This window comes from Ideonella margarita (assembly GCF_038066635.1).
Classification (GTDB): domain Bacteria; phylum Pseudomonadota; class Gammaproteobacteria; order Burkholderiales; family Burkholderiaceae_C; genus Ideonella; species Ideonella margarita.
The window spans coordinates 280,341-390,617 of record NZ_JBBUTI010000005.1 but is presented as its reverse complement, the minus strand read 5'-3'; the positions used below and the strand labels follow the sequence as shown (position 1 = coordinate 390,617).

At 67.2% G+C, this 110,277-nt stretch carries 99 protein-coding genes and 1 riboswitch (1 of these 100 cut by a window edge); of the genes, 53 read left to right on the top strand and 46 right to left on the bottom strand.

From position 1 onward, the window contains the following. The 8 genes from AACH00_RS09295 to AACH00_RS09260 form a co-directional block, all read left to right on the top strand. On the top strand, positions 1-285 hold a 285-nt coding region (locus tag AACH00_RS09295; protein ID WP_341398829.1), incomplete at its 5' end, for a TRAP transporter large permease subunit. Between the two features lie 65 nt (positions 286-350). After that, on the top strand, positions 351-1,364 hold the full coding sequence (locus AACH00_RS09290; protein WP_341398828.1) for a TRAP transporter substrate-binding protein: 1,014 nt from the start codon (positions 351-353) through the stop codon (positions 1,362-1,364). A gap of 37 nt (positions 1,365-1,401) precedes the next feature. Continuing rightward, the gene (locus AACH00_RS09285) at positions 1,402-2,313 is read left to right on the top strand and encodes a shikimate dehydrogenase (RefSeq protein ID WP_341398827.1); all 912 of its coding nucleotides are present in this window, start codon (positions 1,402-1,404) and stop codon (positions 2,311-2,313) included. A 53-nt stretch (positions 2,314-2,366) separates the two neighbouring features. Further along, positions 2,367-3,245, top strand: coding sequence for a VOC family protein (locus AACH00_RS09280; protein WP_341398826.1), 879 nt, complete (start codon positions 2,367-2,369; stop codon positions 3,243-3,245). Positions 3,246-3,256: 11 nt separating this feature from the next. After that, a complete protein-coding gene (locus AACH00_RS09275; RefSeq protein ID WP_341398825.1) occupies positions 3,257-4,171 on the top strand; it encodes a sugar phosphate isomerase/epimerase family protein in 915 nt (304 codons plus the stop codon). An 88-nt stretch (positions 4,172-4,259) separates the two neighbouring features. Continuing rightward, the gene (gene aroQ / locus AACH00_RS09270; RefSeq protein WP_341398824.1) at positions 4,260-4,697 is read left to right on the top strand and encodes a type II 3-dehydroquinate dehydratase; all 438 of its coding nucleotides are present in this window, start codon (positions 4,260-4,262) and stop codon (positions 4,695-4,697) included. A 1-nt stretch (position 4,698) separates the two neighbouring features. Then, the gene (locus AACH00_RS09265) at positions 4,699-5,232 is read left to right on the top strand and encodes an NYN domain-containing protein (protein WP_341398823.1); all 534 of its coding nucleotides are present in this window, start codon (positions 4,699-4,701) and stop codon (positions 5,230-5,232) included. A gap of 67 nt (positions 5,233-5,299) precedes the next feature. After that, a complete protein-coding gene (locus AACH00_RS09260; RefSeq protein WP_341398822.1) occupies positions 5,300-6,298 on the top strand; it encodes an XdhC family protein in 999 nt (332 codons plus the stop codon). Between the two features lie 53 nt (positions 6,299-6,351). Here the strand turns inward: AACH00_RS09260 and AACH00_RS09255 are convergent, their stop codons facing one another. The 9 genes from AACH00_RS09255 to AACH00_RS09215 form a co-directional block, all read right to left on the bottom strand. Continuing rightward, positions 6,352-7,539, bottom strand: a complete 1,188-nt coding sequence (locus tag AACH00_RS09255) for a substrate-binding domain-containing protein (protein WP_341398821.1) — start codon at positions 7,537-7,539, stop codon at positions 6,352-6,354. 35 nt (positions 7,540-7,574) lie between these two features. Beyond that, complete coding sequence (locus tag AACH00_RS09250) at positions 7,575-7,874, bottom strand: hypothetical protein (protein ID WP_341398819.1); 300 nt, start codon at positions 7,872-7,874, stop codon at positions 7,575-7,577. A 10-nt stretch (positions 7,875-7,884) separates the two neighbouring features. Then, a complete protein-coding gene (gene thiS / locus AACH00_RS09245) occupies positions 7,885-8,139 on the bottom strand; it encodes a sulfur carrier protein ThiS (RefSeq protein WP_341398818.1) in 255 nt (84 codons plus the stop codon). A gap of 4 nt (positions 8,140-8,143) precedes the next feature. After that, on the bottom strand, positions 8,144-9,430 hold the full coding sequence (locus tag AACH00_RS09240) for an NAD(P)/FAD-dependent oxidoreductase (protein WP_341398817.1): 1,287 nt from the start codon (positions 9,428-9,430) through the stop codon (positions 8,144-8,146). 88 nt (positions 9,431-9,518) lie between these two features. Then, positions 9,519-11,366: an aldehyde ferredoxin oxidoreductase family protein gene (locus AACH00_RS09235; protein ID WP_341398816.1), complete on the bottom strand. Its 1,848-nt coding sequence runs from the start codon at positions 11,364-11,366 to the stop codon at positions 9,519-9,521. 20 nt (positions 11,367-11,386) lie between these two features. Further along, a complete protein-coding gene (locus tag AACH00_RS09230) occupies positions 11,387-11,860 on the bottom strand; it encodes a 4Fe-4S dicluster domain-containing protein (RefSeq protein ID WP_341398814.1) in 474 nt (157 codons plus the stop codon). Positions 11,861-12,099: 239 nt separating this feature from the next. Further along, positions 12,100-12,954 (bottom strand): ABC transporter substrate-binding protein, encoded by an 855-nt coding sequence (locus AACH00_RS09225; protein ID WP_423221915.1) that lies wholly within the window; start codon positions 12,952-12,954, stop codon positions 12,100-12,102. Next, a complete protein-coding gene (locus AACH00_RS09220) occupies positions 12,945-13,664 on the bottom strand; it encodes an ATP-binding cassette domain-containing protein (protein ID WP_341398812.1) in 720 nt (239 codons plus the stop codon). The genes AACH00_RS09225 and AACH00_RS09220 overlap by 10 nt, the downstream gene beginning before the upstream one ends. Then, positions 13,661-14,383: an ABC transporter permease gene (locus AACH00_RS09215; RefSeq protein ID WP_341398811.1), complete on the bottom strand. Its 723-nt coding sequence runs from the start codon at positions 14,381-14,383 to the stop codon at positions 13,661-13,663. Before AACH00_RS09215 ends, AACH00_RS09220 begins: the two co-directional genes overlap by 4 nt. Before the next feature lie 245 nt (positions 14,384-14,628). On the opposite strand from AACH00_RS09215, the gene moeA reads away from it, so the two are divergent. Both moeA and AACH00_RS09205 read left to right on the top strand, forming a co-directional pair. Beyond that, entirely contained in the window at positions 14,629-15,912 is a 1,284-nt protein-coding gene (gene moeA / locus AACH00_RS09210) for a molybdopterin molybdotransferase MoeA (protein WP_341398810.1), read from the top strand. Positions 15,913-16,112: 200 nt separating this feature from the next. Further along, on the top strand, positions 16,113-18,119 hold the full coding sequence (locus tag AACH00_RS09205; protein ID WP_341398809.1) for an alpha/beta hydrolase family protein: 2,007 nt from the start codon (positions 16,113-16,115) through the stop codon (positions 18,117-18,119). 58 nt (positions 18,120-18,177) lie between these two features. On the opposite strand, the gene AACH00_RS09200 is transcribed toward AACH00_RS09205, so the two are convergent. The 4 genes from AACH00_RS09200 to AACH00_RS09185 form a co-directional block, all read right to left on the bottom strand. After that, on the bottom strand, positions 18,178-20,268 hold the full coding sequence (locus AACH00_RS09200) for a sigma-54-dependent Fis family transcriptional regulator (protein ID WP_341398808.1): 2,091 nt from the start codon (positions 20,266-20,268) through the stop codon (positions 18,178-18,180). A gap of 156 nt (positions 20,269-20,424) precedes the next feature. Next, positions 20,425-22,956, bottom strand: a complete 2,532-nt coding sequence (locus tag AACH00_RS09195; protein ID WP_341398807.1) for a GspE/PulE family protein — start codon at positions 22,954-22,956, stop codon at positions 20,425-20,427. Between the two features lie 98 nt (positions 22,957-23,054). After that, the gene (locus tag AACH00_RS09190; protein WP_341398806.1) at positions 23,055-23,276 is read right to left on the bottom strand and encodes a zf-HC2 domain-containing protein; all 222 of its coding nucleotides are present in this window, start codon (positions 23,274-23,276) and stop codon (positions 23,055-23,057) included. After that, positions 23,273-23,839 carry a sigma-70 family RNA polymerase sigma factor gene (locus AACH00_RS09185; protein ID WP_341398805.1) on the bottom strand — a complete coding sequence of 189 codons (567 nt, stop codon included), beginning with the start codon at positions 23,837-23,839 and terminating at the stop codon, positions 23,273-23,275. Before AACH00_RS09185 ends, AACH00_RS09190 begins: the two co-directional genes overlap by 4 nt. A 159-nt stretch (positions 23,840-23,998) precedes the next feature. Between AACH00_RS09185 and AACH00_RS09180 the strand changes: the two genes are divergently transcribed. Genes AACH00_RS09180 through AACH00_RS09165 form a run of 4 tightly spaced genes read left to right on the top strand, consistent with a single transcriptional unit; the run spans position 23,999 to position 26,600 of the window. Further along, positions 23,999-24,274: a BufA1 family periplasmic bufferin-type metallophore gene (locus AACH00_RS09180; RefSeq protein ID WP_341398804.1), complete on the top strand. Its 276-nt coding sequence runs from the start codon at positions 23,999-24,001 to the stop codon at positions 24,272-24,274. Positions 24,275-24,290: 16 nt separating this feature from the next. After that, on the top strand, positions 24,291-25,244 hold the full coding sequence (locus AACH00_RS09175) for an MbnB/TglH/ChrH family RiPP precursor modification enzyme (protein ID WP_341398803.1): 954 nt from the start codon (positions 24,291-24,293) through the stop codon (positions 25,242-25,244). Beyond that, complete coding sequence (locus tag AACH00_RS09170) at positions 25,241-26,104, top strand: HvfC/BufC family peptide modification chaperone (protein WP_341398802.1); 864 nt, start codon at positions 25,241-25,243, stop codon at positions 26,102-26,104. The genes AACH00_RS09175 and AACH00_RS09170 overlap by 4 nt, the downstream gene beginning before the upstream one ends. A gap of 22 nt (positions 26,105-26,126) precedes the next feature. Continuing rightward, entirely contained in the window at positions 26,127-26,600 is a 474-nt protein-coding gene (locus AACH00_RS09165) for a DoxX family protein (RefSeq protein ID WP_341398801.1), read from the top strand. On the opposite strand, the gene tolA is transcribed toward AACH00_RS09165, so the two are convergent. The 11 genes from tolA to ribD all read right to left on the bottom strand — a co-directional run bounded on the left by tolA (position 26,584) and on the right by ribD (position 35,749). Continuing rightward, positions 26,584-27,537: a cell envelope integrity protein TolA gene (gene tolA / locus AACH00_RS09160; RefSeq protein ID WP_341398800.1), complete on the bottom strand. Its 954-nt coding sequence runs from the start codon at positions 27,535-27,537 to the stop codon at positions 26,584-26,586. The two genes, AACH00_RS09165 and tolA, sit on opposite strands and share 17 nt — an antisense overlap. Before the next feature lie 4 nt (positions 27,538-27,541). Beyond that, positions 27,542-27,970, bottom strand: a complete 429-nt coding sequence (locus tag AACH00_RS09155) for an ExbD/TolR family protein (protein WP_341398799.1) — start codon at positions 27,968-27,970, stop codon at positions 27,542-27,544. Positions 27,971-27,985: 15 nt separating this feature from the next. After that, on the bottom strand, positions 27,986-28,663 hold the full coding sequence (gene tolQ, locus AACH00_RS09150; protein ID WP_341398798.1) for a protein TolQ: 678 nt from the start codon (positions 28,661-28,663) through the stop codon (positions 27,986-27,988). After that, positions 28,660-29,067, bottom strand: coding sequence for a tol-pal system-associated acyl-CoA thioesterase (ybgC, locus tag AACH00_RS09145; RefSeq protein WP_341398797.1), 408 nt, complete (start codon positions 29,065-29,067; stop codon positions 28,660-28,662). Before ybgC ends, tolQ begins: the two co-directional genes overlap by 4 nt. Next, positions 29,067-29,507: a TssQ family T6SS-associated lipoprotein gene (locus AACH00_RS09140; RefSeq protein WP_341398796.1), complete on the bottom strand. Its 441-nt coding sequence runs from the start codon at positions 29,505-29,507 to the stop codon at positions 29,067-29,069. Before AACH00_RS09140 ends, ybgC begins: the two co-directional genes overlap by 1 nt. Continuing rightward, a complete protein-coding gene (locus AACH00_RS09135) occupies positions 29,504-31,180 on the bottom strand; it encodes a serine/threonine-protein kinase (RefSeq protein ID WP_341398795.1) in 1,677 nt (558 codons plus the stop codon). The genes AACH00_RS09140 and AACH00_RS09135 overlap by 4 nt, the downstream gene beginning before the upstream one ends. A gap of 44 nt (positions 31,181-31,224) precedes the next feature. Beyond that, positions 31,225-32,445: a pyridoxal phosphate-dependent aminotransferase gene (locus AACH00_RS09130; protein WP_341398794.1), complete on the bottom strand. Its 1,221-nt coding sequence runs from the start codon at positions 32,443-32,445 to the stop codon at positions 31,225-31,227. A gap of 86 nt (positions 32,446-32,531) precedes the next feature. Further along, the gene (gene nusB, locus AACH00_RS09125; RefSeq protein ID WP_341398793.1) at positions 32,532-33,002 is read right to left on the bottom strand and encodes a transcription antitermination factor NusB; all 471 of its coding nucleotides are present in this window, start codon (positions 33,000-33,002) and stop codon (positions 32,532-32,534) included. Continuing rightward, on the bottom strand, positions 32,999-33,463 hold the full coding sequence (ribH, locus tag AACH00_RS09120; RefSeq protein ID WP_341398792.1) for a 6,7-dimethyl-8-ribityllumazine synthase: 465 nt from the start codon (positions 33,461-33,463) through the stop codon (positions 32,999-33,001). The genes nusB and ribH overlap by 4 nt, the downstream gene beginning before the upstream one ends. 33 nt (positions 33,464-33,496) lie before the next feature. Then, positions 33,497-34,600, bottom strand: coding sequence for a bifunctional 3,4-dihydroxy-2-butanone-4-phosphate synthase/GTP cyclohydrolase II (ribBA, locus tag AACH00_RS09115; RefSeq protein ID WP_341398791.1), 1,104 nt, complete (start codon positions 34,598-34,600; stop codon positions 33,497-33,499). A 21-nt stretch (positions 34,601-34,621) separates the two neighbouring features. After that, positions 34,622-35,749 (bottom strand): bifunctional diaminohydroxyphosphoribosylaminopyrimidine deaminase/5-amino-6-(5-phosphoribosylamino)uracil reductase RibD, encoded by a 1,128-nt coding sequence (gene ribD, locus AACH00_RS09110; protein ID WP_341398790.1) that lies wholly within the window; start codon positions 35,747-35,749, stop codon positions 34,622-34,624. On the opposite strand from ribD, the gene AACH00_RS09105 reads away from it, so the two are divergent. From AACH00_RS09105 to AACH00_RS09080, 6 genes are all read left to right on the top strand, one after another. Then, the gene (locus tag AACH00_RS09105) at positions 35,739-36,458 is read left to right on the top strand and encodes a GspH/FimT family pseudopilin (RefSeq protein WP_341398789.1); all 720 of its coding nucleotides are present in this window, start codon (positions 35,739-35,741) and stop codon (positions 36,456-36,458) included. The genes ribD and AACH00_RS09105 overlap by 11 nt on opposite strands. Next, positions 36,446-37,039, top strand: coding sequence for a type IV pilus modification protein PilV (gene pilV, locus AACH00_RS09100; RefSeq protein ID WP_341398788.1), 594 nt, complete (start codon positions 36,446-36,448; stop codon positions 37,037-37,039). Before AACH00_RS09105 ends, pilV begins: the two co-directional genes overlap by 13 nt. 32 nt (positions 37,040-37,071) lie before the next feature. Next, positions 37,072-37,920 (top strand): PilW family protein, encoded by an 849-nt coding sequence (locus AACH00_RS09095; protein WP_341398787.1) that lies wholly within the window; start codon positions 37,072-37,074, stop codon positions 37,918-37,920. Positions 37,921-37,985: 65 nt separating this feature from the next. Further along, on the top strand, positions 37,986-38,441 hold the full coding sequence (locus AACH00_RS09090; RefSeq protein WP_341398786.1) for a hypothetical protein: 456 nt from the start codon (positions 37,986-37,988) through the stop codon (positions 38,439-38,441). Positions 38,442-38,677: 236 nt separating this feature from the next. After that, a complete protein-coding gene (locus AACH00_RS09085; RefSeq protein ID WP_341398785.1) occupies positions 38,678-42,193 on the top strand; it encodes a pilus assembly protein in 3,516 nt (1,171 codons plus the stop codon). Between the two features lie 24 nt (positions 42,194-42,217). Next, positions 42,218-42,679: a type IV pilin protein gene (locus AACH00_RS09080; protein ID WP_341398784.1), complete on the top strand. Its 462-nt coding sequence runs from the start codon at positions 42,218-42,220 to the stop codon at positions 42,677-42,679. A gap of 39 nt (positions 42,680-42,718) precedes the next feature. Here the strand turns inward: AACH00_RS09080 and nrdR are convergent, their stop codons facing one another. The 3 genes from nrdR to AACH00_RS09065 all read right to left on the bottom strand — a co-directional run bounded on the left by nrdR (position 42,719) and on the right by AACH00_RS09065 (position 45,711). Further along, positions 42,719-43,162 carry a transcriptional regulator NrdR gene (nrdR, locus tag AACH00_RS09075; protein ID WP_341398783.1) on the bottom strand — a complete coding sequence of 148 codons (444 nt, stop codon included), beginning with the start codon at positions 43,160-43,162 and terminating at the stop codon, positions 42,719-42,721. A gap of 111 nt (positions 43,163-43,273) precedes the next feature. Next, a complete protein-coding gene (gene glyA / locus AACH00_RS09070) occupies positions 43,274-44,524 on the bottom strand; it encodes a serine hydroxymethyltransferase (RefSeq protein WP_341398782.1) in 1,251 nt (416 codons plus the stop codon). A 61-nt stretch (positions 44,525-44,585) separates the two neighbouring features. Continuing rightward, positions 44,586-44,713: riboswitch (ZMP/ZTP riboswitch) on the bottom strand. Between the two features lie 92 nt (positions 44,714-44,805). Next, positions 44,806-45,711 carry a lytic transglycosylase domain-containing protein gene (locus AACH00_RS09065; RefSeq protein WP_341398781.1) on the bottom strand — a complete coding sequence of 302 codons (906 nt, stop codon included), beginning with the start codon at positions 45,709-45,711 and terminating at the stop codon, positions 44,806-44,808. A gap of 264 nt (positions 45,712-45,975) precedes the next feature. Here AACH00_RS09065 and AACH00_RS09060 point away from each other — a divergent pair, with 264 nt between their 5' ends. The 5 genes from AACH00_RS09060 to AACH00_RS09040 all read left to right on the top strand — a co-directional run bounded on the left by AACH00_RS09060 (position 45,976) and on the right by AACH00_RS09040 (position 54,972). Next, a complete protein-coding gene (locus AACH00_RS09060) occupies positions 45,976-47,529 on the top strand; it encodes a UbiD family decarboxylase (protein WP_341398780.1) in 1,554 nt (517 codons plus the stop codon). Between the two features lie 332 nt (positions 47,530-47,861). Then, the gene (locus tag AACH00_RS09055; RefSeq protein WP_341398779.1) at positions 47,862-51,782 is read left to right on the top strand and encodes a DUF748 domain-containing protein; all 3,921 of its coding nucleotides are present in this window, start codon (positions 47,862-47,864) and stop codon (positions 51,780-51,782) included. Positions 51,783-51,827: 45 nt separating this feature from the next. Next, a complete protein-coding gene (msrA, locus tag AACH00_RS09050) occupies positions 51,828-52,364 on the top strand; it encodes a peptide-methionine (S)-S-oxide reductase MsrA (RefSeq protein WP_341398778.1) in 537 nt (178 codons plus the stop codon). A 4-nt stretch (positions 52,365-52,368) separates the two neighbouring features. Continuing rightward, positions 52,369-52,767, top strand: coding sequence for a hypothetical protein (locus tag AACH00_RS09045; RefSeq protein WP_341398777.1), 399 nt, complete (start codon positions 52,369-52,371; stop codon positions 52,765-52,767). Between the two features lie 159 nt (positions 52,768-52,926). Continuing rightward, on the top strand, positions 52,927-54,972 hold the full coding sequence (locus AACH00_RS09040) for a TonB-dependent receptor (protein WP_341398776.1): 2,046 nt from the start codon (positions 52,927-52,929) through the stop codon (positions 54,970-54,972). Between the two features lie 35 nt (positions 54,973-55,007). On the opposite strand, the gene pdxH is transcribed toward AACH00_RS09040, so the two are convergent. After that, positions 55,008-55,646: a pyridoxamine 5'-phosphate oxidase gene (pdxH, locus tag AACH00_RS09035; protein WP_341398775.1), complete on the bottom strand. Its 639-nt coding sequence runs from the start codon at positions 55,644-55,646 to the stop codon at positions 55,008-55,010. A 116-nt stretch (positions 55,647-55,762) separates the two neighbouring features. Here pdxH and AACH00_RS09030 point away from each other — a divergent pair, with 116 nt between their 5' ends. The 3 genes from AACH00_RS09030 to eda all read left to right on the top strand — a co-directional run bounded on the left by AACH00_RS09030 (position 55,763) and on the right by eda (position 58,956). Further along, entirely contained in the window at positions 55,763-56,380 is a 618-nt protein-coding gene (locus AACH00_RS09030) for a nucleotidyltransferase family protein (protein WP_341398774.1), read from the top strand. Between the two features lie 91 nt (positions 56,381-56,471). Continuing rightward, the gene (gene edd, locus AACH00_RS09025) at positions 56,472-58,295 is read left to right on the top strand and encodes a phosphogluconate dehydratase (protein WP_341398773.1); all 1,824 of its coding nucleotides are present in this window, start codon (positions 56,472-56,474) and stop codon (positions 58,293-58,295) included. Between the two features lie 40 nt (positions 58,296-58,335). Next, positions 58,336-58,956, top strand: coding sequence for a bifunctional 4-hydroxy-2-oxoglutarate aldolase/2-dehydro-3-deoxy-phosphogluconate aldolase (gene eda, locus AACH00_RS09020; protein WP_341398772.1), 621 nt, complete (start codon positions 58,336-58,338; stop codon positions 58,954-58,956). Between the two features lie 34 nt (positions 58,957-58,990). On the opposite strand, the gene AACH00_RS09015 is transcribed toward eda, so the two are convergent. Beyond that, a complete protein-coding gene (locus tag AACH00_RS09015; RefSeq protein ID WP_341398771.1) occupies positions 58,991-60,022 on the bottom strand; it encodes an RNA methyltransferase in 1,032 nt (343 codons plus the stop codon). 199 nt (positions 60,023-60,221) lie between these two features. On the opposite strand from AACH00_RS09015, the gene AACH00_RS09010 reads away from it, so the two are divergent. The 9 genes from AACH00_RS09010 to paaZ all read left to right on the top strand — a co-directional run bounded on the left by AACH00_RS09010 (position 60,222) and on the right by paaZ (position 71,765). After that, the gene (locus AACH00_RS09010) at positions 60,222-62,774 is read left to right on the top strand and encodes an ATP-binding protein (RefSeq protein ID WP_341398770.1); all 2,553 of its coding nucleotides are present in this window, start codon (positions 60,222-60,224) and stop codon (positions 62,772-62,774) included. Positions 62,775-62,848: 74 nt separating this feature from the next. Further along, positions 62,849-64,444, top strand: coding sequence for a 3-hydroxyacyl-CoA dehydrogenase (locus AACH00_RS09005; protein ID WP_479723909.1), 1,596 nt, complete (start codon positions 62,849-62,851; stop codon positions 64,442-64,444). A 40-nt stretch (positions 64,445-64,484) separates the two neighbouring features. Then, positions 64,485-65,516, top strand: coding sequence for a 1,2-phenylacetyl-CoA epoxidase subunit PaaA (gene paaA / locus AACH00_RS09000; RefSeq protein WP_341398768.1), 1,032 nt, complete (start codon positions 64,485-64,487; stop codon positions 65,514-65,516). Positions 65,517-65,561: 45 nt separating this feature from the next. Further along, complete coding sequence (gene paaB, locus AACH00_RS08995; RefSeq protein ID WP_341398767.1) at positions 65,562-65,897, top strand: 1,2-phenylacetyl-CoA epoxidase subunit PaaB; 336 nt, start codon at positions 65,562-65,564, stop codon at positions 65,895-65,897. Further along, positions 65,897-66,742: a 1,2-phenylacetyl-CoA epoxidase subunit PaaC gene (paaC, locus tag AACH00_RS08990; protein WP_341398766.1), complete on the top strand. Its 846-nt coding sequence runs from the start codon at positions 65,897-65,899 to the stop codon at positions 66,740-66,742. Before paaB ends, paaC begins: the two co-directional genes overlap by 1 nt. After that, positions 66,742-67,317, top strand: coding sequence for a 1,2-phenylacetyl-CoA epoxidase subunit PaaD (paaD, locus tag AACH00_RS08985; RefSeq protein WP_341398765.1), 576 nt, complete (start codon positions 66,742-66,744; stop codon positions 67,315-67,317). Before paaC ends, paaD begins: the two co-directional genes overlap by 1 nt. A gap of 16 nt (positions 67,318-67,333) precedes the next feature. Continuing rightward, the gene (paaE, locus tag AACH00_RS08980; protein WP_341398764.1) at positions 67,334-68,431 is read left to right on the top strand and encodes a 1,2-phenylacetyl-CoA epoxidase subunit PaaE; all 1,098 of its coding nucleotides are present in this window, start codon (positions 67,334-67,336) and stop codon (positions 68,429-68,431) included. A 27-nt stretch (positions 68,432-68,458) separates the two neighbouring features. Next, on the top strand, positions 68,459-69,661 hold the full coding sequence (pcaF, locus tag AACH00_RS08975; protein ID WP_341398763.1) for a 3-oxoadipyl-CoA thiolase: 1,203 nt from the start codon (positions 68,459-68,461) through the stop codon (positions 69,659-69,661). Between the two features lie 31 nt (positions 69,662-69,692). Continuing rightward, complete coding sequence (paaZ, locus tag AACH00_RS08970; RefSeq protein WP_341398762.1) at positions 69,693-71,765, top strand: phenylacetic acid degradation bifunctional protein PaaZ; 2,073 nt, start codon at positions 69,693-69,695, stop codon at positions 71,763-71,765. 14 nt (positions 71,766-71,779) lie between these two features. Here the strand turns inward: paaZ and AACH00_RS08965 are convergent, their stop codons facing one another. Continuing rightward, on the bottom strand, positions 71,780-71,980 hold the full coding sequence (locus tag AACH00_RS08965) for a DUF3563 family protein (protein WP_341398761.1): 201 nt from the start codon (positions 71,978-71,980) through the stop codon (positions 71,780-71,782). A 365-nt stretch (positions 71,981-72,345) separates the two neighbouring features. Between AACH00_RS08965 and AACH00_RS08960 the strand changes: the two genes are divergently transcribed. Beyond that, on the top strand, positions 72,346-72,834 hold the full coding sequence (locus tag AACH00_RS08960) for a Cache 3/Cache 2 fusion domain-containing protein (protein WP_341398760.1): 489 nt from the start codon (positions 72,346-72,348) through the stop codon (positions 72,832-72,834). A gap of 97 nt (positions 72,835-72,931) precedes the next feature. Next, positions 72,932-74,506, top strand: a complete 1,575-nt coding sequence (locus AACH00_RS08955; RefSeq protein WP_341398759.1) for a methyl-accepting chemotaxis protein — start codon at positions 72,932-72,934, stop codon at positions 74,504-74,506. 12 nt (positions 74,507-74,518) lie between these two features. Here AACH00_RS08955 and gshA read toward each other — a convergent pair whose 3' ends face one another. Then, positions 74,519-76,066 carry a glutamate--cysteine ligase gene (gshA, locus tag AACH00_RS08950; protein ID WP_341398758.1) on the bottom strand — a complete coding sequence of 516 codons (1,548 nt, stop codon included), beginning with the start codon at positions 76,064-76,066 and terminating at the stop codon, positions 74,519-74,521. 247 nt (positions 76,067-76,313) lie between these two features. Between gshA and AACH00_RS08945 the strand changes: the two genes are divergently transcribed. Continuing rightward, positions 76,314-76,922 carry a class II glutamine amidotransferase gene (locus AACH00_RS08945; RefSeq protein WP_341398757.1) on the top strand — a complete coding sequence of 203 codons (609 nt, stop codon included), beginning with the start codon at positions 76,314-76,316 and terminating at the stop codon, positions 76,920-76,922. Between the two features lie 19 nt (positions 76,923-76,941). Here AACH00_RS08945 and AACH00_RS08940 read toward each other — a convergent pair whose 3' ends face one another. The 3 genes from AACH00_RS08940 to AACH00_RS08930 all read right to left on the bottom strand — a co-directional run bounded on the left by AACH00_RS08940 (position 76,942) and on the right by AACH00_RS08930 (position 81,131). Beyond that, positions 76,942-78,861 carry a B12-binding domain-containing radical SAM protein gene (locus tag AACH00_RS08940; RefSeq protein ID WP_341398756.1) on the bottom strand — a complete coding sequence of 640 codons (1,920 nt, stop codon included), beginning with the start codon at positions 78,859-78,861 and terminating at the stop codon, positions 76,942-76,944. Positions 78,862-79,038: 177 nt separating this feature from the next. Next, entirely contained in the window at positions 79,039-80,019 is a 981-nt protein-coding gene (locus tag AACH00_RS08935) for a Bug family tripartite tricarboxylate transporter substrate binding protein (protein WP_341398755.1), read from the bottom strand. A 47-nt stretch (positions 80,020-80,066) separates the two neighbouring features. Further along, positions 80,067-81,131, bottom strand: coding sequence for a 4-oxalomesaconate tautomerase (locus AACH00_RS08930; protein ID WP_341398754.1), 1,065 nt, complete (start codon positions 81,129-81,131; stop codon positions 80,067-80,069). A gap of 91 nt (positions 81,132-81,222) precedes the next feature. Here AACH00_RS08930 and AACH00_RS08925 point away from each other — a divergent pair, with 91 nt between their 5' ends. Together AACH00_RS08925 and AACH00_RS08920 are read left to right on the top strand one after the other, a co-directional pair. Beyond that, positions 81,223-82,179, top strand: a complete 957-nt coding sequence (locus AACH00_RS08925) for a LysR family transcriptional regulator (protein WP_341398753.1) — start codon at positions 81,223-81,225, stop codon at positions 82,177-82,179. A gap of 141 nt (positions 82,180-82,320) precedes the next feature. Beyond that, positions 82,321-83,406, top strand: a complete 1,086-nt coding sequence (locus AACH00_RS08920) for a porin (protein ID WP_341398752.1) — start codon at positions 82,321-82,323, stop codon at positions 83,404-83,406. A gap of 77 nt (positions 83,407-83,483) precedes the next feature. On the opposite strand, the gene AACH00_RS08915 is transcribed toward AACH00_RS08920, so the two are convergent. Next, positions 83,484-84,875, bottom strand: coding sequence for a WS/DGAT domain-containing protein (locus AACH00_RS08915; protein WP_341398751.1), 1,392 nt, complete (start codon positions 84,873-84,875; stop codon positions 83,484-83,486). A gap of 148 nt (positions 84,876-85,023) precedes the next feature. Then, a complete protein-coding gene (locus AACH00_RS08910; RefSeq protein ID WP_341398750.1) occupies positions 85,024-86,016 on the bottom strand; it encodes a Bug family tripartite tricarboxylate transporter substrate binding protein in 993 nt (330 codons plus the stop codon). Positions 86,017-86,187: 171 nt separating this feature from the next. Between AACH00_RS08910 and AACH00_RS08905 the strand changes: the two genes are divergently transcribed. Both AACH00_RS08905 and AACH00_RS08900 read left to right on the top strand, forming a co-directional pair. After that, on the top strand, positions 86,188-88,266 hold the full coding sequence (locus AACH00_RS08905) for a S46 family peptidase (protein WP_341398749.1): 2,079 nt from the start codon (positions 86,188-86,190) through the stop codon (positions 88,264-88,266). Positions 88,267-88,318: 52 nt separating this feature from the next. Beyond that, positions 88,319-90,631: a helicase-related protein gene (locus tag AACH00_RS08900; RefSeq protein WP_341398748.1), complete on the top strand. Its 2,313-nt coding sequence runs from the start codon at positions 88,319-88,321 to the stop codon at positions 90,629-90,631. Positions 90,632-90,661: 30 nt separating this feature from the next. Here AACH00_RS08900 and AACH00_RS08895 read toward each other — a convergent pair whose 3' ends face one another. The 4 genes from AACH00_RS08895 to AACH00_RS08880 form a co-directional block, all read right to left on the bottom strand. After that, positions 90,662-91,612, bottom strand: coding sequence for an AEC family transporter (locus tag AACH00_RS08895; protein ID WP_341398747.1), 951 nt, complete (start codon positions 91,610-91,612; stop codon positions 90,662-90,664). A 7-nt stretch (positions 91,613-91,619) separates the two neighbouring features. Next, the gene (locus tag AACH00_RS08890; protein WP_341398746.1) at positions 91,620-91,958 is read right to left on the bottom strand and encodes a zinc ribbon domain-containing protein YjdM; all 339 of its coding nucleotides are present in this window, start codon (positions 91,956-91,958) and stop codon (positions 91,620-91,622) included. Positions 91,959-92,085: 127 nt separating this feature from the next. Beyond that, entirely contained in the window at positions 92,086-95,616 is a 3,531-nt protein-coding gene (locus AACH00_RS08885; protein WP_341398745.1) for an alpha-1,6-glucosidase domain-containing protein, read from the bottom strand. Positions 95,617-95,804: 188 nt separating this feature from the next. After that, positions 95,805-96,401: a DUF2242 domain-containing protein gene (locus AACH00_RS08880; protein WP_341398744.1), complete on the bottom strand. Its 597-nt coding sequence runs from the start codon at positions 96,399-96,401 to the stop codon at positions 95,805-95,807. A gap of 114 nt (positions 96,402-96,515) precedes the next feature. Here AACH00_RS08880 and AACH00_RS08875 point away from each other — a divergent pair, with 114 nt between their 5' ends. Beyond that, positions 96,516-97,178, top strand: a complete 663-nt coding sequence (locus AACH00_RS08875) for a tRNA-uridine aminocarboxypropyltransferase (protein WP_341398743.1) — start codon at positions 96,516-96,518, stop codon at positions 97,176-97,178. A gap of 21 nt (positions 97,179-97,199) precedes the next feature. Here the strand turns inward: AACH00_RS08875 and AACH00_RS08870 are convergent, their stop codons facing one another. The 5 genes from AACH00_RS08870 to AACH00_RS08850 form a co-directional block, all read right to left on the bottom strand. Beyond that, positions 97,200-98,270 (bottom strand): transporter, encoded by a 1,071-nt coding sequence (locus AACH00_RS08870; protein WP_341398742.1) that lies wholly within the window; start codon positions 98,268-98,270, stop codon positions 97,200-97,202. Positions 98,271-98,344: 74 nt separating this feature from the next. Beyond that, entirely contained in the window at positions 98,345-100,135 is a 1,791-nt protein-coding gene (locus tag AACH00_RS08865; RefSeq protein WP_341398741.1) for a GGDEF domain-containing protein, read from the bottom strand. A 112-nt stretch (positions 100,136-100,247) separates the two neighbouring features. Continuing rightward, the gene (locus tag AACH00_RS08860) at positions 100,248-100,487 is read right to left on the bottom strand and encodes a DUF3562 domain-containing protein (RefSeq protein WP_341398740.1); all 240 of its coding nucleotides are present in this window, start codon (positions 100,485-100,487) and stop codon (positions 100,248-100,250) included. Between the two features lie 99 nt (positions 100,488-100,586). Further along, positions 100,587-102,140 (bottom strand): methyl-accepting chemotaxis protein, encoded by a 1,554-nt coding sequence (locus AACH00_RS08855; RefSeq protein ID WP_341398739.1) that lies wholly within the window; start codon positions 102,138-102,140, stop codon positions 100,587-100,589. A gap of 71 nt (positions 102,141-102,211) precedes the next feature. Continuing rightward, positions 102,212-102,682: a cache domain-containing protein gene (locus AACH00_RS08850; RefSeq protein ID WP_341398738.1), complete on the bottom strand. Its 471-nt coding sequence runs from the start codon at positions 102,680-102,682 to the stop codon at positions 102,212-102,214. Between the two features lie 238 nt (positions 102,683-102,920). On the opposite strand from AACH00_RS08850, the gene AACH00_RS08845 reads away from it, so the two are divergent. The 3 genes from AACH00_RS08845 (at position 102,921) to AACH00_RS08835 (ending at position 105,477) form a co-directional block, all read left to right on the top strand. Continuing rightward, the gene (locus tag AACH00_RS08845; protein WP_341398737.1) at positions 102,921-103,982 is read left to right on the top strand and encodes a hypothetical protein; all 1,062 of its coding nucleotides are present in this window, start codon (positions 102,921-102,923) and stop codon (positions 103,980-103,982) included. Between the two features lie 8 nt (positions 103,983-103,990). Next, positions 103,991-105,004 (top strand): subclass B3 metallo-beta-lactamase, encoded by a 1,014-nt coding sequence (gene bla, locus AACH00_RS08840; RefSeq protein ID WP_341398736.1) that lies wholly within the window; start codon positions 103,991-103,993, stop codon positions 105,002-105,004. Between the two features lie 92 nt (positions 105,005-105,096). Next, positions 105,097-105,477 (top strand): hypothetical protein, encoded by a 381-nt coding sequence (locus AACH00_RS08835; RefSeq protein ID WP_341398735.1) that lies wholly within the window; start codon positions 105,097-105,099, stop codon positions 105,475-105,477. 40 nt (positions 105,478-105,517) lie between these two features. Here the strand turns inward: AACH00_RS08835 and arsA are convergent, their stop codons facing one another. Further along, positions 105,518-107,320, bottom strand: a complete 1,803-nt coding sequence (gene arsA / locus AACH00_RS08830; RefSeq protein ID WP_341398734.1) for an arsenical pump-driving ATPase — start codon at positions 107,318-107,320, stop codon at positions 105,518-105,520. A 111-nt stretch (positions 107,321-107,431) separates the two neighbouring features. On the opposite strand from arsA, the gene AACH00_RS08825 reads away from it, so the two are divergent. The 5 genes in view from AACH00_RS08825 to AACH00_RS08805 are tightly spaced (at most 46 nt apart) and all read left to right on the top strand, a layout consistent with a single transcriptional unit that may run on beyond the window. Continuing rightward, complete coding sequence (locus tag AACH00_RS08825; protein ID WP_341398733.1) at positions 107,432-107,779, top strand: ArsR/SmtB family transcription factor; 348 nt, start codon at positions 107,432-107,434, stop codon at positions 107,777-107,779. A 46-nt stretch (positions 107,780-107,825) separates the two neighbouring features. Further along, positions 107,826-108,329 carry an arsenate reductase ArsC gene (locus tag AACH00_RS08820; protein WP_341398732.1) on the top strand — a complete coding sequence of 168 codons (504 nt, stop codon included), beginning with the start codon at positions 107,826-107,828 and terminating at the stop codon, positions 108,327-108,329. A gap of 10 nt (positions 108,330-108,339) precedes the next feature. After that, entirely contained in the window at positions 108,340-108,996 is a 657-nt protein-coding gene (locus tag AACH00_RS08815; protein WP_341398731.1) for an aquaporin, read from the top strand. A 23-nt stretch (positions 108,997-109,019) separates the two neighbouring features. Continuing rightward, positions 109,020-109,751, top strand: coding sequence for an arsenical resistance protein ArsH (gene arsH, locus AACH00_RS08810; protein WP_341398730.1), 732 nt, complete (start codon positions 109,020-109,022; stop codon positions 109,749-109,751). Positions 109,752-109,794: 43 nt separating this feature from the next. Beyond that, on the top strand, positions 109,795-110,277 hold the 5' portion of the coding sequence (locus AACH00_RS08805; RefSeq protein WP_341398729.1) for a fumarylacetoacetate hydrolase family protein. It continues 324 nt past the right edge of the window; 483 of the gene's 807 nt are visible here — the first part of the coding sequence; its start codon is at positions 109,795-109,797; its stop codon lies beyond the right edge, outside the window.

The window sequence follows — 110,277 nt, the reverse complement described above, 5'->3', positions numbered from 1 at the left end:
ACGCCAACCATCCTGATCATGACGCCGGTGCTGATGCCGGTGATCAAGGCCGCGGGCATCGACCCGGTGTACTTCGGCGTGCTGTTCATCATCAACAACGCGATCGGGCTGATCACGCCCCCGGTGGGCACGGTGCTCAACGTGGTGGCGGGCGTGGGCAAGATGAAGATGGATGAGGTCACGCGCGGCGTGCTGCCGTTCATGGCCGCGCAGTTCGCCGTGATGTTCCTGATGGTGTTCTTCCCCTGGCTGGTCACCGGCCCGGCGAAGTGGTTCGCCAGCTGATCCTTTCCCTGCGGTTTCAACAGACGCCACGTTGACGTGGCCACAACTTCCCACTGGAGACAAGCATGACCCGTTTTTCCCGTCGTACCCTGCTCGCCGTCGTGTCGGCCCTGGCCCTGTGCAGTGCTGCCCAGGCGCAGGTGCAGCAGCGCACCATCAAGTTCGCCTTCCAGAACAACAAGGGCCATCCGCAGGCCGAGGGTGCACAGAAGTTCGCTGACCTGGTTTCAGCCAAGAGCGGCGGCAAGATCCAGGTGCGTCTGTTCCCCGGCGGCACGCTGGGCGGTGACCTGCAGACGGTGTCGGCCCTGCAAGGCGGCACGGTGGAGATGACGGTGCTGAACGCCGGCATCCTGTCGGCACAGGCCAAGGAATTCGGCATCTACGACTTCCCCTTCCTGTTCAACAGCCCGCAGGAAGCCGATGCGGTGACCGACGGTGCCTTTGGCCAGAAGCTGCTGGCCAAGCTGCCCGAGAAGAACCTGGTGGGCCTGGGTTACTGGGAGCTGGGCTTCCGCAACCTGACGAACAACAAGCGCGCCATCAACAAGGCCGATGACATCGCCGGTCTGAAGATCCGCGTCATCCAGTCGCCGATCTACATCGACATGTTCGCCGCCCTTGGCGCTAATGCCGTGCCGATGCCCTTCCCGGAGGTTTACCCCGCGCTGGAGCAGAACGCGATCGACGGCCAGGAGAACCCGGTCACGACCATCCGCGCGTCGAAGTTCAACGAAGTGCAGAAGCACCTCACGCTGACCCGCCACATCTACAACCCGCAAGCGGTGGTGATGAGCAAGAAGTTCCACGACCAGCTGAGCGCCGACGAGAAGAAGATCATTGCCGATGCGATGGCTGAAGCCACCACCTACCAGCGTGGTGTCTCGCGCGTGCAGGCCAACGTGGCCTTGGACGAGCTGAAGAAGTCGGGCATGCAGGTGACCGAATTGCCGGCGGCCGAGCTCGACAAGATCCGCGCCAAGGTCAAGCCGGTGGTCGACAAGTACGCCGAGAAGGTGGGCGCAGACACGGTGAAGGAGGTTTACGCCGCCATCGCCAAGGTGCGCGGCGGCAAGTAAGCCTGCCCGACGACGCTCACGCCAACCACACACATCCATGAACGCCACGCTTTCTCCGCCAGCCCTTGCCTCTGCCGGTGCAGCCGCACCGGTGCGCAAGGTCTTGATCGGTCTGATCGGGGCCGGCATCCAGAAGTCGCTCTCGCCGGCCATGCATGAGCAGGAGGCCAGTCAGCATGGCCTGCGCCTGCATTACCAGCTGATCGACCTGGATCGCACCGAAGGCGCCAGCGCGAGCGACTTGCCGGCGCTGCTTCAGGCTGCCCGCGTAATGGGCTATGCCGGCTGCAACGTCACCTACCCGTGCAAGCAGGCGGTGCTGCCGCTGCTTGACGAGTTGTCGGACGAAGCGCGGGCCATGGGTGCCGTGAACACGGTGGTGATCCGCGACGGCCGCCTCATCGGCCACAACACGGACGGCTCGGGCTGGGCACGCGGGTTCACCCGTGCGCTGCCTGATGCCAACCTGTCGCGGGTCGTGCTGCTCGGGGCCGGTGGTGCTGGCGCCGCCATCGCCCATGCCGCCCTGCGGCTGGGCGTGGCTGAGCTGCGCATCGTGGATACCGATGCCGAACGTGTCGGCCGCCTCGTGGCCGACGTGAACGCCCTCTACGGCGCCCGCGCCGCGGCTGTGACCGATCTGGCCGCAGCGATGGCCGACGCCACTGGCCTGATTCACGCCACGCCGACGGGCATGGACAAGCTGCCCGGCCTGCCGCTCGACGAAGCGCTGCTGCGTGCGGACATGTGGGTGTCGGAAGTCGTGTATTTCCCGCTCGACACCGCCTTGCTGAAGGCGGCCCGCGCCAAGGGTTGCCGCGTCAGTGACGGCGGCGGCATGGCGGTGGGTCAGGCCGTGGGCGCGTTCGAGTTGTTCACCGGCCTGGTGCCCGACGCGGCCCGCATGGAAGCGCACTTCCGCGCCCTGGTAACGGCCGCCAAGCCCTGACCTCGACCCCGTTTCCTCTTCAACACCGCCATTGCCCGACCGGCCACCCCACCATGACCCTGCTGCCCACCAATGGATTGTCGATGGCCCGCGAGCGCCTGGGTGACATGCCCAACCCGCTGGGCCTGCAAGGCATCGAGTTCATCGAGTTCACCACTGCCCGTCCACAGGCGCTGGGGCAGACGCTGGAGCGGCTGGGCTTCATCCCGGTGGCCCGCCACCGCTCGCGCGAGGTGCTGCTGTACCGCCAGGGCGACATGAACATCATCGTCAACGCGCACGAGGCAGACGCGGGCGAGCCGGTGATCGCCGCCGTGGCCTTCCGCGTGGCGGATGCCGCCGGGGCCTACCGCCGTGTCTTGTCGCTGGGGGCCTGGGCCGTGGCCACGCAGGTCGAGGTGATGGAGCTCAACATCCCGGCCATCCACGGCGTGGGTCGCAGCCGCATCTATTTCGTTGATCGCTGCCAGGAGTTCTCGATCTACGACGTCGACTTCGTCGCAATTCCCGGCGCTGATCGCAGCCCGCCGGCCAGCCACAGCCTGCACCTGTTTGGCCTGGTGCAGTACATCGGCCTGAACCGCCTCGACGACTGGATGGCGTTTTATGGCGAGCTGTTCGGCTTCATCGAGTTGCCGGCTGAACAGACGTTCGGTGTGCTCACGGAGGGGCGCATCCTGGCCAGCCCGTGCGGCACCGTGTACTGGCAGCTGATCGAGCCGGCACTAGACGCGTTTGATGCCGACCCGGAAGAGCTGCTGCAGCGCGTGGCCTTCGGCACCGACGATGTGCTGGCCACCGTGGCAGCCCTGCGCCAGCGCGGCGTGAGCTTCATTGAATCGCCGCAGGGCGTGCACAGCGACCGCCGCGGCGCCTTGAGCCGCGCGGAGTCGGGTGGCGTCAGCGTCGAGCTCGTGCTCGACCCGCGTTGAGGCCCGCAGCCATGCACACCACTCAAACCGCCTTGCAAGGCCACATCGCCGATTTCGGCATGGACACCATCACGCTCGCCGGCCCGCTGGAGGCCAAGCTCAAGGCCGTGCGCGCTGCGGGCTTCGGCCAGATCATGCTGGCGGCCCGCGACATCGTCGGCCACCCGCAGGGCATGGACGCCGCGGTGCAGGCCGTGCGCGACAGCGGCCTGCGGGTCACCGGCTTCCAGGTGCTGCGCGACTTTGAAGGCCTGTCGGGCCACCTGCACAGCTACAAGGTCGACATCGCCAAGCAGATGATCCTGATGGCGCGCGAGCTGGGCGCCAAGGTGTTGCTGGCCTGCAGTTCCACCTCGCAGCATGCGGTGGGCGACATGGATGCCGTGGCGCGTGACCTGCGCAAGCTGGCCATGCTGGCGCTGCCGCACGGCATCAAGGTGGCGTTCGAGGGCTTGTCCTGGGGCCGGCACATCAACGAGGTGCACCAGGCCTGGGAAGCGGTGGAGCGTGCCGACATGCCCAACCTGGGCCTGGGCATTGATTCTTATCACCAGTTCGCCACAGCCACCTCACTCAGCCTGCTGGACGACGTGGACCCCGCCCGCATCTGGCTGGTGCAGCTGTCGGACTTCATGTGGCAGGAAACCCGCACGGTGCAAGAGCGCATCGACACGGCCCGCCACTTCCGCGTGTTCCCAGGTGAGGGCGTGCACACCCAGGCGCTGTCGAGCCTGGTGCGCAAGCTCGACGGCATGGGTTACCGCGGCGACTACAGCTTTGAAGTCTTCAACGACGACTACCAGCAACTGCCGCTGCCCGTGGTGGCCGAGCGTGCGCGACAAAGCGCGCTGTGGCTGGCGGAGGGTGTGCTGCGCCGGTCGGTGCCGCTGCCCGGCGCGATGCGGCTGCGGGCCATGTCGCCCTGATCCGCTGCCCGCGGCATGGGCGCCGCGGTGCCGGTTTGGGGCACACTGTGCGGCCTGCTGAATCCATTCACTCACTGACCTGCGCACCATGAGCCTCCTGCTGCTGAACGGCCCCAACCTGAACCTGCTGGGCACCCGCGAGCCCCACATCTACGGTGCAGACACGCTCGCCGATGTCGAGCGTCGCTTCGTTGAAGAGGCCACCGCAGCCGGCCATGCCGCGCAGTGTTTCCAGACCAACCACGAAGGCGCGATGATCGACCGCATCCATGCGGCACGCCTTGACGGCACGCGCTACATCGTCATCAACCCGGGCGGCTGGACGCACACCAGCGTGGCCCTGCGTGATGCCCTGGCTGGCGTGGCCCTGCCGGTGGTGGAAGTGCATGTGAGCAACGTGCACAAGCGCGAAGAGTTCCGTCACCACTCCTACATCTCGGGCATCGCCGAAGGCGTGATCGCCGGCCTGGGCGTGTTTGGCTACAGCGCTGCGCTGCAGTTTGCCGTGCGCAAGCTGGCGGCCTGACATGCGGACCGCCTGGATCATCGACGGCGCCTACCTCTTCAACGTCGGCAAATCGCGGCCGTTTGACTATCTCAAGCTCAAGAACGAGCTGATTCGGCTGAACGGCGGGCCGATCTACGAGAGCTACTACCTGAACTCCAGCCGCGATCCGTCGGCCGACCAGCAGAACGCGTTTCACACCTGGATGAAATCGGCGCCGCCGCGCGGCCCGAAAGTGCGGGTTGAGCTGTTCCGGCTGAAGGACTCGCACCAGGACTGCCCGAATTGCGCCGAGCACTTCACGCGCGAAGTGCAGAAGGGCGTGGACGTGGCCATCGCAACGCTCATCATCAAGCTGGCCGTGCAGGGCGTTTATGACCGGCTGATCCTCTCGGCGGGCGATGGCGATTTCGAGCAGGCGATCTCGTATGTCAAGTCCGACCTGAAGAAGGAAATCTGGGTCAGCGGGCTGCACGCCAACATGTCGGCGGACCTGCAGTCGTACTCCGACGAGGTCGTCTGGATGGAAGACCTGTACCCGGCCATCGCGCGCTGAAACCGCGGGCGCGCCGGAGACCCCGCCCAAGCGCGGTGCTGGCCGGCCGTGTCATCATCCTCGCCCAATGGACAACGTCGATCTTCAAGTGCTGCGTCAGGTTCAATCCTGGCAGCAAGCCGGCCATGCCGTGGTGCTGGGCACCGTCACCCGCACCTGGGGTTCTGCTCCGAGGCCGGTGGGCGCGCTGGTGGCGATTCGTGATGACGGCCTCGTGGCCGGTTCGGTGTCAGGCGGCTGCATCGAGGACGACCTGATCACCCGGGTGCGGGAAGGCGCCGTGGCCACCGAGTTGCCACAGGTGGTGCGTTACGGCGTCAGTGGCGACGAGGCTGCGCGCTTTGGCTTGCCCTGTGGCGGCACGCTGGAGCTGGTGCTGGAGCCGGTGCGCCCGCACAGCCAGATCAATGCCTTGCTGACGCAGCTGGATGCCGGCACACGCGTTCTGCGTGAACTCACCCTGGCCACTGGGGCAGTGCAGTTGAGCACCGCCACCGGCCCCGATCAGCTGCGCTTGAGTGTCGATCAATTGATGAGCGTGCACGGGCCCAGCTGGCGCTTGCTGCTGATCGGCGCCGGCCAGATGACCCAGTACCTGGCCAGCATGGCGCTGGCGCTGGATTACCAGGTGGTGGTGTGCGACCCGCGCGAGGAATACCTGCCTGACATGCCGGGCGTGCAGCGCCTGCGCAGCATGCCGGACGACGCCGTGCAGGCCTTTGCGCCCGACGCGCACACGGCGGTGATCGCGCTCACCCACGACCCCAAGCTGGACGACCTGGCGCTGATGGAGGCGCTGCGTTCACCGGCGTTTTATATCGGCGCCATCGGCTCACGGCTGAACCAGGACAAGCGCAAGCAGCGGCTGGCCGAACACTTCGGTTTGACCGAGGCTGAGCTGAGCCGGCTGCACGGCCCGGTGGGTTTGAAAAACGGGGCGCGCACGCCACCGGAAATCGCCGTGGCCATCCTGGCCGAATTGACGGCCGAGCGTTACGGCTTCCGCATTCCCGAGCCCATCCGCCTGCAGCCAGGCACTGACAGCGGCCCGGGTTGCGTGGTTTGAGGCGCTTGCCGGCCGGCTCAGTTGAACTCAGCCGAGGTCAGTCGATCCGGCGTTCACTCAGGCACTCGCCCGGCATCGATCACGGCTTCATCGGCCGCGTCATCCGCGGCTTCCTCAGCAGGCTCACCAGCAACGGCCGGCCGTGGGCTGCGGTAGCTCCACCAGGGCAGGGCGCGGGTGAGTGACAGCACCTCGCCGCTGCGCGCCGGCAGGTAGCCGGGCAGGGTGTCGAGCTGGGTTTGCCAGGCGCTGCCCGACAGCGCATCACGCAGCTTCAGCACCGCCGGGTGGTCGAGCGCGTCTTTCAGGCAGACCAGGAAATAGTCTTCCTCGATCAGCGGAATGAAATCCAGGCCGAAGGATTGCGCGGCGGCCTCGATGCCCACGCCCACATCGGCCACGCCGCTGGCAATGGCCGCGGCCACGGCCAGGTGGCTGTCTTCGGGCGGGTCGTTCCAGCCGTGCAGCAGGGTCGGCGCGATGCCTTCTTCCTGCAGCAGGTGTTCGGTCAACAGGCGTGTGGCCGAGCCCGCCTGCCGGTTCAAAAAGCGCACGCCGGGTTTGCTCAGGTCTTGCAGCAGATTCAGGCGCAGCGGGTTGTTGCGCGCCACCACCAGGCCCTGGGTGCGCGTGGTGCAGCCGATCAGCTTGTGGCGGCCCGGCTTGAGCAGCGGCTTGAGCGCCTGCGAAAACAGGCCCGCCTGGCCTTCCAGCCGAGCCACATGGAAGCCGGCCACCAGGCAACGGCCTTCGGCCAAGGCGCGCAGTGCGTCGAGGCTGCCGGTGAATTTCAGGTCGATGTGCAGGCGCTGCTGCTGGCTGGCCACGTCGCGCAGCAGGGGCAGCGCCATGTCGTGGCTGGCCATCACCGTCAGCACATGCTGACTGCCGTCCAGGGCTTCGCTCATCACGCGTTCCAGCTCGGCGCGCAGCGCCTCGATGTGCGGCGTCAGGCGGGTGCGGGCACGGGTTTCGGCCCACAGCAGGCGGTCGGCGAAGGGGGTGAGCCGGGCTGGCTGGCCTTGCGCCCAGGTGACGAGCTTCTCGCCCAGCACGTCTTCCCAGTGCTTGAGCGCGCCCCAGACATGCCGGTACGACGCCCCCATGGCCTTGGCCGCGTTTTGGATGGAGCCGTGCTCACGCACCGCGTTCAACAGATCGAACAGCGGGTTGTGCAGCTCGGAGCCCCGCTGGTCAGCGGCCTGGTAGGTGTATTGAAGGTGAACGCCACGCGATTGCATGGGCTGGATTGTGCCGCGCGATGCGCAAATGCGTATCAGCCGCCGCCCCGGTGCATGTGCAGGTCAAAAACCCGCATGAACCGGGCGCGTTCTTCATCGGGCACGCCGTCAAACCGGTAGCGCACCAGCAGGTGTGGCAGCTTCGTCAGGCCGAGGCGCCGCGGCGGCAGCGCCTGCCAGTCCAGCGTCAGGCTGCCTGCGCCCATCTGCACCTGCGCCTGCTGCGGCCCGGTGAACGTCAAGGCGTGTCCGTGGCAGGCCGGCGGCAACCAGCCGTGCCAATCGGCGAGCGTGCCGCCGGTGTCGCGCTCGAACTGCTCGGCCACCACACCCATCTGTGCCCGCTCAGCCGCCGGCAATCGGCGGCCAGATGGCCAGGGCGTCTCCGTCGGCCAGGGCGCGTTCCGCCCGGTCGGCCGGCGCCACATAGGTGCCGTTGATCAGCACCAGATGCACCAGCTTCGGTGGCAGGTTGAACGGCTCGATGATCTGGGCGATGGTGGCGCCGTCGGGCACGGTCAGGCTCATCTGGTTGCCCACCCGCTTGTCGGGCGGCAGGTGGTCGGTCAGGCTGGCGAAGAGCTTGAAGGTGATCTGCATGGGCTCAGTGTGCCCCCGTCTTCAGCAGGCCGGGGTGCTGCTGGGCCTGCGCGCAGGCCAGGTAGGCGGCCATCAACTGCGTCGGGTCGTCCAGCAGGCGGGCTTTCCAGTCGCCCAGCGGCACCTGGCCTTCCACCAGGCCGCGCATCACGCCCACATGCTCGGTCCAGCCAATGGCATTGCAGCCCACCAGCCGGTTCTGATCGAACTGCAGGCTGAGGTGGCGGCCGGCGGCTTCGTCCGTCAGCTCCACATGTTGCCCGCCGGGCACGCCGTCCCACAGGCCGAAGCTGGCGGAGATCATGCCCAGCGTGTCGAGCACATTGATCTGGGTGACACCCTTCAGCTCGGCGCCGCGGCCCACCATGTTCAGTGCAGCCACGCGGGCCTGCTCAGCCGCGTTGGGCTGGATGGCGCTGACGATGGTCTTGCCGCTGACCTTGTCGAACGCCTCGGCGCAATCACCGGCCGCATAGATGCCCGGCACATTGGTTTGCAGGTGCTGGTCGGTCAGCACACCCACCAGGCAGGTGATACCGGAGTTTTCGAGAAAGCCGATGTTGGGCCGCACGCCGGTGGCGCTGATGACCAGATCGGCGTCCAGCACCGCGCCGGTTGAGAGCTTCACCTGCATCGGCGCACTGCCGCCAGGTTGGCGCTCCACCGCGTCCACGCGCGCACCGGTGTGCACCCGCACGCCCTTGGCTTCGCACCAGTCCTTGATCATCCGGCCGGCGGTGGGGCCCATCATGCGGGGCACCATGCGGTCGCCCATTTCCACCACCGTCAGCTGCACGCCGCGCATCGCGAGCGCTTCCATGATGATGCAGCCGATGAAGCCCGCGCCCAGTTGCAGCACCCGTGCGTCCGGCTGGGCCAGGGCCATGATGGCGCGCGCATCTTCCAGCGTCCAGCAGGTGTGCACGCCGGGCCCCTGGATGCCCGGAATGGGCGGCGTGGCGGGCGAGGATCCGGTGGCGATCAGCAGCTTGTCAAAGCCGTGCCGCGCACCGTCGCTTGTTTCCACCGCGCGTGCATCGACGTCGATGCGGGTGGCGCGCAGGCCACGCAACACGCGTACGCCCAGGGCCTCGAAATGCCCCGGCGTGTGCCGCAGGTGCGTGCCTTCTTCACCCACCTTGCCGATCAGCAGGTAGGGAATCGCCATGCGGGAGTAGGGCGCCTCGGGCTCGTCACCGATGACGACGATTTCATCGTGCGGGGCGTGCTTGCGGATGGTCTCGGCGGCGATGACGCCCGCCGGTCCGGCACCAAGAATGATGTGTTTCATGGGGCTGCTCTTTGCCTTTGAAGAAGGAACGGGCGGCGCAAGGGCCGCCCGTGGGCATCAGGTGCCTGGCCACTCAGGGCTCAGGGGTTCACAAGCCGAGTCGGCTGCGGGTCTCCGGCTTGAGTTGGCCATCGGCGTCCCAGCCGCGGATGTCGTAGTAGACCGGCAGCATCTCGCCGAGCTTGCTGACCATGCCCTTGGCCGGGCCGGTCTTGGCGGGTTCGGTCAGCAGGCGCTTGGGCAGGCTGTCGTCCTTCGACGTGAAGCCGGCGCGGTTGTTGAAGTCGCGCTCCATGTTCCAGATGCGCTCGCCGATGGTGTTGAGGTTGTCGAGCGTGAACTCGTCACCGCAGGCCGCGGCCACTTGCGGCTGCACATCGGCCAGGCCCCAGGCGAAGCTGGTGAAGATGCAGATGCCGGCGGCGTCGAAGGCGGCAGTGGCGTCCTGGAAGGCCTTGACCAGCTCGGGCTTGCCGTTGCTCTCCAGCGGGTCCGTCTTGACCGGGATGCCCAGCACTTCCGAGGCGATGGTGTAGCCGCGCAGGTGGCAGGCGCCGCGGTTGCTGGTGGCGTAGGCCAGGCCAATGCCCTGGATGCCGCGACCGTCGTAGGCCGGGAACTCCTGGCCCTTGACGCTCATGCTCAGGTCGGGGTGGCCGTACTTGGCGGTCAGGCGCTTCGAGCCCAGACCGATTTCCTTGCCGAAGCCTTCGCCCTTGGCCGTGATTTCGGCGAAGTAGGCCAGTGCCTGCGCCGAGCCGAACTTGGCGTCGATGCCGATCTGCTCCTTGGTCAGCACGCCCATTTCATACAGCTCCATCACGGCGCCGATGGTGGCGCCGAAGGTGATGGGGTCCATGCCGTGCTCGTTGCACAGCACGTTGGCGTATTGCAGGGTGTCGAGGTCGTTCACGCCGTTGGCAGCACCCAGCGCCCAAGCGGCTTCGTACTCCAGGCCGCCCGAGGCGCCCCAGTACTGCGGCTTGTTCTCGACCGTGAAGTGGCCCTGGTCGATCTTCTGGATGCGGCCGCAGGCGATGGTGCAGCCGAAGCAGGCCTGGTTGGTCACCAGCGGCTTCTTGCCGTCGGTGGCGCGCGGGGTGGCCATGGCCTCGGCACCGATCTGGCCGGCGCCTTCAAACTGCACGTCGCGGTGGTTGCGGGTGGGCAGGGCGCCCACTTCGTTGATCACGCTCATCAGCACCTGGGTGCCGTAGGTGGGCAGGCCCTGGCCGGTCACGGCGTTCTCGTGAAGAATCTTCTTCTTCTCGGCCACCACTTTCATGAATTCCTTCGGGTTGGACAGGTTGCCCACGCCCAGGGTGCCACGCACCACCACGGCCTTCAGGTTCTTGCTGCCCATCACGGCGCCCACGCCCGAGCGGCCGGCCGCTCGGTGCAGGTCATTCACCACGGCGGCGAACAGCACCTGGTTCTCACCGGCGCCGCCGATGCTGGACACGCGGGCCAGCGGGTCTTGATGGGCGGTCTTGATGGCGGCTTCGGTGTCCCAGACGGTCTTGCCCCAGAGGTGCGCAGCGTCCTTCAGCACGGCCTGGTCATTCTCGATCGACAGGTAAACCGGCTTCGGTGAGCGGCCTTCGAAGATGACCATGTCCCAGCCGGCCATCTTCAGTTCGGCGCCCCAGTAGCCGCCCGAGTTGGAGCAGGCGATGGCACCGGTCAGCGGGCCCTTGGTGACCACGGTGTAGCGGCCGCCGGTGGAGGCCATGGTGCCCGTCAGCGGGCCGGTGGACCAGATGATCTTGTTGTCAGGCGACAGCGGGTCGACCTTGGCGTCGATTTCCTCGACGAGGTATTTGGTGGCCAGCCCGCGTGAGCCGAGGTAGGCGCGAGCCCAATCCATGCGCAGCGGTTCGGCACTGACGGTGCCGGTGGTGAGGTTGACGCGAAGCAGTTTTCCAGCCCAGGACATGAATGTCTCCTTGAATTCGTTCAGACCGAGGTCTGGTTGCCCAGCTTGTTCGCCCACGCGGCCATCTTGTCGAGCCCCGTCCAGTTGGCGTCGACGTAGGTGATGGCGCCCGTCGGGCAGGCTTCCGCGCAGGCAGGCTCGCCGCCGCACAGGTCGCATTTCTGGACCTTGCCGGTTTCCTGGACGTAGTTGATGGTGCCGAACGGGCAGGAGATGGTGCAGACCTTGCAGCCGACGCAGGTGGTGTCGTTCACCACCTTGGCGCCGGTGGCCTTGTCGACCGTGATGGCCTCGACCGGACAGGCATGCAGGCACCAGGCTTCGTCGCACTGGGTGCAGGTGTAGGGCACCTTGCGGCCTGTTTCATGGAAGTCGAACACCTTGATGCGCGACTTGGCCGGCGCAAACACACCGTAGTTCTCGAACGAGCAGGCCATTTCGCACTGCAGGCAGCCGGTGCATTTGTCCGGGTTGAGGTGAAGGCTCTTTTGCATGACCAGGTCTCCGTGTTGGGGCGCCCGGGATGCGGCCACACTCGGCCAGCTTCCTGAAAACGCTATGCAATCATCTGCAGAACCTATGCAAACAAAAACCTAGGCTGAACCCTGATTCCGGGCGTGAAAAAGCCGCAGGCGTACCAGACTGGTACAGCTGCGGCTCAGGTTGAAGCTCCGGCTGCCGCGGCGCCGGCACAGGCGTGCCGGGCTGCAACGGCGTGGTTTTTGCGGGTGTTTTACTGGCCGGCGTTCGGGAAGAACAGCTGTTCGCCGTTGATCTTGTAGGCGGCAATGTTGGCCTGGCCGGCGGGCGACACGACCCAGTCAGCGAACTGCTGCGCCAGTGCGGCCTTCACATGCGGGTGCTTGGCCGGGTTCACCACCATCACGCCGTACTGGTTGAACAGCTTCTTGTCGCCCTCCACCAGCACCGTCAAATCAGCGCGGTTCTTGAAGCTCAGCCAGGTGCCGCGGTCGGTCAGCACATAGGCGCCGGTGGACGCCCCCATGTTCAGTGCCGGGCCCATGCCGCAACCGCATTCCTTGTAGCCCGCCGGCTTGGCGGCTGCCAGGTCGACGTTTGCGCCCTTCCACAGCCGCAGCTCGGCCGCATGGGTGCCGCTCTTGTCGCCGCGCGAAATGAACGAGGCCGTGCCGGTGGCCAGCTTGGCGAAGGCGGCGTTGATGTCGCGGCCCTTCACCTTGGCAGGGTCCGCCGCCGGGCCGACCACCACGAAGTCGTTGAACATCACGTTGCGGCGCTGGGTGGCAAAACCTTCGGCCAGAAACTTCTCTTCAGCGGCGGTGTCGTGCACGAAGACCACGTCGGCGTCACCGCGGCGGCCGGTGTCCAGCGCCTGGCCCGTGCCGACGGCCACCACGCGCACGTCGATGCCGGTGGCCGCCTTGAACGCCGGCAGCAGGTGGCTGAACAGCCCGCTTTGCTCGGTGGACGTGGTGGAGGCCATCACGATGAACTTGTCTTGTGCCCAGGCGGCAGGGCTGGCCAGCGTGGCGGCCAGCAGCGTGCCCAGCAAGGTGGTGAGGGCGTGGCGGCGCGGAGTGTTGTGGTGCGTGGTGTTCATGCCCATGGCAGTTCTCCTTTGAGGAATTGAGTGGCTTCGGCGGGAAGGTCGTCGTTGAAGAAGCGGTCGGTGGGCAGGTCGCACACCAGCCTGCCTGCGTCGAGGTAGAGCACGCGGTCGCACATCCGCTTGACCTGGCCGAGGTTGTGGCTGCTCATCACCAGCGTCACGCCGTCGCGCGCAAATTCGCTGATCAGGCTTTCCACCTCGCGCTTGGCGGACGGATCAAGGCTGGCCGTTGGCTCATCCAGAAACAGGATGTCGGGCTGCATTGCCCAGGCGCGGGCCAGCGCCAGCCGCTGCTGCTGGCCACCTGACAGCGCACGGGCGGGCAGGCCGCCCTCGGCCGCCAGGCCCACGCGTTGCAGCGCGGCTTCTGTGCGCTGCTTCCGCTCAGGCTTGTTCACGCCGCGCAGCCAAAGCGCCAGCGCGATGTTGTTCCGGGCGGACAGGTGCATCAGGAAGGGCCGCTGGAACAGCATCGCGGCCACCGGCGCCGTGCCCTCAGGCGCCAGGCTGTGCAGGGTGCGGCTGCCCTGGCTGGCCGGCAGCAAGCCGTGAAGCAGCCGAAGCAGGCTGGTCTTGCCCGAGCCGTTGGCACCCACCAGCGCCACGCGGTCGCCGCGGCGAATGACCAGGTTCAGGCCGCTCAGGGCGGGCCGATCACCGAAGCTCACGGAGGCGTCGCTCAGGCTGATCAGGGCTGGTGCGGTCATGCCAGGGCCTCCGGGGCGCCGCGGCTGCGGCCAGGCGCGCCCTGCACCAGGCCGATCAGCAGGTTGATCACGCCGACCACGCCCAGCAGCACCAGGCCCAGCGCCAGGGCCAGCGGCAAATCGCCCTTGCTGGTTTCCAGCGCAATCGCGGTGGTCATCACGCGGGTGACGCCGTTGATGTTGCCGCCCACGATCATCACCGCGCCCACTTCGGCGACCGCGCGGCCGAAGGCTGTCAGCAGGATGGTCAGCACGGCGCGGCGCTCGTGCAGCAGGATCAGCAATGCGCTCATCAGTGGGCTGGCACCCATCGAGCGCAGCTGATCGCCGCCCTCCGCCAGGCCGTCCAGCACCTGCCGCCGGGCCAGCGCGGCAATCAAGGGCACGACCAGCATGGTTTGTGCAATCACCATCGCCGTGGGCGTGAACAGCAAGCCCCAGCTGCCGAGCGGGCCGGAACGCGACAGCAGCAGGTACACCAGCAGCCCCACCACCACCGAGGGCAGGGCGAGCAGCGTGTTCAACAGCCAAACCAGAGCGCGCTGGCCGGGGAAGCGGGCGACAGCCAGCCAGGCGCCGAGCCACAAGCCCAGGCCCGCGCCCAGCAGGCAGGCGCTGCCACTCACGCGCAGCGACAAGCCCGCAATGCGGAGCAGCTCTGCATCAAGGTGCAGCAACAACTGGAAGGCGAGGGCGAGTGCGTCGGAAATGGCGTTCATCAAGGCAGCGCGGCAGAACAACAGGCCGCGTCGAGGCGGATTCTGGCGTCCGGCTGCACCGCGAAGCGATATGTTCAATCGTGCATAGGTAGAAGCCAGCGTGGTGCTGCAAGGGCCTTGTCAGGGGGCGGCTTGTTCATCTACTCACGGCCGTGCCCGCTGCCCGGCGCAAAATGCGCCCCAGTCATCCGCCTGTTTCACGCGCGCTGCCCTTGCGGCCGGTGCCCGAACCCTTGAGCCTCACCATGTCTGAACTCGGACCTTCCCCGCTGGCCGCCGGCCATGAACTGCCTGTTGAAGCCGCGCGTGCCCTGATCGCCGCTGCCCTGCAGCCGCTGACGGACACGGAGACGGTGCCGCTCCAGCAGGCCCTGGGCCGGGTGCTGGCCGTGGACGTGATCTCGCCCATCGACGTGCCCGCGCATGACAACTCGGCGATGGACGGTTATGCCTTTCGGGGCAGTGACCTGCTGCTGGAGGCTGCGACCACGCTGACGGCGGTGGTCGGCACGGTGTTCGCAGGCAGCCCTTTGAGCGGCGTGCTGCCCGAGGGCCACTGCGTGCGCATCATGACGGGCGCGGTGATGCCGCCTGAGCTCGACACCGTGGTGCCGATCGAGCTGTGCACGGTGGAAGGCGACCGGGTGCAGGTGCAACCCGGCGTGATCAAGGGTGGCGACAACCGCCGCCGCCAGGGTGAAGACCTGCGCCTGGGCTTGCCAGCCTTGACGGCGGGGCAGCGCCTGCGTCCGGCTGACTTGGGGCTGCTGGCATCGCTGGGCGTGGTTGGTGTGACGGTGTTTCGCAAGTTGAAGGTGGCGCTGTTTTCCACCGGCGATGAGCTGCGCAACCCGGGTGAGCCGCTGCCCGCCGGTTGCATCTACGACAGCAACCGCCAGAGCCTGCTGGGTGCGCTGGGCTGCCTCGGCGTGGACGTGCTGGACCTGGGCCTGGTGGCCGACGACCCGGTGGCCCTGAACGCCACGCTTGACCGCGCCCTGGCCGAGGCCGACGTGGTGTTGACCAGCGGCGGCGTGAGCATGGGTGACGCCGACTACACCCGCGACTTGCTGGCTTCGCGCGGCGAGGTCGGTTTCTGGAAAGTGGCCATGCGACCGGGCCGGCCATTTGCCTTCGGCCCGCTGCGTGGGCCTGATCACGCACAGGGCCCAAAGCCGGTATGGCTGTTCGCGCTGCCGGGCAATCCAGTGGCGGCGCTGGTGACCTTCCATGTGTTCGCCCGCGACGGCCTGCTGCAGCTCTCGGGAGCCCGCCCGCAGCCGGTGCCGCGCCTGCGGGCGCGCAGCATGTCGGCCATTCGCAAGCGCCCGGGGCGCAGCGAATTCCAGCGCGGCATCCTCGAGCCGGGGGCTGACGGCCGCTGGCAGGTTCGCCTGACAGGCGCTCAGGGGGCCGGCATCTTGCGCAGCATGTCAGAGGCGAATGCGCTGGTGGTGCTGGGTCATGACCAGGGCTCGGTGGCGGCTGGCGATGACGTGGACGTCTGGTTGTTTGACGGCCTGCTCTGACACGCTCGGCGCTGCGCATTTCGCCGCCTGAAAAACACACCTCGTAGCACCGCCGGCAGCACCTGCAGGCCTCGGCGGCGGGTGCTGCTGCGCCTGCGCAACAGGCCAATGGCCTGCGGGTGTCTCCCCCTTCGTCGTGGATGTTGGTGTGGCTAACATGCTTCGCTTCAAACATTCAAAAACGATCGGGAGCGATCAACATGCAGATCTTCTGGAAGGCCGCTGTCATCGCGGCTGCCCTTCAAGCGGTGCCGGGCCTGACCCTGGCGCAAGCGCCCGCGGCTGCTCAGGCCGAGGCCGCCAAGCCTGCGGCGCCGCCGCCGCTGGCCGCCTTTGCCACCTTGCCTGCCCTCCGGGGCCTGTCGCTGTCGCCTAACGGCGAGCGCCTGCTGGGCATCATGAACCGCGACGGCAACTCCGTGCTGGTGACGGCCAAGTGGGACGGCTCCGAGATGCGCGGCATCATGGAGACGGACAACCGCAAGTTCAAGTTCAACTGGGCTCACTGGGTCAACAACGGCCGTTTGATCGTCAGCCTGGGTTATCCGTCGATCACCCGCGGCGACACCGCGGGTGAGTCCCGGGCGCTGGCAGTGGATGCCGACGGCGGCCGCATCATCAACCTGGTGCCACCGCCGCGCGACCGCAACATCGAAAATCTGGCCCAGTTCCAGGACCGCGTCATCGACTGGATGCCCGACGACGGCGAGCACGTGATGATGTCCATCGTTGAAGATTTCAACGTCTTCGCGCCGAGCGTGTTCAAGGTCAACGTCAACAGCGGCAAGCGTACCCAGGTGCTCGGCCCGCGCCGTGGTATCTGGCACTGGGTCACCGACTTCCAGCACCGTGTGCGCGCGGGTGTGCGCAACGAAGGCACCAAATCCGAGGTGATCGTGCGTGACGTGGACAGCGACAACTGGCGCACTGTGTGGAAGTACGACGCGTTCACCGCCGACGAAGTGGAGCCGCTGGCCTTCGGCCGCGACCCCAATCTGCTGTACGTGATGGCCAAGCATGAAGGCCGGCGTGCCCTGTTCTCGGCCCGTCTCGACAAGCTCGACGCGGCCGGTCTGCCGACGCTGACGCTGATGTCTGCAAACGACCAGTTTGACCTTGGAGGGTCGTTGCGGATTTCACGCACCACGGGTGAGCTGGAGTCCTTCGGCTCGACCTGGTACGGCAACGCCGCGAAGCGGTTCTGGACCGAGCCGCTGCGGGAGTTGGCTCGCGGCATCGATGAGGGCTTGCCCAAGCGCTACAACTACATCTTTGGTTTCAGCGAAGACGGCAACCGCTACGTGGTGCAGTCCAGCGGCAATGGCGTCCCCGACCAGATCTACATTGGCGACCGCAAGGCCGGCAGCCTCAGCTTGGTGGCCGACATGTACCCCGACCTGCCCGAAGAGCAGATGGTCGGCAAGCGCAGCATCAACTTCAAGGCGCGTGACGGCCTGAACATCACCGGCTTCATCACCACCCCGAAGGGCAAGAACCCCAAGGGCTGGCCGCTGGTGTTGCTGCCGCACGGCGGCCCGATGTCGCGTGACAACGCCGACTTCGATACCTGGACGGAGCTGCTGGCCTCGCGCGGCTACGCCGTGCTGCAGGTGAACTTCCGCGGCTCAGACGGCCTGGGTGACAACTTCCGCAATGCCGGCCTGCGCCGCTGGGGCCTGGAGATGCAGGACGACCTGACCGACGGCGTGCAGTGGGCGGTGGAGCAGAAGCTGGCCGATCCGAAGCGCGTTTGCGTGGTGGGTGGCAGCTACGGTGGCTACGCGGCGTTGATGGGCGCGGTGAAAACGCCGGACCTCTACCAATGCGCGGTCAGTTTTGCCGGCGTGTCGAACCTGATCGATCTGTCGCGGCGCGAGGCGGGTTACAGCGTCAACCGCACCTACAACGACGAGCAGGTCGGCAACTACTGGCGTGATCGTGACCAACTCAAAGCCACGTCGCCGAGCGAGCAGGCCGCGAAGATCCGCATCCCGGTGCTGCTGGTGCACGGCACGAGCGACACCATCGTGCCCTACGACCAGTCGGTGACCATGGACAAGGCCTTGAAGGCCGCTGGCAAGAATGTGCGCTTCGTGACCCTGGAAGGTGGCGACCACAACCTCGCCCGCCAGGCGGACCGCCTGCTGTTCTTCGCGGAGCTGGAAAGCTTCCTCGCCCGGCACTTGGGCACCACCAGCGCCAAGTAAGGCATCAAGCCGAGGACCAAGCCCAGGCAGCACGCATTCACGGCACGCTGCCTGTGGCTCAGCCCTCCCGCCAGCGCAGCTTGCGGTAGATGGTGTTGCGGCTGACGCCCAGCCGCTTCGCCGCCTCGGAGATATTGCCGCCGGCCTGCTCAACGGCTTGCCGGATGGCGTCGATCTCCATGTCCTGCAGCGATCGGGCTTCGGTTGCGGCGCCACTGGCCGCCATCGTGGAGCCAGCCGGCCATGTCGGCACGGTGCCCAGCATGCTCAGGCTGGGGCTCACTGAGGGCGTGGCCGCCATCACCGTGCGCTGCACCGGGCTGGAGCGCCGCACATCCTCAAGAAAATCGTCGGGCAGGTGGGCCTCCGTGATCACGGATTCGTCCGGCGCCATGACTGCAGCCGTGCGCAGCACATTGAACAACTGCCGCACGTTGCCGGGCCAGTGGTAGGCCTGGAACATCGCCGCCACGCTGGCTGAGAGGCTGAGCCGTCGGCCGGCCTGCTGCTGGGTCAAGATGCGCTCCACCAGCACCGGCAGGTCGCTGCGCTCACTCAGGCAGGGCATGCGCACGGCCAGGCCGTTCAGCCGGTAATACAGGTCGTCGCGAAACTGCTTCGCGTCCATCATGTCGCGCAGGTTGCGGTGGGTGGCGCACACCAGAGCCACGTCCACGGCCAGCGCCTTGCTGCTGCCCAGCGGCGTCACCTGTCGCTCCTGCAAGACCCGCAGCAGCCGCGCCTGGAAGGCCAGCGGCATGTCGCCGATCTCGTCCAGGAACAAGGTGCCGCCACTGGCCTGCAGGATCTTGCCGACCGCACCCTTGCGGCGCGCGCCGGTGAACGCACCTTCCTCGTGGCCAAACAGCTCGGCCTCGATCAGGTTCTCGGGAATAGCCGCGCAGTTCACGGCCACGAAGGGCTGATGGCGCCGGGCAGAGGCTTCATGAATGGCCCGCGCCAGCAACTCCTTGCCCGTGCCGGTGTCGCCCAGGATCAGCACGGGAATGTCGCGGTCCAGCACGCGCCGCACCTTGCCGATCACGGCCTCCAGTTGGCTGTCGCCGGTTTCCAGGGCGGCCAGCCCGCCCACTTCGCGTGGGCTGACAGGGGCAGGCGGCGGGCTGCGCAGCCGGGCGTCTTCCACCGGGGCCGTGCTGCTCGACAGCGCCTGGTCGGCGGCCTCGGCCACGCTGGTCCAGACCGGCCAGTTGAAGCGGGCATACACAAAGAACGGGCGCCCGTTGGGCAGGTGCACCGGCATCGGCACGGCCAGCGGCGAGCGAAAGCGGTCCACCAGCGCACCCACCGCAATGCCGAACAGCGACGCCAGCGAATGCATGCGCAGCGCAGCGCCTGACAGTCCCAGCTGGTCCAGCGCACCCCGGTTGGCACCAACGATCTTGCCGTCAGGCGCCACCGCCAGGATGCCTTCCATCAAGGTGCCGATGTAGTCCGCCCGGTGATGGAAATGCAGGCGCATCACATGCCGGTAGTCGTCGGTCAGCCAATGGTTCTCGATCATGCGCGCCGACATCTTCACCAGCGCCATGGTGTGCTGGTGATAGCTGCGCTGCTCCCCCGATACATCCAGCACGCCGAGGATGTTGCCGCGTGGGTCAAGAATCGGCGCCGCCGAGCAGGTGAGGAAGTGGTTGGCATGCATGAAGTGCTCTTCCGCATGCACCAGCGTCGGTACCTCGTCGACCAGCGCCGTGCCCACCGCATTCGTGCCCTTGTTGCCCTCTGACCAGTTCGCGCCCGGTTGCAGGGCCACCTTGGACGCCTTGCCCAGGAATTCGGCGTCGCCGATGGAGTGCAGGATCGTGCCGGTGGCGTCGGTCAGCACCACCATGCTGTCGGTGTTGGTGATCTGCTCATGCAGCATCTCCATCACCGGCGCGGCATGGGCATAGAGGCGGAAGTTGCGGTCGCGGGCGACGGCCAGGTCGCTCATGCCGATCAAGGCATGGTCCGGGCGTTCGATGCGTGACAGGCCCAGCGCCGCACAGCGCTCATGCGAATGCGCAATCGCCGTCTGATGGCCGGGGCTGACGTTGCCCAGCGCGTGGCCGGCCACCAGGCCGCGTGCCGCGCTGGCCGTGCGGCGGGGCCGCCCGCTGCGCGTGGGCGGGAACAGTCCGGTCATGGTCCACCTCCAAATGCAGGCTGCCATGGCCGCGCTGCTTGTCTCCAGATGGGTCTGGAATCTACAGGGCGGACCTTACGGGTTCCCGGCGGCAGCGGTCAATCGCTGCTTTCCATCCCTTCTGGCAGGGCGGAGGTGTCTGCGCGGGGTGCCGCGCTAGACGTTGCTGGTGGCGCGCACTTCCTCGATGGTCGTGATGCCTTGCAGCACTTTCTCGATGCCGTCCTGGCGCAGGGTGCGCATGCCCTCGGTCATGGCCTGCTGGTGCAGGTCGTCGGCCCGGGCGCCGGTCTGGATCATGTGGCGCAGGGTGCGCGACACGGTCAGCAGCTCATGGATGCCCGCGCGGCCACGCACGCCGGTCTGGCTGCACTTGTCGCAGCCGACGTTGTGCCAGCTCATCAGCTGGCCGTCCACGGCAAAGCGTTCCTGCCATTCGGCGCGCACGCTCTTGCGGCTCGGAATGTCTTCGCGCTTGCCCCAGGCATGCATCCAGTCGTCCATCAGCTCGCTCAGGCGCTCTTCGCTGGCCGGGCTGTGTTGCCGGCAGTTCGAGCAGATGCGGCGCACCAGCCGCTGCGCCAGCACGGCCAGCAGCGAGTCGGCGAAGTTGAAGGGGTCCATGCCCATGTCGAGCAGGCGGGTCACGGTTTCGGCGGCGCTGTTGGTGTGCAGGGTCGACAGCACCAGGTGGCCCGTGAGTGACGATTCCACGGCGATGCGGGCGGTTTCACCGTCCCGGATTTCGCCCACCATGATGACGTCCGGGTCGGCCCGCAGGAAGGCGCGCAGGGCCTTGGCGAAGGTCCAGTCGATCTTCGGATTGACCTGCACCTGGCGCAGCCCGGGTTGGGTGATTTCAACCGGGTCCTCGGCCGTCCAGATCTTGCGCTCCGGCACGTTGATGTGGCTGAGCGCCGAGTGCAGCGTGGTGGTCTTGCCCGAGCCGGTCGGGCCGACGCACAGCACCATGCCGTAGGGGCGCTCCACCGCCTCCTTCAGCGCTTTCAGGTTGCGGGGCGACATGCCGAGGCTGTCCAGCGGAATCGGCTTGGCCGAGGCCAGGATCCGCATCACGGCGTCTTCCATGCCGGCGCTGGTCGGGATGGTGGCCACGCGCAGCTCGATCGGGCATGACGGCACGTACTTGGCGAAGTTGATCTTGCCGTCCTGCGGCCGCCGCTTCTCGGAAATGTCGAGGTCGCACATGATCTTCAGGCGTGCGATCAGGGCGGTGCGGTAGGTGTGCGGCAATTCCAGGTAGGGGCGCAGCATGCCGTCGCGGCGGAAGCGGATGCGCACCTTCTCCTGGCCGGGGTGGCATTCGATGTGGATGTCGGACACGCCCTGCGCATGGCCCTCGAAGATCATCGTGTTGATGAGCTTGACGAGGGCGTTGTCGGATTGCTCGATCGGCTTCTCGTCCGCCCCGGCGTCGCGCTCGGCGGTGTGGCGCTCTTCCAGATCCGCCAGCAGCTTGCCCGTGCCTTCCTCCAGCTGCTGCAGGCCCGAGGCCTCGGCGAAACCAGTGTTGGGGGCCTCCTCCAGGCCGGCTTTCTTGTAGGCGTCGGAGATGGCTTGCGGCAGCTGGTCGCTCGACGGCAGCACCGGCAGCACCTTGCCCTGGGCGAGAAACTCGACTTCGTCGATGACGTCGCGGCGTGATGGGTCGTCCATCGCAATCACCAGCCGGCCTTGCAGCACCTGCAAGGGCAGCACGCCCAGCCGGCGAGCGGCTGATGCCGGCAGACGCTTGAGGGCCTCGGTCTCGATCGGGTAACTCAGCAAGTCGGCCACCGGATAGCCCATCTTGCGGGCCAGGGCCGTGCGCAGGTCTTCGCGTTGAACGCGGCCGCTGCGCACCAGCAACTCACCCAGCGGCACGCTGCGATTGGCCTTCTGCGACACCAGCGCTTCATCAAGCTGCTGCTGGCTGATGTAGCCCAGTGCGATCAGGGCTTCGCCGATGCGCACCATGGGCATGCGCGCCTGGGCTGCCAGGGCCGAGGCCATCTGGTCGGGGCTGACGATCTTGCTGCTGAGCAGCACATCACCGACGCGTTGCTGCCGCATGTCACGTTGTTCGGCCAGCGCCGCAGCAATCTGGGCCGGTGTGGCGGTGTTGGCCTGGATGAGCACGTCGCCCAGCTTGGGGCCGATCTCGAACCGTTCGTACGCGGTGCGCGGCACGAACAGCCGCTCCACCGTGCCACGTGTGTCCATCGGCGGGAACAGGAACAGGCCGAGCTGGGTTTCAACATGGCCGATGGTTTCGCCGGTCAGCTCGCCGGCGTCCTTCAGCACGACGCGGTAGTCGACGCTGGGGTGGAAGGCGAGCAGCGGGTCTTCGGGGCTGGCCTTGGACGCGTGCACCGCAGCAATCGGGCGGGTGAGTGTGACGCAGCGGAACTGCGACAGGCGCAGCGGCACGGTGGTGCGCGCCGGCGGCACCTGCACATGCAGCACGCCCTGGCCGGGGTCGAAGAAGGTGAGCCGACCTCGGATCGTCTTGCCGTTCTGGCCGACGATGTCGCAGGCTTCCGCATCCATCTGGGGTTCCGCCGCCGCATAGCCCGCGTAGGGCGGTGTCGGCCAGGCGAACGGCGGCGTGGCTGCAGGGCCCTGGCGGCGTGCGGCGTCGGCGTCGGCGGGAACCAGGCTGAGTGCGGGTTGGGAAAGGTCCGTCATGATCGGCAACTGAGCGTCTGCCCACCAACAAGGCGGGCATGGACGTGGGGCCGATCGTAGTGGCGGGTTTTGAGCGCAGCGGCGGGAAAAGCCGCGCTTTAGCGGCCCAGATCGTCAGGCCGGTCCTCGTCGACGTACTGGCGCCACTGGCCAACGGCGCCGCGCATCAGCTTCACCTGCCGCACGAAACGCGGGCAGGGCGTGCACATCATCAAGTGAAGACGCAGGCGCAGGCGCTCCGGCCATTCCAGGCTGCGGTCTTCGGCTTTCAACACCAGGGCGGTGGCTTGGCGGCAGTTCAACATCAGGTTCAAGCTCATGGACGGACTCCCTCGGTGCCGAACCAATGGGTCTGCAGGCAATCACGCAGCCGCAGTCGGGCACGGTGCAGCAGCACCCACAGGTTGGTCGAGCTGATGGCCAATTCCTTGCAGATTTCGTCGGTGTCCAGTTCCAGCCACTCACGCATCATGAAAACGCGCCCTTGAGTTGCGGGCAGTTGCTCGACGCAGGCATCGAGCACCGCCATGAATTGCTGCTGTCCAAGCCGGCGCTCGGGTTGCTCGTCCCACTCCACCGGGCTTTCGCGCCAGTGACCGGTGTCATCAAACAGCAGGCCGTCGAGGTCGCAGTCGTCATCGGCGCTCAGCACCGTGGCTTCACGGCGGTGGCGGCGCAGCTGATCCACCAGCTTGTGCTTGAGGATCCCGATGAGCCAGGTCTTCAGCTGTGAGCCGCCGGCGAAGGTTTGCGGCTTCTCGATGGCGGCCAGCAGGGTCTCCGACACCGCGTCTTCCGCCCAGGCATCGTTGCGCAACTGGCTGCGCGCGTAGCGCATCAGCTGCGGCCTCAGCTGCTCCACATCGCGGTGAAAGTTGCTCATGAAAGGGCGGAAAGTGATGGAATTGGGTGGCAGTGTAAGGAATTCGATCGCCGGTCGACTGACTCTTCGTGGCCGCCCGATGTGGCCAACTGATGTGGCAGCCAACCGGCCGCCGCGCTGCTGATCCCACCTGTTTGAAACCGCTTCAAGGAGCACACCATGTCTCAGCAACTCATGATCTCTTCCGCTCTGGCCGCCGTTCTGGCACTGGGCATGGCCTCAGGCGCCAGCGCGCAGGACAAGGCCAAGGAGAAGTGCTTCGGCATCGCCAAGGCCGGTCAGAACGATTGCGCCAACCTGAGCGGCAGCCACTCGTGCGCCGGCCAGGCCAAGGGCGACAACGAACCCGGCGAATGGAAGTTCGTCCCGAAGGGTACCTGCAAGGACATGAAGGGCATGACGGCTGATGAAGCCAAGATGGCCATGAAGAAGTGACTGTCTGACCCTGCCCTTGCCCTTGCCCCTGACCAGCGCCACGCCCATGTTGTCATCAACCTCGTCACCCGCCGCCGTGCCCGTGCATGCGCTGCCAGACGCGGCCGACATGGCTTCGGTGGGCGTGGGCTGGCGCCAACCGCATGAGCGGGCCTTGCTGGCGCAGCGGCCGGCGCTGGGTTTCATCGAAGTGCACAGCGAGAACTTCTTTGCGCCCGGCGGTGCGGCCCTGGCCGCGCTGGAGTTGGCTGCCGAGCGCTATCCGATCAGCCTGCACGGTGTCTGTTTGGCCCTGGGCAGTGCCTGCGGCCTGGATGCCTGGCATCTCGATCAGCTGGCGGCACTGGTGGCGCGGGTTGGCCCCGTGCGGGTGTCTGACCACGCCTGTTTCGCCCGCGCACAGCTGCCCGGGCACGCGGTGCCAGTGCATGGCAGTGACTTGCTGCCGGTGGCCTTCACCCAAGCCTCGCTCGGGCTGATGGTGCGCCATGTGCAGCAGGTGCAGGAGCGCCTCAAGCGCCCTTTGTTGATCGAGCATTTGTCTGCCTGTGTGCGCTGGGCGGAGCAGGACATGACCGAGCCTGCCTTCTTCAACGCCATATGCCGGCAGGCCGGCTGCGGCGTGCTGCTCGACGTGAACAACCTGGTCGTGAATGCCCTGAACGGCGGCGTGAGTGAACCGGTGCGCGCCGCCTGTGCCTGGATCGATGAGCTGGATGTGTCGACCGTTGGTGAGGTCCACCTCGCGGGCTTCAATGACGAAGGGCCGCTGGTGATTGACGACCACGGCTCGCTGGTGCGCGACGAGGTGTGGCAGGTGTACGAGCATGCGGTTCGCCGCCTGGGTCGGCCCATACCCACGCTGGTGGAATGGGACACCGACATCCCGTCGTTTGATGTGTTGCTGGGGGAGGCCGCCCAGGCGGCGCGCATCCAGCAGCGCGTGCTTTCACAAGGGGTGTTGGCATGACACCCCCACTTACGGACGAAGCGCTGCGCGCCGAGGCCCTGCGGCAGCAGACCTTGTTGCAGGCCATTCGGGCCGAAGCTGAACCGCAGGCCTTGGTGGCCCAGATAACCCCGTGGCCTGGCCAGCGCGGTGATGCGGCCCCCGACGAGGGACTGAAGGGTTACCGGCGCAATGCGCTGGCGCTGGCACCGCGCGCCTTGGGCAGCGTCTTTCCGGTGGTGCAGCAAATGCTGGGTGAAGCGGACTTTGCCGCACTCGCCCGGCAGTTCTGGCGCGACGCGCCGCCGGTGCGTGGTGACCTTGCCTGCTGGGGCGAAGCGCTGCCCGCGTGGTTGAGCCAGCAAACTGAGGTGGTGGAGGCCGGCCCGTGGCTGGCCAGCACGGCCGAGCTGGAATGGCTGGTGCACCAGGCCAGCCGTGCGGTGGATGCGTCCCCTCAACCCGACACGCTGGCGCTGCTGGCCAGCCCGGAGGCCGGGCAGGCGCTGCTGCATCTGCAACCGGGCAGCGCCGTGCTGATCAGCCCCTGGCCTTTGCGCCTGATCTGGACCGCCCACCAATGGCCAGAGGGCCATACCGAGCGCGCACCGGCGTTTGCGGCCCTGCGCGAGGCGCTGCAGCAAGGCCATGCCGAGCCGGTGCTGGTGGTGCGCGACGGCTGGCGGGTGGCTGTTGAGCCTTTGACACCGCCAGAGGCCAGCTTTACCCAATCACTGCTGCAGGGCCAGGCCTTGGGGCCGGCCCTGGAATTCGCGGCCGCCGAATCACCACCGTTGTCATTCGAAGGCTGGTTGGTGCGTGCCGTGCAATCGGGTTGGCTGGTTCAGGTCAGCCTCGGCAATGCGCCCGAGACCCTCTGAAAACACAAATCTGGAGATGGCCATGATGGCTTTGATCGCGACGACACGTACCCGCTTTGATGAGCTGGTGCATTGGTGCCACGAGCGCCTGGATGCCCTGCAGCCATTGGCGCAACTGGCGGCGCGCCTGTATGTGGCGCAGGTGTTTTTTGCCTCTGGCCTGACCAAGCTGCGCGATTGGGACACCACGCTGGCCTTGTTCGAGTCTGAGTACCAGGTGCCGCTGCTGCCGCCCGAGCTGGCCGCCTGGGCCGGCACCGCCGGCGAGCTGGTGTTGCCGGTGCTGCTGGTGCTCGGCTTGTTTGGGCGCTTTGGTGCCTTGGGCCTGAGCGTGCTGAACATCGTCGCCGTGCTCAGCCTGGCTGACATCGCGCCGGCCGCGCTGCAGCAGCACCAGTTCTGGGGCAGCCTGCTGCTGGCGCTGCTGCTCTGGGGGCCGGGCCAGTGGTCGGCGGACGCCTGGCTGGCAGCCCGCGGTTTTACTCGACGGGCTTGAAGCTGATCAGCATCACCGGTTCGACCTTGCCGTTGGTGTCGCGCGGCAGGATGGCGGTGCGGTCGATCGCGCGCAGCACCGTGTCGTCCCAGGCCTTGGAGCCGCTGGTCTTGGAGATCTTGCGGCCGATGATGGTGCCGTCGGCGGCCAGCCGCACTTCCACTTCGGCGATCGGGTTGCCAACGATGTCGTCGGTCAGCACGATGTTCGGCTTGATGCGGGCCTTGATGCGGCCGGCATAACCGGCGGAGGGGCCAGCGTCGCGCGCGGCCGTGCCCGTGCTGCCTGGCGCACCGGTGCCACCACCCAACTGGGCGTTCATGCGGCGGATCTGGTCTTCCCGCGCCGCCTTGGCGGCCTGGTCAGCCTTCTCGGCGGCCAGCTTGTCGCGGCGCTCCTTGTCGGCTTTTTGGGCCTTGTCCGCCTTCTCGGCCTTCAACTTGCGGTCCTGCTCGTCGCGTTCGCGTTCGTGCTCCCGCTTTTGTGCCTCTTCCTTCTTCTTGCGCGCGTCGTCCTGGGCCTTCTTCTTCTCGGCGGCCTGGCGCTCTTCTTCCTGGCGCTTCTTCTCGAGCTTGGCCTTTTCAGCCTTCTCGATGGCGATCTGGGCTTCGCGCTCCTCCACTGCGGGCGGCGGCGGTGGCGGCGTCGGCTTGCGTTCTGCTACTGGCGGCGGAGGCGGGGGCGGGGGCGGCTCGACCGCGGGCTGCTCAACAGGCGGCGCTTCGGTGCGCGGCGCGGCCAGTTCCGGCGTGGCGGCCCAGAGTTCGGCCTCCACGCCAGCGGGCTCTTCGGTTCGCCATTGCACGCCCAGCGTCAGCGCCGTCACCAGGCCGGCGTGCGCCATCAGCGACATCAGCAGGCCGAAGCGAGGCTGGTCCGCACTGGGCGGCCGCAGGCTTTCGCGCGGCACGCTGAGGGTGTCAAGGGCCGTGCTCAAGGGTTCAGCCGCCTTGTTTGACAGACAGGCCGACGCGCTGAACACCGGCGCGCTGCAGCGTATCCATCACTTTCACCACGGTTTCGTAGCGCACCTGCTTGTCGGCGCTGATCACCACAGGCACCTCGGCGCTGCCGCCCTGGGCGTCGCGTACGCGCCCGGCGACTTGTGCCAGGGTGATGGTCAACGCCTCGCCCTTGTCGACCTTGAGCTTGAGCTTGTCGTCACTCGCAACCGTGATCTCGATGACCGATTGCGGCCGTGTCTTGGCCTTGCCCACGCTGGGAAGATCGACCACGCCGGTGGTGATGAGCGGGGCGCTGACCATGAAAATGATCAGCAGGACGAGCATCACGTCGATGAACGGAACCATATTGATCTCGTTCATCGAGCGACGCTGGCGGCCACTGCCGCGAGGAGCTACACCGGGCATCTGCTGCTCCGACGCTCAGCGGCCGGCGGCGCCGACATTGCGCTGCAGGATGTTGGAGAACTCGTCGGTGAAGCTGTCGAGCTGCGTCGCGATGCGGTCGATCTGGCGCGCGAAGCGGTTGTAGGCAATCACCGCCGGGATGGCCGAGAACAGGCCGATGGCGGTGGCGACCAGCGCTTCAGCAATGCCCGGCGCCACGGTGGCCAGCGTCACCTGCTGCAGGTTCGACAAGCCGACGAAGGCGTGCATGATCCCCCAGACCGTGCCGAACAGGCCGACATACGGGCTGACCGATCCGACCGAGGCGAGGAAGCCGATGTTGCCTTCCAGCGTGTCGAGCTCGCGCTGCAGGCTGGCGCGCATGGCGCGGCGGGCGCCGTCGAGCTGGGTGGCGGCGTCCAGCTGGCGTTCACGCAGCTTGAGAAATTCGCGCATGCCGCTGGCGAACAGCCGCTCCATCGGCGAGGCATCGGGCTTCGTGCTGACGGCCTTGTAGATGTCCTGCAGGTTCTGTCCAGACCAGAAGGTCTGCTCGAACTCTTCATGGGCCGCCTTCACGCGAGACAACCCCACGCCCTTGGAGAAGATCACCGTCCAGCTGGCCAGCGAAATGGCCAGCAGGCCGGCCACGACCAGCTGCACGACCAGACTGGCGTGCATGATCAGAGAAACGATGGAGAGATCCTGGTTCATGGTGAGATCAGTTGGGTGATCGATGTCGGAATTCGTCGTGGCCGGAAGGTTCCCCGGTCCACACAGGCAATCTGGATCTGGCCTTCGCACAACAGCTGCTCGCCGCGCCAGGCCTGCTGGTGCACCACCATCGCGGCGCGCCCGAGCTCACGCAGATCCACGGTGATGCGCAGGGCGTCATCCAACCTTGCCGGGGCCAGGTAGCGCAACTCGGTATGCGCCACCACGAAGATGGCGCCGGTCTCATCGGCCAGCGCCTGCTGGCCAACACCCAAGGCCCGCAGCCATTCGGTGCGGGCGCGCTCGAAGAACTTCAGGTAGTTGGCGTAGAAGACAACGCCACCGGCGTCGGTGTCTTCCCAGTACACCCGCACCGGGTGTTCGTGGGCGTGGACGGGCTGCATCAGCGGCGTGAAGCCGCGTACACCGGGCCCCAGACGGGGTGACCGGCCTCGGCCTTGCTCAGGGCAAATTCGGGGTCGGCGCTGCGGGCGCTGCGGAAGGCCTTTTCGCACTCGGGCTTGCGGCCGCTGGTGCAGTAGATGAAGGCCAGCGTCTTCCAGGCGGTGGCCTGGTCACGCGGGTTCGACAGCTTCAGACGCAGCGCCTCGTCGAGGGCCTTTTCGGCTTCGCGGTACATGGCGTCGTCATACAGGCGCAATGCCGCCACCAGCTGGCGCTCGGCCGGCTTGGCCATCGCGTCGGTGACGCTGGGCGTGTTGGCAGCAGGCTTGTTCATCAGGCCGGCACAGGCCGACAGCAGCAAGGGCAGGGCCAGCGAGAGCGCGGCGGCGCTGAAGCGGGGCAGGCGCAGGGCGGGGCGGGAGGTGGCAGGCAGCGTCACGGACCGAATCTGTGTTTGACTTGCTGTGGGTGGTCGGGGTCCACCTCGACGTTGCGGACATAGGCGGGGAAATCGCCATTGCGCACGGTGATGGTGTGACGGCCGGCCGGCAGGGTCAGACGCGTCAGGGGTGGCGCGGTGCCGGCGGGCTTGCCGTCAACCTCAACCTCGCCCCACGGGCTGATTGCCAACTGTACCGTGCCAGTGGCCACCGGCACGGCAGGGCGGTCGGCCGCTGTGGCGTCGTCGCGCGATTTTTTGTCCTTGGCCTCGGCCTTGCGGCGCTCCTTGTCGGTGCGCGCGGTTGCGGCGGCATCACGCGCCTTGTCCTTGTCTTTGTCCTTGGCCGCCGGCTTTTCAGTCGAGGCAGGTGGTTCGGCGTCGGTCTTCAGGGTGGCTGGGCCGGAGGCAGACGTGGCAGGCGTGTCGGCCCAGCGCTCGTCGGTGGCCAAGCCACCGGCATTCGCCGTGGCGAGCGGGGCCGACGCCTCAAGCAATGCTGCGCTGGCGGCCGGGGCAGCGGCTTGCAGGGGGGGGTCGCTGGCGGGGCGCGACCTGGCGTTCATCCACACGGCGGTCACGGCGCCGGCCGTCAACGCCACGCCGAGCAGGGCAGCCCAGCGGCCGCGACGCTGACTGGGGGGCTCACCCAGGGCTTGCGCTTCCTGGGAATCAAGCCAGTGGCGCAGCTCGGACGCGAGGTGTCGGGCAGAGGCCAGCCGCTCTTCCGGTGCCCGGGCCATCGCTCGGCGGGCAATCGCCGACAGACCTGCCGGCACCTTCGGGTTCGACTTGCGCGCCACGGGCGTCGGGTCTTCCAGCACGGCCCGGGTGATGTCGTCGACTGTGGCGCCGGTGAAAGCACGCTGCCCGGTGAGCAACTCGTACATCACCACGCCCAGCGAATACACGTCGACACGCCGGTCGATCGGGCCTCCAACCACCTGTTCAGGTGCCAGGTAATACGGTGAGCCGGCGACCGGCCCTTCCACGGTCGAGCCATCACGCTGCGTGACGCGGGCAATGCCGAAATCCAGCACCTTGGGCTGCTTGCGGCCGACCATGAAGATGTTGGCGGGCTTGATGTCGCAGTGCACCACGCCCTTGCCGTGAGCATAGGCCAGGGCGTCTGCCACCCGACGCACCAGGTGGGCGACCTCGACCGGCGTCGGACGCCAGCCTTCCTGCAGCAGGTGCCGCAGATCGCGGCCCCGCAAGGGTTCCATCGCGATGTAGATGCCCTGCTCGGACGGGCCGGCATCAAACACCGTGACGATGTGGGGGTGCGACAGCCGCGCGGCGGCGCGCGCCTCGTTCAGTATCATGCTGTCGAGGGCTTCGGTCTTGCCGGCCTCGAGGTGCAGATGCAGGTGCAGGGTCTTCACGGCCACCGGGCGCGACAGCAGCGGGTCCCAGGCGGCATACACCGTCCCGAGACCACCTTCGCCGAGCACCGATTTGAGTGCGTAGCGGCCAACGTGGCCGATGATGTTGTTGGCGTGAATGCCGGCGTCACCAGCATCGCCCGGGCCGGCCACAGGCGCAGCGCCATGTGCCGCCAAGGCTTCTGCGAGGCCGGGCGGCAGGTCTTCGACAGTGGTGGCCTCGAAGGTCGAGTCGGACGCCTCTGGCGGGCTCTGCTCAACCTTGCGACCGAACAGCTTCCAGCGCATGGACTGGAGCATACGCAAACTTGACGCAGACATGGCCATCTTCCTCAAGCGCGGCTGGCCTGGGATTCCCGGCGGCGCAAAAACAGCGCCAGACGGTTCATGGCCTCTTCCAGCTGCGGCAGGCTGTTGGCAAAGGACAGGCGCACATAGCGGCTGGCGGCAGCCGGGCCGAAGTCCTTGCCGGGCGTCAGGGCCACGTGGGCCTCGTTCATGACGTCGAGGCAGAACTGCCAGCTGTCGTCGCTGAAGGCGCTGCAGTCGGCCCAGGCATAGAACGCGCCGTCGGGCATCACCGGCACGGTCAGGCCCATGGCGTTGAGGGCAGGCACCACCACGTCGCGCCGTTCGCGGAAGGCGGCACGGCGGCGTTCGTATTCGGCCAGGCTGTCAGGCGCGAAACAGGCCAGCGCGGCATGCTGGGCTACGGTGGATGCGCAGATGTAGAGGTTCTGCTGCAACTTCTCGACCGCACCCACGAGGGGCTCGGGCAGCACCAGCCAGCCCAGGCGCCAGCCCGTCATGCTGAAGTACTTGGAGAAGCTGTTGACCGAGATGACCTGCTCGCCCAGCCCGTCCGGCAGGGCCAGGGCGCTCTGGCTGAAGCGGTCGTCGTAGCTGAGGCCGAGGTAGATCTCGTCGACGATGGTCACGCCGCCGTTCGCGCGCACGGTGCGGGCAATGGCCTCCAGCGCCTCTGGCGTGATGGAGGTGCCCGTCGGGTTCGAAGGCGATGCCAGCACCACGCCGCGTGTGGCGGGTGTCCAGGCCGCAGCCACGGTGGCGGCGTCAGGCTGGAAGCGGTGTTCCGGGCCGGCCGGCAGCAACCTGGCCGTTGCCCCGGTGGCCGCCACGAAATGGCGGTTGCAGGGGTAGGACGGGTCCGGCATCAGCACTTCGTCGCCGGTCTCGAACAAGGCGAGGCAGGCGAGTTGCAGGGCAGCCGATGCGCCGGCCGTGATGACGATGCGGCGGGCGTCGATCGTCAGGCCGAAACGGCTGGCGTACCAGTCCGACAGTGCCTGGCGCAGCGGCGCCAGGCCGTTGGCATCGGTGTACTGCGTGCGCCCGGCCTGCAGGGCAGCCTGCGCGGCAGCCTGCACCAGCGGCGGCGCCGTGAAGTCGGGCTCACCGATGTTCAGGAAGATCATCGGCGAGCCGCCCTGGGCGGGGTCACACGCCGGGCTGGCTGCCAGCGCGGAAGCCGCCTTGGCGCACTCCATCACGTAGAACGGATCGATGTGGTCGAGGCGGCTGGCGAGCTTCATGCTGGAACTTCAAGCAACAAGCGCCCGGCGAGGGCGCTTGTCAGAGGTGCGCAGGGGTGCGCGTTGGGGCACAGGCAACAAGCCGGTCAGCGTGACCGAGCCTGGATTTCCGTGGCGCGCAGGTCGCCAGCGGCCTTGTCGAGCACGCCGTTCACGTACTTGTGGCCATCGGTGCCGCCGAAGCTCTTGGCGAGCTCAACCGCTTCGTTGATGGCGACGCGGTACGGCACGTCGATGCAGTGCTTCAGCTCGTAGGTGCCGATCAGCAGCACGGCATGTTCCACCGGCGACAGCTCGCTGGTGCGGCGGTCGACATGGCGACCCAGCACCACGTCAAGGTCAGCGGCCTCGGTGATGCAGCCGTGCAGCAGGGCGTCGTAGTGCGCGCGGTCGACCTTGTCGAAGCCTTCCTGCTCGCGCATGTGGGCGTCGATGACGCCGGCGTCCTCACCCGACACCAGCCACTGGTACAGGCCCTGGAGGGCGATTTCGCGCGAGCGGCGGCGGGCCGATTTTGGCGCAGTGCGCTTCTTGGCAGGGGAGGTGGGAGTGGTCACAGCAAATCGTCCATCAGGTTGGCCATTTCAACGGCCACACGGGCAGCGTCTCGGCCTTTTTCTTCGGTGCGGGCCCACGCCTGCGCTTCGTTCTCGACAGTCAGGATCGCATTGGCGATCGGAATCTGGTGGTCGAGCGAGATGCGGGTCACGCCCGCGCCGCTTTCGTTGGCCACCAGTTCAAAGTGGTAGGTCTCGCCGCGGATGATGCAGCCCAGGGCGATCAGCGCGTCGTAGTCGTCGCTGTCGGCCATGGCCTTCAGCGCCACGGGCACTTCCAGCGCACCGGGCACGGTCACCTGGGTGATGTGCTTGTCCAGCACGCCCATGGCAGCCAGTTCAGCCAGACAGTTGTCGGCGAGCTTGCTGGTGATGGCGTCGTTGAAGCGCGCACGCACGATGCCGATCACCAGGCCTTCACCCTTCAGCGAGCCGCTTTGGCCCTTGTCAGCACCCAGCATGGTGGCGTGTCCTTGTCAAAGTCAGAAAATTCATCAAGCCGGGTTGGCGGCCAGAAAGCCGGTCACCTCGAGCCCGTAACCGGTCATGCTCGGCATGCGGCGCGGGCTGCCCAGCAGCTTCATCCGGCTGACACCCAACTCGCGAAGGATCTGTGCGCCCACGCCGTAGGTGCGCAGGTCGACCGACGGCCGCACCACGGGGGCGTCGGCGGCAGGCAGCAGTTGTCCGAGCAGGGCGCCGGCGGCTTCGGCGCCGCAGTTCAGCAGCACGGCCACGCCGGCCGGGCTGGCCTTCAAGGCCGACAGGGCCTTGGGCAGCGACCACGAGTGGCTGTTGCTGCTGCCGGCATCCAGCAGGTCGAGCACCGACAGCGGCTCGTGCACACGCACCAGCACTTCGTCGGTCGGGGCCCACTGGCCGGTGGCCAGGGCCAGGTGCACGCCACCGGAGCGGTCGCGGAACACATGGGCGGTGAATTCGCCCTGTGCCGTCGTCAGCTGGCGCTGTCCGGCTCGGGTGATCAGCGATTCGTTGCGGCTGCGGTAGGTGATCAGGTCGGCGATGGTGCCGATCTTCAAGCCGTGTTCGCGGGCGAAGATCTGCAGATCGGGCAGGCGGGCCATCGTGCCGTCGTCATTCATGATCTCGCAGATCACCGACGAGGGCGTCAGACCGGCCATGCCGGCGAGGTCGCAGCCGGCTTCAGTGTGACCAGCGCGCATCAGCACGCCGCCGTCCTGGGCCTGCAGCGGGAAGATATGGCCAGGTTGCACCAGGTCACGCGGATGGGCGTCACGGGCCACGGCGGCTTGCACGGTGCGGGCACGGTCGGCGGCCGAGATGCCGGTGGTCACGCCTTCGCGGGACTCGATCGACACGGTGAACGCGGTGCCGTGGGCGGTGCCGTTGCGGGCCGCCATTGGGGGCAGCTGCAGGCGCTCGCAGCGCTCACGCGTGAGCGTCAGGCAGATCAGGCCGCGGCCGTACTTGGCCATGAAATTGATCGCTTCTGGCGTGACGTGATCGGAGGCGAGCACGAGATCGCCCTCGTTTTCGCGATCTTCTTCGTCAACCAGAATGACCATGCGGCCGGCTGCCAGCTCGGCAACCAGCTCGGGAACAGGAGAAATGGGCATCCCCCGATTGTAGGCGGGGAGTCAGTCGGGCGGGTTCGTCGTTTGTCGAGCAAGCACTCGAACATCAGGGCCGATCCGGCACACATCGTGAAATTCGAAGCGGGCGGCCTGCTCCAGCGCCTGCAGCGGGCCGAGTGCGGCCATGCCCCGGCCCGCGCCGATGAGCATCGGGGCCAGGTAAATCAGCAGCTCATCCACCAGCCCGGTGCGCAGCCAGGAGGCATTCAGGCGCTCGCCGGCTTCGAGGTGAACCTCGTTGATCTGGCGGGCGCCCAGCTCGGCCAGCGCGGCGGCCAGGTCGACCTTGCCTTGGGCGTCTGGCAGGCAGATGACCTCGGCGCCGCGGACGCGCAGGGCGTCGATGCGCTCGGTGGCCGGATGGGCGGCGAACAGCAGCACGGGGCTGTCGACCTCGAACAGGCGGGCATCCAGCGGCGTGTCGAGCCGGGAATCAATGACGGCACGCAGGGGTTGGCGCGCGGTTTCCACCAGCCGCACGTCCAGACGCGGGTTGTCCTCGAGCACCGTGCCGGCGCCGCTGAGCACCACGCCGGCGCGTCGACGCCAGGCATGGCCGTCGGTGCGCGCCTGCGAGCTGGTGATCCATTGGCTGACGCCGTTGTCGAGTGCGCTGCGCCCATCCAGCGAGGCGGCCATCTTCATTCGCAGCCATGGGCGCTGACGCTCCATGCGTGAGAAGAAGCCGATGTTGAGCTCCCGGGCCTCGATCGCCAGGTGGACTGGGCCGTCATCCACCTGGATACCGGCTGCACGAAGGCGCGCGGCACCTTGTCCGTTGACGGCCGGGTTGGGGTCACCCACGGCCTGCACCACGCGGGCAATGCCCGCTTTGATCAGGGCGTCGCAACAGGGGCCGGTGCGGCCATGGTGGGCACAAGGCTCCAGCGTGACGTAGGCGGTGGCCCCCGCCACGCTCACGCCCCGGCTGGCGGCATCGCGCAGGGCCATCACCTCGGCATGGGCCTCACCGGCGGCCTGGGTATGGCCTTCGCCCAGCACGGTGTGGCCGTCCGCGGCGATCAGCACGCAGCCCACCCGCGGGTTGGGGTCGGTCAGGCCGACGGCACGGGCGGCCAGCGCCAGGGCGGCCATCAGCCAGTTCGCATCGTTCGCAGGGGTGTGGGTCATCGTGGTTTCGTTGGGCGCAACGTTGTCGATTTTCCCCCGCATGAGGGATGTTCTGCAGGGGGTGGGTACGAAGAATCGGGCGCTGGCAGTAGCGAAGCAGTTCTCGTCGTGGCGTCTCACAGGCTGGACCATGCACCAAACACCGCGTTGCCTTGTCACACCGGTTGGCATCCGGGGCTATACCCTCATCGAGCTGTTGATCACCCTGCTGGTGCTGTCAATTCTGGCAGGCGCGGCGTGGCCATCGTGGCAAAGACAGCTCTCTCGCCGGGCCGTGGAAAGCCAGGTGGCCGAGTTCCGCTCTGCGATACAGCAGGCCCGGCGTGAGGCTTTGCAGCGTGGCGAAGTAGTCTCCTTGTGCGCGCGTGATCCGGCGCTTGGCGCCGCCCCGGCACGCTGCATGCGCAGCGGCCGCGACTGGAGCGGCGGCTGGCTGATGTTCGTGGACCGCGACAGCCGCGGCGACATGAGCGCGAATGACCTGTTGATCAAGGTGCACCAGGCCGGGCCTCAAGACGGGCCGGTGCTGGGCACGGTGCGGTCAGTGTCGTTCGAGGCTTCGGGCATTTCACTCACCGCTGCGTCCCGTTTGCGCTTTCTGCCGTTGGGCGCCGCGCGTGTCGATGCCGCGGTCGACGGCAGCCAGACGGTCTGCATCAACAAGCCCGGACGGGCCCGTGTGACGGCGGAGGCTGAATGCGCGAGCTGATGGAGCCGGGTTCCGGCCATGCTCTCTCGCTCCCTGGTGGGCCACGGTGCTCATCCGGCGGTTTTTCCTTGATTGAAACCCTGGCGGCCCTGCTGGTGACATCGCTGGGCGTGATGTCTCTGGCGGGCTTGCTGGCGTCGGCATCGGGGCAGGCCAAAGCGAGCGAGTACCGAGCGCTGGCAGTGCTGCTGGCCGCGGACATCGCTGATCGCATGCGCGCCAATGCCGGCGCTGCGCACCTCGGCAGCTATCAACTGAAGGTGAGCAGCCTTCAGCGCGATGCACCCGATGCGCCCTCAGCTTGTCAGGAGGCCAGGGCATGCACCGCCGCCGAGTTGTCTGCACAGGATCTGGCGCAGTGGCGGAAGGCCCTGTTTGATGCCTTGCCGCAAGGCGCAGGCGCCATCCGCGTGGTGGCCTCCGGGCAGGCCGCCTACATCTGGGTGATGTGGCGTGATCCGTCGACGCTGGCGGGTGCCGCGCAACGAGGTTTGGCTCTTGTCGGCCAGTTGGAGTGCCCGCCAGATCTGGTGAATGCCGAACCGCAGGTGCGGTGCCTGAGCTTCAGGGTGGCGTTGTGAAACGAGACTGCGGCGGTTTCACCCTGGTCGACATGCTGGTGTCCTTGGTGGTCAGCCTGGTGTTGCTGGGTGCGCTGTACGGCGTCACGCTGGCTGCAGCCTCCACCGGCCGCGTGGCCCGCGCGACGATGCAGATGACCGAAGACGCTTCTGTGGCGTTCGGCATCCTGCGGGCCCAGCTGGCCCCCGCCGGGTACAGCGTGCCTTGGTCGGTGGGGCCGGACGGCCGACTGGCTCGCCGCCGCACGGGGCTCGCCATCAAGGGGTGCGACAACCTGTTCGTCCGACCGGCTGACAGCATCGACCAGCTCAGCTGCCGCGGTGGCAACGGTCCCGACGCTTTGGCGATCGTCTTCCAGGCAGATCTTCGCAACAGCCTGGCCTCTGACGGCCGGCCGCTGGATTGCCTGGGCAATCGCTTGCCTGACTCCGACGGCAGCGGCAATCCGCTGTATCTGTCTTACAGCCGCTTGTACGTTGAGGATGGTGGCTTGAAATGCCTGGGCCCGGGCAATACCGGCGCGCAGATGCTGGTGGAGCACGTGAGCGACTTGCGGTTGCTGTACGGCGTCGGGCCTGACGTTGACGCTGCGCCTTCGCCTGGGGACGGGTCATCGTCCGGGTCTGGCGAACTGACGCTGGGCCGTGTGCTGTATTACGCCTCTGCAGCGCAGGTGAACGCTGACGGTGCGTGGGGCAAGGTGCTGGCCGTTCGCGCCTGCCTGGTCATTCGCAGTGAGGACGACCTGCTGGCCGGCGTGCCGCAGTCCTACAGCGGCTGCGACCCCTTCGGCGCCGCCGTGCAGCCAACTGATCGGCGCCTCTACCGGGCCTTCACCACCACGGTGCTGCTCCACAACCGGGTCGGGAGCAGCTTGTGAGCCGGCGCCCGTCGCGCAGCCTTGCTGCCCCCCAGCAGGGTGTAGCCCTGATCGTGTCACTGGTGATGCTGGCCTTGATCAGCTTGACAGCCATGGCTGTGATGCGCGCGGCGCAGGGCGTCGACAGCGTCGCGTCGGGCATGCGCATACAGCTGCAGGCACAGCAGGCTGCCGAGTTGGCATTGCGCTGGTGCGAGCGCCAATTGCTTCAGCCCAACCCCGCTGTCACGGTGCATGAGCCACTTGATACCGGCGCGCTCTGGGAGCGATTTGATGCCTGGTCCGGGTCGATGGTGCTGGCAGCAACCGTGCCCGCCGAGCTCCTGTCGGGCGCCGCTGCTCCCGCCTACCTGCCTCAGTGCCTGGCCGAGCGGCGAGTGCTACCCGGGGGCGGTGAGGTGGTCGATGTGACGGCGCGCGGGTTCAGCCAAAACTATCAACCCGACGCGCTTGGTCGCACCCGCCTCGGAGCAGCCGCGTGGTCGCAGTCGACCGTGCTGCTGGCGCCGATTGAGCCCTGATGTTCCTGCCATTGCCACGGAGCACGCGAATGCCTCTGTTCTTTTCCGAATCCCGCTCGCGCCTGCCTGCGGACCCCGTGACGACGCTTGGCGACCAGGCCCTGCGCTTGTGTTGGCGTCTGACTTTCCATCTTGGATTGGGCTTGTCATTTGCGCCCATGGCTGCAGCGGCCGACTTGTTGCCGGCCCAGCAGCCGCTGCTTCAGCCGGCGCCACCCGCACCGAGCCCGAATGTCATGTTCACACTGGACGACTCCGGTTCGATGCTCGCGGACTTCATGCCGGAGGGGCCATTTCCGGTCAATGGGGCGGCTGTGACGCTCAACGGCACGGCGCCCTGCGGGCCGTCCTGCACCCGCTACTGGCTGGCGGGTTTTCCAGCTGATCCGCGCAAGCTCGGTCGCGGCCCTGCGGGCTATCTCGACGGGGTGGTGAGCGCTGCCAAACACGTCACGGCCGACGATGACGCCATTTTCCAGAGGCAGTTCCGCTCGCCGGACGTGAATGCGCTTTTCTACAACCCTGATCGTCGCTACCTGCCTTGGGTGACCGGCAGCGGCGGAGCGCGCCGTCCAGCCTTTTCTGCCGACAAAGCGCCCTGGGATGTGGCGAACGCCAGCGCGGTCTTCAACCTCACCGGTACCTTGGTCATCGATGCGACCTGGTGTGCGGCGAGCCACCTCTGCAGTGCCGGCACACAGCTCTTCAGCCCGGGCCTGGTCTATCGCCTGCAGGCCGGTGCAGACCCGACCTTGGCCAACGCCTACCGTCGATTCGATGTGAATGTCGATGGTGAACATGCGCCGGTCGTCAAAGCCCCCGGTCGAGCTGACTGCCTCGCCAGCCGCTGCACCCAAGCTGAAGAGCGGCAGAACTTCGCCAACTGGTTCACCTACCACCGCACGCGCGAGGCCCTCACCAAGGCCGCCTTGTCGGAGGCGCTTGTGCAATACCAAGGGCGCCTGCGGCTCGGCTGGAGCCAGATGAACGGCAGCCAGGGTTTGTTGCAGCCCGGGGCGGTGGCGCAGCAGCCGGTGCTTCCTCTGACCAGCGACCATCTGGGGCGTGTGCTGGCCGGGCTGCAGGCGGTGCAGTCGTGGCCCACCACCCCGATGCGCAGCGCCGTGGAGGCCGTCGGGCAGTACTTCCGCCAGACAGGCACGAACAGCGCCTGGTTGAATGACGATGGTGATGCGTCAGCACCGGCTGCCGGTTGCCGGCGCTCAGCCAACGTCATCCTGACGGACGGGTATTACAACGACTTCTACGTGGGCGCCGGCGATGTCGACGGCAAGGATGGGCCGGACCATGCCCTGTCCAACCCTGGCGGCTGGCGGCAGACGCGTTACCTCGCCCGCCGGCCCTACCTTGACAGCGCGCCAGCGCTTGCTGACACCCTGGCCGACGTGGTCATGCGGGACTTCGTGGAAGACCTGCAGCCCGGGCTGCCCAACCTGCTCCGCCCCGGCGGCAGCGACATTGCCTTCTGGCAGCACCTGAACACCTTTGCCATCGGGCTCGGGGTGCAAGGCACCTTGCCCGCCGCGACCGATGAGCAGCGCCGCGACACCCTGCGTCGTCTGGCGCAAGGCGCGTTGAATTGGCCTGACCCGCGTCAGAACACGGCAGCGCGCATTGATGATCTCTGGCATGCCGCGGTCAATACCGCCGGCGACTTTCATCCGGCCACCACCGCCGAGGGCTTGTCGGCGGCGCTCGACAGCGTGTTGTTGCGGGCGAGCACACCGGCCCAGGTGATGTCTTCACAAGTGGCTTACTCCGCCGGGGCAGGCGCTGACCTCTCCTGGGTTCAGGCGATGTTCGAGCCAGGCCGATGGTCAGGCGACGTGCGCCTGGTGGATGCGGCGGCACTGCAGGGCAACGCGCCTGACGTGCCGCCCAAGTGGTCAGCGGCGGATCAGTTGCGCTGCTCATTGCAGGCGACAGGCGAAACGCAGCGCCGCGTATTCACCTGGCACACACGGCGGGGCACTGGCGTGGCCTTCAACTGGCATGATCTTGACGACCTTGCCCGTGCTTACCTGGGCTCTGCCAGCGTAGTGAGCCTGGTCCGTGGCGGCGGCGTGCCGCCCGAGCTCGCGGCCGGCTGGCGCAGCCTGCAAGCGCAGCCCATCGGTGGCGTCGTCAATGCGCCGCCCCTTGTGATCAACCAAGCGGTGGACATGGGCTACCAGGCCTTGAGCGACCGCGCTGCAGCGGCGGCCTATCCCGTTTACCTGGCCGAACGAGCGGCATCGTCGGCGAGCGGCAGTGTGGGTTTCGGCAGCAATGACGGCATGTTCCATCTGGTGAACGGTGCGACCGGCGACGAGGTGATGGCCTATGTGCCGGCCGGCGCGTGGCCCTGGTTGTCGGGTTGGCTGAGCACGGCTTACGGCACCGAAGCTCAGCCCCATCACCTGGGTGTGGATGGCCCGCTGACCGAGGCGCAGGCCTGGCTGTCCGGGCGCTGGGAAACGCTGGTGCTGGGCAGCATGGGCGGCGGTGGTCGGTCGGTGTTTGGTCTGAAGCTCCCGTCAAACGGCAACCCGCCGACCGCGAATCAGGTGGTGTTCGACCTGAGCAATGATCCTGATCTTGGGCATGTCACCACGCCAGTCAGGGTTGGGCACGTTCAGGGTGCAGGCTGGTTTGCCTTCTTTGGCAACGGCGCCGCCAGTCCAGGTGGGCAGGCCGCCTTGCTGGCGGTCAACCTGGAGCGGCCGGCCGAGGTCCATCGCCTGGTTGTTCCGGGTGGGCAGGGCAATGGTTTGATGGGCGTGCAGTTGCTGCGTGACACTGCGGGGGAGGTGATTGCCATCTATGCAGGCGATCTGGAGGGGCAACTCTGGCGCTTCGATCTGGCCGCGGGCGGGCCGACGCGTTGGCGTGTGGGCCTGGAGGGCCGACCGTTGTTTCAATCGGCAGGCGTCAGCCAGTCGATCACCGCAGCACCGGTGCTCGTGCCGCACACCGGCGGTGGCCGGATGGTGGTGTTTGGCTCAGGCCGCTTGATCACCGCCACGGATGCGCTGGATACCTCATTGCAAAGCTTGTACGGCGTCTGGGACCCGACACCCGACCAGGCGCTGACGGGGCCGCCGGCCTCACCGGGCAGCTCCGGACCATTCCAGCCCCGCACGCGCAGCAATCTTCAAGTGCAGCAACTGGGCGGGCCTGAGTTGATGTCCGGCCAGGTGTATCGCCGCGTGAGTTCTCAGGCTGTTGACTGGACGCGGCAGGCGGGCTGGGTGCTGGACCTCGAGGGCCTGCCGGGCTGGCGCTTGCTGCACACGCCTCAACGGGTGCTGTCGAAGGTGTTGTTGAACGTCGTGCGCCCGGGGCAAGTGGCCTTGCCCTGTGAGAGCAGGCCTGCTGAAGGCATGGCGTTCCTGCTGTCGGTCTCCACCGGCGGGGCGCCACAGGCGCCAGCCCTCGATACCAACGGCGACGGCTTGGTGAATGCCACTGACGTTTCAGGCGTGGCCGCAGTGGTCAGCAGCGTGGACGGCTGGGGCTTGCTGCAGTCGGAGTCGGTGCGGGTGGGGGAGGGCGATGCACGCACGGCTGAACGCCGTCCACCTGACTCGGGCGGGGTGTGTGCGCCAGGTTTTCATCTGGTGCGCCGCGTCAGCCCGGGTGGTGCCGTCACGCCGCTCTGCATTCCGTGTGAGGGCCAGTGCGGTGGTGAAGTGCGGCGCATCGTGGACCGCGTATGGCGCCCCTTGCTGCAGCCGCCGCAGCCGCGTTGATGCCAACCCTTCGACGCGCCCCCCATGGCATGCCTGCACTGCAGACCGACCAAGCGGCTGATTCGCGGCTTCAGCCTGCTGGAGCTGCTGGCTGTGTTGGCCATCATTGGCGTGCTTGGCAGCCTGGCGCTTCCAGCGTATCTGGACCATGTGGCCAGAGCCCGCCGCAGCGATGCCCAGGCCGTGATGATGCAGGTGGTGCATTACCTGCAGCGCTTCCACGCTGCGAAGAACAGCTATGCCGGCGCCAACGAAGCCGCCTACCTGCCGTCCTCGGGCCTGATGACGGCGCCGGCCGGATCACCGGGCAGCGTCGCTCATCACCGGTTGAGCGTTGTGATCCCGGCAGATGATCCGCACACCTTCTTGATACTGGCCGAGCCCGTGGTCGCCGATGCAAATTGCGGCACGCTCACCCTGTCCGACCTGGGTGAAAAGGGCGTCGGCGCCACCGCGCGGTGGGCCGTGAAAGACTGCTGGCGCTGAAGGCTGGCGAGCTGTTTCACTGCCCAAACCACCCCAGGCTCAGATTTCCTTGATCAGTCGGCTGAACTCGTCAACGTCTTCGAAGCTGCGGTACACCGAGGCAAAGCGCACGTAGGCCACCTTGTCGAGGCGCTTGAGTTCACGCATCACCAACTCGCCCACGCGGGTGGAGGGTACTTCGCGCAGGCCGCTGGCCAGCAGCTTTTCCTGGATGCGCTCGATCGCGGCATCGATCTGCTCGATGCTCACCTGGCGCTTGCGCAGGGCCAGGGTCATCGAGGCGCGCAGCTTGGCGGGGTCAAACTCCACCCGGGCACCGCCACGCTTGACCACGGCCGGCAAGGCGATTTCCGCGCGCTCATACGTGGTGAAGCGCTTCTCGCATTTGCTGCATCGGCGCCGACGCCGAACCACATCGCCTTCGTCGGACTCGCGGGTCTCGACAACCTGGGTTTCATCGTGACTGCAGTAGGGGCAGCGCATGGCGGGTACCGATCAATGTGGGGAAGGGCGTTCAATGCGCCACAGGCCCGCAGGCAATGGACCTGCGGGCCTGTGGTGGGCTATCGGCCGGCGGTCACGCCGGCTGCGGACTCAACGGTAAACCGGGAAGTCACGCGTCAGGGCCGACACCTTGGCGCGCACAGTGGCCAGGTTGCCTTCGTCGTGCGGGTTGTCCAGCACGTCGGCGATCAGGTGTGCCGTGGCACGTGCCTGTTCTTCCTTGAAACCGCGGGTGGTCATGGCCGGGGTGCCCAGGCGGATGCCGCTGGTGACCATAGGCTTCTGCGGATCGTTCGGGATGCCGTTCTTGTTGCAGGTCATGTGGGCGGCGCCCAGGATGGCCTCGGCTTCCTTGCCAGTCAGACCCTTGGGACGCAGGTCCACCAGCATGACGTGGCTTTCGGTACGGCCCGACACGATGCGCAGACCGCGCGCGATCAGGGTTTCGGCCAGCACCTTCGCGTTCTTCACGACCTGTTCCTGGTACGCCTTGAACTCGGGGCTCAGGGCTTCCTTGAACGCGACGGCCTTGCCGCCGATGACGTGCATCAGCGGGCCACCCTGGATGCCGGGGAAGATCGCCGAGTTGATCTTCTTTGCGATCGCCTCGTCATTCATCAGGATGATGCCGCCACGCGGGCCGCGCAGGCTCTTGTGGGTGGTCGAGGTGACCACGTCAGCGAATGGCACCGGGTTCGGGTAGACGCCTGCAGCGATCAGGCCGGCGTAGTGCGCCATGTCGACCATGAAGTAGGCGCCGATTTCCTTGGCGATCTTCGAGAAGCGCTCGAAGTCGATGCGCAGGGCGTAGGCCGAAGCACCAGCGATGATCAGCTTGGGGCGACGTTCACGGGCCAGGGCTTCCATGGCGTCGTAGTCGATGGCTTCATTGGCGTCGAGGCCATAGCTCACCACGTTGAACCACTTGCCGCTCATGTTCAGCGGCATGCCGTGGGTCAGGTGGCCGCCTTCGGCCAGGCTCATGCCCATGATGGTGTCGCCGGGCTGCAGCAGGCCGAAGAACACGGCCTGGTTGGCTTGCGAGCCGGAGTTCGGCTGCACGTTGGCGAAATTGGCGCCAAACAGTTGCTTCACGCGGTCGATGGCGAGTTGCTCAACCACGTCGACGTTTTCGCAGCCGCCGTAGTAACGCTTGCCCGGGTAGCCTTCTGCGTACTTGTTCGTCAGCTGGCTCCCCTGCACGGCCATCACGGCTGGCGAGGTGTAGTTTTCCGAGGCAATCAGTTCGATGTGCTCTTCCTGGCGCTGGTTTTCAGCCTGGATGGCGGCGAACAGCTCGGGGTCGACGTTGGCGATCGTCGATTGGGAACGGTCAAACATGGAATTTCCTTCTGGTCGGGGCGGATGGGCCTGTGCGCCCGGCATGCAGATCATGACGGGGACAGGGTGCCCAGGCGAACGGCTTTGATAACGCTGCTTGTTCAGCAGCCCCGCGCTTCCCGGTGGTGATCCACCTCGACGACTGCCCTTGTTCGGGCCGTCGCGTTATCGCCAGTCGCGCGTGGGCTCAAGTGTACCGGTTTGTGGCCGGTTGATGGTCAACGCTGAGGGCCGCAATGGCCTGTCAGCGCTGCCAGGGCGGTCAGACCGCACAGCCGGGCTCAGTGCGCCAGCGCAACCTGCTCGCGCTGGACAGTCGGTGCAGCTTCGGTCGGGGGCACTTGCGACGCAGCGCCCGAGTTGGGCGTCGGTGCCGCTGCGGCTGCCGGCGCGGTGTAGGCCGGGGTGGAGACGGTCACAGGCACGGCGTGGCCTGCGGCAACGCGGACCAGGAACTGCTGCTCGGCCAGCACCTTGGAGGCATAACCGCCGTCGTTGTCCATGTTGGCTGCGCCCACATAAAAGCGCAGGCCGGCTTCCAGGCCGCCGGCGCGGGTGATGCATTCACGCAGCACCTGCACACCCACGCGCAGGTTGGTCACCGGATCAAACGCCGTGAGCTTGCCGCCAAACGCTTCGTACTTGTCGTTGTGCACCCGGGTCATCACCTGCATCAGGCCCTGGGCGCCCACCGGGCTCTGCGCAAACGGGTTGAAGCTGGATTCGATGGCGACGATGGCCAGGATCAGGGTCGGATCGAGCCCGGCGCGCTGGCCGACATGCCAGGCTTCCTGCACCAGCCGGGCCACCGGTTCGGCGGCCACGTGATAGCGGCGCGACAGCCAGGTGGCGACGGCCGACTGCTGGCGGCTCAACGTGGCCGGGTCGGTGGCCAAGGCCTTGGCCAGGTTGGTGGCGTCCGGATCATCCGGCATCGCCACGTAATCGGCGGGCTCCTGCGTTTCGGCGTGCCGCTCCTGCAGCCAGCCCAGGGCTTGCCGCTCCATCGACTGGCGCAGGTCTGCGCGGCCGGCGGTGAACAGCACCGTGGCCACCACCAGCAAACCCAGCAGCGCGAGCATGTTGTGGCTGACATCCAGCAGGCCGTGGCCGACGTCGCGCAGGAAGATCCCGGCGGACTGGCGTGTGGCTGCGGTCATGCGCTGCCACCAAGTGGACTCGGACATGCGTTTCCTTTCTTCGGGCCACCACCCGGTGCGGTCTTGCTGGCGAGGCGCCTGCGTACAAACCTGGGGTGGTGATAATCGGCTGCCGTGGTGTGAATCGGTGCGAGGCACTCGGAAAGCACGGCAGAAGCGGGATGGTTTCCCTGTCACTGCGCCGAACTACGTGGCGCGGGTAAACCCGTATCTAGAACGTTGAGCCGGATTGTAGGTAGGCTCGAAATAACCGGTCAAGCATAAGGCTTTGCCTCTTAACTACTTTTTGATATGAAATATCGGGATCTTCGCGAGTTCATCCAGGGGCTGGAGCGCATGGGCGAGCTGCGTCGAGTGACTGATTCGGTGTCGCCACGCCTTGAGATGACCGCCCTGTCTGACAGGGTGCTGCAGGCAGGCGGGCCGGCCTTGCTGTTCGAGCGTCCGACCGGGCACACCGTGCCCGTGCTGGCGAATCTGTTCGGCACGCCGCGCCGCGTGGCGCTGGGCATGGGCGCTTCAGAAGTCTCTGAATTGCGTGAAGTAGGTCGCTTGTTGGCAGCCTTGAAGGAGCCCGAGCCGCCGAAGTCGCTGCGCGAGGCCGGCAAGTTGTGGGACATGGCCAAGGCGGTGTGGGACATGAAACCCGCCCTCGTCAGCAACGCGCCTTGCCAGGAAGTGGTGCTGGAAGGGCGTGACATCGACCTCGCCAAATGGCCGATCCAGTTCTGCTGGCCTGGTGACGCGGCACCGCTGTTGACCTGGGGCCTGGTCATCACGCGCGGGCCGAGGAAGGTGCCGCAGCCGCGCCTGCGTCAGAACCTGGGTATCTATCGCCAGCAGGTCATCGGGCCGCGCCAGTTGATCATGCGTTGGCTGGCGCACCGGGGCGGCGCGCTGGATTTTCGCGACTTCGGCCGCGTGAACCCGGGGCAGCCGTTCCCGATCGCCGTCGCCTTGGGGGCTGACCCGGCAACCACCCTGGGCGCCGTCACCCCGGTGCCGGACACGCTCAGTGAATATCAGTTTGCCGGCCTGCTGCGCGGTGGCCGCACCGAACTGGCCGAGGCCAGCGTGGGGGAGGGCGACCTGAAGTTGCAGGTGCCCGCCCGCTCGGAGATGGTGCTGGAAGGCCACATTCCGCCCGCGCCGGCCGGATACACCGGCGTCAGCGAGCACGGCGTGCCGCTGAAGGAAGTCGGCGGCTACCTCCATGCACTGGAAGGGCCTTACGGCGACCACACCGGCTATTACAACGAGCAGGACTGGTTCCCGGTGTTTGAAGTCAGCCGCCTGACGCACCGCCGTGATCCGATCTACCACTCGACCTATACCGGCAAGCCGCCGGACGAGCCGGCCGTGCTGGGCGTTGCACTCAATGAAGTGTTCGTGCCCATCCTGCAAAAGCAGTTTCCGGAGATCGTTGACTTCTACCTGCCGCCTGAAGGTTGCAGCTACCGGATGGCGGTCATCTCCATCCGCAAGAGCTACCCCGGTCATGCCAAGCGGCTGATGTTCGGTCTCTGGAGTTTCCTGCGGCAGTTCATGTACACGAAGTTCATCGTGGTGGTGGACGACGACGTGAACATCCGCGACTGGAAGGAAGTGATCTGGGCCATCACCACCCGGATGGACCCGGTGCGTGACACCACGCTGGTTGATTCCACCCCCATCGACTACCTTGATTTCGCGTCACCGGTGAGCGGGCTGGGCGGCAAGATGGGCCTGGATGCCACCAACAAGTGGCCGGGTGAAACCAGCCGGGAGTGGGGTCGCACGATCAAGATGGATGCCGATGTGGATGCGCGCATGCACACGCTGTTCGACAAGCTGATGGCGGGTTGAGCGCTCCGGGCGGCTGGTGCGTGTCCGGGGGCTGCGCTGGCGCAATGCGTGCCATTGCCGACACGCAAACCATGAGCACGTCACGGTTTCTGTCGGGAAATGCTTGCGGTGCCGGCGCCAGAGGTCTATCTTCGAGATGCCTTCTCTGCAAGGCAACCCACCAGGCGCCATACCAGCGCCTTTGGAGCCCCGGACTTCATTCTCCGGATCTCCGCAGGGCGGCGTCATGCCACCCACAGGCCCCTCGCGTCGGCAACGGCGTCGAGGGGCTTCGTCGTTCATGACGAGCCGTTGAACGTTGTTTGTTGATAACTGTCTGAGTGCGTTTGTCGATGTCCGAGTCTGTTGCTGCCGAACCTGTCCGTGTCTCTCCTTCGCGTGGCCGTCGTGCTGCCAAGTGGTTGCTGGGCACCCTGGCCCTGATCGTGGGTCTGCTCTGGCTGGTGGCGCCGCCGCTGGTGCGCAAGGCGCTGTCGTCGGAGCTGTCCGCCTTCAGCGGCCGCACCGTCACCGTGGGGTCGGTCAATATCCACCCCTGGAGCCTGACTGCGCAGCTCAATGACGTCGAAGTGGCTTCGGCCACGGCGGGGCAGCCCCCGACGCTGCAGTGGGCGTCGCTCAGCGTCAGCGCCAACTGGCGGTCGATCGTTCGCGCGGCGCCGATCATGGATGCGGTGCAGCTGGCGGGCCTGAAGTTGCGGCTGGTGCGCACCGCCGATGGCCATTACGACATCGACGATGTGATCAAGCGCGTGCAGGACGCGTCCGCCTCGACCAAGTCGGACCCCAAGACCCCGCCGCCGCGCTTTGCGCTCTACAACGTCGAAGTCGACAACGCGAACATCGAGTTCGTCGATGAACCGGTCAAGCGCACGCATGTGGTCTCGGACATTCGCGTCGGCCTGCCGTTCATGGCCAATCTGGATGACGCGGACGTGAAGGTGAAGGTGCAGCCGCAGCTGAACTTCGTGCTGGACGGCACCGCCGTGAACACCTCCGCCTCTGCGGCCCCGTTTGCGCCCGGTGAGCCTGGCGAGCTGCGCCTGAAGACTGGCCAGATTGACCTGGCGCAGTGGCTGCCTTACCTGCCAGCCGGCTTGCCCGTGCGCCCGACGGCTGGCCAACTGGCGTTGGACTTGACGCTCGGCTTCGCCTTGCCGGCCGGTGGCGCGCCGCGCGTGGGCCTGAAGGGCGACGTGTCTGTCGCTCAGCCCGCCCTGGTGGGCGCCGGTGGGCAGCCGCTGGCCGACTGGCGCTTGTTGCAGGTGCACCTGGATGACCTGCAGGTCTTTCGCCGTGAGTTGGCGCTGGGCCGGGTATCGCTCGACGGCCCGCGCCTGACGCTGGATCGCCTCGCCAATGGCCGCTTCGCAGGGCTGCCCGTGGCCAGCAGCGAACCCAAGCCTGCCGCCTCGCCTCGCGCGCCCAAGGATGCGCCGGTCGCCCCTGATGAAGCCGCCTGGAAGCTCAGCTTGCGCGAGTTTCAGCTGCGTGACGGCGAGGTGGCCTGGCGTGATGCCACCACCCGCCCGGGCGCGGCCTTGCTGTCGAGTGGCCTGAGCCTGGATGTGGCGAACCTGAGCTGGCCCTTGAAGCCGGATGCAGCCGCTGCGACGCTGGCGCTGGCCGGGCAGTTGTCGGCGCTGGATGGCAAGGTGAATAACGCTCTCGCGACGACGCAGGTGAAGCCGCCGGCGAAGCCTCCTGTGAAAACCACCGCCGCGACTGCACTGACAACGGAGAAGGCTGCACCAGCGCCAGCCACTTCGGCCAGCTTCCAGCTCTCAGCCAAGGCCAGTGTTGATGGCGGCGAAGCGCAACTGCAGGCGGAGCGCTGGGCGTTGTCGCTCTTCCGGCCATACCTGCAGCAAGCGGTGCAGGCGCGCTTGGACGGCGATGTTTCGCTGGACGTTCAAGCCAACTGGAAGGGCTTGCCGGGTGCCGAATTGCCCGAGGTGCTGGTGCGCACCTTCTCGGTTGACCAGTTGCGTGCGGGCAGTTGGCCCGCCGCCACGGCATCGGCGTCGCCGGAGGTGACCTGGCGCAGCCTGTCGGTGAAGGATGCGCGTATTGATCTGGCGCGCCGCGTCGTGAGCCTGCAGGAAGTGAACTGGCAGCAACCGGCGCTCAGGCTCGTGCGCGATGCTGCGGGGCAGCTCAATCTGGCGCAGTGGGTGTTGCCTGCGCCGGACAAGGGCGCGACGACCAATGCGCCGCCGAGCCCGCCTGTGGCTCAAGCCGCGTCGGGCGCGCCGGCTTGGCAGGTTCGTTTGAATCAGGCGCGTGTCGCGGGCGGCAAACTCGCCTGGCAAGACACCTTGCCGGGCGCTGATGCTCCGGTGGCCCTGGAGCTGGATGCCCTGCAGCTGTCGCTCGACGGCGTGCAATGGCCCGCTGCACCGCAGTCGCTGGTTGGCCTCAGCCTGGATGCGAAGCTCGGCCAGCCTGGCCAGCCGCGTAGCGGTTGGGGCGCGGTGTCGGTCAAGGGACGCGCTGGCTTATTGCCCCTGTCTTTCCAGGGCAAGACCCGCCTGGACCGCCTGCCGCTTGCGCCGTTGGCTGTTTATGCCGGTGATGCGATGCCGGTGGCCTTGCTGCGTGGTGCGCTGGGTTGGCAGGGCGATGTACGCTGGCAGCAGGCTGCCGATGGCATGCGGCTGACCGTTCAGGGTGATGCCCGCCTGGCGGACCTGGACGTGCATGGCCGTCAGGGCAAGGTGGTTCACTCAGAGCCTTTGCTGAGCTGGAATTCGCTGGCCTTGCCGGGCCTGTCGGTGGTGATGACCCCGGGCAGCCGGCCCCGCATCAAGCTGGGCGAGGTGGTTCTTGACCATCTGTACGCCAGCTTGCTGGTCACGGAGCAGGGGCATCTGAATCTGCGTGATCTGGCGGCGCCCGCTGCACCCCCAGCCGCCGCATCGGCAGTTGCATCGGCCGTCGCATCGACCGTGCCCGCTACCGGCACGTCGGCTGCAGCTTCGGCCGTGTCCACGCCGCCGGCCAGCGCGGCAGCTACCACCGCTGCCACCACCGCAACCGCGCCCTCCAACGACCTGCCCGTCGAGATCGACATCGCCGGCGTGCGCCTGATCGACAGCCGCATTGATTTCACCGACCGCTTCATCCGCCCGAACTACAGCGCCGACATCCGCGCCTTGTCGGGCACGCTGGGTGCGTTCCGCAGTGGCTCGGGCGAGTTGGCCAACCTGGCCTTGAAGGGCAAGGTCGCCGGCACCGGGGGCCTGGACATTCAAGGCACCTTGAACCCCACGGCCCGGCCCTTGGCGCTGGACGTGAAGGCCAAGGCGACAGATCTCGAGTTGGCGCCGCTGTCGCCCTACGCCGGCAAGTACGCCGGTTACGCCATCGAGCGCGGCAAGCTGACCATGGCCCTGGCTTACCGGATCCAACCCGACGGCCAGCTCACCGCTTCCAACCAGATCATCCTGAACCAGTTGACCTTCGGTGAGCGCATCGACAGCCCCGATGCGACGCGTCTGCCGGTGCAACTGGCTGTGGCGCTGCTGAAAGACCGCAACGGCGTGATTGACCTGAACCTGCCGATTGGCGGATCGGTGAACGACCCGCAGTTCAGCGTGGGCAGCCTGGTGGTGAAGGTGCTGGTCAACCTGCTGGGCAAGGCCATCACCTCGCCCTTCGCCTTGTTGTCAGGCGGGCAGGGGGAAGACCTGAGCGTGGTGGCCTTCGAGCCGGGGGCTGTGCGCCTGTCTGATTCCGCCAAGACGGTCATCGGCCGCGTCGGCGAGGCGCTCGCCGATCGTCCGGCCCTCAAGCTCACCATCACCGGCGCAGTTGACGTCGAACAGGAGCGGCAAGCCATCCAGGACGCCTGGCTGGAAGACCGCCTGCTGGCGCTGCAGCGCAAGGAAGCCGCGGGCGCGGGCCAGGCCGCAGGTGCCCCCTTGCCGGCGCTGACCGCCGCGCAACGCCTGACCTTGGTCAAGCGCCTTTATGCAGACACGCCCATGCCTGACAAGCCGCGCAACGTGGTCGGCTTGCTGAAGGACCTGCCGGTGGAAGAGATGACGGCGCGCCTGAAAGCCAGTCATGTGGTCAACTCCGATGTGGCCCGTGAGCTCGCGCTGCAACGCGGCATTGCCGTGCGCGACGCGGTGATCGCGCTGGGGCTGCCGAACGAGCGGGTGTTCCTAGCCGCGCCGCGCCTGCGCCCGGCCGGTGACACCGAACCCGGCTGGACGCCCCGCGCCCAGCTCGGTCTGGGAACCCAGTAAGCTCAGGCACACTCTTGATATCGAGCAATGACCAAGGCAACACGCATGCAGACACACACCATCACCCTCGGCGGCGGCTGCTTCTGGTGCACTGAGGCCGTTTACGAGCAGGTTCGCGGCGTGGTGGCCGTGGAGTCGGGTTACTCGAACGGCCATGTCAACAACCCCAGCTACGAGCAGGTGTGCACCGGCCAGACCGGCCACAACGAAGTCGTGCGGGTGACCTTCGACACCGCCGAGATCAGTTTGCGGGACGTGCTGGAGATCTTCTTCGTGGTGCACGACGCCACCAGCCTGAACCGCCAGGGCAATGACGTGGGCACCCAGTACCGCTCCGGCATCTACTTTGACGACCTGGCTGACGAAGCCGTGATCCGCGAGGTGCTGGCCGAGGCCGATGCCGCTGCGGGCGGCCGGGTGGTGACCGAAGTGCTGCCGCTGGACAACTACAGCAAGGCCGAGGACTACCACCAGCACTACTTCGCCAATCACCCTGGCCAAGGGTATTGCGCGTTCGTGGTGGCCCCGAAGGTGGCCAAGTTCCGCCAGACCTTCGCGCGCCTCGCCCGCGCATCCGATTGAAGCCATGAGCCTTTCGCGCTGGCGCTCCGGACAACCACTCAGCCTGCGGTGTGCAGGCTGGCTGGTGGCCGTGCTGCTGCTGGCGCAGGGGCTGGGCGGCATCCACCACCTGGTGCATGCCCGCGGGCTGGCCTTGCCTGCTGCAGTTGCTTCAGCCACTGCGGGCGCGCCGGCGGCCGAGACCGACGCCGCCAGTGCGTCTGACCGCTGGCAACACCAGGCCGCCAGCGCGGACTGTCGGCTGCTGGATCAATTGCTGTGGGCCGACGCCCTCGGCGGGCCTGCACCCGAGTTGGCGGTGTTCGCCTTCGCCCACCTCGTGCCGGCGCCCGCACCACTGGCGGCGCTGCCTTCGCGGTTCATCGCGGGCTACCTCGCCCGGGGCCCCCCGACAACGGTCTGATTCCCCGTTGTCACCCGGCTTCTGACAGCCGGATTGCTTGCCCTTGCTGCCACTCCAGGCCCTTGGCGCCAAGCGTTCCGCCGCGTCGTGTTGTGTTGCTTGCTGCATTGCTTGCTGCGCGCCGCACGTCGGCACACCCCATCTGAATCGGTTCCATACATGTTTGCTCCTCATTCCCTGGCGCTTGCTGCTGCCATTGCGTGCGCGTTTTCTGCCATTTCCGCCCCAGCCGCTCTGGCCGCCGAACCTACGCAGGCGAAGCCATCAACCCCCGCCGCCAGCCCGGCCGCCCAGGTGGTGGTCACCGGCAATCCCCTGGGCAGTGACCCGGTACAGGCCAGCACCGCCCTGACCGGTGACGCGCTGACGCTGCGCCGCGCCGGCACGCTGGGTGAAACGCTGGACGGCCTGCCCGGCGTGGCGTCCACCGGTTTTGGCCCCAATGCCAATCGCCCTGTGATTCGGGGCCTGGACGGTGACCGCGTCCGCTTGATGGACAACGGTGGTGCGTCCATCGACGCCTCCAACCTCAGCTTCGACCATGCGGTGCCGGTGGATCCGCTGGTGCTCGAGCGCATTGAAGTACTGCGCGGGCCGGCTGCGTTGCTGTATGGCGGCAATGCCACTGGCGGTGCAGTCAATTCCATGGACAACCGCATTCCCGTCAGTGCGCTCGACGGTCTGGGCGGCCGCGCCGAGCTCCGGCTCGGTGGTGCCAGCGCCGAGCGCGCCACCTCCGCCCTGGTCGAGGGCGGTGGCAACGGTTTGAACTGGCATGTGGACGGCTTCCGTCGGCAGACGTCTGACCAGCGCGTGCCGCTGTTCACGCCCGTCGAGGACGGTGTCGCCGGCGATCCGACCCGTCGCGTCCGCAACTCGGCATCTGATTCGCACGGTGGTGCGGTCGGCGCTTCCTGGGCCGATGCCCAAGGTTATGTCGGCGCCTCGGTCGACAGCTTCCGCCAGGACTACGGCGTCACGGTCGAGCCCGACGTCGGCATCCAGATGAAGCGGGACCGGTTCAGCCTGGCCGGTGAGCGTCGTCAGTTGTCGGGCCCTTTCACGCAGGTCAGCGTCCGGTATGACCACAGCAAGTACCAGCACCAGGAAGTGGAGGGCACCGGCGAGGTAGGCACCACGTTCCGCAGCACGGGCGATGCCTTGCGCGTCGAAGCCCGCCATGTGCCGCTGGCGCCCGGGCTGCAGGGCGTGGTCGGCCTGCAGGCGGAAAGCATGGATTTCTCCGCCCTGGGCGAAGAGGCCTTCGTGCCTGCCACCCGTACCCGGTCGCTGGCCGTGTTCGGGCTGGAGGAGTGGCGCCAGGGCGATCTGACCCTGAGCTTCGGCCTGCGTGCCGAGCGTGTGACGGTGCGCTCGGACGGTGATGCCGCCGATGCGGCCGAGCCGCGCTTTGGCGCCGCCGACAGCCGCCGGTTCACGCCGATGAGTGGTTCAGCCTCGGCGCGCTGGGCACTGTCGCCGCGCTGGGCGCTCACGGCCGCGGTGGGCAGCACCCAGCGGGCTCCCGCCTATTACGAGCTGTTTGCCAACGGCCAGCACGTGGCCACGGCTGCCTATGAGCGGGGTGACACGACCCTGGGTCTGGAACGCAGTACCCATGCCGAGGTGGGGGCGCAGTTCGCTGCAGGCCCTGACGACAGCTTCCGGGTGAACTTCTGGCACATGCAGTTCGCCAACTACCTGGCGCTGTCAGCCAGTGGCGCAGAAATCGATGGCTCACCCGAGTATGTCTTCAAGGGCGTGCCAGCGCGGCTGCACGGCCTGGAAGTGGAAGCCCGCCACCGCTTGCTGTCAGGCGCCTGGCAGCTCGACGGCACCGCCGGCATCGACCTTACCCGCGGCACTGAGCGCGACACCGGCGAGGCCTTGCCGCGCATCGCGCCGATGCGCGTTCAACTGGGTCTGGCGTTGCGCCACAGCGGCTGGCAGTTCGATCTCGGCTTCAAGCACCTGGCTCGCCAGGGGCGGGTGCCGTCGACCGATGTGGCCACGGCCTCGGCCAACTTGTTCAACCTGGGCGTGAGCACGCAGACGCGCTGGGCGCAGGCCGACGCCCTTTGGTTCCTGAAGCTGGACAACCTGGGCAATGAGCTGGCCTACAACGCCAGCGCCATCCGCACGGTGCGAGACCTCTCGCCCATGCCGGGTCGCGCCGCGACGGCCGGCGTGCGGGTGCGCTTCTGATCTGACGAGGCGCCCCGAAGAGTGGGGCGCTTCGTTCAGGGGGCCAGTCGGTCTCGCTGCCACTGGCCGTTCTGTGCCAGTGTGTAGCGCAGACGGTCATGCAGCCGGGATTTGCGGCCCTGCCAGAACTCCCAGGTGTCTGGCACCAGCCGGAAGCCACCCCAGTGGGGCGGGCGCGGCGGGTGCAGACCGTGCTGCGCTGCGGCCTTGGCGGCATTCGCAACCAGCACCGCCCGCGAGCTGATCACCTGGCTCTGTGGCGAGGCCCAGGCTCCGAGGCGAGAATCCAGTGGCCGTGACTGGAAATACGCATCGGATTCCTCGTCACTCACCCGTTCGACGCGGCCTTCGATGCGAACCACGCGCTCCTGCTCCACCCAGTGGAACTGCAGCGCGGCAAATGGATGGGCAGCCAGCTCGCGACCCTTGCGGCTGTCGTAGTTGGTGTACCAGACAATGCCGCGGGCGTCAGAGCCCTTGATCAGCACGATGCGGGTCGACGGGCGGCCGTCCGGCCCGACCGTCGCCAGCGTCATGGCATTGGGCTCGGGGATGTTGGCCGTCAGTGCCTCATGCAACCATTGTTCAAATTGGCGCATCGGCTGGTCGGCCGCAGCGTCTTCCTCGAGCGCATCACGCTCATAGCTTTTCCGCAGGTGGGCAAGGTCTTCCATGGGGGCAGTGTAGGTCGAGGGAAATGCCTTAGGTGATCGTCCGACTGTGTTTGCTGCCGGTTCGCACCCATTCTCTGAAACTAGTTACAACCTCACGCTTCACTTTGGCTTTCTGCATGAGTTCTTCCCCCGTCGTGATCGTTCTGGCCGCTGGTCTCGGGTCACGCTATGCCGGTCCGCGGCACAAGCTCGCGGAGCCCTTCGGCACGTCCACCGTGCTGGGACAAACCGTGGGTCGGGCGATTGCCAGTGGCTTGCCGGTGGTGGTGGTCACCACGCCCGCGCTGGTAGACGACGCCAAGCACTGGGTGGCGCGACGCGACATCGTCGTGCTGACGGGCCCGCAGGGGCCGGGCGCAGGTGGCATGGGAGACTCAATCGCCGCGGGCGTCTCTGCACGGGCCGGTGCCGGTGGCTGGCTGATTCTTCCCGGCGACATGCCGCTCGTGCGCCCCGACAGCCTGAACGCGGTGGCAGCGCAGCTGGGCCAGCATCCGGTGTGTTTTGCGCAGTTCCATGGGCGGCGCGGGCACCCTGTGGGTTTCAGCGCCGAGCTGTACTCTGACCTCGTGCGCCTGAGCGGCCCCGACGGCGCCCGCCGCGTGCTGGCACGCTACCCGGCGCATGCGCTGGAGCTCGACGACCCGGGCGTGCTGGAAGACCTCGACACGGTTGATGACATGGCGCGCATGCTGGCCGCTGCTGACGACGGCAGTCCTTTGTCGACCTTCTGAACCCTCGTGTCAGGGGATGTTCTTGGTTTGACCATGTAACCTAGTTACGTGATAATTGCCGAATCGGTTACGACCCCAACCCATTCGGTCCATGAGCACTCTGAACCCTGTAGTCGCTGCGGTCACCGCGCGCATCCGTGAGCGCAGCGCCACCTTGCGCGGCGCCTACCTGCAACGTGTGGACGCCATGCGCCGTCGCCCTCGCGGGGTAGACCGCATGGGCTGCGCCAATGTGGCCCACGCGTTCGCCGGCATGCCGGGCTCTGACAAATTCCGTGTGGTGGCCGAGAAGGCCCCCAACATCGGCATCGTCACGGCGTACAACGACATGCTGTCGGCGCACCAGCCCTACGAGGGTTATCCCGCAATCATTCGTGAAACCGCGCTGAAACTCGGTGCCACGGTCCAGGTGGCCGGCGGCGTGCCCGCGATGTGCGACGGCGTCACCCAGGGTTACGCCGGCATGGAGCTCAGCCTGTTCTCGCGCGACACCATCGCGATGAGCACGGCCATCGCCCTGTCGCACGACGTGTTTGACGCCGCCCTGCTGCTGGGCATCTGCGACAAGATCGTGCCGGGCCTGCTGATCGGCGCCCTGCAATTCGGCCATCTGCCGTGCGTGTTCATTCCGGCTGGTCCGATGGCGTCGGGCTTGTCGAATGGCGACAAGGCCAAGGTGCGTGAGCAGGCGGCGCAAGGCCTGGTCGGCCGCGACGAGTTGCTGAAGGCCGAGCAGGCCGCGTATCACAGCCCCGGCACCTGCACCTTCTACGGCACTGCCAATTCGAACCAGATGCTGCTGGAAGCCATGGGCCTGCACCTGCCAGGCGCCGCGTTCATTCACCCGGGCACGCCGCTGCGCGAGGCCCTGACCCGCGAAGCCGTGGGCACGGTGCTCGACCTGCTGCCGTCGCGCCGCGACATGCCCATCGGTCACCTGGTCGACGAGCGCTGCATCGTCAACGCAATGGTCGCGCTGCTCGCCACTGGCGGTTCCACCAACCACCTGATCCACTGGGTGGCGGTGGCGCGTGCCGCGGGCATCCTGATCGACTGGACCGACTTCTCCGATCTGTCGGCCGTGGTGCCGCTGCTGGCGCGTGTCTATCCGAACGGCTCTGCTGACGTGAACCAGTTCCAGGCAGCGGGTGGCACCAGCTTCGTGCTGCGTGAGCTGATGGACGGCGGCCTGATGCATGCCGATGCCGGTGCCGTGGCCGCGGGCGGTTTGCGCGCCCAGGCCCAGCAGCCGGTGCTGCAGGCGGCCGGCGTGGCCTGGCAAGACCTGCCCGAAGCCAGCGGCGACGAGACGGTGCTGCGCGGTGTGGCTGCACCGTTCTCTGCCACGGGCGGCTTGAAGCTGCTGGCCGGCAACCTGGGCCGCTCGGTCATCAAGGTGTCGGCCGTGCCGGAAGACCGCCATGTGGTGGAAGCCCCGGCGATCGTGTTCGAGACCCAGGAATCCCTGCAGAACGCCTTCAAGGCGGGCGAGCTGGACCGTGACTTCATCGCTGTCGTCCGCTTCCAGGGTCCGCAGGCCAACGGCATGCCTGAGCTGCACAAGCTCACCCCGCCGCTGGCCGTGCTGCAGGGCCGTGGTTTCAAGGTGGCGCTGGTCACTGATGGCCGCATGAGCGGCGCGTCAGGCAAGGTGCCGGCCGCCATCCATGTCAGCCCGGAAGCGCTGTCGGGCGGTCCGCTCGGCAAGGTCCGCACAGGTGACTTGATCCGTCTGGACGCCGTTGCCGGCACGCTGGAAGCGCTGGTCTCCGAGGCCGAATGGGCCGCCCGTGTGCCGGCCGTGCGCGACGACGCGCTGGCCGATGCGCATGGCTACGGCCTGGGCCGAGAGCTGTTTGCCGGCCTGCGCCGCAACGTCAATGCCGCCGAAGAAGGCGCTTGCTCGTGGCTGTGAGCCGCACCTCATTTAACTGACTCTGACCCCAATTTTGATGATGAACACGCTTGATTTGGTGACGCATGGCCCGGTGATTCCGGTGATCGTGATTGATCGTCTGGAGGACGCGGTGCCCCTGGCGGAGGCGCTGGTGGCGGGTGGTGTGCGTGTGCTGGAGGTGACGCTGCGCACGCCGGTGGCGCTGGAGGCCATTCGTGCGATGTGCGCGGTGCCGGGTGCCATCGTCGGCGCAGGCACCATCCGCAGCGCGGCAGATGCGCGTGCGGCCAAGGCGGCGGGTGCCGTGTTTGGTGTCAGCCCGGGTTACACCGCCGAGGTGGGTGCGGCCTGCCGCGAAGTCGGCCTGCCTTTGCTGCCGGGCGTCGCCACGGCCAGCGAAGTGATGGCGGCGCAGGCGGACGGCCTGAACTTCCTGAAGTTCTTCCCGGCCACGGCCGCCGGCGGTATTCCCATGTTGAAGGCCCTGGCGGGCCCTTTCCCGGACGTGGTGTTCTGCCCGACCGGCGGCATCACGCCGGCCACGGCGCCTGACTTCCTCGGCCTGCCGAACGTCAAGGTGTGCGGTGGTTCCTGGCTGACCCCGGCGGACGCGGTGAAGGCGGGCGATTGGGCCCGCATCACGCAGCTCGCCAAGGAAGCTGGCGCGCTGCGTCGCTGATCGATTGCAAAACCGGCCCCTGAGGCCGGTTTTTTCATGCCGGCAGGATGCGGATGCTGCGGGGCCGGCCCACGGCTTCGCGGGCGCGCAGCTGGCCGCAGCCACCTTCCACGTCCTGCCCGGCCGAGTTGCGCAGCTTGGTCAGGATGCCGCGCTGGTGCAGCGTGCGCGCAATGGCCGCGGCCTTCTCCCAGCTTGGCCGCTGCCAGGGCATCTCGGGCACTGCGTTGTACGGAATCATGTTGAGGATGGCGTACTTGCCGGTCAGCAGCCGCACGATGCCGTCGATTTCCTCGGGCGTGTCGTTCACCCCGTCCAGCAGCGTCCATTGCACCTGCACCGGGTAGCCGGTGCGGCGTGCGTAGTCTTCGCTCAACTCAACCAGCTCGTCCGGCGTCAGGCGGGGGGCGCGTGGCAGCAGGCTGGCTCGCAAATCGGCGCGGGTGGTGTGCAGCGACAGCGCCAGCGCCGGCTTCACCGGCCCGGCGTCGAGCACCTCGAACACGCGCTCATCACCCACGGTCGAGAACACCAGCTGCTTGTGGCCGATGTTGCCCAGCGTGCCGAGCAACTCGATGGCCTCCATCACGTTGTCCAGGTTGTGGGCTGGCTCGCCCATGCCCATGAACACGACCTTCTTCACCGGACGATGTTTGCGGGCCAGGGCCACCTGAGCCACGATTTCTGCGCTGCCCACCTGGCGGATCAGGCCCTCGGTGCCCGTCATGCAGAACTGGCAACCCACGGCGCAGCCCACCTGGCTCGACACGCACAGCCCGTCGCGCGGCAGCAGCACGGTTTCCACGGTCTGGCCATCGTTCAGGCCCACCAGCAAGCGGGCAGAGCCGTCTTCGGCCGGGTGCATCGACTTTTCCTGCACCAGCCCGTGCAGCTCGGCCCACAGCGCGGGCAGCTCGGCGCGCACCTGGGCCGGCAGGAAGTGCTCGTTCTTGCTGCGTCCGCCGTCCAGCGGGCGGGCCTGCACCCAATGCCGCAGGATGCGCTGGGTGTGGGCGGGCAGGGCGCCCAGGTCCTGGAGACGGGTTTTGAAATCAGAAATGCGCATGGGATGAAGAGCCGTCGGCAGGAACCACGGTGTGTCGCCACCGGGCCGGGCACACAGTGTAGGCAATTCAGGCTGCGGGGAATCGTCTGACTCCCCCGACAGGACAGTGTGCAATTTCGTAGGGGAGGCGTAAATTGCAAGCTCTCGTCACATGACCCAGTCGATTTCGCGGAGGTTTCCTCTGTCAAGGCGGTAGTGCATGGCGGTATCCAGTCTTCCGGCGCGGTTCTTCAGCAATTCGCTCGTCAAGGGTGCGTTGGCGGCGTGTTTGCTGGTCTGGAGCATTGCGGCGGGGCTCATCGCGCTGGATCGGCACCAAAGCCTGCTGGCCGAGGTGCAACGCAACGACAACCTGGTGCTGGCCCAGCAGCTGCAGGTCGAGCAGTCGCTGGATTCGCTTGATCAGTTGCTGCGCGTTGCACGCCGCGATTTCACCGGCCCGAACCCGCCCCGCGACGTGGCGGCCTGGCTGACCGAGCTGCAGGTCGACGAAGGCAGCATCACCAACATCGGCGTGGTGGATGCCACTGGCCAGGTTCAACTGTCGCTGCGCGCGGGCGTGCCTACATCGGTGGCCGAGCGCGAATACTTCATCTGGCACAGGGGCGAGACGCGTGATGTGCCGTTCATGGGCGTGCCTTTGCAGGGCAAGCAGACGGGTGTCTGGGTGCTGACGCTGACGCGCCGCATCACGCTGGCGAATGGTGAATTTGGTGGTGTGGTGCTGGTGTCGGTGCGGCCCGAAATGTTCAGCGGCGGCCTGCTGCGCTCGAATCTCGATGCCGACGCGTCGATGGCCTTGATCGGCCTTGACGGTGTCACCCGCGTGCAGCGCCGTGGCGAGCGCGTGAGCTTTGGCCAGCGGGTGTCGCAGTCGCAGCTGTTCAGCGAACTCCGGCATGCTCCTTTCGGCAACTACGAGGGTCGGCCCGATGCGGACGGCAGCCGGTTGCTGGTCAGCTACCGGCAGCTGGAGCGGTTTCCGCTGGTGGCCGAGGTGGCGTCGTCGGTGTCGGTGGTGATGGGGCCGGTGCACCAGCGCGCGATGGTGCATGTGGCCGGCGCAACAGCCTGGTCGGTGCTGATCATCGTGCTGGCCGCCGTGCTGATGCGCAACCGGCAACGTCAGCGCATGGCCATGAGCCGGCTGGCGCAGAGCGAGGCCCGCTACCGGCAACTGTTCGACCAGAACCTGGATGGCGTGCTGGGGGTCGATCTGGCGGGTGTCATTCGCGCGGCCAACCCCGCGGCGGGCAAGCTGCTGGGGGTGTCGGCGAACGAGCTGCTGGGTACCTCGCTGTTCGAGCAATGTGAATCGGGGGGCGACGAGGCCCGCAGCTGGTTTGCCGAGCTGCCTTCAGACGGTCAGGGGCTGGTGGCGGTGCAATTGCGGCGGCGAGGCGGCCAGGCCTTCGAGGCCGAACTGTCGGCGTCGCTGGACCGGCAGCAGGCGCAGGGCAACGGGCTGGCCAATGTGGTGATGCGCGACATCAGCAGCCGCAAGGCCGCCGAGGAAGCCGAGCGGGGTCGTGTGCTGGCGGAACGTGCCAACCAGGCCAAGAGCGCGTTCATGTCGCGGATGAGCCATGAGCTGCGTACACCGCTGAACGCCATCCTGGGTTTTTCGCAGCTCCTGCTGAGCGACCGGCAGGCGCCGCTGGCGCGGCCTCATCAGGTGCATGTCGACCGCGTGCTCGGCGCTGGTCGGCACCTGCTGGCCTTGATCGACGACCTGCTCGACTTGTCCCGGCTCGATGCCGATGTCATCCACCTGCGCCCGGAGGCCTTGCCCTTGCGGCCATTGCTGCAGGAGGTGCTGTCGACCTTGCAGACCGAGGCCCTGGCCAATCGGGTGTCTCTGGTGATCGAGGACGACCCGGTTGGCGCCATGAGCCCGGCGCCCTGGGTGGAGGCCGATGCCGTGCGCCTGCGCCAGGTACTGATCAACCTGCTGTCCAACGCCATCAAGTACAACCGGCCCGGCGGCCAGGTGACGCTGGCCGCCCGCCTGGTCGACGACCGCGTGGAGCTGGCCGTCATCGACACCGGGCTGGGCATGACGGCCGCCCAGCAGGCGCAACTGTTCCAGCCCTTCAACCGCCTCGGCCGCGAAAACGGCGGCATTGCCGGCACCGGCATCGGCCTGGCCATCTGCCAGCGGCTGGTGCGGCTGATGCAGGGGGATCTGCGGGTGCACAGCGTGGTGAACGTGGGCAGCACGTTCACGCTGGTGCTGCCGGCCGCGCAGGCGCCGGCGCCCACCGTGTCTGCCGCCAGCTCGATGGCGAGCTTCGACGCGTCCCTGCAGCGCGTGCTCGCGGTCGACTCCGCTGCGCAGGGCGTGGTGCTGGTGGTTGAGGACGAACCGGTGAACCGGGAGCTGGTGCGCGCCTGCCTGTCGCGACGGCCCGGGCTGGTGTTGCAATTCGCCGGGTCGATGGCAGAGGCGATCGTCATGGCGCGCCGGCATCCGCCGCGGCTGACCCTGATCGACATGATGTTGCCGGACGGTGACGGTGCCACGCTGCTGGGCCGGCTGCGGGCCTTGCCGGGGCAGGCGGGGCTGACGGCGCTGGCGGTCTCTGCCAATGCCATGCCCGAGTTCATCCATGACGCGCTGCGGGCGGGTTTCAACGCCTACATCACCAAGCCCTTCGAACTGGCGGTGATGCTCCGGGAGGTCGATCAGGCCTTGTCCGGCAACGCACTGCCGCCGCAGCGGCAGGTGGTCGGGCACGCGCTTCGAGACTGAGGGTTTTCACCGCCCGGCGGCGCTTGCGCAGGGGGCCGTGCCAGTTTTACATTAACCGACCGGTCGGTTAATTAATTGTCATGCCCACAGAACACTCACCTGACAGCCCCGCATTGCATCCCGGCACGCCCGTTGGCGTGATTGGCGCTGGCGCCATGGGGGCGGGCATCGCCCAGTTGGCCGCGCAGGCCGGCCACCCCGTGTGGCTGTTCGACATGCAGGCCGGGGCTGCGGAGCGCGCCGTGGCGCGCATCGGCGATGACCTGGCCGGCGCCGTGCACCGTGGCAAGCTCACCGACGCCGAGCGCGACGCGGTGCTCGCCCGCCTTGCACCCGCGGCCGCGCTGTCGGATCTGTCAGCGTGCGGCTTGCTGGTGGAGGCCATCGTCGAGCGGCTGGAGCCCAAGCAGGCCCTGTTCAAGGATCTGGAAGCGCTGGTCGCGCCGCACGCCGTGCTGGCCACCAACACCTCGTCGATCTCCATCACCGCCGTGGCCCAGGCGCTGCAGCACCCGGGCCGCGTGGTGGGCTGGCACTTCTTCAACCCGGCCACCCGCATGAAGCTGGTGGAGATCATCCCCGGCTTGCGCACCAACCCGGCCTTGCTGGCCCCGCTGCGGGCGCTGTCGAAGGCCTGGGGCAAGGTGCCGGTGGCCGCGCCGAATGCGCCCGGCTTCATCGTCAACCGCGTGGCCCGGCCGTATTACGCCGAGGCCTTGCGCCTGGCCTCGGAAGGCCTGGCCAGCTTCGCCACGCTGGACCGGCTGATGCGTGAAGCCGGCGGCTTTGCGCTCGGGCCTTTCGAGCTGATGGACCTGATCGGCAACGACGTCAACCTGGCAGTCACCGAATCGGTGTTCCAGGCCACGGCGTTTGACAGCCGCTATGCACCGAGCCTGCTGCAGCAGGAACGGGTGCGGGCTGGCTTGCTCGGCCGCAAGTCCGGTCAGGGCTTCCATGACTACCGGCCAGAGGCGGTGGCTGCTGCGGCGAATGTGGTGATGCCGCCTTCGCTTTCGGCGGCCAACCACACCCTGGCATGTGCGCCTGACTTGCTGGCTGCTGCATCAGGCTCGGGCCTGGCGCATCCACTGGCCGCACTGCTGCTGCGCCTGCAGGCCGCCGGCGCGGTGCTGGTGCCAGACGCCGAAGTGCCTGCCGGCATGCTCGCGCTGGGCGAGGCGCTGGTGGGCCTGACCGACGGCCGAACGGCGGCGGACTGCGCCCAGCAACACCAGCGGCCCGTGCTGCTGCTCGACCTGGCCCTGGATTACGCCAGCACCACCACGCTGGGCGCCACCAGCTCGCAGGCTGACGGTGCCGGGCTGGACGCGCTGGCCGGCCTGCTGGCGCTGGCCAACATCGCACTGCTGGGCCTAGACGACGTGGCCGGCCTGGGCGTGATGCGCACCGTGGCTTGTCTGGCCAATGAGGCGGCCGACGTGATGACCTGGACCGGCACCACCGCCGCCGACATCGACACCGGCATGCGCCTGGGCACCGCCTACCCGCGCGGCCCGCTGGCCTGGGCCGACAGCCTCGGGGCCATCCGGATCGTGCAGGTGCTCACCCACCTGCACCAGCATTACGGCGATGCGCGTTACCGCCGCGCACCCCGCCTCACCCGTGCCGCCCTGACCGGGCAGGTGCTTCATCCAGCGGCCGCCTGACGGCCGGCCCATCTCGTTCAAACGCTGACAAGGACACACCATGTACACCCAGGCGATGGACACGCTCGGCAAAGAGCCCGGCGACAACCCCGCAGCCGTGCGCTCCGCCGATGACCTCGGACGGCAGGCGGCGTTTGATGCGCGCATTGACGCCGGCGAGTTCATCGAGGCCAAGGACTGGATGCCCGATCACTACCGCAAGACGCTGCTGCGCCAGATCAGCCAGCACGCGCACAGCGAGATCGTCGGCATGCTGCCCGAAGGCAACTGGGTGACGCGTGCGCCGTCGCTCAAGCGCAAGGCCATCCTGCTGGCCAAGGTGCAGGACGAAGGTGGGCACGGCCTGTACCTGTACGCCGCGGCTGAAACCCTGGGCCAGAGCCGCGACCAGATGCTCGACGCGCTGCACACCGGCAAGGCCAAGTACAGCTCGATCTTCAACTACCCCACGCTCACCTGGGCCGATGTGGGCGTGATCGGCTGGCTGGTGGACGGCGCGGCGATCATGAACCAGGTGCCGATCTGCCGATGCAGCTACGCGCCCTACGCCCGCGCCATGGTGCGCATCTGCCGCGAAGAAAGCTTCCACCAGCGCCAGGGCTACGACAGCCTGATGGTGATGATGCAGCAGGGCACCGAGGCGCAGAAGGCCATGGTGCAGGACGCAGTGAACCGCTGGTGGTGGCCGTCGATCATGATGTTCGGCCCGCCGGATGACCAGTCGCCCAACAGCGCGCAGAGCATGCGCTGGGGCATCAAGCGTGTCAGCAACGACACCCTGCGCCAGAAGTTCATCGACGCGGCGGTGGACCAGGCCGCCGTGCTCGGTGTGCGCCTGCCCGACCCCGACCTGCGCTGGAACGAAGCGCGCGGCCATTGGGACTTCGGCAACATCGACTGGGACGAGTTCTGGCGCGTGATTGCCGGCGACGGCCCGTGCAACCAGGAACGCCTGGCCGAGCGCGTGACCGCGTGGGACGACGGCGCCTGGGTGCGTGAGGCTGCGCTGGCCCACGCTGCCAAACGGGCTGCCCGACAAGCCGCGGCCACGGCCACCGCCCAGGCGGCCTGAAGCGCCTTCCCGAACACCATCGTCCGCCGACACGCGAGCATCACCATGTCCTCATCATCCAAGCCCGGCGACACCGCCGTTGCCGTCGCCCCGCAAGCTAGCCAGGAATGGCCGCTCTGGGAAGTCTTCGTGCGCTCCAAGGCCGGTCTCGACCACAAGCATTGCGGCAGCCTGCATGCGCCCGACCCGCAGATGGCCGTGCAGATGGCCCGGGACGTCTACACCCGCCGCCAGGAAGGCACGAGCGTGTGGGTGGTGCGCTCCGAGCACATCGTGGCCAGCGACCCGGGCGACAAGGACATGTACTTCGACCCGGCCGAAGACAAGGTGTACCGCCACCCCACCTTCTACAAGCTGCCGGCTTCCGTGGACCACATGTGATGAGCGCGACGACCTTGACCTCCGCCGTGGTTGCAGGTGCCCAGGTGCCCTCCATCGGCGTGCCGGCGGACGCTTCGGTGCAGTACCTGCTGCGCCTGGCCGACACCATGCTGATCCTCACCCAGCGCCTGTCTGAATGGTGCGGCCATGCGCCGGTGCTGGAAGAAGACATCGCGCTGACCAACATGGCGCTTGATCTGATCGGCCAGGCGCGTGCCGTGCTGACGCTGGCAGGCCAGCGCGTGGCGGACGTCACCGGTGGGGCGGTGCTCGACGAAGATCAGCTGGCCTTCCTGCGTGATGAGCGCGACTACCGCAACCCGACGCTGGTGGAGTTGCCGAACGGCCTGGCCGGCCGCCCTGATTTCGCTTTCACCGTGCTGCGCAATCTGGTGGTCTCAACCTGGCTGCTGGCCATGTGGCAACACCTGGCTGACAGCAGCAACGAAGAGCTCGCCGGCATCGCCGGCAAGGCCGTGAAAGAAGCGCGCTATCACCAGCAGCATGCCGCCGACTGGGTGGTGCGCCTGGGTGACGGCACGGCCGAATCGGCCCGCCGCACGCAGCAGGCCCTGGACCGGCTGTGGCGCTATGTGCCCGAGCTGTTCGAAGACGACGCAGTGGACGACGCCGCGGTCGAATCCGGTCTCGGCCCGGCGTCGTCGCAGTTGAAGGCGGCGTGCGAAGCGGCGCTGCTGGCGGTGCTGGCCGAGGCACAGTTGACCGTGCCTGCACCGTCCACCTTCCGCAGCACCGGCCGCCGCGGCGTGCACAGCGAACACATGGGCTTCCTGCTGGCCGAGATGCAGCACCTGCCACGCAGCTTCCCCGGAGGCGCCTGGTGATGTGCGGCGCCGAGCTGCACACGCGCACGCAGGCCGCCTGGGCGGTGCTGGCCGAGGTGCCCGACCCCGAGGTGCCCGCGATCTCCGTGTGTGACCTCGGCATCGTGCGTGACGTGGAGATGGCCCACGACGGCCAGCTCACCGTGGTGCTGACGCCCACCTACAGCGGCTGCCCCGCCACCGAAGTCATCACCGAGAGCGTGCTGGCCGCGCTCGACGCCGCCGGCCTCGGCCCGGCCCTGGTGCGCATGCAGCGCGCGCCTGCCTGGACCACCGACTGGATCAGCCCCGCCGGCCGCGACAAGCTGCGCGCCTACGGCATTGCGCCCCCCGGCCCGGTGGGCGGCGAGGTGCGTGTGCCGATGCACCTGGTGGGCGGCCTGGCGCAGTCAGCAGCGAGGTCGGTTGACGTGCGCCTCGGCAGCCTTGGCGCAGCGCCCGCTTCAGCGCTGGCATGCCCGCGCTGCGACAGCACCAACACCGAACGCTTGTCCGCCTTCGGCTCCACCGCCTGCAAGGCCCTGTATCGCTGCCTGTCCTGCCGTGAGCCCTTCGAGCACTTCAAACCGATTTGAGTGGAGCCCCCACGCCATGAGCCCCTTGTTCCATGCCCTGACGGTCAAGTCCGTCAGCGCCGACACCACCGAAGGCCGCATCGTCAGCTTCGCCGTGCCCGAAGCGCTGCGCGACACCTTCGGCTTCACCCAGGGCCAGTACCTGACCTTGCGCCACACGATTGACGGGCAAGACCTGCGCCGCTCGTACTCCATCTGCGCCGGCGTGGATGACGGCGAGCTGCGCGTGGGTGTGCGCAAGGTGCGCGGCGGCCTGTTCTCGAACTGGATCCACGAGCACCTGCAACCCGGCGACAGCCTGCAGGTGATGGCGCCGCAAGGCCGCTTCTTCGTGCCGATCGAGCCGCAGGCCCGCCGGCACTTCCTCGGGGTGGCGGGCGGCAGCGGCATCACGCCCATCCTGTCGATCATGAAGACCGTGCTGGCGCGCGAACCACTCAGCCGCTTCACGCTCATCTACGGCAACCGCATGTTGCAGTCGACGATGTTCAAGGAAGAGCTGGAGGACCTGAAGAACCGGTACCTCACACGCTTGTCGCTGCACCACGTCTTCAGTGACGAGCCCACCGACGCACCGCTCAACCACGGCCTGATGAACCGCGACAAGCTCGCCGAGTTTCTGAGTTCGGTGGCACCCGCAGCCCACATCGACCATGCCTTCATCTGCGGCCCGTTCCAGATGAACGATGAAGCCGAAGCCGCCTTGCTGGCCGCCGGTGTGGCGCCTGAGCGCGTGCACATCGAGCGCTTCGGCGTGGCGCCGGGGCAGGGTGGTGGTGTGGGGAGCGCACCAGGTGCCGTGATGCATCAGGCGTTGCCCGGTGATGCCACCGAGTCGCGCATCACGCTGATCCGCGACGGCCTGACCCGCGAAGTCGTGTTCAGCAAGGACCAGCCCAGCGTGCTGGATTGCGCCAGCGCGGCCGGTCTTGAATTGCCGTTCTCCTGCACCTCTGGTGTTTGCGGCACCTGCCGCGCCAAGGTGCTGGAGGGCGAGGTGCGCATGGCGCGCAACTTTGCGCTGGATGCCGCCGAGGTGGCCGCCGGCTTCGTGCTCACCTGCCAGGCCCATCCGCTCAGTGCCCGCGTGGTGTTGAGCTTTGATGCCCGCTGACCCTGTTCACCGATTGAAAGACCTGCCATGACCGCCTGGATCATTGACGGCACCCGCACCCCCTTTGGTCGCTACGGCGGCGCGCTCTCCGGCGTGCGCACCGATGACCTGGCCGCCATGCCCCTGCGTGCGCTGAAAGAGCGCCACGCCGCGCTCGATTGGTCAGCCATCGATGATGTGCTGTACGGCTGCGCCAACCAGGCCGGCGAAGACAACCGCAACGTGGCCCGCATGGCCGCGCTGCTGGCGGGCCTGTCGGTGGATGTGCCCGGCGGCACCGTGAACCGCCTGTGCGGCTCGGGCCTGGACGCCGTGGCCATGGCCGCCCGCCAGATCAATGCCGGTGAGGCCGACCTGATGATCGCCGGCGGTGTGGAAAGCATGAGCCGCGCGCCCTTTGTCATGGCCAAGGCCACCAGCGCGTTTTCGCGTGAGGCCAAGGTCGAAGACACCACCATCGGCTGGCGCTTCGTGAACCCGCTGATGAAGGCCGCCCACGGCATTGATTCGATGCCTGAGACGGCCGAGAACGTGGCGCAGGAATTTGGCATCGGACGGGCCGACCAGGACGCCTTCGCGCTGCGCTCGCAGCAACGCTGGGCAGCCGCGCATGCGGCCGGCTTCTTCGATGGCGAGATCACCCCCGTCACGCTGCCCCGCGCCAAGGGCGAGCCGGTGGTGGTGCGCCAGGACGAACACCCCCGGCCCGACACCACGCTGGAGCAACTGACCCGCCTCAAGGGCGTGGTGCGGCCCGACGGCAGCGTGACGGCCGGCAATGCCAGCGGCGTGAACGACGGCGCCGTGGCGCTGCTGCTGGCATCCGATGCGGCGGTGAAGCGCTACCAACTGGCCCCGCGCGGCCGGGTGGTGGGCGCCGCGGTGGTGGGCGTGCCGCCGCGCATCATGGGCATTGGCCCGGCGCCGGCCACGCGCAAGCTGCTGGCCCGCATTGGCTGGGAGCTGTCGTCGCTCGACGTGATCGAGCTGAACGAGGCCTTTGCCGCGCAGGGCCTGGCCGTGACGCGTCAGCTCGGCCTTGCGGATGACGACCACCGCGTCAACCCCAACGGCGGCGCCATTGCCATTGGCCACCCGCTGGGCGCATCCGGTGCCCGACTGGCGCTGACAGCGCTGCGGCAGCTGGAGCGCAGCGGCGGGCGCCGCGCGCTGGTGACGATGTGCATTGGCGTGGGCCAAGGCATTGCGCTGGCCATCGAGCGCGTCTGACCCCTTTGAACACCCCTGCAGGAACCCCATCATGAGCGACGCCATCATCCACTCCGCCCCGCTGCAACTGCAGAGCTTCATCGCTGGCCAGTGGGTGGGCAGCCAGGCCGCCCAAGTGCTGCGCAGCGCCGTGAATGGCCGGGTGGTGGCCCACACGCACGTCGAATCGCCCGACTTTGAAGCCGGCCTGCACCACGCCCGCACGGTGGGCTTGCCGGCCCTGCTGGCGCTGAACTTCCAGCAGCGCGCGCAGATCCTCAAGGCGCTGGGCAAGTATCTGCTGGCCCACAAGGAAGCGCTCTACGCCATCTCGGCCCACACCGGCGCCACGCGGGCCGACAGCTGGATCGACATCGAGGGCGGCGCAGGCACCTTGTTCGCCTACGCCAGCATGGGCTCGGGCGAGCTGCCCAGCAGCAACGTGGTGCATGAAGGCCCGGTGCTGCAGCTCGGCAAGCAGGGCGGCTTTGTGGGCACGCACGTGCTCGTGCCGCGCCGCGGTGTGGCGGTGCACATCAACGCCTTCAACTTTCCCATCTGGGGCCTGCTCGAGAGGTTCGCACCGTCGTTCCTCGCCGGCATGCCGTGCATCGGCAAGCCTGCCAGCGCCACCAGCTATGTCACCGAAGCGCTGGTGCGCCTGATGGAGCAGAGTGGCTTGCTGCCGGCGGGCGCGCTGCAGTTGGTCATTGGCGGCACGGGTGATTTGCTGGACCGCCTGACCGGCTCGGATGTGGTCACCTTCACCGGCTCGGCCGACACCGCAGCCCGGCTGCGGGTGCATCCGAACCTGGTGGCGCGCTCGGTGCCGTTCAATGCCGAGGCCGATTCGCTGAACTGCGCCATCCTCGCCCCCGACGTGACGCCCGACGACCCCGAGTTCGCGCTGTTCGTGCGCGAGGTGGCCCGTGAAATGACGGCCAAGGCCGGCCAGAAGTGCACGGCCATCCGGCGCGCCATCGTGCCGCGCCAGCAGGTGGATGCGGTTGTGACGCAATTGAAGGCGCGCCTGGCCAAGGTGGTGGCCGGTGACCCGGGCTTGGACGGCGTGACCATGGGCGCACTGGCCTCGCACGCCCAGCAGGCCGACGTGGCTGAGCGTGTGGCGCAACTGCGTGAGCATGCCGAACTGCTGCTCGGCGGCAGCTCGGATTTGCCGCTGGTCGGTGCAGGCACCGAGCACGGCGCGTTCTTTGCGCCCACGCTGCTGCTGGCCCGCCAGCCGGGTTCGGCGGGCAGCCTGGTGCATCACATCGAGGCGTTTGGCCCGGTCAGCACGCTGATGGCCTATGACGACCTGGACGAAGCCATCGCGCTGGCGGGCCGGGGCGAGGGCAGCCTTGTCGGCTCACTCATCACCAAGACGCCCGCCATTGCGGCGCGCGTGGTGCCCGAGGTGGCCGCTCTGCATGGCCGTGTGCTGGTGCTCGACCGCGACGCAGCCGTGGAATCAACCGGCCACGGCAGCCCGCTGCCGCAGTTGAAGCACGGCGGACCCGGCCGCGCCGGCGGGGGCGAGGAGCTGGGCGGCACGCGGGCCGTCAAGCACTACCTGCAGCGCACGGCGGTGCAGGGCTCACCGACCATGGTGGCGGCGGTCACCGGTGAATACGTGCGCGGTGGCGCGCGCATCGAGACCGAGGTGCACCCCTTCCGCAGGCACTTTGAAGACCTGCAGATCGGCGAAAGCCTGCTGACGCACCGCCGCACCGTGAGCGAGGCTGACATCGTCAACTTCGGCGGTATCTCGGGCGACTATTTCTACATGCACTTCGACGCCATCGCGGCGAAGGACACGCAGTTCGGCCAGCGCATCGCCCACGGCTACTTCGTGCTGTCGGCGGCGGCGGGCCTGTTCGTCAGCCCGGCGCCTGGGCCGGTGCTCGCCAATTACGGCCTCGACACCCTGCGCTTCGTGAAGCCGGTGGCGATTGGCGACACCATCCGCGCACGCCTCACGGCCAAGCGCAAGATCGACCGCTTGCGCGTCGACGAGCAGGGCCGTGGCCAGGGCGTGGTGGCGTGGGACGTGGAGGTGAGCAACCAGCATGACGAGCTGGTAGCCAGCTACGACATCCTCACGCTGGTGATGAAGCGGGCCTGAGCGGCCTCTTCAGATCAGCGGCCGCTGCCGGCCGGGTAGATCCACAGCGGATACAGGTTGCCGGCGGCGTCCAGGCGGTGGCGGTCGTCGAGCTCGCGCATGCGGCGCTCGAGGTCGCCCACATCGCGGGCATCGGCCAGGTAGCGTTCGTCGGTGCTCGGGGCGTTGACAAGGGCGGTGCGCAGGGCACCCAGGGTGGCGGAGATGATGTTCATGGTGTTCTTACGGTGCGGAGGCCGCCGGTTCAGCGGCTGAATCTCGCCGGTGCTCATCCACGGTAGGTGGTGGCCCGGTCTGTTTGTCGGATTAGGGTTAACCCGCAAAACGAAGTGTACGCGTGTGGCCGTGACTGGTCTGTGACGGAGTCGGCAGACCTTGCTGCATTCGGGTGCTTTGATGGCCGACCTTGATCTGTGTCAGGTTGTCTGCGGCCTGAAATGCCAGTTATTTCACGAATTGATAGGTCCACGAATGGCAGACCATGTCGATGTAACAAGAAGGCTGCCTGGTAGTTCGCAGCGTCTTGTCGTCGACCTTCGCGTCGCCCTCCGATCCTTCAATCTGAACCCAAGGACACACCATGAAGCCACTGTTCACCGCCGCCGCCCTGACGCTAGCCCTGTTCGGCGCCGCCCATGCTGCCGATGACCCCAAGGCCACCATCACCGCGCTGAATGAGCGTCTGGCCAAGATCGGTGCCCCCAAGCTGGACGGCACCGACAAGGCCGGCGACAAGCAAGTGCCGGCCATCTTCTTCGGCGCTCGCAAGATCAACAACAACTACGACGTCGTCGACGAGATCAAGAAGTCGTCGGGCGCCACCGCCACCGTGTTCGTGAAGGACGGTGACGATTTCATCCGCGTCAGCACCAACGTGCTGACGCCGGAAGGCAAGCGCGGTGTGGGCACCCCGCTGGCCAAGGCCAAGGCCTATGAGGCCGTGAGCAAGGGCACTGATTTCTGCGGCGACGTGGATGTGCTGGGTACCCCGTTTGCGGCTTGCTACAGCCCCATCAAGGATGCAGGTGGCAAGGTCATCGGCGTGACGTACGTCGGCTTCAAGAAGTGATGTTGGCGGCGGCCCACAAGGTCGCCCGCTTGCGCTGCAGCGGCCGCACCGGCTGCTGGCGCTCCTTGAACTGGAATGTCCTTGAGGGGCATCTGCCATGACTGCAATTCAAAAGATTTCAAGTTTCTGGTCCGGCCTGCGTGTCGGCAGCCAGCTGACCTTCGCCTTCGCCATCGTGCTGCTGTTGACCGCCGTGCTCGGCGGTGTGGCCACGCTGGCCCTTGGCCAGGTCAATGCCGCGTCCCATGAACTGGCAGCCAAGTGGCTGCCGGCGGCGGGCCACCTGGCGAACACGCGGGCGGCGATGCTGGATACCCGCGCCTACGAAGTGAAGCTCGCCAGTGCGGCCGATGCGTCCTACGTGGCCGAGTACGAAGACAAGATCAAGGCTTCCGCGGCCGACGCCGCGAAGCACCTGGCCAGCTACAAGGCCTTGCCGCGTGGTGACGAAGAAGCCGAGCTGCTGGCCAAGATGGAAAAGGCCTGGGCGGCCTACATGACGGTCCACGCCAAGGTCTCCGCGCTGGCCCGCGAAGGCAAGATGGACGACGCCAAGGACATCGGTGACGGCGCTGGTCAGATGGGGGCTGACGACTCCATTCATGCGCTGGACAAGGTAACCGCGTTCGCCTTTGCCGGCGCTGATGCGACCGCCGAGCAAGCCGCCGCGGTGTTTGCCAAATCACGTCTGGTGCTGCTGGGCCTCGTGGCAGCCAGCCTGACGATTGGCGTGCTGCTGGCCGTGTTGATCACCCGCAGCCTGCTGCGCCAGCTGGGTGGTGAACCCCGCCAGGCCGTGGTGCTGGCCCGTGCCGTGTCGGGCGGTGACTTGAGCACCCCCATCACGCTGCGCACTGGCGACAAGAACAGCCTGATGGCCGCGCTGGCCAACATGCAGTCCAGCCTGGGCCAGGTGGTGCGCCAGGTGCGTGAAGGCTCCGAGCAGGTGGCCACAGCCAGCGCTGAAATCGCCAGCGGCAACAGCGACCTGTCGGCTCGTACCGAGCAGCAAGCCAGCGCGCTGGAGCAAACCGCCGCGTCGATGGAAGAGCTGGGCAGCACTGTGACCCAGAACGCCGACAACGCCCGCCAGGCCGACACATTGGCCCGCAGTGCCAGCGATGTCGCCCTGCGTGGTGGCGAGGTGGTGGCGCAGGTGGTGGGCACCATGCGCGAGATCAACAACAGCTCCAAGCGCATCGCCGACATCACGGGCGTGATCGACGGCATCGCCTTCCAGACAAATATCCTGGCGCTGAACGCTGCCGTGGAAGCCGCTCGTGCCGGTGAGCAGGGCCGTGGTTTTGCCGTGGTGGCCGGTGAGGTGCGTACCCTTGCCCAGCGCTCAGCCGAAGCTGCTCGCGAGATCAAGCAGTTGATCGCCGCCAGCGTGGAGAAGGTCGAGGCGGGCACCCGCCAGGTCGACGAAGCCGGCGAAACGATGTCCGAGGTCGTGACCTCGATCCAGCGTGTGTCGGAGATCGTCAACCAGATCAGCGCCGCCAGCGTGGAGCAGAGCTCCGGCGTGCGCCAGGTGGGTGAGGCCGTGACCCAGATGGACCAGGCCACGCAGCAGAACGCCGCATTGGTGGAGCAGAGCGCTGCCGCCGCCGAGAGCCTGAAGCACCAGGCCACTGACCTGGTGCATGCCGTCTCGGTATTCCGGCTGTGAGCCGGTGCCGGCTCAGGCCGGTACGTGATCCTGGCTGCGGGGGCTCAGGCCTTCCGTCGCCAGGTAGTCGTTCAGGAACTCGGTGAAGCTCTGGCCGCCTGCGGCTTGAGCTGCTTCCAGCCGGGCTTGTTCCGCCAGTGATTGGGCCGCTTCTGCGGCCCATTGCGTTTCCTGTTCAACCGATACAGGCAGGCCCAGCAAGGCTGCCTGCACACCAGCCGAGCGAGCGCGCACGGCGCCCACGAAGCTGCCGCCATGCGCGACCAGATCGTCCAGCACGCGGGCCGAGGGCAAGGTGTGCGGCGCCAGCACCGCTGCGCGCGCCGCGGCCAGCGTGTCGGCGTGGCCATGCCCGTCTTCCAGCGCATCGAGCCGCTGGGCAATCGGCGCGCAGGCGTCAATCAACTCCAGCGCCCAGTCGGTGATCGACACCTGCTGGCCATGGCGCTCGAGCATCAACCCCGGCTGGCGGCCATGTTCGGCTGTGCGGTGCTGGTTGCGGCCCAGTGCTGCAATTTCAGCAGGCGAATCGGGCGGGCTGTCTGAAAGCAGACAGTGCATCAGGAAGACGTCGATGAAACGGGCCGTGGCCGCATCGATGCCGGTGTCGATGAACGGGTTCAGGTCCATGCAGCGCACTTCCACGTACTCCACGCCGCGCTCACGCAGCGCGTGCAGCGGGCGCTCACCCGAGCGGATGGTGCGCTTCGGCCGGATCGTGCCGTAGAACTCGTTCTCGATCTGCAGCAGGCTGGTCGAGAGCTGCTGGTACTCGCCGCTGGCGTTCTGCAGGCCGATGGCCTCGTAGGCCGGCCAGGGGCGGGTCAGGGCGTCTTCGAGTGAGTGGCCGTAGCCCTCCAGGCCGTTGTAGCTCACGGCCAGCGAGGCTTGCGCATCGCTCTGGTAACCGAGTCGGCCCATGCGCAGCGAGGTGCCGTGCGGGCGGTGCAGCGTGTCGGCGCCCAGCGGCGTCAGCTCATGCGGCAGGCCGTCCACGAAGCACTTGCCGACAGCGGGCGAGGCTCCGAACAGCAGCAGCAGCAGGAACGAGTGCCGGCGGAAGTTGCGGATCAGGTTGAAGTAATCGTCGTTGTTCAGACCCGGCAGCGACCAGTTGTAGTGGATGCCCGAGATGGTCTGCATGCGCCGGCCGTAGCGGTGGCCCAGGCCACGGCGGTACACGGTCTTGGTCTGGCCGATGTGGGCGTTGCCGTACTGGCCCAGTGGAATCTCGCCGTCAGCGGGCAGGGCGCAGGGCATGCTCGACACCCACAGCTGTTCACCGCCGATGGCGCGAGCGGTGGCCTGGTGCAGCTCGGTCAGTTCGGCCATGCAGGCCGCAACAGTGGTGTGGGCGCCGGTGACGAGCTCGACCTGCGATTCACAGAAGTCGGTCGTGATGTGCGGGTGCGTCAGGGCCGATCCCAACGCACGCGGGTGCGGCGTGAACGCCAGGCGCCCGTCGGCTTGGCTGCGCAGGCTTTCCTTTTCCACGCCCCGGCGCATCTCGCGCAGGCGTTGATCGGAAATGGCTGTCAGGCGTTGGTTCAAGAGGGTCAAGCCCGTCTCCCAGGTGATGAGTTGTCTTGGCCGGTCAGCGGGCTGGCCGGTTGCCGCGTTGTAGGGTTGTTCAGCGTCAGAGGCGTGATTGGACGGCATTTTTGCTGTGTCTGCATGACATGTGGATTTGCCGCCCAACTCACCTGCTGTTCCGTCGAAAGAAGGAGGCGCTGCGCCTCACACTGAACGTGCCGGGCGCGCATTTTGCTTTCCCTGCCCTCAAATTCGCCACTGTTGCTCCTTCCACATGTGCCTGATCATCAAGAAGCCCGCCGGTCGCCGCATCTGCAATGCATTTTTGACCAACGCCTGGCAGCACAACTGCGACGGCTGGGGCACTTTCTTCCTGGAGGCGGGCCAACCCGTCTGGGCCAAGGGCATGCGGCTGGTTGATCTGCTGCGCCACAACGATGCGCTGCCGGAGTCGGGCGAGGTGTTTCTGCACTTGCGCAAGGCCACCTATGGCCATGTCACGCAAGACATGGCCCACCCCTACGTGGTGAACGACTGGGGCGATGGCCGCCGGATGCTGCTGATGCACAACGGCAGCATCGACCACCTCGCCCCTGAAGACCCCAGCCTGAGCGACACCGCCATGCTGGCCCGCCTGCTGCGCGACATGCTCAGCGGTCTGAGCGCCGATCAGGCTGCCGCGCTGGTGCGCAGCGAGGGCTTTGCCCGCCTGACCGCGCCGCTGCTGCAGGGCTCGATGGTGGTGTTGTTTGACCACCGCGGGGCGCGCCGACTGGGGCGGGAATGGCTGGCAGTGCAGAACGACCAGTGGCACGCCGGCATGGCGGGCATCGAAGTCTCGAACACGCGCACCTGGCTGCGCGATGCGGCGCAGGCGGCCTGAACGGCCCGCAGCACCGCCTTCAAGCCGCCTGCGTCAGCGCCTTGGCAATGCGTTGCCGGCCCACGGTCGGGCGGGGCACCTTCACCGGCAGGTGGCTGAACCAGCTGCGCACGTCCTCCTCCACCATCACGCCGTGCATGAAGTTGTAGATGGCCTTCTTCAGGCCGATGCCGAGCGCGTTGTGGTCGGTGCCGGTGGGGTCGACAAAGCCCACGTCGTTCTTCGCGAACTTGCCGTCCGGCAAGGGCAGCAACTCGATGCCGTAGTCGGCCGGTGACTGGCCCACGGGTGAGTGCACCGTGCAGGCAAAACGGTGGAAGAAGCCGCTGTGGATGCAGCCGTTGTCGAACAGCTGGCGCACGTATTCCAGGGCGTCCACCGTGTCTTGCAGCGTCTGGGTCGGGAAGCCGTACATCAGGTAGGCATGCACCAGCACGCCGGCATCGGCAAAGCCCTTGGTGACGCGCGCCACCTGGTCCACCGACACGCCCTTTTTCATCAGCGCCAGCAAGCGGTCAGAGGCCACTTCCAGCCCGCCCGAAATGGCCACGCAGCCGCTGTCGGCGAGCAGCTGGCACAGGGCCGGCGTGAAGGTCTTCTCGAAGCGGATGTTGCCCCACCACGAGATGTGCACCTGCCGGCGGATCAGCTCTTCGGCCAGGGCCTTCAGTGCCTTCGGCGGCGCGGCTTCATCAACGAAGTGGAAGCCCGTCTGGCCGGTTTCTTTCACGATGGCTTCGATGCGGTCGACCAGTACGGTGGCCGAGGCGCCTTCGTAGCGTGAGATGTAGTCCAGGCTCACGTCGCAGAAGCTGCACTTCTTCCAGTAGCAGCCGTGCGCCACGGTGAGCTTGTTCCAGCGCCCGTCGCTCCACAGCCGGTTCATCGGGTTGAGCATGTCGAGCAGCGACAGGTACTTGTGCAGCGGCAGCCCGTCCCAGGTGGGCGTGCCCACCTCGGCGAAAGCCACGTCGGCTTCCATCATGTTGACGTAGCGCACCGCGTGGGTCTGTACGTCGCGCACGAAGGTGCGCACTAGGCGCTGCTGTGAGCGCTGGCCCTGCACATGCTCCATCAAGGCCAGCAGCGGGCGCTCACCGGCATCCAGCGTCACGAAATCCACGAAGTCGAACAGGCGCGGCTCGGCCAGATCGCGCAGTTCGGTGTTCACGAAGCCCCCGCCCAGCGCGATCGGCAGGTCAGGACGCAATGCCTTGGCTGCCTGGGCAATGCGCAGTGCCGCATACATGGCGCCGGGGAAGGGCACCGAGAGCAGCAGCAGATGGGGCTTGTGGCGCTGCAGCATGTCTGCCGTCAGGCGGGCCAGCGTACTGTCGACCAGGTTGTGCGGTGCGGCCAGCGCGGCGGCCAGCGGGTCAAAGTGGGGCTGGCTGGTGGCCAACTGCTCGGCGTAGCGCACGAACTCGAAGCGCGGATCGATCGCGTCGCGCAGCACATCGGCCAGGTCGTTCAGGTACAGCGTGGCCAGATGGCGGGCGCGGTCTTGCAGGCCCAGAGCGCCAAAGGCCCAGGCGAGCGGGTCGCCGCCGTCTGCGTCGTCGTAGGCGTCCAGGCTGCGAAAGCGCGCACCTTCGGGCAGGAACTGCCGGGTATTGATGCGGTGGGCCAGCGTGGCGTCGGCCCCTTGCAGGAAGCGGATGACGGCGGCGATGCTGTGGCGGTAGCGTGGAAACTCGCTCAGGAACTGGATGACCTGCGCGGTGTGCATGGCCGGTGGCAGCTGCTCGGCCACTTCACGAACCTGGTCCAGCCCGTCCGGCGACAGCAGCTCCAGCACCAGCGCCAGCGCGAGGTCTTCCTGCACGGCATCGACCCCGCGCGAACGCAGGAAGCCGGTCAGGTAGGCGGTGGACGGGTAGGGCGTGTTGAGCTGCGTCATGGGCGGAATGACGCTCAGCACGCGGAACGGTGAAGACATGGGCAAGCCGGAGGCAGCAGGGGAAGGCGCCCATTGTAGAAAGCCCGCCCCAGGCTGCCGGTGTTGAAGGGCTTGTTCTTTCCCCCAGTCGGCAGCAACAAGAAAAAGCCCGTGCCTGCCAGCAGACCCCGCCCCCGACGTATGGGAGACAAGCTGGCAGGCCCGGGCGGCCGCAAGTCAGTCGGCCGTCAACTTGGCGCGGGCGACCACGCTCTTCCACTTCGTCAGCTCACCGCGGACGAGCTTTCCGAATTCCTCAGGCGTGCTGGTTTCCACGTCCGTGCCGTGGTCCTCGATGCGCTTGATCATGTCCTTCTCGTTGAGCACCTGGTTCATCGCCTTGTTGATCTGATCGATCACGGGCTTGGGCGTCTTGGCTGGCACGAACAGGCCGTACCACTGCTGCACATCCACACCATCCACCCCCAGCTCTTTCAACGTGGGCACGTCCGGCATCAGGGTGGAGCGCTTGCTGCCCGCCACCGCCAGCGCCTTCAGCTTGCCGGACTTCACATGCGGCAGGGCGGTGAAGAGGCTCGGGAACATCACCTGGGTCTGGCCGCCGATGGTGTCGCTGATGGCCGGGGCCGAGCCCTTGTAGGGCACGCCCACCATGCGCACACCGGCGTTCAGCTGGAACAGCTCGGCCGCGAAGTGCGGCGCCGTGCCATTGCCGGCCGAGGCGTAGGCGTACAGATCAGGCTTGGCCTTGAGCTGGCCGAGCAGGTCACGCACGTCCTTGATCGGCACGGCCGAGGTGGAGACCATCAACGTCGGTGAATAGCCCACCAGGCCCACGGGCTCGAAATCGGCGATCGGGTCGTAGCGCAGCTTCTGCAGCGCCGGGTTCATCGCATGGGTGGCGATGTAGCCGAACAGGATGGTGTGGCCGTCGGGCGTGGCGCGGGCCACGTATTCGCTGGCCAGAGCGCCGTTGGCGCCAGCCCGGTTGTCGATGATGATGGTCTGGCCCAGCAGGGGTCCGAGCTTCTGCGCCAGTGCGCGGGCCATGGCGTCATTGCCGCCGCCGGCCGCGGTGGGCACGACGATGGTCACCGTCTTGGTGGGGAAGGCGGCGAGTGCGGCCGTGCTCAGGGTGGTGGCCGCGAGCAGGGCAGAGCCCAGGCGCGCAGCACGCGCCAGCAAGGTGTTCTTCATGGTGTCTCCAGTCTTTCGGGAAGTGATGGGCAGCGTCGGGCGCCGCCTCAGTCGGCAAGGTGAAGTTCGCCCTGCAGGATCTTTCGAGCGGTGCGCACCAGCGCGGCACGGGTGATCTGTGCTTCCGTGCCTTCACCCTCGGTGTGCACATCGACGGCGATGCGCCCTTGCGGGTGAAGCACGTTGATGAGGCGGGCGCCGCTGTGCAGCGCGCGGCTGCTGATGACCGTGCCTGGCAACGCGAAGGCCGATGCCACCGCAATGGCGCCCGTCACCGCATGCGAGGCATGGCAACGCCAGGGCGTGAAGTAGCGCGAGGTGATGCTGTGGTCGTCGTCGCCATCGCTGGCGATCACCAGCTTGGGCACCACGCTGCGGCTCACATCACCCAGGCCCATGCGCCGCCCGGCTTCCAGGCGCAGCTGTTCCAGCCGCGGCAACAGGCCGGGGTGGCTGTCGAGCTCGGCTGGCATTTCCCGGCCGTTCAGGCCCAGGTCGCGGGCCTGGAGGATGACGATGGGCATGGCCGCATCAATGCAGCTCACGCGCAGGCCGTCGATCACGTCGGTGCGCTGCCCGGTGGGGAAGATTGCCCCCGTGACTGCGCCCCAGGCATCCAGAAAGCTCAGGCGGATCGGTGCGGCGGCCCCGTGCACGCCGTCGATGCGGGTGCTGCCTTCGTAGGTGACGCGGCCTTCGGGTGTCAGCACCGTCACATCGATGCGCGCGCCGGTGTTCACGTTGAACACGCGCACTGTGGTTTCGCCCTCGGCGGCGGCCACCAGGCCCTGCTCGATGGCGAACGGGCCGACGCCCGAAAGCATGTTCCCGCAGTTCGGCCGGGTGTCCACCGTGGGCTGGCCCACGCCGACCTGGGCGAACAGATAGTCGACATCACAGTCGCTGCGCAAGGAGCGCGACACGATGGCGGCCTTGCTCGTCAGGGTGCTGCCGCCACCGAGGCCGTCGAGCTGCAGCTGGTCGGCCGCGCCGATGGCCTTGACCAGCATGCGGTCGCGCTCGGTGCTGTCTTCGGGCAGCCAGTCCCGCATGAAAAACGGACCGCGTGAGGTGCCGGCCCGCATCAGGACGCAAGGAATGATGTGTGTCATGCCGCCATGATCTGCAGAGCCTATTGACTTGTGAATTGCATGTTTGAGAATGACTAATCCGCTTTGAACATCAATCAACAGGAGCAGCCACGTGGCCATCAATTTCGATCTGAACGACCTGCTCGCGTTTCGCGCGGTCGCGGAGCTGAGCAGTTTTCGCAAGGCGGCGGAGTCGGTGCACCTGTCTCAGCCTGCGTTCAGCCGCCGCATCGACAAGCTCGAACAGGCCCTCGGCGTGCGGCTGCTGGAGCGCACCACGCGGCGTGTCACGCTCACCACCGTCGGGCGTGATTTCGAGCGCAAGGTGCGTGAATTGCTGGACGATCTCGACACCACGCTGCTGAGCATTCGCGGCGTGGCGGCCACGCGCATGGGCGAAGTGACGGTGGCCTGTGTGCCCTCCACCGTCTACTACTACCTGTCCCAGGTGATCAGCCGTTATCACGAGATGAGCCCCAAGGTGCGCGTGCGCGTCTATGACGCCGGGGCGAACGAAGTGCTGGCCGCGGTGGCTCGTGGTGAGGCAGATTTCGGCGTGAATTTCATGGGTTCTCAAGAGGGAGAACTGGAGTTCAAGCCCCTGGCCGAAGAGCGCTTCGTGGCAGCCTGCCGGCGCGACCATCCGATCGCCGGCATGCGGCGCGTGACCTGGGCGCAGCTGGCCGACTACGACTTCATTTCGGTCAACCGCGCGTCCGGCAACCGCCTGCTGCTGGACCAGGCGCTGGCCGGTGTGCCCGGTCGGCCGCAGAGCATTTACGAGACCCAGCACGTCACCACGATGCTCGGTCTGGTCGAGGCCGGCCTGGGTGTGGCGGCGGTGCCGTCGATGGCCATGCCGGGGCCGGATCACCCCTTGCTGGTGAGCGTTCCGCTGGTGGATCCGGTGGTCACCCGCCGCGTGGGCTTGATCCGCCGTCGGGGCCGTCCGTTGTCGCCAACGGCCCAGCAGCTCTATGACCTGTTCCTGGGCGTGAAGGGCCGGCGCTCATCCAGCCGGCTGCCCACCGCGGCAGAGCTCATTCGCAAATCGACCAAGAAGGCTTGATTGATCCGCCTTGTGCATTAATCATTTCCGAAAGCGCAATTCCCTTTCAGGCCTTGAATCGACACCATGCCGTTGCAGTTGGTGCGCCGCCGTCACGCTTTGTGGCGGGGGTGAACACCACGCGATGCATGGAGACAAACAATGAAGATGGCGTCAATTTCCGGGGCCTGCGCCCTGGTGTTCGGCAGTGCCCTGGCAGTGCCAGCCGCCGCCCAGAGCTCGGTCACGATCTCGGGCATCCTCGACGTGGCCGTGCGCCGCGTCAGCAATGACGGTGTGGGCTCGGCCAACGCCGTGGTCAGTGGCTCGAACTCGACCAGCCGCCTGAACGTGTCGGTGCTGGAAGACCTGGGTGGTGGCCTGAAAGCCGGTGCCACGCTGGAACATGGCCTGATGGTGGATACCGGCGCCGTTGCCACGGCCGACAAGTTCTGGGACCGCCGGGCCACCGTGAGCCTGATGGACGATCGCCTCGGTGAGGCCCGCCTCGGCCGCGATTACGTGCCCAGCTATTCCGTGTGGACGCGGCTTGATCCCTTCAGTTATGTAGGCGCCGCCCGTTCCGCCAACCTGATTTCCGCCACGCCCACCGGCCCGATCAAGTCGGCCTACGGCAGTGCGGCCAACACCACCGTGCGCGCCGACAACACCGTGCAGTGGCTGTTGCCGAGCGGCCTGGGTGGCCTGGAAGGCGGCGTGATGCTGGCGGCTGGCGAAGGCCGTGATGCCACCGCAGGTCGCGGCCGCGTGGTGGGTGCTCGACTGGGTTACAGCTTCGGCGATGTGAGCATTGCGGCAGCACAGACCGAAACCAGGAACTCGCTGACGACCACCGGCAGCTTCAAGGACGGCGTGCTGGGCGCGCAGTTGCAGCTGGCACCGGTGAAGCTGGGCCTGGCCTGGCGCACCTTCAAGCTGGCTGACAGCAAGCAGGCCTTGTTGATGGCCAGCGCCAGCAGCAGCTTCGGCGCGCATGAGGTGAAGGCCTCCTGGGTGCGCAGCAATTTCAGCGGCCGTGTCGGCAGCACCGTGATCGATGCCAACGACAGCACGCAGCTGGGCCTGGGCTATGTCTACAACCTGTCGAAGCGCACCGCGCTGTACGGCACGCTGGCCCGCATCAGCAATGACGGCGCGGCCAAGGTCGTGGTCACCGACGGGCCTGCCGGCATGGCCGCTGGCGGCACCTCCAAGGCGCTGGAAGCGGGCGTGCGTCACCGCTTCTGACCGGCTCTCCTGAATAGCAAGTTGTGGCTCAAGGCCCGGCGCACTGGCGTCGGGCCTTTTGCCTTTCAGCGCGGGCCTCAGGCCCGGCGCTGCTCTTTGTGACCGGCCTTTTTCAACTGCCGTTCGCTGGCTTCCTTCAGGCGCGACTGGCGCCAGACGCGCAGGTCGGTCGGCGCGCGCCGAACCGCGTAGCGCAGGCGGTCGAACGCCGGCTTGATGCCGGCGGCAGCGCCACTGCAATCGGGCATGAGCTTGGTGTCCACCAGAAAGCCCACCCGCAACTGGCCGGCATAAGACACGATGGACACACCCACGCCCACCGTCATGCCCTGCGGTACCAGCAGCATCAGGTCGTCGAGTGGCGCGCCTGCAAAGGTGCGGGGCTCCGCCGGGCCGATCACGTTGGTGACGATGACCGTGCAGCGGCGCGACCACAGCCCCAGCAGCGCATCCTGCAGCCGCTGCGGCAGGCAGCCCGCCACCTGCACCAAGGCCAGCGCCAATTGCCCCTGCCATGAATGCTTGAGTTGCTGCATGTCGCGGTGGATGGCGCGCAAGCGGTCCAGCGGGTCCGACAGATGCAGCGGCAGGTCACAACCCACCAGCCCGAAACGGTTGCCCAGCTGGTCTTCCTCGCCGTGGCGGCGCAGGTTCATCGGCACCACGGTGCGGATCGGCGCCGAGGGGCGTGGCTTGGTGCGCAGTCGCAGGTCCTGGCGCAGCACATCGGCGATCAGCGCCAGCATCACGTCGTTCACCGTGGTGCCCTGGGTCTTGGCCAGCGCATGCACCTGGGCGAGTGGTAGCGACTCTGACCAGGCCACCGACTTGTGAATGCCGGGCTGACCCTTGAGCAGGGTGGGGCGGTCGGCAGGCAGGGTGGCCAGGCGCCAGGCGTCCGCCAGCACCCGCCACGGCTGGTGTCGCAGCGTGGCCGGGCTCAAGGGGCTGCGTTGCGCTGTGCGCGCCGGTGAGAGCCGCGGCGTGCCGGGCGCCACATCGGTCAGCTCGCGCATCAGGTGCATCAGCGACACCCCATCGGCCAGGGCGTGGTGCACCCGCATCACCAAGGCGCTGTGCCGGCCGTCCACGTTGTGCACCAGCGTGGCGTCCCAGAGTGGTCGGTCGGCCGGCAGCGCTTCATGCGCCTGCGAGGCCATCCAGGCTTTCAGGGCGCTGCGCTGCAGCCCGCCGGGCACCACGCATTGGCGCACATGGTGCTCCAGCCGGAACTGCGGATCAGCCTGCCATTGGGCGCGCCAGCCGCGGCGCACCACCTTGTGGGTGAAGGCGGGGTAGATCAGCAGCCGCTGCGCCAGGCAGGCCAGCACGGTGCTGAGCTGCAACGGGCCGTCCACCACCAGCGCGAGATGGATGATCACCCGGTTGTCCGGGCGCTCCATGCGCAGCCAGGCGTGGTCTGCGGCCAGCATGGGCGCACGGGGCAGGAAGGAAAAAGGGGCGGGCATCACGACTCCACAAACAGCCGGGCGAGGCTATCAGCGGGGTCGTGTTGCCGGGTTGACCCTGCGAGCCAGCTTCATGGCTGCAGGAACCCGGGCGGGCCTGTGACTTACCCGGGCTGGGAAGAACCCTGAGCGCGGGTGTTCATGTCAGTCACTGCGGCTGAAACCCGCTCGCCTTGATGATGCGTGCCCAGGTGGCGGTGTAGGCGCGTTCGCGCTGGCCCAGCTGTTCGGGTGACATGTGGCCGACGCTCAGGCCCATGGCCGTCAGGCGCTCGGCCACGGCGGGCTTGGCGATGGCTTTGGCCAGTGCGGCCGAGAGCTGATCGATGGTGGCGCGCGGCGTGCCGGCCGGTGCGAACACGCCGTAGTAGGGCACGTCCTCGAAGCCGGTCAGGCCGAGCTCGTGGAACGTAGGTACGTCCGGCAGCACGGCCTGGCGCTTCTCACCCAGCACAGCCACCATGCGGATCTTGCCGTTCTTGTGGTTCTCGATGAAGTCAGGCACCGAGCCCACGCCGGCGGCGATCTGGTTGCCCAGCATGTCGGCCATCATCGGTGCGCTGCCGCGGTAGGGCGCCGCCACCAGGTCGAGCTTGTACTTGTCGCCGATGACCTTCACCAGGAACTCGGGCACCGAGGCCGGCGCGGGCACGCCCACGGCGCCCTTGCCGCCGCCCGTGCCACGCACCCAGCCCACATACTCATTCACGCTCTTGGCCGGGGTGCCGCCCGATACGGCCAGGCCATTGACGAAGGTGGCGAAGCCGGCGACCGGGGTGAAGTCCTTGCTCGGCTCAAAGCCCGGCGTCTTCACCACCTGCGGCAGGATGGAGATGGTGTGGTCGTGGCTGAGGAACACGGTGGTGCCGTCAGGCGCAGCCGTCTTCAGGGTCTGGGCGGCCAGCTGGCCACCGGCGCCGGGCTTGTTCTCGACGATCACCGGCACGCCCAGCTCGTCCTTCAACTGCTCGGCCAGGATGCGGGCGATGGCATCAGTGCCACCACCGGCGGGAAAGCCCACCAGCACCCTCACCGTCTTGCCCGCCGGCACCTGGGCATGCGCCAGGCTGCAGGTGGCCAGGGCGGCGGCTGCCAGCACGGTGGTGAGGAGGTGACGACGTTCGGCGCTGTGGCGGTTCATGGGTGTCCTCTGCGTGAATGTGGGTTGGGTAGAACGCTGCATTCAAGAATACCTGCAGATCTCACGACAACGGCCGGTTTTGACCGACACTGGCCTGTCACAAACCTCGGCCTACCCGGCACGGCTTGTGCGTCTCGGCCCTCTTTGCGCTCTTACCGGAGACCCCTTCTGATGACTCGGTTGAACCCGAAAGCCACCACCCGTGCGGCTTTGCTCTTGATGGCGGGCCTGTGCGCCCTGAGCTCTTCCACCCGTGCCGACGAGGGCATGTGGACCTTTGACAACCCCCCGATCGCCCAGGTGCGTCAGCGCTACGGCCTGACGCTGACGCCGGAGTGGATGGCGCACCTGCAGCGTGCCTCGGTGCACTTTGGTGGTGGCTCGGGCTCGTTCGTGTCGCCCAACGGCCTGGTGTTGACGAACCACCATGTGGCGCGCGGCTGCATCGAGCGCCTGTCAACGGCCGAACGTGACCTCGACGGCCAGGGCTTCTACGCCCGCACCCATGCAGAGGAGCTGCGCTGCCCCGGCACCGTGCTCAAGGTGCTGATGTCGTCGGAAGACGTCACGGCCAAGATCACGGCCGCCGCGAAGGACGCTGCTGATGACGCCGCCCGCGCTGCGGCCCGCACCGCGGCCAGCGCCGCGCTGGAATCAGCGTGTGAGCGCGACACCGGCCTGCGTTGCCAGACCGTGGCGCTCTACGGCGGTGCGGTGGTGCACCTGTACCGCTACAAGGAATGGGATGACGTGCGCCTGGTGTTCGCGCCGCCCGAGCAGGCCGCCAACTTCGGTGGCGACGACGACAACTTCACCTTCCCGCGCTTTGCGTTCGACTACGCGTTTGCGCGCGTCTACGAAAACGGCAAGCCCGCCGCATCGACTGGCGTGCTCAAGCTGGCCAGCAAGCCGCTGAAGGAAGGCGACCCGGTGTTCGTGACCGGCCACCCCGGCAGCACTGACCGCCTTCGCCCGGCCGTCGAATTGCAGTACGAACGTGATGTGACCGTGCCCCAGCGCCTGGCCATCGCCCGCGCCGGCCAGACGCTGCTGAAGACCTACGGCCAGCGCTCTGCCGAGGCCTTCCGCCAGGCGCAAGGCCCCTTGGCCAGCACCGAAAACTGGCTCAAGGCGATGACGGGCGAATACCTGGCGCTGAAGACGCCGGATGTGCTGGCCCGCAAGGTGGCAGACGAGCAGGCACTGCGCCAGGCCTGGGCCCGCCTGGGCACCGGCGGCGAAGACCCGTGGAAGCTGGCCGAGAAGGCGGTGGAGAGCCGCCGCCAGCGCCAGGCCGAACTCGCCTACATGAACCTCGGCTGGGGCGGCCTGCTGGGCAGCGCCGGTGGCTTGGTGGAGCTGGCGCAGGAGCGCGAGCGCCCGCTGGCCGACCGCCTGCCAGGCTTTGGTGATGCCGCACTGCCGCAGATCGAGCGCCGCCTGCGTTCGCGCTTCCCGGTCTACCCGGAACTGGTGATCGAGCAGATGACGCTGCAATTCACCCAGGCGCAATCGAACCTCGGCGCAGGCCATCCGTTCGTCAAGGCTTTGCTGGGCACCGACACCCCCCGTGCGGCAGCCGAGCGCCTGGTGCGCGGCACGAAGCTGGCCGACCCTGCGGTGCGCGAGGCGCTGATCACCGGCAAGCTGGCGGCCATCCAGGCCTCCACCGACCCGATGATCGTGCTGGCCCTCACCGTGTCGCCGATGCTGCGAGAGCTGAGCCAGTACCAGCGCGTGAACATCGGCGCGCCGCTGCAACGCGCGGCTGAGCAGATCGCGGCCATCCGCTTCCAGGTGCTGGGCACCTCGGTGCCGCCAGATGCCACCGGCACGCTGCGCCTGAGCTACGGCAAGGTGGCGGGCTACCGCACCGAGGGCGCGACGAACCCGTGGAAGACGACCTTCGGCGGCTTGTACGCCCGCGCGGATGCGTTCGACAACGCCATGCCGTTCACGCTGTCGCCCCCGCTGGTGGCTGCGCGCGACAAGGTCGATGCCCGCTGGCCGCTGAACCACGTCAGCACCAATGACATCATCGGCGGCAACTCCGGCTCGCCGCTGGTGAACGCCCAGGGTGAGCTGGTCGGGCTGATCTTCGACGGCAACATCGAGTCACTGGCTGGCCGCTACATCTACCGCGAAGAGGCTGACCGGGCCGTCTCGGTGGACGCGATGGCGATCGTCCGCTCGCTCGAAACGGTGTTCGGCGCGCCAGCCCTGGCCGCCGAGGTTCGCGGGCAACGTTAGGCAAGACGCGGCGAACCAGCGACAATCGCGGGTTCGCCTCTTTATTGCCTCCATGACCGACGCCACTCCTGCACCTGCTCCCACCGTCACGCTTCGCCTGCCGAATGCCCGCCACGCCGACCGCGTGCCGGCCCACATCACGCCGGAGCAGATGGAGCGGGTGCGGCAAGCCGCCTACAACCTGCCGCAGGTTGTCAAACCGGCCGATTACCTGCCGGACGACGCGCCCGGCTTTGAAACCCACCTCGACGGTCTGGGTCTCATCCTGCTGCAGAAGGCCGTGCCGCATCAGCGGCCGAGCCGGTGGATCTCGCCGGGCCTGATCGACGCGGCCTTGCGCCACCTCGACACCCTGGGCGTAGGCCGCGAAACCCGCGCCCTGATGATCGAGCGCAGCGCCACGCTGGAAGCCCTCGGCATCCAGCGCCAGGGCGACGGCTGGGATCGGCTGTATCGCCAGCATTTGCCGCTGACCTACCCGGCCTGGGCCAAGCCCGGCACGCTGGGCGTGGCCTTCCGCCTGGAAGTGCCCTCCGAGCCGGTATGGCTGTACTTTCAGGACGGCGACAAGCGCGCGCTGCTGGCCGGCATTGCCGGCAACCCGAGCTGGCCGCATGCGGCTGAGCTGGCCGCCCACATCGACGGCCTGGCCGAGCGCAGCGAATGGTGCGACGCCAAGGCGATGGACTCGCTGCTGCCGCGTCTGCAGGCCGAATGCCTGCGCCCGCAGTCGCTCGACGCGCTGAAGCAGGCCTGCACCCGCGCGCAAGACCGCTGGGAGCGCCAGGCCAACGAGCAGCAGACGCTGTCCAGCCTGAACCACGAATTGGCCTTTCAGGGCTACCCCGACAGCTTCCCGATGGCGCGCCAGCTGGGCCGCAAGGTGACGCTGTTCGTCGGCCCGCCCAACAGCGGCAAGACCTACGCGGCTTTCGAGAAGCTGGCCGGTGCGCTGGATGGCGCTTACCTGGCCCCGCTGCGTCTGCTGGCGCTGGAAGGCCGCGACCGCCTGGTGGCGCGCGGCGTGCCGTGCTCTCTGCTGACCGGTGAAGAGAACGTGCCGGCCGAAGGTTCGCGCGTCGTGTCGTCGACCATTGAAATGGTGGGCACGGGCACCGTCATCGACGTGGCCGTGATCGACGAAGCGCAGATGATCTTCGACAACTCCCGGGGCTGGGCCTGGACCCAGGCCATCGTGGGCGTGCCGGCACGTGAGGTCATCATCATCTGCTCGGCCTATGCCGTGCCCGCCATCGAAAGCCTGCTGGGCCTGTGCGGCGAAGCGGTGGTAGTGCGTGAATTCGAGCGCAAGCAGCATGTGCAGCTGCTGCACAGCCCGGTGCCGCTGCAGGCCCTGAAAAAGGGCGACGCCGTGGTGGCCTTCAGCCGTCGCGAGGTGCTGATGCTGCGTGACCAGATCGCGGCCAACGGCCACCCGGTTTCGGTGATCTATGGTGCCTTGCCGCCGGAAGTGCGTCGGCGTGAGGCCGAGCGTTTCGCCACCGGTGAATCGCACCTGCTGGTGGCCACCGACGCCATCGGCATGGGCCTGAACCTGCCGATCCGCCGCGTGCTGTTCTCGACGATGACCAAGTTCGACGGCGTGGGTGACCGGCCGCTGAACGAGTCCGAGGTGCACCAGATTGCGGGTCGTGCGGGCCGTTACGGCATCCACGAAGAAGGCTTCACCGGCGTGCTGCATGAAGCCGAGCCGGGTGCCGCCCGGGCGCTGAAAGAGCTGCTGCCGCGCACGCCGCGTGCGCCACGCCATTTCAAGGCGCCGGTGGCGCCGAACTGGTGGCATGTCAGCACCATCTCGCAACGCCTGGGCAAGACCCGGCTGCACGAGGTGCTGAGCGTGTTCATGGATCAGCTCAAGCTCGACAACGCCCACTTCGAAGTGGCGGAGCTGGAGCAGATGCTGGGCCTGGCCGATGAGCTGGACCGCAACGCTGCGTCGCTCTCGTTGAAGGAGCGCTTCGTTTATGCCCAGGCGCCGGTCGACACCCGCACCGAGAACCTGGTGCAAGACTTCCTCGGCTGGACGCATGAGCATGCCAGCCGCGGTGAAGCCGGACGCCCGAGCTTCCTCGACACCGTGGACGGCCACAGCCGCCTCGACCGCATGGAGCAAGCCCTGCGGGCCTGCACGCTGTGGCTCTGGCTGGATCTGCGCTTCCCCGGCATCTACGGCCACCTCGACGAGGTGGTGGAGCTGCGCAACATGCTCAACGACGGCATCGAGCGCCAGCTCAAGGCCAAGCGGCCACTGTGGCAATCACGCGGCGGCCGGCCGGGTGGCAAGCCGCGTGAAGGTGGCGGCGGCGGTGGTGGCGGCCACCGCAAGGGCCCGCGCGGGGCCTGAGCGGCCCGCAAGCCGCACCGTGGCCGGGCCTCATCCCACCACGTGCGGCAGCAGCCAAAGCACGGCGTTCATGGTCACGAACGAGGTTAGCGTCGTCACCACCAGGGTGGCGGCGGCCAGCCCTTCGTGGCCATATTTCTGGGCGATGACGGGGTAGATGCTCATCATCGGCGAGGCGGCAAACACGATGGCCGCGCTCACCAGCGCCACGTCCAGCGGCCCGAGGGCCCACATCGCCAGGCCCACCATCAGCGGATGCAGCAGCAGCTTGGCTGCGGCCACATTGCTGATGTCGCCCCACATGCCGCTGAGGCTGAAACCCGCCAGCGTGCCGCCGATCACCACCAGCGCGGTGGGGCTGGCGGTGGTGGCCACCAGCTCAATCGCCTTGGTGAGCGAGGCCGGCAAGTGCAGGCCGAAGACCGCACAGAAGGCACCGGCAAAAATCGCCAGCACCATCGGGTTGCGGCGCAGCCCGAACACGGCATTGCGGAAGGCGCGGTTGAAGGACTGGCTGCCGCCCTCGCGGGAGTGCGCGGCGTCTGACAGCGCCAGGCCGAGTGGCAGCATCACCATGTTCTCCACCATCAGCGCCAGGGCGAAGGCCACGGCCGCGGGCGGGCCGATCAGCGGTGCCGCAATCGCGAAGCCGAAAAAGCCGGTGTTCGAATGCGCGCTGCCCCAGCCTTGCAGCACGGCCAGCACCGGCAGGCGCTTGCGGCCGCGCCAGGCCCACAGGCCGCTCAAGGCCATGGCCGCGAGGGAGCCCAGCGTGAACGCAGCCAGAAACCGCAGGTTCAGCATCTCGCTGATCGAGCGGCTGGCCAGCGCATGGAACAGCAGCGCCGGCAGCGAGAAGTTCACGACGAACTTGCCCATCACCCGCATGTCGGCGGCGTTGAACAGGCCGCCGCGAACGGCGAGCCAGCCCACACCGAGCAAGAGATAGACGGGCAGCGTCAGCGCCAGGATCTGTTCCATGGCGGGCTCAGACCTTCTTCAGGAAAGCCGCCTTCAACATGAAGTTGCCGGCGTCCATCTTGCAGTCCACCTCATGGTCACCGCCCACCAGGCGAATGCTCTTCACCTTGGTGCCTTGCTTGAGCACGGTGGACGAGCCCTTGACCTTGAGGTCCTTGATCAGCACCACGGCATCACCGTCTTGCAGCACCTGGCCGTTGGCATCCTTGATCACCGCATCGGCCTCTTCCTGAGGCGCGCTTTCCGTCTGGGGCCACTCGAACCCGCAGTCGGCGCAGACGAACTGGTCGCCGTCCGGGTAGGTGTTTTCAAGGGTGCATTGGGGGCAGGCGGGCGCAACAGACATGGGCGATTCGGGGGAGCAGGTGGGTTTGCTTCGAGCAAAAAAAACGCGGCCCGTGGGCCGCGTGTCCAACCGGCGGAATGATACCCGCCGGGCTCGGGAGAAACCCGTATCAACCGTGTCGCGGGCCTCAGCGGGCCACGAACACCACCGCCGTGCGGGCCGGCACATTGAAGGTGCCGGTGCTGCTGTCGTAGGTGGCGCTGGCGGCGCGCTGGTCAGCGGCCTTCAGTGCGCGGTGCACCGGGTGCAGCTGCAGAGCCTGGCCGCGCAGGGCGTCCACAGCCAGCTGCTTGGGCTGCTTGTCCACGTTCACCACGTACACCAGCTGGCTGAAGTTGGCGCCGGCATAACCCGCGCCACTCACCTGGCCGATCAGCACCGTCGGCTCTTGCTGCGAGCCCGTGTTGTGGAAGCGCAGGCGGGCCTTGATGTCATCGGCCGTGCGCAGGCGCAGCAGGGTGGTGCTGGCGCGGATCTTCAGCAGGTCGCGGAAGGCATCGCGGGTCCAGCTGATCTGCTCGGCGCCCGGCTGGATCGCCGCGTTGGCCAGCAGCGGCCCCATCACGCTCCAGCTGCTGCCGTTGTCGCCTTGCGGCGGCAGGCCCACACCGAAGTTGTTCGAGCCGTACGTCCAGTCAAGGCGGTTGAACCAGTCGCCCGAGTTGTAGCTGTTGCGGTCCAGCGATTTGCTGCGCAGCGTGTCGACACCCGCATGGAAATACGGAATGCCTTGCGACAGTGTGTTCAGGGCCGCACCCAGGATCTGCACCCGTGCGCGGTCTTCGGCGCTGGTGCTGGTGGGCAGCTTGAAGACGTTGTTGTCGAACAGGGTCAGGTTGTCGTGGTTCTCGACGTAGTTCACCACTTCCGACGGATCGGTCACGTAGCCGGCCGGCAGGCCACCCACGTTGATCTGCTCCAGCGGCAGGGTGGCGTCCCAGTGGGTCGTCACTACAAAGCTGCGGATCGAACCGGCGAGGCTGGCCTTGAGCTGGTCGCCCAGCCACATCAGTTCGTTCTTGCCGCGGCCCTGGCCCAGCGGGTTCGGGTCATACCAGAGGCCGTTGATGAAGCCCTGGTTGGCCACCAGGCTGTTGCCGGAGTCGAAGCCGCTGCCACCGCGCACGGCGTCGCGGATGAACGGATTGAAGGTGCCGATGCCCGAGCCGTTGAGCGAGAGCATGTCGGCCTGCACGAAGCGTGCGCCGTTGGCCACTTCGCCGAAGTTCCAGCCTTCGCCGATCAGCTGCACGTCACGGCCGGCGGCCACCTTCACGCGGGCCTTCAGGGCCTCCATCACCGGGCGCGGCTGGTGGCCCATGATGTCGAAGCGGAAGGAGCTGATGTGATAGTCCCGCGCCCAGGTGCTGACCGAGTCGATCATCAGCTTGCCCATCATGGCGTTTTCGGTGGCGGTGTTCTCGCAGCAGGTGGATTGCTCGATCCCGCCCACCGCGTTCAGGCGGTGGTAGTAGCCGGGCACCACGCGGTCCAGCACCGAGCGGTCGTTCAGGCCCGAGGCGCTGGTGTGGTTGTAGACCACGTCCATGCCCACGCGCAGACCGGCGGCGTTCAGGGCCATCACCATGGCGCGGAACTCGACGATGCGGCGGGCGCCGTCACCGGCCTTGGTGCTGAAGTTGCCGTCCGGCGCGGTGAAGTGCCAGGGGTCGTAGCCCCAGTTGTAGCAGTCGTCGTTGGCGCTGGCGCCCACGGTGGCTTGCTGGCTGGCGCTGTCAGGCGCGCCGCTCGGGGTGGGGGTGACGCAGCCCTTTTCAGGCGTGCTGGCCAGGTCGAACACCGGCAGCAGGTGCACATCGGTCAGGCCGGCCTTGGCCAGCGCACGCAGGTGCTGCATGCCGTTCGAGTGCTCGGCCGTGAAGGCCATGTACTTGCCACGCCAGCCTTCGCGCACCGTGGTGTCGCTGGCCGAGAAATCACGCACATGCAGCTCGTAGATCGACATGTCGGGCGACGCTGCCACGGTGGCCGGCGGCGTGCTGGCATCCCAGCCGGCAGGCTTCAGGCTCGCATCGTCCAGGTTGGCCACATAGCTGCGCTGGCTGTTCAGCGACAGGCTCAGCGAATAGGGGTCGGTGACCAGGTGGCGCACCACGCCCACGCCGCGCACGAAGTTGCGCACGGCGAAGCGGTAGTACTGGCCGCTCAGGTCGCCCGGGCGGGTCAGGCTCCACACGCCGGTGACGGGGTCAAGCGCCATGTCGATGGCACCGGTCGCCGGGCCTTGGCCGTCGGCATACAGGAACAGGGCCACGCTGCGCGCCGTGGGGGCCCACAGCTTGAAGGTGGTGGCGCCGTTGCGCACCGTCACGCCCAGATCAGGCACGTTGGTGGCAGCGCCATACAGGTCGTCGAGTGCACCGGCCACTTGCGCGGTGGTGGCGTTCTGGGCCTGGCCGTCGGCGTTCTCCTGCACCAGCACCAGCTGGTGGGTGTGCAGGCGGTTCAGGCGTGCCACGTCGGCGTCACGCACGTTGTACACGGCGCCAGCGCCCACCCACTTGAAGCGGGTGGCGGCATCGGCCGGCACGCTGCCGCTGGAGGCCGGGTCGAGGGTGATGAAGCCATCGGCGCCGGTCACGGGGGCGTCCTTGGCGACCTGGATCTGGCCGGTGGCCGACCAGTACAGGCGCACCGTGCCTTGCTGGGCCACAGCGGGCCACTGCACCAGGCGCTTGGTCAGCCACACGGCGCGGGCGTCGGTGGTCGAGACCTTGCGCAGGTCGGGCAGGGCGTAATAGACCTGCGCATCACCTTGCACCAGCCACACATGGCCGACCTGGCCGCTGATGGCGAGGCTGCCGAAATCGATGCGGATGTTGTCCGGCCGACCGTCCTTGTCGTTCTCCTTCGGTGGCATGCCGTGGATGATGAACTCGGCCGAGCGGCGGGTGCTGTCGGCACGTGGGTTCAGCACGGGCAGATCGAACTGGGCTTCGCCGCCGTTCAAGGCGTAGTTCGGCATGGCCGACAAGGCCACGGGCGCGTTCCACTGGCCGATGTTCAGGCCAGAGAGGCGCGCCGTGTCAAGGCCGCTGCCGTCCCACAGGTGCAGGCCCCAGTCGGCGTGGTCGTTGCCGAAGCGCACGTAGTGCACGCGCACCGTGTTGACGTCAGGCGCCTGCGCTTCCAGCGGGTTGCGGGCGTAGTTGGTCGAGTCGCCCTGCAGGCGCCAGATTTCGTTGGCACCGGCTGCGAGGGTGTAGCTCTGGTCGCCGCCGCCGTTGTCCTTCTCGTCACCCTTGTGGTGCAGGAAGCCGACGGTGCCGGTCTCGGCGTTCAGCGGAATGTCGTAGATGGCGCCGAAGCTGTCGGAGCCGGTCGGGTTCCAGCCCTGGTTCCAGCCCGGATCCTGGCCGGCGCCCCAGGTGTGGATCTGCCAGCCGGCGGTGTCGCCATTGTCGCGGCGGTAGTGGATGCGCAGCGTGGTGCTGGCAGCGGCCGACTGGGCGCGTCGGCGCTCGGCCGGCACGGCATTCAGAACAGTTTGGGTGTCGCTGCTGTTGGCGACTGACAGCGTGGCGTCGGTGCCTGAACTCTCGGCGGCACCGCCACAGGCTGCCACTAGCACGGCCGTCGCGGCCGCCCCCGCCAAACTGCGCGCCCGGCGCCACCAACTACTCCATCGCCCCATCATGCCCGTCTCCTGGTTGTGGGCAGACGCCGGCCTGATTGGCAGGTCATGTACCCATCTTACAAATTGGGCGCGATGGTAATGAAGTAAAACTACATCTCTAAATTGGTACTTACGCTAGGAAACAAGCCGCTTCATAGGTAAAAAATCTCGTTCGAAAGCCGCGCTGTAGTCAGACTACAAACGATTGCTTAGTTGGCGGGGGTGCCCGGCTCGCCCATGAGTTTGGTCATGAGGGCGAAGAACCGGTCATAGAACTGGCCGGCCGGGATGGTTTCGCTGGCCACCTTGACGAGGGAGTCTTCGGTGGATGACAACGGGATCGAGACCGAACCGATGGCGCTCAGGCCCACGCTGGCCGAGTTGGCGTTTTTCTTCAGCGCGTAGCGGTCTTGCACGGCGTTCACGAAGGCGGTGCTGATGCGGCCGTCCTTGCCTTCGGGCGTGCACACCACGTGGAAGGTGATCTGCACATGCACTTCGCCCTCGGGCTGGAAGCTCTTGCTGCCGTTCACGAAATCAGGCCGCACGGTGCTGAGCAGATAGCCCTGGCTGAGCAGGGCGCGTCGGGCGGCCTCGCAGGTGGCGTCCACCGGGGCGTCGAACAGGCGCGAGAAGGTTTCGTTGTTCTCGAAGCCTTCTTTCAGGTAGACGGCGGCCTTCTTGTCTGAGGTGCTCTTGCTGTCGCCGCCCCAGGTGCTGCAGCCGCCCAGGGCCAGCGCCAGCGAGGTGGCAAGCAAGGCACGGGTGAGGTTGGCAGACGAGACGGCGAGATAGGGCAATGGCATCAAAGAGGCTCCGGGTGCTGGGCACAGGGTGAGGCATGCGATTATCCGCGCCCCATGTGTCCAAATTCATCAACGACCGAGGCGGCACTGCCGCCGACAGACGCGGCCAGCAGCATGGCGATCAACACCAGCCGGGCCAGCCGCCGCCTGAGCTGCGCCACGTGCCTGCGCCTTCGCCCGGTGTGTGTCTGCGGCCTGGTGCAGCCCGCCTGCAGCCCGGTTCGGGTGTTGCTGCTGCAGCACCCGAAGGAGGTGGGTGAGACCAAGGGCACCGCGCGCTTGCTGCAGTTGTGCCTGGGCGCTGGGGCCCAGCTGGAGGTGGGTGAGGTGTTTGAGCCTCAGGCGCTGGCGGGCTGGCTGCAGGCCGAGGGCCGGCGCAGCTTGTTGCTGTATCCGCCCGTGGTGGGCGTTGCCGCACCGCCGATCGTGCCTGACGAGGCCTGGGCGACACTGGGGCCGCAAGCCGGCGCCTTGGCGCACCCCGAGGAGTGGCAACTGGTGGTGCTGGACGCCACCTGGCGCAAGAGCCTGAAGATGCTGCAGCTCAACCCGGCCCTGCAAGCCTTGCCGCGTTGCAATTTGCTGGCGCCGTCACCCGGCTGCTACCGCGCGCTGCGCAAGGCCCGCCGGCCAGATCAGCTGAGCACGTTCGAGGCCACCGCCGCTGCACTGGGCCAGTTGCAGGGCGGTGATGCCGGGGCCAGCGTGGTCAACACGCTGATGCCGGTGATGGCGGCGTTTGTGGCGGCGGGTATCGCCGCTCGGGGTCGTAGCTGAACTTCCTGCCGCAGCGCCGCTTCAGTCCCGGCGCCTGAACGCCAGCCAGCCGGCCAGCCCGGTGAAGACGATCAGCAGCAGGAAGATCATCAGGAAGCCGTGGGGCGATTCACTGAACGGAATGCCGCCCACATTCATGCCGAACAGGCCGGTGCAGATGTTGATCGGCAGGCCGAGCACGGTGATGACCGTCAAGGTGAACAGGCTGCGGTTGGTTTGTTCACTCACCTGCGCGGCGATTTCTTCCTGCAGCAGCTTGATGCGTTCCTGCAGCGCCATCAGGTCGCGCAGCACCAGCGAAAACTCCTCGGTGCCCTGGCGCAGCTCGTCCAGATCGCGCTCGGCGATCCAGGCGGGCGGCTGCCGCAGCAGGCGGAACAGCGCACCGGGCTCGGGCGCCAGCAGCCGTTGCAGCCGCACCAGCACCCGCCGCAGCTTGCCCAGATCGGCCCGCTTGCGCTGCAGCTGGCCGCGCTCCAGGGTGTCTTCCACCGCGTCGACCTGCACGGTGGCTTCACGCACGATGCGGACCAGCACATCGCCCTGGTCGTGCATCAGGTGGATGAGCAGCGAGAGCGATGAGTCAAAGCGACCGCCTTCGCGCACGGCCTGGCGCAGGCGGTCGATCGACTTCAGCGGGTGGCTGCGGGCGCTCACCGCCACGCGTTCGGTGACCGTCATCCACAGCGTGGCGATTTCCGACGGCTCGAACGAAAACTCGTAGGCCACATCGTTGACCACCGCCACCAGATGGTCGCCGGCGTCCTCGATGCGCGTGGAGCGCGAGCCTTCGCGCAGGGCTTCGAAAAACTCGGGCGCCAGCGCCAGGTTCGAGCGCATCCACGACTGGGCCGAGGCGTCACTCAGGTTGAAGTGCAGCCAGACGAACGACTCCGGCGAGACGGGCGTTTCTGCGGCGTCAGCGTCGCGGATCCATGCCACCGCCTCGTCCAGCGAGATGGGGCGGCCCGGAGCATCGGGCGTGAACAGAAATCCGCAGATCAGGCCATGGGGGTCCGAGCCGTAATTGAGGGGGGCCATGTCGTTGGGGTGCTGGGTGAGGGAGGTGCTCGGCACAGGGGCGGAAGCCATGATAGCGAGCACCTCGGGCATGGCTGGAGGCGAGGCGAGTTCGCGGCGCGAATGCGTCGTCGCGATGGCGCGGTTCAGGGCTCAGCCCGGGTGCGTTGCCGCAACAGCCGGCCGGTGCCGATGGTGTCGGCCGACGCCGTCAGCACATGCACGCCCAGCCCCTTGGTCTTGGCGATGCGCTTGGCCTGCGCAGCGGCGTCGGCCACGTCTTCGGGGCCATAACCTTCGTCGTGGGTGGGCACCCGCACCACACCGATGCTCATGGTGGTCAGCGGGTGGAAGCGCGGTGTTCCGAAGCGGTCTTCGGCCAGCAGCCCGCCGGCGGCCAGGGCTTCGCTGTCGTACAGCAGGCGGGCCTCGGCATTGAAGGCGTCGACGATGGACTGGCAGCGTGCTTCCCAGTCGGCGCTCTGGAACAGCACCACGAAGTCGTCGCCGCCCACGTGCCCGACGAAGTCGCGGCGGGCATCGGCGAAGCGCGAGGTGCAGCGCGCCGCCAGCTGGATCATCTCGTCACCGCGCCAGTAGCCGTAGATGTCGTTGAAGGGCTTGAAGTGGTTCAGGTCGCAGTAGCTGGCGACGAACTCCCGGCCCGATTCCAGCAGCCTTGCGATGTGCTGGGTGAGCGGGATGTTGCCGGGCAGCAAGGTCAGCGGGTTGGCGTGGCGCGCGGCCTCGATGCGCGATTCGGTGACGGCGCGCACCAGGTCATGGCCGCGGCCGATGCCCTTGTACAGGCCGTTCTCGGTGATCACGAAGCCATCCGACAGGTAGCGCTGGTCCTCGGACGTCAGCACCGCCGTCAACTCCTCCAGCCCGGCGCGCACATCCACCATGCCGGGCGACAGGTTGGCGAAGGTGATGCAGGGCTGGCGGCCGTAGATCTCGCGGAAGTAGGGCTTGGCGAAACGGTCCATGAATTTCTGGCGCCCCAGCAGGCCCACCGGCCGTCCCTTGTCGACCACGGCCATCGATTCCAGCGATTCGTCAGCGGCGAAGCGCTCGAACAACTGCTCGTTGGTCAGGCTGGGCTCGACCGGCTCGGCTTCGATCAACAGGCTCCAGGTGGACGCGCGCTGCTGGGTTTGCCGGCGCCGCTCGGGGATGACGGCCAGATCGCGGCTGCTGACCACGGCAAGCGCAGCTGCAGCCGGCTGGTGCTCGGGCAGAGGCTGCGGCCGTCCGATCAGCCAGCCCTGGCCGCAGGTGATGCCCAGGTCCCGCACGAGGCGCATTTCGTCCTCGGTTTCAATGCCCTCCGCCACCAGCGTGGAGCCGAAGGTTTCCGCCAGCTGCCGAAGGGCGCGCATGGTTTGCACCTTCTCCGGGTGCTGGGCGATCTGGCGGGTGAAGTACTTGTCGATCTTGACGATCTCGGGCTTCAACTCCGACCACAGACGCAGGCTGGAGCGGCCATCGCCAAAGTCATCCAGCGCCAGCACCGCGCCGGTGCGACGCAGCCGTCCCACCGCCACGGCCAGTGCATCCACATCGGCCACGTGTTCGTGTTCAGTGAGCTCGATCACCAGCCCGCCCGGCGTGCCGCTGCCGTCCGCCGGCAAGATCAGGCCGAGCTGTCGCTGCGAGAGCACCTGCACCAGCGTGCTGGCGCTGAGGTTGACGAACAGGCGGCCCGGCCCGGGTTCCCGGCACCAGGCCGACAGCGCCAGTCGCAGGCATTCCAGCTCCAGCTCCATCGACATGCCCTCAAGCCTGGCCTGGGCGAACAGCGCATCCGGGGTGCTCAGTCGGCAATCTGGCGGGGTTCTGATCAAGGCTTCATGGCCATGGATCGTGCCGTCGGCCAGCGTCAGGATGGGCTGGAAATGGGGCCGCAGCGCGCCGCCATCTATCAGTCCACGCACCTCTGCAACATGCTCAAGGGTGGCTTTCAATCAAACTGCTCCGAACCTGATAGTGGGACGAAGAGTCTGGAGGATCAATGTGACGCGCTGGTGTCGGCGTCACCGCCGTTGGCTAGGCCGCCACGCGTGTGGCCAGGTCGGCCCTCGCTTCCTGACCCTGACCCATCAGCAACTCCCTGACCTTGCGCGCGGCAAAGATGTGCAGGTACTGCGTGGTGCGTGCCCAGCTGGCGAGTGCCGAGCATTCCTGCTCGTACAAGGCCGCCACTTCGGCGACAGGGGCGTGGCATTCGGAGGCCAGGGACGCGACGATGCGCGCCTGGTCAGCGGGCTGGTCATTCAGGTTGGGCATGGTGCTGTGCTCGTCAAACTGTGATGAGCAAACCGTAGCAGCCGTTACCCCGCCGCACTGTGCGCCAGATCACGCTTGGGCGTGATGGCGCGGGCAATGTCAGGCGTGCGCTGCGAGCTTGAACACGGCGACGGTTTGCACCAGCTCGGCTGCCTGGCCCTTCAGGCTTTCGGCGGCTGCGGCGCTTTGTTCGACCAGCGCGGCGTTCTGCTGGGTCGCCAGGTCCATCTGCGTGACGGCACGGCAGACCTGCGTCACGCTGCTGTCCTGCTCGGCGCTGGCATGGCTGATTTCGCCCATGATGCGGGTGACACGGTCGATCGCCTGGGCGATTTGCGTCATCGTCTCGCCGGCCTTGTCGACCTGCACGCAGCCTTGCTCGACCCGCTCGACGCTGTCGGAGATCAGCGTCTTGATTTCCTTGGCGGCGGCAGCGCTGCGCTGGGCCAGCGATCGCACCTCGCCGGCCACCACCGCAAAACCGCGGCCTTGCTCGCCGGCCCGGGCGGCTTCAACAGCGGCGTTCAGAGCCAGGATGTTGGTCTGGAAAGCGATGCCGTCGATGGTGCCGATGATGTCGGAGATGCGGCGCGAGCTCTCGTTGATGCCCTTCATCGTCTGCACCACGCGGCCGACGACTTCGCCGCCCTCTGACGCCACACTGGCAGCGCCCTGGGCCAGCTCATTCGCATGGCGTGCGTTGTCGGCGTTGTGCCGCACCGCGCTGCCCAGCTGGTCCATCGACGCAGCGGTTTGCTGCAGCGCACTGGCCTGCTGCTCGGTGCGGCTGGAAAGATCGTTGTTGCCCTGCGCGATTTCACTCGACGCGGTGGCCACCGATTCTGAATTCATGCGCACGCTGGACACGACCTGGGCCAATCCGTCGCGCATCGCCGCCACGCCGCGCAGCAGGCGCGCTGCCTCGTCGGTGCCACGGGTGTCGATGTCGAAATCAAGTGCGCCCTGCGCCACTTTCGCGCTGGCCAGCTCGGCCGCCTGCAAAGGTTGGGTGATGCTCAGGGTCAGGCGCCAGGCCAGGGTGAGCGATGCCAGCAGCACCACCACGCCGGCGACGGCGGCCGACAGCTCGGCCCGCTTCACACGGTCGTCTGCGGCTTGCTGCACATCAATCTGGCGCTGCGTCTGCGCCTTGATGATGATGGCCAACTCGGTATTCGCCTGCTTCAGCAGCGGGTCCATCTTCTTCGTGATGACGGCCGCGGCCTGCTCCGGGTTGAAGGTGCCGGCAAAGCCCACGGCCTCAAGAAACGCTTCGTTGGTCTTGGCGTCAATGGCGGCCAGACGCTTGAGCGCGGCCTGCTCCTCGCCGCCCAGTTGTGCGGCCTCCAGCCGCTCACGCTCAGCCATGAAGGCGGCGCGAAAAGCCTTGGCTTCAGCTTCGTCGCGCTGAACAGCGTCGACTTCCGTCTGCAGGCCCATGTTGCGCACCGAGACTGCGCTGCTCAACAGCGCCGCCTGCATCGATTTCGCCTGTTGCGTGCGTTCACTGGCGGCCTGCATCTGCTGCAGCATGTCGGCGCGCACGTGGTCCGAGACCACCAGCACGCTGGCGAGCAGGGCGCCGCACACCAGCAGGATGAGGCCGAAGCCCCAGCCCAGCCGGGCACCAATGTTGAGGGAACGTAGATTCATGGTGCAGACCGGCTCGGTGGCGCTAGGAAAACATGGAACGCAGAGGTGGGCGCAACAGCGCCCGTCGGGCGTCAGCCCTTGTAGATGCCGCAGCCGACCAGGGTGTCACCCACGCGTTCGAGGTACATCGACTTGCCCTCGATCTTCTGCGTCACCGGGTTCAGGAACTTGTAGCCTTCGACCCAGCCCTTGCCCTTGTCCTTGGCCAGATCCACGAACATCTTGATCAGCGGCTTGCCGTCGGCGTCCTTCAGACCGATCAGGTCTTTGCCGACCAGCTTCGGGTTCGCGCCCTGTGCCAGGTTCTTGCCGTTCAGGTCGTACACGATGATGTAGAGGTCGCGGTCCTTGAACGACTTGCCGTTCGTGAACTCTTCGTAGGCCTTTTCCGGACCGTTGGCCTTGATGTAAGCGATGGCCTTCTTGACCATGGCTTCAGCTTCCGCCGCGGTGCCCTGGTCAGCGGCATGCGACGCCGAGGTCATCACCAGGCCAAGGAGGAAGGCGCCCATCAGGCGTTTGACGATCGAGAAGAAGTTCATGAAGTAGCTCCGGGTTGACGGGGGTCTGCAGCCTGCTCGGAGCGTGTAGCCCGAACGGTGCGTTCCTCCTTATCGGCATTTGGAGCCGCTTGTTGAGGGATTCGGGGTGGGTGGCGGGCACCGGCACCCTGCACCGCCACGATGCCGCGGTGGCGATTTGCGGGATGGAGTGCGCCAAGGCGATGCTCTAAGGTCACCGCCTTCACCAGCAGCAGGGAGTTTGCGCATGCCGACCCACATGACCACCCCATCCCGTCGTGGCCGATGGGCCCAAGCCGCCTGTGTCGCTGGCGTGCTGGCGCTGGCCGCCTTGTCGGCGCAGGGTGCCGGCAAGGTGAAGGTGGTGGACATGGGTGAGCTGGCAGTGGGCCTGGGCTCCGAGGCGAGCGCCATCAACAACGCCGGTCGCACGGTAGGGCGCGCCATCAGTGCCGCCGATTTCCAGTACCGCCAGGTGGTGTGGGACGGCCTGGCGATCAGCGAATTCAGCCATTGCTGCGCTGGCTTCCTGCCTGACATCCAGTCCATCAACCTGGCCGGTGACGTGGTGGGCCACTACAAGGCCACCAAGGTGCACTGGGTGCCGGTGCGGTGGGATGCGCAGGGCACGAGTTACGCCTTGCCCGCGCTCGGGCCTTTTGGCTTTGGCAAGGCCTGGGCGGTGAATGACGCCGGGCAGATCGCCGGTTCGTCCGTGGACGCGAACGACGACATCCACGCAGTGGTGTGGCAGCCGGACGGCTCCTTGGTGGACCTGGGCTTCCTCGGCGAGCCTGCGCCGGAGTTCAAGCGCTTCAGCGAAGCGCGCGGCATCAATGCGTCGGGCGTGGTGGTTGGGCAGGCGCTGGTGGGCAACCAAGCCCAAGCCTTCAGCTGGCGCAACGGCACCTTCACCGACCTCGGCCCCGGGGCGGCCACCCACATCAACAACACCAGGTTGATCGCCGGCTACCTGCCGGGCTTCATTCCTGTGACCTGGACGAATGGCGTGAAGAGGAAGTTGCCCGCGCTGGGTGGCGGCAAGACCGCCTACGGCCATCAGGTGAACGGCATCAACAACGCGGGCGACCTGGTGGGCTTTGCCCCGGCGCCTAACCCGGGCGTCTTCACCATCGCAGTGCTTTGGCGCGGCGGCAAGGTCATTCAACTGGGCCACTACCCCGGCGGCACCAACAGTTACGCCACCGGCATCAACGATCAAGGCCAGATCGTGGGCGCTGGCAACCTGGTGGCGGGCGGGCCGCACCATGCGCTGCGCTGGACGGTGAAGGGCAAGGCCATCACGGTCTCGGCGCCCTGAGTTTCCGGGTGCACCGAAGCACCGACCGCGCCTTGCGATACTCGCCCACCTCGTTCCTGGTGGCTGATGTGCGTTTCATGATCAATTGGATGGCCTCTGCGGGCCTTGCTGGCTTGGTATCCGCCTTGAGCCTCATCGCGGCCCCCGCCGTGGCCCATGAATCGGCGGGCAGCGGGCCTGCTGTCGCTGTGGCCTCGACGTGTTTGAACGACCCGTCCTGGGTGGCGCCGCAGCGGCCGTTCCGGGTGTTTGGCAACACCTGGCATGTCGGGCCGACAGGCTTGGGTGTGTTTCTGATCACCTCGCCCGCGGGCCATGTGCTGATCGATGGTGGCATCCCTGGCCAGGCGTCCTTGATCGCGGAGAACATCCGCACGCTCGGGTTTCAGTTGGGCGACATCAAGTGGATCGTCAATTCGCATGCCCACTGTGACCATGCGGGTGGTTTGACCGAGTTGCTGAAGCTCACGGGCGCGCGCCTGGTGGCGAGTGCAGCCGATGCGCCGCTGCTCGCCCGCGGCGGGCAGGAAGACCCGCAATACAACAACCGCTTTCCGTTCCCACCGGTGCGCGTCGACCGTGCCGTGGGCGACGGTGATCAACTGCGCTCGGGTGATCTGGTGATGACGGCGCACGCCACACCCGGCCACACCAAGGGCAACACCACCTGGACCTGGCGCTCTTGCGAGGGCCAGCGCTGCCTGAACCTGGTGTTCGTCGGCAGCCTGTCTGCCCCTGATTTCAAGCTGGTGGGCAATGTCCGGCACCCGACGGTGGTGCAGGACTTCCGCAAGGGTTTTGCCAAGGTCGCGGGCTTGCCTTGTGACATCGCGCTGGCGCCGCATCCGGGCATGGTCGATTTCTGGGAGCGGGTGGCCAAGCGCGACGCTGGTGAGCCCGATGCCTTGATCGACCCGACGCTGTGCCGTGCCTACGCGGCCGATGCTCGGGAAGACTTCGAAGCCAAGCTGGCCAAGCAGCGTGCCGAGGCTTCCGCGTCTGCGCGCACGCCTCGGAAATGACGGATCCGGCCGCACGGCGCACCTCGGCATCGACCCACTTCTGAGTTTCTTCTTTGACTGACATCCTCAAGGCCCCCGCCATGTTTCGCAGCGTGACCGTCTCTTTTGCCATTGCCGTTTCCCTTGCCTTTGCCAGTGGCGCCGCAAGCGCCGTTGAACAACGCAAGGTGGTGCCGGCGGCCTTCGTCGGTGAATGGAATTTCGAGCCGGCTCTGTGCGGCTCACAAGACGGTGAGGGCAGGCTGGTCATCCACACCGACCATGTCGAGTTCTACGAATCGGCCGGGCCGGTGCTGCAGGTGCTGGTGGAGTCGCCCGTTCAGATCTTTGTCATCGCGCAGCTTCAGGGCGAAGGGCAGGTGTGGCGGTCGGTGCGGCGCTGGCATCTGTCAGCAGACGGCCGGCAGTTGACCGACGAGCCCGGCGCCGGCGCCTGGGTGCGCCACCGCTGCCCGAAGCCGGGCGCCTTGTGAGCAGAACCACGGTTTCAGGCGGCAGGGCAGGTCGGGGCTGTCAGGCCAGGTGCGTGTGTTGTTCAGTCAGCTGCGCCAGCGCCACCACGCCTACCGGCTCGGTCGCCAGCATTGGCACCACGGCATAGCGCTTGGCATGGCGGCTGGCCACCGCATCGATGAACGGCCATTCGTGGCGGGCTCTGGCCTGCAGTAGCGGCGACGTGGGGTGCGCGGCAGCCACGCTGTTGTTGATGATCCAGGCCCAGGGCTCGATGCCGGCACGGCGCAGGTCGTCTTGAAGCAGCGCGGCCTCCTGCACCGTGGTGTTTTGCGCCAGTGTGGTGATCAAGACCTTGGTGCGGTGGGTGTCCTGCAACTGCATCATCGGCGTGGTGAAGTGAACGCCTGTAGCGCCCATCTGCCGCTCGATGTCGCGGTGGTAGGCGCCGGTGGTGTCGAGCAGCAGCAAGGTGTGGCCGGTGGGCGCGGTGTCGAGCACCACGAACTGCCGGCCCGCTTCGCGGATGACCCGCGAAAACGCCTGGAACACGGCGATCTCTTCGGTGCAGGGCGATTGCAGGTCTTCGGCCAGCAAGGCGCGGCCGTGCTCGTCGAGTGCCTTGCCTTTGGTGGCCATCACCTGCTCGCGGTAGCGCTGGGTCTCGGCCAATGGGTCAATGCGGCTCACGCGCAGGTGCGGCCATTCCCCGTTGAGCGTTTCGGTCAGATGGGCGGCGGGGTCGGAGGTGGTCAGCAGCACGGGCAAGCCGCGGCTGGCCAGGGCCACGGCCAAAGCGGCGGCGATGGTGGTTTTGCCCACGCCGCCTTTGCCCATCACCATGATCAAGCCGTGCCCGGGTGCGGCCAGGTCATCCACCAGTTGGCCCAATGCCGGCGCGTCCATCAAGCGCACTGGCGATGGCTGGGTGGCCTGCGGGCTCGGCCCGTCGGTTGATGGGGCGTCTAGGAAGTGCCGCAACGGCGTCAGCCCGACCAGGTCCTCGGCCTTGAGCGTGATGTGGTCAGTGGGCAGGGCTGCCAGCGCGGCAGGCATGTGGCTCAGCGCTGATTGTTCACGGCGGGCCACGGCGGCGGCCAGCGGGTCTTGCGCGGTTTTCCCTGACGGCATCACCCCGTTGATCACCAGAAACTGCTGGTGCAGGCCGACCTTGGCGAGCTCGTCCTGGGTGCGCGCCACTTCGCCCAGGCTGGAGGTTTGTGCGCGCGCCACCAACACCAGCCGCGTGCGCAGCGGGTCGGCGAGGGCGTTCACGGCGGCCTCGTATTGCGTGCGTTGCTTGTCCAGGCCGGCCAAGGGCCCGAGGCAGGAGGTGTTGCCCTTGCCCTCGGCAATGAAGCTGTTCCAGGCGCCCGGCAGTTGCAGCAGGCGGATGGTGTGGCCGGTGGGCGCGGTGTCGAACAGCACGTGGTCGAAGCGCTGGCTCAGTGCCGGGTCGGTCAGCAGGGCGGTGAACTGGTCGAAGGCGGCGATCTCGGTGGTGCAGGCGCCAGATAGCTGCTCCTCCATCGCTCTCACGTCATCGGCCGCCGCCACGCCGCGCATCGGGCCAATGAGGCGGTCACGCCAGCCCTGGGCGGCGGCTTTCGGGTCCATTTCAAGGGCCCACAGGCGCTGGACGGCGGGCACTTCGGTGATGTTGGCGCCGACATGTGTGTTGAACACTTGCCCGACGTTGGACGCGGGGTCGGTGCTGACCAGCAGCACGCGCTGGCCCGCATCCGCCAAACTCACCGCGGTGGCGCAGGCGAGCGAGGTTTTGCCCACGCCGCCCTTGCCGGTGAAGAAGGCGAAGCGGGGCAGACCTGTCAGGAATTTCCAGTTGAAGGCGGTGTTGGGCATGCAGAACTCCTTGGCGCACGGCCTGTGCTCACAAGTGGATCAGTGTGATGCGGTGGGCGCGCACAGAATTGCGTTGCATCAATATTTCCATTTCCATAGAATTATCGACTTATGGAAGAAAAGCACGTCGTTCGTTCGCTCGCCGCCTTGGCGCAAACCCACCGTCTGAAGGTGTTTCGCCTGCTGGTGGTGGCCGGGCCGCAGGGCCTGACGCCCGGGGCATTGGCCGAAGCTCTGGCGCTGCCCGCAGCCACCTTGTCGTTCCACCTGAAGGAATTGACCCACGCCGGCCTGGTGAGCCAGGAGCGGGTGAGCCGCAATGTGGTGTACCGCGCGGCGTTCGAGCACATGCACGAGTTGCTGGCCTTCCTGACCGAGAACTGCTGCGAGGGTGAGGCGTGCATGCCCTCGAACGCACCAGTCACTGCCCCCACAACCTCCAGCGCCTGCGGCTGCTGATCGCAGACCAGCGCCATTGACTACCCAGCCTCTCACCCCGCACACCATGACCACCAACGTCCTCATCCTCTGCACCCACAACTCTGCCCGCAGCGTGCTCAGCGAAGGCATGCTCAACCACCTCGCCCGGCAGCAGGGCCAGGACGTGCGCGCTTTCAGCGCCGGCAGCGCCCCCAGTGGCCGGCTCAACCCGTTCGCTCTCGAGGCCCTGACCAACGCCGGGGTGAACGTGGCCGAGTACCGCAGCAAGAGCTGGGACGAATTCACCACGCCTGATGCGCCGCCGCTGTCCATCGTGATCACGGTGTGCGACAGCGCCGCGGCCGAGCAGTGCCCGGTGTTCTTTGGCGGCCAGGGCCAACCGGTGAAGGTGCACTGGGGCTACCCCGATCCGTCCAACGCCGAAGGCGGTGACGAAGGCAAGCGCCGTGCGTTCGAGCTGACGCGCCAAGCCATCGGCTATCGCATGTTGCAGCTGCTGCAGTTGCCGTTGAGCTCGATGAGCCGCGCCGAGCTGCTGGCTGCGCTGAACACCATCGGGGCGTCCTGAGGTGTCGGCCATGGCTTACAGCGCGCGGCAGAAGTTGTTCGCCGAACTGCTGGGCACGGCCTTGTTGCTGGCCATCGTCATCGGCTCGGGCGTGATGGCTGAGCGGCTGGCGGGCGGCAATGTGGCCGTGGCCCTGCTGGCGAACACGCTGGCCACCGTGGGCGGGCTGTACATCCTGATCGAGGTGTTCGGCCCGATCAGCGGCGCGCATTTCAACCCGGCGGTGTCGCTGGTCATGGCGTTCCGGGGCGACTTGCCGCGCGGCTTGCTGCCTGCTTATGTGGTGGCGCAGTTGCTGGGCGCCATGCTGGGCGCGTGGCTGGCCCACGGCATGTTCGACATGACCATCATCCAGACGTCATCCAAGCTGCGCACCGGCCACGGCCAGTGGCTGGCCGAGGGCGTGGCCACGTTCGGGTTGCTGCTGGTCATCCTGCGCGCACCAGTGGGCCGTGCTTCGGCCATGGTGGCGGCCTACATCGGCGCGGCCTACTGGTTCACGGCGTCCACCTCGTTCGCCAACCCGGCGGCGGTGTTCGGCCGCATGTTCAGCGACAGCTTTGCCGGCATCGCGCCCGCCAGCGCACCGGCCTTCGTGGTGGCGCAATTGCTGGGAGCAGCGGTGGCCGTGTGGGTGCACCGCGTGTTGTCTGCCCGCGCGTCTTGATTGATTGAAAGAAGGCTCCTCGAGTGACTGAACCCCTGTTCCCTGACGCCACATTCCCAGCGCTTGACGCCACCTTGTTCAAGGTACCCGAGCAGCAGCAGCTGGCGCTGCCACAACCCTCCACGCACGCGCCGCGCATCCTGATGCTGTATGGCTCACTGCGTGAGCGCTCGTACAGCCGCCTGCTGACGTTCGAGGCGGCCCGTCTGCTGGAAGCCATGGGTTGCGAGGTGCGCATCTTCGATCCGGCCGGCTTGCCGCTGCCCGACGGCGCACCTGATGACCACCCCAAGGTGCTGGAGCTTCGCGCCTTGGCGGCTTGGTCAGAGGGCATGGTCTGGTGCTCGCCCGAGCGCCACGGCGCCATGACCGGCGTGATGAAAGCGCAGATCGACTGGATTCCGCTGTCGTCGGGGGCCGTGCGCCCCACGCAGGGCAAGACGCTGGCAGTGATGCAGGTGTGTGGCGGCTCGCAGTCGTTCAACGCCGTCAATCAGATGCGCATTCTTGGCCGCTGGATGCGGATGCTGACGATCCCCAACCAGTCGTCGGTGGCCAAGGCTTTCACCGAGTTTACGGACGACGGCCGCATGAAGCCATCCGCGTTCTACGACCGGGTGGTCGACGTGATGGAAGAGCTGGTCAAGTTCACGCTGCTGACGCGTGACCTGGGTGAGGTGCTGGTCGACCGATACAGCGAGCGCAAGGAAAGCGCCGAGGCCTTGTCGAAGCGGGTGAACCAGCGGTCGATCTGACCTTGCGACAATCGCGCCTCCTCACCCATTGCCTGGTTGCACCATGTCCACCCTGAACCCACTGTCTGCCCTGACTGCGCCCGTGATCGAGCCCCTGCTGGCGGCCCGCAAGGCGGTGCAGCCGCTGGCGCCCACGCCGGCCTTTGCGGCCATGGTGCCCACGATGGAAGACGCTTTTGCCGTGCAGCACGCCACAGGCGTGGCCTTGGGCGCCTGGGGGGCTGGCGAAGTGCCGGCGTACTGGAAATCAGGCGCTGGTTCGCGCGCTGCGGCGCTGGGCCACGCGCCCTTGATGCCGGCCGGCGTGCACCGTTACAGCGGCGAGCCCGTGGTGGTTGATCTGTCGCGCTTCATCTCGCCGGGCCTGGAGGCCGAAATTGCCGTGCGCCTGGGCCACGACGTCACGCCTGCGATGGCCGCTGATCTGGATGAGGCGGGCGCCGCGGCACTGGTTGACGCGATGGCCGTGTCGCTGGAGGTGGTGGACCGCCGCTGGCAGAACACACCCGAGCTGACGCCCGAATTG

Bases quoted from the DNA above. Each gene is read 5' to 3' on its own strand.
- AACH00_RS09290 (WP_341398828.1), top strand. From the start codon at position 351: ATGACCCGTTTTTCCCGTCGTACCCTGCTCGCCGTCGTGTCGGCCCTG.
- AACH00_RS09285 (WP_341398827.1), top strand. From the start codon at position 1,402: ATGAACGCCACGCTTTCTCCGCCAGCCCTTGCCTCTGCCGGTGCAGCC.
- AACH00_RS09280 (WP_341398826.1), top strand. From the start codon at position 2,367: ATGACCCTGCTGCCCACCAATGGATTGTCGATGGCCCGCGAGCGCCTG.
- AACH00_RS09275 (WP_341398825.1), top strand. From the start codon at position 3,257: ATGCACACCACTCAAACCGCCTTGCAAGGCCACATCGCCGATTTCGGC.
- aroQ (WP_341398824.1), top strand. From the start codon at position 4,260: ATGAGCCTCCTGCTGCTGAACGGCCCCAACCTGAACCTGCTGGGCACC.
- AACH00_RS09265 (WP_341398823.1), top strand. From the start codon at position 4,699: ATGCGGACCGCCTGGATCATCGACGGCGCCTACCTCTTCAACGTCGGC.
- AACH00_RS09260 (WP_341398822.1), top strand. From the start codon at position 5,300: ATGGACAACGTCGATCTTCAAGTGCTGCGTCAGGTTCAATCCTGGCAG.
- AACH00_RS09255 (WP_341398821.1), bottom strand. From the start codon at position 7,539: ATGCAATCGCGTGGCGTTCACCTTCAATACACCTACCAGGCCGCTGAC.
- AACH00_RS09250 (WP_341398819.1), bottom strand. From the start codon at position 7,874: ATGGGTGTGGTGGCCGAGCAGTTCGAGCGCGACACCGGCGGCACGCTC.
- thiS (WP_341398818.1), bottom strand. From the start codon at position 8,139: ATGCAGATCACCTTCAAGCTCTTCGCCAGCCTGACCGACCACCTGCCG.
- AACH00_RS09240 (WP_341398817.1), bottom strand. From the start codon at position 9,430: ATGAAACACATCATTCTTGGTGCCGGACCGGCGGGCGTCATCGCCGCC.
- AACH00_RS09235 (WP_341398816.1), bottom strand. From the start codon at position 11,366: ATGTCCTGGGCTGGAAAACTGCTTCGCGTCAACCTCACCACCGGCACC.
- AACH00_RS09230 (WP_341398814.1), bottom strand. From the start codon at position 11,860: ATGCAAAAGAGCCTTCACCTCAACCCGGACAAATGCACCGGCTGCCTG.
- AACH00_RS09225 (WP_423221915.1), bottom strand. From the start codon at position 12,954: ATGGGCATGAACACCACGCACCACAACACTCCGCGCCGCCACGCCCTC.
- AACH00_RS09220 (WP_341398812.1), bottom strand. From the start codon at position 13,664: ATGACCGCACCAGCCCTGATCAGCCTGAGCGACGCCTCCGTGAGCTTC.
- AACH00_RS09215 (WP_341398811.1), bottom strand. From the start codon at position 14,383: ATGAACGCCATTTCCGACGCACTCGCCCTCGCCTTCCAGTTGTTGCTG.
- moeA (WP_341398810.1), top strand. From the start codon at position 14,629: ATGTCTGAACTCGGACCTTCCCCGCTGGCCGCCGGCCATGAACTGCCT.
- AACH00_RS09205 (WP_341398809.1), top strand. From the start codon at position 16,113: ATGCAGATCTTCTGGAAGGCCGCTGTCATCGCGGCTGCCCTTCAAGCG.
- AACH00_RS09200 (WP_341398808.1), bottom strand. From the start codon at position 20,268: ATGACCGGACTGTTCCCGCCCACGCGCAGCGGGCGGCCCCGCCGCACG.
- AACH00_RS09195 (WP_341398807.1), bottom strand. From the start codon at position 22,956: ATGACGGACCTTTCCCAACCCGCACTCAGCCTGGTTCCCGCCGACGCC.
- AACH00_RS09190 (WP_341398806.1), bottom strand. From the start codon at position 23,276: ATGAGCTTGAACCTGATGTTGAACTGCCGCCAAGCCACCGCCCTGGTG.
- AACH00_RS09185 (WP_341398805.1), bottom strand. From the start codon at position 23,839: ATGAGCAACTTTCACCGCGATGTGGAGCAGCTGAGGCCGCAGCTGATG.
- AACH00_RS09180 (WP_341398804.1), top strand. From the start codon at position 23,999: ATGTCTCAGCAACTCATGATCTCTTCCGCTCTGGCCGCCGTTCTGGCA.
- AACH00_RS09170 (WP_341398802.1), top strand. From the start codon at position 25,241: ATGACACCCCCACTTACGGACGAAGCGCTGCGCGCCGAGGCCCTGCGG.
- AACH00_RS09165 (WP_341398801.1), top strand. From the start codon at position 26,127: ATGATGGCTTTGATCGCGACGACACGTACCCGCTTTGATGAGCTGGTG.
- AACH00_RS09155 (WP_341398799.1), bottom strand. From the start codon at position 27,970: ATGCCCGGTGTAGCTCCTCGCGGCAGTGGCCGCCAGCGTCGCTCGATG.
- tolQ (WP_341398798.1), bottom strand. From the start codon at position 28,663: ATGAACCAGGATCTCTCCATCGTTTCTCTGATCATGCACGCCAGTCTG.
- ybgC (WP_341398797.1), bottom strand. From the start codon at position 29,067: ATGCAGCCCGTCCACGCCCACGAACACCCGGTGCGGGTGTACTGGGAA.
- AACH00_RS09135 (WP_341398795.1), bottom strand. From the start codon at position 31,180: ATGCGCTGGAAGCTGTTCGGTCGCAAGGTTGAGCAGAGCCCGCCAGAG.
- AACH00_RS09130 (WP_341398794.1), bottom strand. From the start codon at position 32,445: ATGAAGCTCGCCAGCCGCCTCGACCACATCGATCCGTTCTACGTGATG.
- ribH (WP_341398792.1), bottom strand. From the start codon at position 33,463: ATGCTGGGTGCTGACAAGGGCCAAAGCGGCTCGCTGAAGGGTGAAGGC.
- ribBA (WP_341398791.1), bottom strand. From the start codon at position 34,600: ATGCCCATTTCTCCTGTTCCCGAGCTGGTTGCCGAGCTGGCAGCCGGC.
- ribD (WP_341398790.1), bottom strand. From the start codon at position 35,749: ATGACCCACACCCCTGCGAACGATGCGAACTGGCTGATGGCCGCCCTG.
- pilV (WP_341398788.1), top strand. From the start codon at position 36,446: ATGCGCGAGCTGATGGAGCCGGGTTCCGGCCATGCTCTCTCGCTCCCT.
- AACH00_RS09095 (WP_341398787.1), top strand. From the start codon at position 37,072: ATGCTGGTGTCCTTGGTGGTCAGCCTGGTGTTGCTGGGTGCGCTGTAC.
- AACH00_RS09090 (WP_341398786.1), top strand. From the start codon at position 37,986: ATGCTGGCCTTGATCAGCTTGACAGCCATGGCTGTGATGCGCGCGGCG.
- AACH00_RS09085 (WP_341398785.1), top strand. From the start codon at position 38,678: ATGTTCACACTGGACGACTCCGGTTCGATGCTCGCGGACTTCATGCCG.
- AACH00_RS09080 (WP_341398784.1), top strand. From the start codon at position 42,218: ATGGCATGCCTGCACTGCAGACCGACCAAGCGGCTGATTCGCGGCTTC.
- nrdR (WP_341398783.1), bottom strand. From the start codon at position 43,162: ATGCGCTGCCCCTACTGCAGTCACGATGAAACCCAGGTTGTCGAGACC.
- glyA (WP_341398782.1), bottom strand. From the start codon at position 44,524: ATGTTTGACCGTTCCCAATCGACGATCGCCAACGTCGACCCCGAGCTG.
- AACH00_RS09065 (WP_341398781.1), bottom strand. From the start codon at position 45,711: ATGTCCGAGTCCACTTGGTGGCAGCGCATGACCGCAGCCACACGCCAG.
- AACH00_RS09060 (WP_341398780.1), top strand. From the start codon at position 45,976: ATGAAATATCGGGATCTTCGCGAGTTCATCCAGGGGCTGGAGCGCATG.
- AACH00_RS09055 (WP_341398779.1), top strand. From the start codon at position 47,862: ATGTCCGAGTCTGTTGCTGCCGAACCTGTCCGTGTCTCTCCTTCGCGT.
- msrA (WP_341398778.1), top strand. From the start codon at position 51,828: ATGCAGACACACACCATCACCCTCGGCGGCGGCTGCTTCTGGTGCACT.
- AACH00_RS09045 (WP_341398777.1), top strand. From the start codon at position 52,369: ATGAGCCTTTCGCGCTGGCGCTCCGGACAACCACTCAGCCTGCGGTGT.
- AACH00_RS09040 (WP_341398776.1), top strand. From the start codon at position 52,927: ATGTTTGCTCCTCATTCCCTGGCGCTTGCTGCTGCCATTGCGTGCGCG.
- pdxH (WP_341398775.1), bottom strand. From the start codon at position 55,646: ATGGAAGACCTTGCCCACCTGCGGAAAAGCTATGAGCGTGATGCGCTC.
- AACH00_RS09030 (WP_341398774.1), top strand. From the start codon at position 55,763: ATGAGTTCTTCCCCCGTCGTGATCGTTCTGGCCGCTGGTCTCGGGTCA.
- edd (WP_341398773.1), top strand. From the start codon at position 56,472: ATGAGCACTCTGAACCCTGTAGTCGCTGCGGTCACCGCGCGCATCCGT.
- eda (WP_341398772.1), top strand. From the start codon at position 58,336: ATGAACACGCTTGATTTGGTGACGCATGGCCCGGTGATTCCGGTGATC.
- AACH00_RS09015 (WP_341398771.1), bottom strand. From the start codon at position 60,022: ATGCGCATTTCTGATTTCAAAACCCGTCTCCAGGACCTGGGCGCCCTG.
- AACH00_RS09010 (WP_341398770.1), top strand. From the start codon at position 60,222: ATGGCGGTATCCAGTCTTCCGGCGCGGTTCTTCAGCAATTCGCTCGTC.
- paaA (WP_341398768.1), top strand. From the start codon at position 64,485: ATGTACACCCAGGCGATGGACACGCTCGGCAAAGAGCCCGGCGACAAC.
- paaB (WP_341398767.1), top strand. From the start codon at position 65,562: ATGTCCTCATCATCCAAGCCCGGCGACACCGCCGTTGCCGTCGCCCCG.
- paaC (WP_341398766.1), top strand. From the start codon at position 65,897: ATGAGCGCGACGACCTTGACCTCCGCCGTGGTTGCAGGTGCCCAGGTG.
- paaD (WP_341398765.1), top strand. From the start codon at position 66,742: ATGTGCGGCGCCGAGCTGCACACGCGCACGCAGGCCGCCTGGGCGGTG.
- paaE (WP_341398764.1), top strand. From the start codon at position 67,334: ATGAGCCCCTTGTTCCATGCCCTGACGGTCAAGTCCGTCAGCGCCGAC.
- pcaF (WP_341398763.1), top strand. From the start codon at position 68,459: ATGACCGCCTGGATCATTGACGGCACCCGCACCCCCTTTGGTCGCTAC.
- paaZ (WP_341398762.1), top strand. From the start codon at position 69,693: ATGAGCGACGCCATCATCCACTCCGCCCCGCTGCAACTGCAGAGCTTC.
- AACH00_RS08965 (WP_341398761.1), bottom strand. From the start codon at position 71,980: ATGAACATCATCTCCGCCACCCTGGGTGCCCTGCGCACCGCCCTTGTC.
- AACH00_RS08960 (WP_341398760.1), top strand. From the start codon at position 72,346: ATGAAGCCACTGTTCACCGCCGCCGCCCTGACGCTAGCCCTGTTCGGC.
- AACH00_RS08955 (WP_341398759.1), top strand. From the start codon at position 72,932: ATGACTGCAATTCAAAAGATTTCAAGTTTCTGGTCCGGCCTGCGTGTC.
- AACH00_RS08945 (WP_341398757.1), top strand. From the start codon at position 76,314: ATGTGCCTGATCATCAAGAAGCCCGCCGGTCGCCGCATCTGCAATGCA.
- AACH00_RS08940 (WP_341398756.1), bottom strand. From the start codon at position 78,861: ATGTCTTCACCGTTCCGCGTGCTGAGCGTCATTCCGCCCATGACGCAG.
- AACH00_RS08935 (WP_341398755.1), bottom strand. From the start codon at position 80,019: ATGAAGAACACCTTGCTGGCGCGTGCTGCGCGCCTGGGCTCTGCCCTG.
- AACH00_RS08930 (WP_341398754.1), bottom strand. From the start codon at position 81,131: ATGACACACATCATTCCTTGCGTCCTGATGCGGGCCGGCACCTCACGC.
- AACH00_RS08920 (WP_341398752.1), top strand. From the start codon at position 82,321: ATGAAGATGGCGTCAATTTCCGGGGCCTGCGCCCTGGTGTTCGGCAGT.
- AACH00_RS08915 (WP_341398751.1), bottom strand. From the start codon at position 84,875: ATGCCCGCCCCTTTTTCCTTCCTGCCCCGTGCGCCCATGCTGGCCGCA.
- AACH00_RS08910 (WP_341398750.1), bottom strand. From the start codon at position 86,016: ATGAACCGCCACAGCGCCGAACGTCGTCACCTCCTCACCACCGTGCTG.
- AACH00_RS08905 (WP_341398749.1), top strand. From the start codon at position 86,188: ATGACTCGGTTGAACCCGAAAGCCACCACCCGTGCGGCTTTGCTCTTG.
- AACH00_RS08900 (WP_341398748.1), top strand. From the start codon at position 88,319: ATGACCGACGCCACTCCTGCACCTGCTCCCACCGTCACGCTTCGCCTG.
- AACH00_RS08895 (WP_341398747.1), bottom strand. From the start codon at position 91,612: ATGGAACAGATCCTGGCGCTGACGCTGCCCGTCTATCTCTTGCTCGGT.
- AACH00_RS08890 (WP_341398746.1), bottom strand. From the start codon at position 91,958: ATGTCTGTTGCGCCCGCCTGCCCCCAATGCACCCTTGAAAACACCTAC.
- AACH00_RS08885 (WP_341398745.1), bottom strand. From the start codon at position 95,616: ATGATGGGGCGATGGAGTAGTTGGTGGCGCCGGGCGCGCAGTTTGGCG.
- AACH00_RS08880 (WP_341398744.1), bottom strand. From the start codon at position 96,401: ATGCCATTGCCCTATCTCGCCGTCTCGTCTGCCAACCTCACCCGTGCC.
- AACH00_RS08875 (WP_341398743.1), top strand. From the start codon at position 96,516: ATGGCGATCAACACCAGCCGGGCCAGCCGCCGCCTGAGCTGCGCCACG.
- AACH00_RS08870 (WP_341398742.1), bottom strand. From the start codon at position 98,270: ATGGCTTCCGCCCCTGTGCCGAGCACCTCCCTCACCCAGCACCCCAAC.
- AACH00_RS08860 (WP_341398740.1), bottom strand. From the start codon at position 100,487: ATGCCCAACCTGAATGACCAGCCCGCTGACCAGGCGCGCATCGTCGCG.
- AACH00_RS08855 (WP_341398739.1), bottom strand. From the start codon at position 102,140: ATGAATCTACGTTCCCTCAACATTGGTGCCCGGCTGGGCTGGGGCTTC.
- AACH00_RS08850 (WP_341398738.1), bottom strand. From the start codon at position 102,682: ATGAACTTCTTCTCGATCGTCAAACGCCTGATGGGCGCCTTCCTCCTT.
- AACH00_RS08845 (WP_341398737.1), top strand. From the start codon at position 102,921: ATGACCACCCCATCCCGTCGTGGCCGATGGGCCCAAGCCGCCTGTGTC.
- arsA (WP_341398734.1), bottom strand. From the start codon at position 107,320: ATGCCCAACACCGCCTTCAACTGGAAATTCCTGACAGGTCTGCCCCGC.
- AACH00_RS08825 (WP_341398733.1), top strand. From the start codon at position 107,432: ATGGAAGAAAAGCACGTCGTTCGTTCGCTCGCCGCCTTGGCGCAAACC.
- AACH00_RS08820 (WP_341398732.1), top strand. From the start codon at position 107,826: ATGACCACCAACGTCCTCATCCTCTGCACCCACAACTCTGCCCGCAGC.
- AACH00_RS08815 (WP_341398731.1), top strand. From the start codon at position 108,340: ATGGCTTACAGCGCGCGGCAGAAGTTGTTCGCCGAACTGCTGGGCACG.